The 111,809-nt window shown below is 72.4% G+C and carries 114 protein-coding genes (1 of these 114 cut by a window edge); 68 read left to right on the top strand and 46 right to left on the bottom strand.

The features are described 5' to 3' along the window. The coding region (locus ABD437_RS25795) for an LLM class flavin-dependent oxidoreductase (RefSeq protein ID WP_344651506.1) at positions 1–592 on the bottom strand (592 nt) is incomplete at its 3' end. A 52-nt stretch (positions 593–644) separates the two neighbouring features. Here ABD437_RS25795 and ABD437_RS43090 point away from each other — a divergent pair. The 8 genes from ABD437_RS43090 (at position 645) to ABD437_RS25840 (ending at position 8,963) form a co-directional block, all read left to right on the top strand. Next, positions 645–2,306 carry a GNAT family N-acetyltransferase gene (locus ABD437_RS43090; RefSeq protein WP_425558235.1) on the top strand — a complete coding sequence of 554 codons (1,662 nt, stop codon included), beginning with the start codon at positions 645–647 and terminating at the stop codon, positions 2,304–2,306. Then, complete coding sequence (locus ABD437_RS25810; protein WP_344651507.1) at positions 2,303–3,280, top strand: amino acid ABC transporter permease; 978 nt, start codon at positions 2,303–2,305, stop codon at positions 3,278–3,280. Before ABD437_RS43090 ends, ABD437_RS25810 begins: the two co-directional genes overlap by 4 nt. A gap of 11 nt (positions 3,281–3,291) precedes the next feature. Further along, positions 3,292–4,044, top strand: coding sequence for an amino acid ABC transporter ATP-binding protein (locus ABD437_RS25815; RefSeq protein WP_344651742.1), 753 nt, complete (start codon positions 3,292–3,294; stop codon positions 4,042–4,044). Between the two features lie 35 nt (positions 4,045–4,079). Next, a complete protein-coding gene (locus ABD437_RS25820; RefSeq protein ID WP_344651508.1) occupies positions 4,080–5,042 on the top strand; it encodes an ABC transporter substrate-binding protein in 963 nt (320 codons plus the stop codon). A 42-nt stretch (positions 5,043–5,084) separates the two neighbouring features. Continuing rightward, positions 5,085–5,441, top strand: a complete 357-nt coding sequence (locus ABD437_RS25825) for a hypothetical protein (protein ID WP_344651509.1) — start codon at positions 5,085–5,087, stop codon at positions 5,439–5,441. After that, the gene (locus ABD437_RS25830) at positions 5,434–5,823 is read left to right on the top strand and encodes a hypothetical protein (RefSeq protein ID WP_344651510.1); all 390 of its coding nucleotides are present in this window, start codon (positions 5,434–5,436) and stop codon (positions 5,821–5,823) included. Before ABD437_RS25825 ends, ABD437_RS25830 begins: the two co-directional genes overlap by 8 nt. A 95-nt stretch (positions 5,824–5,918) precedes the next feature. Beyond that, a complete protein-coding gene (locus ABD437_RS25835; RefSeq protein ID WP_344651511.1) occupies positions 5,919–8,699 on the top strand; it encodes an ATP-binding protein in 2,781 nt (926 codons plus the stop codon). A 99-nt stretch (positions 8,700–8,798) separates the two neighbouring features. Then, positions 8,799–8,963: a hypothetical protein gene (locus ABD437_RS25840; protein ID WP_344651512.1), complete on the top strand. Its 165-nt coding sequence runs from the start codon at positions 8,799–8,801 to the stop codon at positions 8,961–8,963. 199 nt (positions 8,964–9,162) lie between these two features. Here ABD437_RS25840 and ABD437_RS25845 read toward each other — a convergent pair whose 3' ends face one another. The 3 genes from ABD437_RS25845 to ABD437_RS25855 form a co-directional block, all read right to left on the bottom strand. Next, positions 9,163–10,620: an ATP-binding protein gene (locus ABD437_RS25845; RefSeq protein WP_344651513.1), complete on the bottom strand. Its 1,458-nt coding sequence runs from the start codon at positions 10,618–10,620 to the stop codon at positions 9,163–9,165. A 12-nt stretch (positions 10,621–10,632) separates the two neighbouring features. Continuing rightward, on the bottom strand, positions 10,633–12,300 hold the full coding sequence (locus ABD437_RS25850) for an NAD(P)/FAD-dependent oxidoreductase (protein WP_344651514.1): 1,668 nt from the start codon (positions 12,298–12,300) through the stop codon (positions 10,633–10,635). Between the two features lie 106 nt (positions 12,301–12,406). Then, the gene (locus ABD437_RS25855) at positions 12,407–12,904 is read right to left on the bottom strand and encodes an NUDIX domain-containing protein (RefSeq protein WP_344651515.1); all 498 of its coding nucleotides are present in this window, start codon (positions 12,902–12,904) and stop codon (positions 12,407–12,409) included. Positions 12,905–13,017: 113 nt separating this feature from the next. On the opposite strand from ABD437_RS25855, the gene ABD437_RS25860 reads away from it, so the two are divergent. Genes ABD437_RS25860 through ABD437_RS25870 form a run of 3 tightly spaced genes read left to right on the top strand, consistent with a single transcriptional unit; the run spans position 13,018 to position 14,419 of the window. Continuing rightward, complete coding sequence (locus ABD437_RS25860; RefSeq protein ID WP_344651516.1) at positions 13,018–13,338, top strand: hypothetical protein; 321 nt, start codon at positions 13,018–13,020, stop codon at positions 13,336–13,338. 8 nt (positions 13,339–13,346) lie between these two features. After that, positions 13,347–13,727, top strand: a complete 381-nt coding sequence (locus ABD437_RS25865; protein WP_344651517.1) for a PASTA domain-containing protein — start codon at positions 13,347–13,349, stop codon at positions 13,725–13,727. A 14-nt stretch (positions 13,728–13,741) separates the two neighbouring features. Then, positions 13,742–14,419: a PASTA domain-containing protein gene (locus tag ABD437_RS25870; protein WP_344651518.1), complete on the top strand. Its 678-nt coding sequence runs from the start codon at positions 13,742–13,744 to the stop codon at positions 14,417–14,419. A gap of 67 nt (positions 14,420–14,486) precedes the next feature. Here ABD437_RS25870 and ABD437_RS25875 read toward each other — a convergent pair whose 3' ends face one another. Then, complete coding sequence (locus ABD437_RS25875) at positions 14,487–15,344, bottom strand: NAD-dependent epimerase/dehydratase family protein (protein WP_344651519.1); 858 nt, start codon at positions 15,342–15,344, stop codon at positions 14,487–14,489. Positions 15,345–15,413: 69 nt separating this feature from the next. Between ABD437_RS25875 and ABD437_RS25880 the strand changes: the two genes are divergently transcribed. Both ABD437_RS25880 and ABD437_RS25885 read left to right on the top strand, forming a co-directional pair. Beyond that, positions 15,414–15,833, top strand: coding sequence for a MarR family winged helix-turn-helix transcriptional regulator (locus ABD437_RS25880; protein ID WP_344651520.1), 420 nt, complete (start codon positions 15,414–15,416; stop codon positions 15,831–15,833). A gap of 57 nt (positions 15,834–15,890) precedes the next feature. Then, positions 15,891–17,003 (top strand): serine hydrolase domain-containing protein, encoded by a 1,113-nt coding sequence (locus ABD437_RS25885; protein ID WP_344651521.1) that lies wholly within the window; start codon positions 15,891–15,893, stop codon positions 17,001–17,003. Between the two features lie 59 nt (positions 17,004–17,062). Here ABD437_RS25885 and nagA read toward each other — a convergent pair whose 3' ends face one another. The 8 genes from nagA to ABD437_RS25925 form a co-directional block, all read right to left on the bottom strand. Next, on the bottom strand, positions 17,063–18,181 hold the full coding sequence (gene nagA / locus ABD437_RS25890; RefSeq protein WP_344651522.1) for an N-acetylglucosamine-6-phosphate deacetylase: 1,119 nt from the start codon (positions 18,179–18,181) through the stop codon (positions 17,063–17,065). After that, positions 18,178–19,032 (bottom strand): N-acetylmuramic acid 6-phosphate etherase, encoded by an 855-nt coding sequence (locus ABD437_RS25895; protein WP_344651523.1) that lies wholly within the window; start codon positions 19,030–19,032, stop codon positions 18,178–18,180. Before ABD437_RS25895 ends, nagA begins: the two co-directional genes overlap by 4 nt. Beyond that, positions 19,029–20,039, bottom strand: a complete 1,011-nt coding sequence (locus tag ABD437_RS25900; protein WP_344651524.1) for an SIS domain-containing protein — start codon at positions 20,037–20,039, stop codon at positions 19,029–19,031. The genes ABD437_RS25895 and ABD437_RS25900 overlap by 4 nt, the downstream gene beginning before the upstream one ends. Then, a complete protein-coding gene (locus tag ABD437_RS25905) occupies positions 20,036–20,851 on the bottom strand; it encodes a carbohydrate ABC transporter permease (RefSeq protein WP_344651525.1) in 816 nt (271 codons plus the stop codon). Before ABD437_RS25905 ends, ABD437_RS25900 begins: the two co-directional genes overlap by 4 nt. Then, positions 20,851–21,789, bottom strand: a complete 939-nt coding sequence (locus tag ABD437_RS25910) for a carbohydrate ABC transporter permease (protein ID WP_344651526.1) — start codon at positions 21,787–21,789, stop codon at positions 20,851–20,853. The genes ABD437_RS25905 and ABD437_RS25910 overlap by 1 nt, the downstream gene beginning before the upstream one ends. Positions 21,790–21,857: 68 nt before the next feature. Further along, on the bottom strand, positions 21,858–23,156 hold the full coding sequence (locus tag ABD437_RS25915) for an extracellular solute-binding protein (RefSeq protein WP_344651527.1): 1,299 nt from the start codon (positions 23,154–23,156) through the stop codon (positions 21,858–21,860). 104 nt (positions 23,157–23,260) lie between these two features. Continuing rightward, positions 23,261–24,712, bottom strand: coding sequence for a glycoside hydrolase family 3 protein (locus tag ABD437_RS25920; protein ID WP_344651528.1), 1,452 nt, complete (start codon positions 24,710–24,712; stop codon positions 23,261–23,263). After that, a complete protein-coding gene (locus ABD437_RS25925) occupies positions 24,709–25,461 on the bottom strand; it encodes a GntR family transcriptional regulator (protein WP_211247719.1) in 753 nt (250 codons plus the stop codon). The genes ABD437_RS25920 and ABD437_RS25925 overlap by 4 nt, the downstream gene beginning before the upstream one ends. 93 nt (positions 25,462–25,554) lie before the next feature. Between ABD437_RS25925 and ABD437_RS25930 the strand changes: the two genes are divergently transcribed. Both ABD437_RS25930 and ABD437_RS25935 read left to right on the top strand, forming a co-directional pair. Next, positions 25,555–26,727: a hypothetical protein gene (locus ABD437_RS25930; protein WP_344651529.1), complete on the top strand. Its 1,173-nt coding sequence runs from the start codon at positions 25,555–25,557 to the stop codon at positions 26,725–26,727. Beyond that, positions 26,724–27,890: a hypothetical protein gene (locus ABD437_RS25935; protein ID WP_344651530.1), complete on the top strand. Its 1,167-nt coding sequence runs from the start codon at positions 26,724–26,726 to the stop codon at positions 27,888–27,890. The genes ABD437_RS25930 and ABD437_RS25935 overlap by 4 nt, the downstream gene beginning before the upstream one ends. Here ABD437_RS25935 and ABD437_RS25940 read toward each other — a convergent pair. Next, positions 27,887–29,260: an NADP-dependent succinic semialdehyde dehydrogenase gene (locus ABD437_RS25940; RefSeq protein ID WP_344651531.1), complete on the bottom strand. Its 1,374-nt coding sequence runs from the start codon at positions 29,258–29,260 to the stop codon at positions 27,887–27,889. The genes ABD437_RS25935 and ABD437_RS25940 overlap by 4 nt on opposite strands. A 160-nt stretch (positions 29,261–29,420) precedes the next feature. On the opposite strand from ABD437_RS25940, the gene ABD437_RS25945 reads away from it, so the two are divergent. Next, positions 29,421–30,233 (top strand): serine hydrolase, encoded by an 813-nt coding sequence (locus ABD437_RS25945; RefSeq protein WP_344651532.1) that lies wholly within the window; start codon positions 29,421–29,423, stop codon positions 30,231–30,233. Here ABD437_RS25945 and ABD437_RS25950 read toward each other — a convergent pair. Then, on the bottom strand, positions 30,204–32,078 hold the full coding sequence (locus ABD437_RS25950; protein ID WP_344651533.1) for a sensor histidine kinase: 1,875 nt from the start codon (positions 32,076–32,078) through the stop codon (positions 30,204–30,206). The genes ABD437_RS25945 and ABD437_RS25950 overlap by 30 nt on opposite strands. A gap of 58 nt (positions 32,079–32,136) precedes the next feature. Between ABD437_RS25950 and ABD437_RS25955 the strand changes: the two genes are divergently transcribed. Together ABD437_RS25955 and ABD437_RS25960 are read left to right on the top strand one after the other, a co-directional pair. After that, the gene (locus ABD437_RS25955; RefSeq protein ID WP_344651534.1) at positions 32,137–33,102 is read left to right on the top strand and encodes an LLM class F420-dependent oxidoreductase; all 966 of its coding nucleotides are present in this window, start codon (positions 32,137–32,139) and stop codon (positions 33,100–33,102) included. A 36-nt stretch (positions 33,103–33,138) separates the two neighbouring features. Next, positions 33,139–33,696, top strand: coding sequence for a Uma2 family endonuclease (locus tag ABD437_RS25960; protein ID WP_344651535.1), 558 nt, complete (start codon positions 33,139–33,141; stop codon positions 33,694–33,696). Here ABD437_RS25960 and ABD437_RS25965 read toward each other — a convergent pair. Beyond that, positions 33,693–34,250: a methylated-DNA--[protein]-cysteine S-methyltransferase gene (locus ABD437_RS25965; protein ID WP_344651536.1), complete on the bottom strand. Its 558-nt coding sequence runs from the start codon at positions 34,248–34,250 to the stop codon at positions 33,693–33,695. The genes ABD437_RS25960 and ABD437_RS25965 overlap by 4 nt on opposite strands. Positions 34,251–34,363: 113 nt before the next feature. Here ABD437_RS25965 and ABD437_RS25970 point away from each other — a divergent pair, with 113 nt between their 5' ends. From ABD437_RS25970 to ABD437_RS25985, 4 genes are all read left to right on the top strand, one after another. After that, entirely contained in the window at positions 34,364–34,855 is a 492-nt protein-coding gene (locus ABD437_RS25970) for a cation:proton antiporter regulatory subunit (RefSeq protein ID WP_344651537.1), read from the top strand. 128 nt (positions 34,856–34,983) lie between these two features. Further along, on the top strand, positions 34,984–36,198 hold the full coding sequence (locus tag ABD437_RS25975; RefSeq protein ID WP_344651538.1) for a cation:proton antiporter: 1,215 nt from the start codon (positions 34,984–34,986) through the stop codon (positions 36,196–36,198). 29 nt (positions 36,199–36,227) lie between these two features. Beyond that, positions 36,228–38,072: an ATP-binding protein gene (locus ABD437_RS25980; protein WP_344651539.1), complete on the top strand. Its 1,845-nt coding sequence runs from the start codon at positions 36,228–36,230 to the stop codon at positions 38,070–38,072. Positions 38,073–38,332: 260 nt separating this feature from the next. After that, positions 38,333–38,695 carry a hypothetical protein gene (locus ABD437_RS25985; protein WP_344651540.1) on the top strand — a complete coding sequence of 121 codons (363 nt, stop codon included), beginning with the start codon at positions 38,333–38,335 and terminating at the stop codon, positions 38,693–38,695. On the opposite strand, the gene ABD437_RS25990 is transcribed toward ABD437_RS25985, so the two are convergent. Beyond that, on the bottom strand, positions 38,692–39,375 hold the full coding sequence (locus ABD437_RS25990) for a hypothetical protein (protein ID WP_344651541.1): 684 nt from the start codon (positions 39,373–39,375) through the stop codon (positions 38,692–38,694). The genes ABD437_RS25985 and ABD437_RS25990 overlap by 4 nt on opposite strands. Before the next feature lie 17 nt (positions 39,376–39,392). Between ABD437_RS25990 and ABD437_RS25995 the strand changes: the two genes are divergently transcribed. Both ABD437_RS25995 and ABD437_RS26000 read left to right on the top strand, forming a co-directional pair. Next, positions 39,393–39,764, top strand: a complete 372-nt coding sequence (locus ABD437_RS25995) for a hypothetical protein (RefSeq protein ID WP_344651542.1) — start codon at positions 39,393–39,395, stop codon at positions 39,762–39,764. Positions 39,765–39,769: 5 nt separating this feature from the next. Next, complete coding sequence (locus ABD437_RS26000; protein WP_344651543.1) at positions 39,770–41,311, top strand: coiled-coil domain-containing protein; 1,542 nt, start codon at positions 39,770–39,772, stop codon at positions 41,309–41,311. Here the strand turns inward: ABD437_RS26000 and ABD437_RS26005 are convergent. Next, the gene (locus ABD437_RS26005) at positions 41,308–42,894 is read right to left on the bottom strand and encodes an ATP-dependent DNA ligase (protein ID WP_344651544.1); all 1,587 of its coding nucleotides are present in this window, start codon (positions 42,892–42,894) and stop codon (positions 41,308–41,310) included. The two genes, ABD437_RS26000 and ABD437_RS26005, sit on opposite strands and share 4 nt — an antisense overlap. Before the next feature lie 124 nt (positions 42,895–43,018). Between ABD437_RS26005 and ABD437_RS26010 the strand changes: the two genes are divergently transcribed. The 3 genes from ABD437_RS26010 to ABD437_RS26020 all read left to right on the top strand — a co-directional run bounded on the left by ABD437_RS26010 (position 43,019) and on the right by ABD437_RS26020 (position 46,032). Beyond that, the gene (locus tag ABD437_RS26010) at positions 43,019–44,497 is read left to right on the top strand and encodes an MFS transporter (protein WP_344651545.1); all 1,479 of its coding nucleotides are present in this window, start codon (positions 43,019–43,021) and stop codon (positions 44,495–44,497) included. A gap of 157 nt (positions 44,498–44,654) precedes the next feature. Then, on the top strand, positions 44,655–45,446 hold the full coding sequence (locus ABD437_RS26015) for a site-2 protease family protein (protein WP_344651546.1): 792 nt from the start codon (positions 44,655–44,657) through the stop codon (positions 45,444–45,446). A 157-nt stretch (positions 45,447–45,603) separates the two neighbouring features. After that, the gene (locus ABD437_RS26020; protein ID WP_051571153.1) at positions 45,604–46,032 is read left to right on the top strand and encodes an STAS domain-containing protein; all 429 of its coding nucleotides are present in this window, start codon (positions 45,604–45,606) and stop codon (positions 46,030–46,032) included. An 88-nt stretch (positions 46,033–46,120) separates the two neighbouring features. Here ABD437_RS26020 and ABD437_RS26025 read toward each other — a convergent pair whose 3' ends face one another. Together ABD437_RS26025 and ligD are read right to left on the bottom strand one after the other, a co-directional pair. Then, positions 46,121–47,314 (bottom strand): SpoIIE family protein phosphatase, encoded by a 1,194-nt coding sequence (locus ABD437_RS26025; protein WP_344651547.1) that lies wholly within the window; start codon positions 47,312–47,314, stop codon positions 46,121–46,123. Positions 47,315–47,583: 269 nt separating this feature from the next. Next, the gene (gene ligD, locus ABD437_RS26030; RefSeq protein WP_344651548.1) at positions 47,584–48,525 is read right to left on the bottom strand and encodes a non-homologous end-joining DNA ligase; all 942 of its coding nucleotides are present in this window, start codon (positions 48,523–48,525) and stop codon (positions 47,584–47,586) included. Between the two features lie 82 nt (positions 48,526–48,607). Here ligD and ku point away from each other — a divergent pair, with 82 nt between their 5' ends. The 3 genes from ku to ABD437_RS26045 all read left to right on the top strand — a co-directional run bounded on the left by ku (position 48,608) and on the right by ABD437_RS26045 (position 50,577). Further along, positions 48,608–49,579 carry a non-homologous end joining protein Ku gene (gene ku / locus ABD437_RS26035; RefSeq protein WP_344651549.1) on the top strand — a complete coding sequence of 324 codons (972 nt, stop codon included), beginning with the start codon at positions 48,608–48,610 and terminating at the stop codon, positions 49,577–49,579. Positions 49,580–49,673: 94 nt separating this feature from the next. Further along, the gene (locus ABD437_RS26040) at positions 49,674–50,096 is read left to right on the top strand and encodes an STAS domain-containing protein (protein ID WP_344651550.1); all 423 of its coding nucleotides are present in this window, start codon (positions 49,674–49,676) and stop codon (positions 50,094–50,096) included. A 79-nt stretch (positions 50,097–50,175) separates the two neighbouring features. Next, on the top strand, positions 50,176–50,577 hold the full coding sequence (locus ABD437_RS26045) for a ChaB family protein (RefSeq protein WP_344651551.1): 402 nt from the start codon (positions 50,176–50,178) through the stop codon (positions 50,575–50,577). Positions 50,578–50,611: 34 nt separating this feature from the next. Here the strand turns inward: ABD437_RS26045 and ABD437_RS26050 are convergent, their stop codons facing one another. Together ABD437_RS26050 and ABD437_RS26055 are read right to left on the bottom strand one after the other, a co-directional pair. Beyond that, entirely contained in the window at positions 50,612–50,896 is a 285-nt protein-coding gene (locus tag ABD437_RS26050) for a DUF3618 domain-containing protein (RefSeq protein ID WP_344651552.1), read from the bottom strand. Next, a complete protein-coding gene (locus ABD437_RS26055) occupies positions 50,872–51,315 on the bottom strand; it encodes a phage holin family protein (RefSeq protein WP_344651553.1) in 444 nt (147 codons plus the stop codon). Before ABD437_RS26055 ends, ABD437_RS26050 begins: the two co-directional genes overlap by 25 nt. A gap of 264 nt (positions 51,316–51,579) precedes the next feature. Here ABD437_RS26055 and ABD437_RS26060 point away from each other — a divergent pair, with 264 nt between their 5' ends. The 3 genes from ABD437_RS26060 (at position 51,580) to ABD437_RS26070 (ending at position 54,908) form a co-directional block, all read left to right on the top strand. Beyond that, positions 51,580–52,020 carry an ATP-binding protein gene (locus ABD437_RS26060; protein WP_344651554.1) on the top strand — a complete coding sequence of 147 codons (441 nt, stop codon included), beginning with the start codon at positions 51,580–51,582 and terminating at the stop codon, positions 52,018–52,020. Then, on the top strand, positions 51,915–52,910 hold the full coding sequence (locus ABD437_RS26065) for an RNA polymerase sigma factor SigF (protein ID WP_425558243.1): 996 nt from the start codon (positions 51,915–51,917) through the stop codon (positions 52,908–52,910). Before ABD437_RS26060 ends, ABD437_RS26065 begins: the two co-directional genes overlap by 106 nt. Positions 52,911–52,985: 75 nt before the next feature. Continuing rightward, a complete protein-coding gene (locus ABD437_RS26070; RefSeq protein WP_344651556.1) occupies positions 52,986–54,908 on the top strand; it encodes an acyl-CoA dehydrogenase family protein in 1,923 nt (640 codons plus the stop codon). Here the strand turns inward: ABD437_RS26070 and ABD437_RS26075 are convergent. Together ABD437_RS26075 and ABD437_RS26080 are read right to left on the bottom strand one after the other, a co-directional pair. After that, on the bottom strand, positions 54,890–55,684 hold the full coding sequence (locus ABD437_RS26075) for a TrmH family RNA methyltransferase (protein WP_344651557.1): 795 nt from the start codon (positions 55,682–55,684) through the stop codon (positions 54,890–54,892). The two genes, ABD437_RS26070 and ABD437_RS26075, sit on opposite strands and share 19 nt — an antisense overlap. Continuing rightward, positions 55,681–56,238, bottom strand: coding sequence for a TetR/AcrR family transcriptional regulator (locus tag ABD437_RS26080; protein WP_344651558.1), 558 nt, complete (start codon positions 56,236–56,238; stop codon positions 55,681–55,683). The genes ABD437_RS26075 and ABD437_RS26080 overlap by 4 nt, the downstream gene beginning before the upstream one ends. A gap of 82 nt (positions 56,239–56,320) precedes the next feature. Here ABD437_RS26080 and ABD437_RS26085 point away from each other — a divergent pair, with 82 nt between their 5' ends. The 6 genes from ABD437_RS26085 to ABD437_RS26110 are packed head-to-tail and all read left to right on the top strand — an operon-like array spanning position 56,321 to position 61,462. After that, the gene (locus ABD437_RS26085) at positions 56,321–57,208 is read left to right on the top strand and encodes an oxidoreductase (RefSeq protein ID WP_344651559.1); all 888 of its coding nucleotides are present in this window, start codon (positions 56,321–56,323) and stop codon (positions 57,206–57,208) included. Continuing rightward, positions 57,205–57,840 (top strand): maleylpyruvate isomerase N-terminal domain-containing protein, encoded by a 636-nt coding sequence (locus ABD437_RS26090; RefSeq protein ID WP_344651560.1) that lies wholly within the window; start codon positions 57,205–57,207, stop codon positions 57,838–57,840. Before ABD437_RS26085 ends, ABD437_RS26090 begins: the two co-directional genes overlap by 4 nt. A 14-nt stretch (positions 57,841–57,854) precedes the next feature. Further along, complete coding sequence (locus ABD437_RS26095) at positions 57,855–59,006, top strand: sensor histidine kinase (protein ID WP_344651561.1); 1,152 nt, start codon at positions 57,855–57,857, stop codon at positions 59,004–59,006. Next, the gene (locus ABD437_RS26100; RefSeq protein WP_344651562.1) at positions 59,003–59,659 is read left to right on the top strand and encodes a response regulator; all 657 of its coding nucleotides are present in this window, start codon (positions 59,003–59,005) and stop codon (positions 59,657–59,659) included. The genes ABD437_RS26095 and ABD437_RS26100 overlap by 4 nt, the downstream gene beginning before the upstream one ends. Positions 59,660–59,711: 52 nt before the next feature. Further along, positions 59,712–60,254 carry a helix-turn-helix domain-containing protein gene (locus ABD437_RS26105; RefSeq protein WP_344651563.1) on the top strand — a complete coding sequence of 181 codons (543 nt, stop codon included), beginning with the start codon at positions 59,712–59,714 and terminating at the stop codon, positions 60,252–60,254. Then, entirely contained in the window at positions 60,251–61,462 is a 1,212-nt protein-coding gene (locus ABD437_RS26110) for an MFS transporter (protein WP_344651564.1), read from the top strand. Before ABD437_RS26105 ends, ABD437_RS26110 begins: the two co-directional genes overlap by 4 nt. 46 nt (positions 61,463–61,508) lie before the next feature. On the opposite strand, the gene ABD437_RS26115 is transcribed toward ABD437_RS26110, so the two are convergent. The 4 genes from ABD437_RS26115 to ABD437_RS26130 form a co-directional block, all read right to left on the bottom strand. Then, a complete protein-coding gene (locus ABD437_RS26115; RefSeq protein WP_344651565.1) occupies positions 61,509–62,600 on the bottom strand; it encodes an SPFH domain-containing protein in 1,092 nt (363 codons plus the stop codon). After that, positions 62,600–63,034 carry an NfeD family protein gene (locus ABD437_RS26120; protein ID WP_344651566.1) on the bottom strand — a complete coding sequence of 145 codons (435 nt, stop codon included), beginning with the start codon at positions 63,032–63,034 and terminating at the stop codon, positions 62,600–62,602. Before ABD437_RS26120 ends, ABD437_RS26115 begins: the two co-directional genes overlap by 1 nt. 67 nt (positions 63,035–63,101) lie before the next feature. Continuing rightward, positions 63,102–63,923, bottom strand: a complete 822-nt coding sequence (locus ABD437_RS26125) for a DUF3097 domain-containing protein (protein ID WP_344651567.1) — start codon at positions 63,921–63,923, stop codon at positions 63,102–63,104. Between the two features lie 216 nt (positions 63,924–64,139). Then, positions 64,140–64,286: a GPGG-motif small membrane protein gene (locus ABD437_RS26130; RefSeq protein WP_157018194.1), complete on the bottom strand. Its 147-nt coding sequence runs from the start codon at positions 64,284–64,286 to the stop codon at positions 64,140–64,142. Positions 64,287–64,391: 105 nt separating this feature from the next. Between ABD437_RS26130 and ABD437_RS26135 the strand changes: the two genes are divergently transcribed. Continuing rightward, positions 64,392–65,186 carry a hypothetical protein gene (locus tag ABD437_RS26135; protein ID WP_344651568.1) on the top strand — a complete coding sequence of 265 codons (795 nt, stop codon included), beginning with the start codon at positions 64,392–64,394 and terminating at the stop codon, positions 65,184–65,186. Positions 65,187–65,332: 146 nt separating this feature from the next. Here ABD437_RS26135 and ABD437_RS26140 read toward each other — a convergent pair whose 3' ends face one another. The 6 genes from ABD437_RS26140 to ABD437_RS26165 form a co-directional block, all read right to left on the bottom strand. Then, entirely contained in the window at positions 65,333–66,310 is a 978-nt protein-coding gene (locus ABD437_RS26140; protein ID WP_425558244.1) for a ferrochelatase, read from the bottom strand. 118 nt (positions 66,311–66,428) lie between these two features. Then, entirely contained in the window at positions 66,429–67,208 is a 780-nt protein-coding gene (gene fabI, locus ABD437_RS26145; protein ID WP_344651570.1) for an enoyl-ACP reductase FabI, read from the bottom strand. A gap of 20 nt (positions 67,209–67,228) precedes the next feature. After that, positions 67,229–67,933, bottom strand: coding sequence for a beta-ketoacyl-ACP reductase (locus tag ABD437_RS26150; RefSeq protein WP_344651571.1), 705 nt, complete (start codon positions 67,931–67,933; stop codon positions 67,229–67,231). 54 nt (positions 67,934–67,987) lie between these two features. Beyond that, positions 67,988–68,938, bottom strand: coding sequence for a VWA domain-containing protein (locus ABD437_RS26155; RefSeq protein ID WP_344651572.1), 951 nt, complete (start codon positions 68,936–68,938; stop codon positions 67,988–67,990). Then, entirely contained in the window at positions 68,935–69,939 is a 1,005-nt protein-coding gene (locus ABD437_RS26160; protein WP_425558236.1) for a DUF58 domain-containing protein, read from the bottom strand. The genes ABD437_RS26155 and ABD437_RS26160 overlap by 4 nt, the downstream gene beginning before the upstream one ends. Further along, on the bottom strand, positions 69,936–71,048 hold the full coding sequence (locus ABD437_RS26165) for an AAA family ATPase (protein WP_344651573.1): 1,113 nt from the start codon (positions 71,046–71,048) through the stop codon (positions 69,936–69,938). Before ABD437_RS26165 ends, ABD437_RS26160 begins: the two co-directional genes overlap by 4 nt. A gap of 210 nt (positions 71,049–71,258) precedes the next feature. Here ABD437_RS26165 and ABD437_RS26170 point away from each other — a divergent pair, with 210 nt between their 5' ends. The 3 genes from ABD437_RS26170 to ABD437_RS26180 are packed head-to-tail and all read left to right on the top strand — an operon-like array spanning position 71,259 to position 73,581. After that, positions 71,259–71,444, top strand: a complete 186-nt coding sequence (locus tag ABD437_RS26170) for a hypothetical protein (RefSeq protein ID WP_344651574.1) — start codon at positions 71,259–71,261, stop codon at positions 71,442–71,444. Positions 71,445–71,479: 35 nt separating this feature from the next. Beyond that, complete coding sequence (locus tag ABD437_RS26175; protein WP_344651575.1) at positions 71,480–71,986, top strand: PH domain-containing protein; 507 nt, start codon at positions 71,480–71,482, stop codon at positions 71,984–71,986. After that, positions 71,983–73,581: a PH domain-containing protein gene (locus ABD437_RS26180; protein WP_344651576.1), complete on the top strand. Its 1,599-nt coding sequence runs from the start codon at positions 71,983–71,985 to the stop codon at positions 73,579–73,581. The genes ABD437_RS26175 and ABD437_RS26180 overlap by 4 nt, the downstream gene beginning before the upstream one ends. Here ABD437_RS26180 and ABD437_RS26185 read toward each other — a convergent pair. Beyond that, entirely contained in the window at positions 73,533–74,675 is a 1,143-nt protein-coding gene (locus ABD437_RS26185) for a phosphatase PAP2 family protein (RefSeq protein WP_344651577.1), read from the bottom strand. The genes ABD437_RS26180 and ABD437_RS26185 overlap by 49 nt on opposite strands. Positions 74,676–74,721: 46 nt before the next feature. After that, on the bottom strand, positions 74,722–75,498 hold the full coding sequence (locus tag ABD437_RS26190; RefSeq protein WP_344651578.1) for an SIR2 family NAD-dependent protein deacylase: 777 nt from the start codon (positions 75,496–75,498) through the stop codon (positions 74,722–74,724). 155 nt (positions 75,499–75,653) lie between these two features. Here ABD437_RS26190 and ABD437_RS26195 point away from each other — a divergent pair, with 155 nt between their 5' ends. Continuing rightward, a complete protein-coding gene (locus ABD437_RS26195) occupies positions 75,654–76,115 on the top strand; it encodes a thioesterase family protein (protein WP_344651579.1) in 462 nt (153 codons plus the stop codon). Next, a complete protein-coding gene (locus ABD437_RS26200) occupies positions 76,112–76,927 on the top strand; it encodes an MBL fold metallo-hydrolase (protein ID WP_344651580.1) in 816 nt (271 codons plus the stop codon). The genes ABD437_RS26195 and ABD437_RS26200 overlap by 4 nt, the downstream gene beginning before the upstream one ends. Here ABD437_RS26200 and asnB read toward each other — a convergent pair. Further along, on the bottom strand, positions 76,924–78,855 hold the full coding sequence (asnB, locus tag ABD437_RS26205; RefSeq protein ID WP_344651581.1) for an asparagine synthase (glutamine-hydrolyzing): 1,932 nt from the start codon (positions 78,853–78,855) through the stop codon (positions 76,924–76,926). The genes ABD437_RS26200 and asnB overlap by 4 nt on opposite strands. A gap of 88 nt (positions 78,856–78,943) precedes the next feature. Between asnB and ABD437_RS26210 the strand changes: the two genes are divergently transcribed. The 5 genes from ABD437_RS26210 (at position 78,944) to ABD437_RS26230 (ending at position 85,291) form a co-directional block, all read left to right on the top strand. Next, complete coding sequence (locus ABD437_RS26210; RefSeq protein WP_344651582.1) at positions 78,944–80,413, top strand: aminopeptidase P family protein; 1,470 nt, start codon at positions 78,944–78,946, stop codon at positions 80,411–80,413. A gap of 82 nt (positions 80,414–80,495) precedes the next feature. Next, positions 80,496–80,921 (top strand): hypothetical protein, encoded by a 426-nt coding sequence (locus tag ABD437_RS26215; protein WP_344651583.1) that lies wholly within the window; start codon positions 80,496–80,498, stop codon positions 80,919–80,921. A gap of 37 nt (positions 80,922–80,958) precedes the next feature. Beyond that, positions 80,959–81,357: a hypothetical protein gene (locus ABD437_RS26220; protein ID WP_344651584.1), complete on the top strand. Its 399-nt coding sequence runs from the start codon at positions 80,959–80,961 to the stop codon at positions 81,355–81,357. 468 nt (positions 81,358–81,825) lie between these two features. Next, positions 81,826–84,630: an aconitate hydratase gene (locus ABD437_RS26225; protein WP_425558245.1), complete on the top strand. Its 2,805-nt coding sequence runs from the start codon at positions 81,826–81,828 to the stop codon at positions 84,628–84,630. 88 nt (positions 84,631–84,718) lie between these two features. After that, positions 84,719–85,291, top strand: a complete 573-nt coding sequence (locus ABD437_RS26230) for a TetR/AcrR family transcriptional regulator (RefSeq protein WP_344651586.1) — start codon at positions 84,719–84,721, stop codon at positions 85,289–85,291. Here the strand turns inward: ABD437_RS26230 and ABD437_RS26235 are convergent. Continuing rightward, positions 85,288–86,004, bottom strand: coding sequence for an SAM-dependent methyltransferase (locus ABD437_RS26235; RefSeq protein WP_344651587.1), 717 nt, complete (start codon positions 86,002–86,004; stop codon positions 85,288–85,290). The genes ABD437_RS26230 and ABD437_RS26235 overlap by 4 nt on opposite strands. A 137-nt stretch (positions 86,005–86,141) precedes the next feature. On the opposite strand from ABD437_RS26235, the gene ABD437_RS26240 reads away from it, so the two are divergent. The 3 genes from ABD437_RS26240 to ABD437_RS26250 all read left to right on the top strand — a co-directional run bounded on the left by ABD437_RS26240 (position 86,142) and on the right by ABD437_RS26250 (position 90,304). Beyond that, positions 86,142–87,503, top strand: coding sequence for a peptidoglycan-binding domain-containing protein (locus ABD437_RS26240; RefSeq protein ID WP_344651588.1), 1,362 nt, complete (start codon positions 86,142–86,144; stop codon positions 87,501–87,503). A gap of 216 nt (positions 87,504–87,719) precedes the next feature. Further along, positions 87,720–87,947 (top strand): hypothetical protein, encoded by a 228-nt coding sequence (locus tag ABD437_RS26245; protein ID WP_344651589.1) that lies wholly within the window; start codon positions 87,720–87,722, stop codon positions 87,945–87,947. A gap of 50 nt (positions 87,948–87,997) precedes the next feature. Beyond that, positions 87,998–90,304, top strand: coding sequence for a bifunctional polysaccharide deacetylase/glycosyltransferase family 2 protein (locus tag ABD437_RS26250; RefSeq protein ID WP_344651590.1), 2,307 nt, complete (start codon positions 87,998–88,000; stop codon positions 90,302–90,304). On the opposite strand, the gene ABD437_RS26255 is transcribed toward ABD437_RS26250, so the two are convergent. Further along, positions 90,269–92,137: an ABC transporter ATP-binding protein gene (locus ABD437_RS26255; RefSeq protein WP_344651591.1), complete on the bottom strand. Its 1,869-nt coding sequence runs from the start codon at positions 92,135–92,137 to the stop codon at positions 90,269–90,271. The genes ABD437_RS26250 and ABD437_RS26255 overlap by 36 nt on opposite strands. Positions 92,138–92,194: 57 nt before the next feature. On the opposite strand from ABD437_RS26255, the gene ABD437_RS26260 reads away from it, so the two are divergent. Beyond that, complete coding sequence (locus ABD437_RS26260) at positions 92,195–92,980, top strand: exodeoxyribonuclease III (protein ID WP_344651592.1); 786 nt, start codon at positions 92,195–92,197, stop codon at positions 92,978–92,980. Positions 92,981–93,062: 82 nt separating this feature from the next. Here ABD437_RS26260 and ABD437_RS26265 read toward each other — a convergent pair whose 3' ends face one another. Then, positions 93,063–93,692 carry an enoyl-CoA hydratase/isomerase family protein gene (locus ABD437_RS26265; protein WP_344651593.1) on the bottom strand — a complete coding sequence of 210 codons (630 nt, stop codon included), beginning with the start codon at positions 93,690–93,692 and terminating at the stop codon, positions 93,063–93,065. 191 nt (positions 93,693–93,883) lie between these two features. Between ABD437_RS26265 and ABD437_RS26270 the strand changes: the two genes are divergently transcribed. Together ABD437_RS26270 and ABD437_RS26275 are read left to right on the top strand one after the other, a co-directional pair. Then, positions 93,884–95,695, top strand: a complete 1,812-nt coding sequence (locus tag ABD437_RS26270) for a hypothetical protein (protein ID WP_344651594.1) — start codon at positions 93,884–93,886, stop codon at positions 95,693–95,695. Between the two features lie 106 nt (positions 95,696–95,801). Next, positions 95,802–96,596, top strand: a complete 795-nt coding sequence (locus ABD437_RS26275) for a hypothetical protein (protein WP_344651595.1) — start codon at positions 95,802–95,804, stop codon at positions 96,594–96,596. A gap of 450 nt (positions 96,597–97,046) precedes the next feature. Here ABD437_RS26275 and ABD437_RS26280 read toward each other — a convergent pair whose 3' ends face one another. Together ABD437_RS26280 and ABD437_RS26285 are read right to left on the bottom strand one after the other, a co-directional pair. Continuing rightward, positions 97,047–97,415 carry a hypothetical protein gene (locus ABD437_RS26280; RefSeq protein WP_344651596.1) on the bottom strand — a complete coding sequence of 123 codons (369 nt, stop codon included), beginning with the start codon at positions 97,413–97,415 and terminating at the stop codon, positions 97,047–97,049. A gap of 49 nt (positions 97,416–97,464) precedes the next feature. Further along, a complete protein-coding gene (locus tag ABD437_RS26285; protein ID WP_344651597.1) occupies positions 97,465–99,066 on the bottom strand; it encodes an ABC-F family ATP-binding cassette domain-containing protein in 1,602 nt (533 codons plus the stop codon). 191 nt (positions 99,067–99,257) lie between these two features. On the opposite strand from ABD437_RS26285, the gene ypfJ reads away from it, so the two are divergent. The 8 genes from ypfJ to ABD437_RS26325 all read left to right on the top strand — a co-directional run bounded on the left by ypfJ (position 99,258) and on the right by ABD437_RS26325 (position 104,829). Continuing rightward, positions 99,258–100,145 (top strand): KPN_02809 family neutral zinc metallopeptidase, encoded by an 888-nt coding sequence (gene ypfJ, locus ABD437_RS26290; protein WP_344651598.1) that lies wholly within the window; start codon positions 99,258–99,260, stop codon positions 100,143–100,145. 90 nt (positions 100,146–100,235) lie between these two features. Continuing rightward, a complete protein-coding gene (locus ABD437_RS26295) occupies positions 100,236–100,475 on the top strand; it encodes a hypothetical protein (RefSeq protein ID WP_344651599.1) in 240 nt (79 codons plus the stop codon). Next, entirely contained in the window at positions 100,472–101,410 is a 939-nt protein-coding gene (locus ABD437_RS26300; RefSeq protein WP_344651600.1) for an ABC transporter ATP-binding protein, read from the top strand. Before ABD437_RS26295 ends, ABD437_RS26300 begins: the two co-directional genes overlap by 4 nt. Continuing rightward, entirely contained in the window at positions 101,407–102,159 is a 753-nt protein-coding gene (locus tag ABD437_RS26305) for an ABC transporter permease (RefSeq protein ID WP_344651601.1), read from the top strand. Before ABD437_RS26300 ends, ABD437_RS26305 begins: the two co-directional genes overlap by 4 nt. 8 nt (positions 102,160–102,167) lie before the next feature. After that, positions 102,168–103,367: a sensor histidine kinase gene (locus ABD437_RS26310; RefSeq protein ID WP_344651602.1), complete on the top strand. Its 1,200-nt coding sequence runs from the start codon at positions 102,168–102,170 to the stop codon at positions 103,365–103,367. Further along, the gene (locus tag ABD437_RS26315; RefSeq protein ID WP_344651603.1) at positions 103,364–103,969 is read left to right on the top strand and encodes a response regulator; all 606 of its coding nucleotides are present in this window, start codon (positions 103,364–103,366) and stop codon (positions 103,967–103,969) included. The genes ABD437_RS26310 and ABD437_RS26315 overlap by 4 nt, the downstream gene beginning before the upstream one ends. Before the next feature lie 66 nt (positions 103,970–104,035). After that, positions 104,036–104,599 carry a DUF2975 domain-containing protein gene (locus ABD437_RS26320; RefSeq protein WP_344651604.1) on the top strand — a complete coding sequence of 188 codons (564 nt, stop codon included), beginning with the start codon at positions 104,036–104,038 and terminating at the stop codon, positions 104,597–104,599. Next, on the top strand, positions 104,599–104,829 hold the full coding sequence (locus ABD437_RS26325) for a helix-turn-helix domain-containing protein (RefSeq protein ID WP_344651605.1): 231 nt from the start codon (positions 104,599–104,601) through the stop codon (positions 104,827–104,829). The genes ABD437_RS26320 and ABD437_RS26325 overlap by 1 nt, the downstream gene beginning before the upstream one ends. Before the next feature lie 9 nt (positions 104,830–104,838). Here ABD437_RS26325 and ABD437_RS26330 read toward each other — a convergent pair whose 3' ends face one another. Beyond that, positions 104,839–106,215 (bottom strand): MFS transporter, encoded by a 1,377-nt coding sequence (locus tag ABD437_RS26330; RefSeq protein ID WP_344651606.1) that lies wholly within the window; start codon positions 106,213–106,215, stop codon positions 104,839–104,841. Between the two features lie 65 nt (positions 106,216–106,280). On the opposite strand from ABD437_RS26330, the gene ABD437_RS26335 reads away from it, so the two are divergent. Next, on the top strand, positions 106,281–106,619 hold the full coding sequence (locus ABD437_RS26335; protein ID WP_344651607.1) for an ArsR/SmtB family transcription factor: 339 nt from the start codon (positions 106,281–106,283) through the stop codon (positions 106,617–106,619). Beyond that, positions 106,612–107,046: an SRPBCC domain-containing protein gene (locus ABD437_RS26340; RefSeq protein ID WP_344651608.1), complete on the top strand. Its 435-nt coding sequence runs from the start codon at positions 106,612–106,614 to the stop codon at positions 107,044–107,046. The genes ABD437_RS26335 and ABD437_RS26340 overlap by 8 nt, the downstream gene beginning before the upstream one ends. A gap of 9 nt (positions 107,047–107,055) precedes the next feature. Here the strand turns inward: ABD437_RS26340 and ABD437_RS26345 are convergent, their stop codons facing one another. The 3 genes from ABD437_RS26345 to ABD437_RS26355 are packed head-to-tail and all read right to left on the bottom strand — an operon-like array spanning position 107,056 to position 110,213. Further along, a complete protein-coding gene (locus ABD437_RS26345) occupies positions 107,056–107,706 on the bottom strand; it encodes an acVLRF1 family peptidyl-tRNA hydrolase (RefSeq protein ID WP_344651609.1) in 651 nt (216 codons plus the stop codon). 1 nt (position 107,707) lies between these two features. Then, positions 107,708–108,346 (bottom strand): response regulator transcription factor, encoded by a 639-nt coding sequence (locus ABD437_RS26350; RefSeq protein ID WP_344651610.1) that lies wholly within the window; start codon positions 108,344–108,346, stop codon positions 107,708–107,710. Next, positions 108,327–110,213, bottom strand: a complete 1,887-nt coding sequence (locus ABD437_RS26355; protein WP_344651611.1) for a sensor histidine kinase — start codon at positions 110,211–110,213, stop codon at positions 108,327–108,329. Before ABD437_RS26355 ends, ABD437_RS26350 begins: the two co-directional genes overlap by 20 nt. 147 nt (positions 110,214–110,360) lie before the next feature. Between ABD437_RS26355 and ABD437_RS26360 the strand changes: the two genes are divergently transcribed. Both ABD437_RS26360 and ABD437_RS26365 read left to right on the top strand, forming a co-directional pair. Continuing rightward, entirely contained in the window at positions 110,361–110,666 is a 306-nt protein-coding gene (locus tag ABD437_RS26360; protein ID WP_344651612.1) for a hypothetical protein, read from the top strand. 33 nt (positions 110,667–110,699) lie between these two features. Beyond that, positions 110,700–111,809, top strand: the 5' portion of a protein-coding gene (locus ABD437_RS26365) for an MFS transporter (protein ID WP_344651613.1). The gene runs 123 nt beyond the window's last position; only the first 1,110 of its 1,233 coding nucleotides appear in the window; its start codon is at positions 110,700–110,702; its stop codon lies off the right edge, out of view.

The following is a 111,809-nucleotide window of genomic DNA, read 5'->3' on the forward strand; positions in this document are numbered from 1 at the left end:
CGCCCTCCAACGCGGCGACCTGGGCGGGCACGTCGGCCCGGACCGGTTCGGGGTGGAGGAACCAGTCGCCGATGCGTGCGGCCAGCGGCTGGGCGGCGCGCCAGCCGCCGGAGACCACGATCTCCGGCGCGACGCCGGGCTGCACGGTCGGCCGCAACCCTCGGGCCCGGAAGTGCCGACCGTCCACGTCGACCGGCTCACCGCTCCACAACCCACGGACGATCCGCGCGAACTCCTCCGCCCGGTGGTCGTCGGGGTGCGGCCCGCTGCGCAGGTCGATCGCGAAGCGCCCGCCGGAGACCCGCGCCGCGACCGCGCCGAAGCGGGCGAGCAGCGCCGGGTGCCAGGCCGCCACCGAGATCGGCGCGACGACCGTGAGCCGCCGCGCGGCGCCGAGCAGGGCCAGCGTGGTCTCGCTGGACAACCCGGCGTCACCGCCGCTGAACACGTAGTCGAGACCGAGGATGTCGGCGAGGGCGGTGAGCCGGCGCGCCTGGGCCACGGCGGCGTCACGGTGGACCGAGGGCGAGAGCTGCGGCCGACCGGTACGACCGACGGACAAGCGGACACCGAACCTCAGGGAAACTGCCATGACCTCACGATAGCAACAATTCCTATCGGTTCAATAGGGATAGGCTGAGGACATGCCCCTGACGCGAGTCGTTCTCGTCGGCGCCGGACCACGGGGAACCGGTCTGCTCGATCGCCTCACCACTCTCGCCCCGACGTTGTTGCCCGGTCGCGACCTGGAGGTACACGTCGTCGACCCGTTCCCGTTCGGCAGCGGACGCCGCTGGCGCGCCGACCAGCCCGAGGTATGGAGCCTCGACGGGCCGTCCCCGCTCACGGACGGTGCGACCGTGCGCGCGTGGGCGGCCGCCAATCCCCGGGTACGCACCCCGCGGCCCGGGGAACCGCTCGCGCGCACGCTCGTCGGCGAGTACCTGACCTGGGCGTTCTGGCGCACGGTCCGGCTCGCTCCCCCGGGTGTCTCGGTACGCACCCACCGGGCGTCGGCGGTGGACCTCGACGACCGGGCGGTCGTGCTCGACACCGGCACCGTGCTGCCCGCCGACGTCGTGCTGCTCGCCCAGGGCCGGCCCGGCTCGCTCCCGACGCCCGGCCAGCGCGCCCGGGCCGAGTTCGCCGACCGCTTCGGCCTGCACCACCGGCGCCCCCGGGACGGCGACCCGGCCGCGCCGGACGACGTCGCGGCCGGTGCCGACGTCGCCGTCCGGGACGTCGGACCGCTCACCGGCGACCTGGTCACGCTGCTGACGCTCGGGCGCGGCGGCCGGTACGTCGACGGCGAGTACCGTCCGACCGGCCTCGAGCCACGCATCCGGCTGCTCCCGCCCGGCCATCCACCGTGGACCGGCGAGCCCTCCCCCGACGCCGCCGCCGCGTGGGCCCGCCGCCGCGCCGCGCTGACCCGCGCCGGTGTGCTCACGGCCGGGAACGCGGTGCGGCCCGACGTCGACCGCCGGGCCTTCGTCCTGGACGACGGCACCGCCACCCGGACGCTGATCGAACCGGACACCGGAACCGGCCCGCTCGCCCGGAGCGACGACACCCTGCTGCGCACGCTGGCCACCCGGGGCGAGCTGGCCGGTTGGAGCGGCACCGGCGCGCTGCTCGACCGGGTCGGGCGCGCCCATCCGCGGCGCTTCGCGTTCGGCGCGCTACCGGGCACGGCCGGGTTCCACCCGGAGAACGACGCGGCCGCACGCCGGGTGCTCGGCCTGCTCGCCGACGTTCCGCCGCGGCGCGTCGCCCGGGCCACCGCGACGATCGAGGTGCGGCGGGTTCCGCTCACCGACCCCGACGTCGTGGGGATGTTCGCCGAGCTCACCGAGGAGTACGCGGCCCGATACGGGCACCGCCACGACCTCTACGCGCTGCCGGACGGCGAGTTCGACCCTCCGCACGGGACCCTGCTCGTCCTCCGCGAGCACGGCGAACCGGTCGCCGGCGGTGCGTTCCGGCGCTACGACGACGACACCGCCGAGCTCAAGCGCATCTGGACGCACACCGATCACCGGGGCCGCGGGCTGGCCCGCCGGGTCGTCGCGGAGCTGGAGCGGGCGGCCGGGGAACTCGGCTACCGGCAGGTCTACCTCACGACCGGTCCGCGCCAGCCCGAGGCGCGTGCGCTCTACCTGGCGGCCGGCTACACCCCGGGCTTCGACGTCACCGCCGACCCCGAGACGGTGGGGCCGCTGGCGTTCCGCAAAAACCTCACTATCCCCACCTGTCAGGTCGGTATTGACGGGAATCAACGAAGTCCCTTATGGTCCCGCCCATGAGCGCGCCAGCACCCACCAAGCCCGCGCCGGTCGACGAGATCAGTACGCTCCGGGTCGTCCCGGCCCGGCACCCGTGGCGCTGGGTGGCCACGGCGATCGTCGCGGTTCTCCTCGCGATGGCGATCAACGCGCTGATCACCAACCCCGCGTGGGATTGGCCCACGGTCGGCGAGTTCGTCGTCAACGCCTCGATCCTGGAGGCCGTCCGGCTCACCGTCGTCCTGACCCTGCTCGGGGTCGGGCTCGGCTTCGTCCTGGGCACCGTGCTCGCGCTGATGCGTATCTCGCACAGCCCCCTGCTGCAGGCGGTGAGCTGGACCTACATCTGGATCTTCCGGTCCGTGCCGCTGATCCTGCAGCTGCTGTTCTGGTACAACCTCGCGATCCTCTACAACGAGATCCGCTTCGGTGTCCCGTTCGGCCCGTCGTTCTTCGGCGTCGGCACGATGGAGCTGATCCCGCCGGTGGCCGCGGCCGCGCTGGGGCTCGCACTGCACCAGGCCGCGTACTCGGCCGAGATCGTGCGCTCGGGGTTCCTGTCCGTCGACTCCGGACAACTCGAAGCCGCGGCCGCGCTGGGCATCCCGCGCACCCGTCAGGTGTGGCGGATCATCCTGCCCCAGGCGATGCGGACGATCATCCCGACCGCGGGCAACGAGGTCGTCGGCATGGTCAAGGGCACGTCGGTGGTCTACATCATGGCGTTGCCCGAGCTCTTCTACCAAGTGCAGGTCGTCTACACACGCAACGGCCGGGTGATCCCGCTGCTGCTGGTGGCCACGTTCTGGTACCTGGTGCTCACCACCGTGCTCACGGTCGTCCAGTACTACGTCGAGCGCTACTACGCCCGCGGCTCGGCCCGCGCGCTGCCCCCGACACCGCTGCAGCGGGTCCGGCGCACGGTCACCGAGGTCCGCGCCCGGGCCCAGCGGCGCCGGGAACAGAGCGAGCTGCTCTCCGGCGGTGCCCGGTGAGCGACGAGGTGATGGTGCGCGTCCGCGGCGTCCACAAGAGCTACGGCGCGCTCGAGGTGCTCAAGGGCGTCGACCTGGACGTGCGCACCGGCGAGGTGGCGGTCGTGCTCGGGCCCTCCGGCTCCGGGAAGTCCACGCTGCTGCGCAGCATCAACCACCTGGAGAAGGTGGACCGCGGATACGTCAGCGTCGGCGGTGAGCTGGTCGGCTACCGGCGCGCCGGCACCAGGCTGCACGAGCTCAAGGAGCGGGAGATCCTGAAGCAGCGCACCCAGATCGGGTTCGTGTTCCAGAGCTTCAACCTGTTCCCGCACCTCACCGCGTTGGAGAACGTCGCGTACGCGCCGGTCGCGTCGCAGGGGCGGCCCCGCCGGGACGTGCTGCCGCTGGCCCGGTCGCTGCTCGAACGCGTCGGCGTCGGCGACAAGGCCGACGCCTACCCGCGCCAACTGTCCGGCGGTCAGCAGCAGCGGGTCGCGATCGCGCGGGCGCTGGCGCTGCAGCCGCGGCTGGTGCTCTTCGACGAACCGACCTCGGCGCTCGACCCCGAGCTGGTCGGCGAGGTGCTCGACGTGATGCGTGACCTGGCCCGCAGCGGCACCACGATGATCGTCGTGAGCCACGAGATCGGCTTCGCCCGCGAGGTGGCCGACACCGTCGTCTTCATGGACGACGGGCGGATCGTCGAGCAGGGGCCGCCGTCCGAGGTGCTCGGCGCACCCCGCCACGAACGCACGAAGGCCTTCCTCGCCAAGGTCCTCTGAGCTTTTCCCCACACCCCCATCGCAAGGAGTTCGTCATGCGCCGTGCCCGAATACTCGCCCTCGTGGCCGCGATTCCGCTGCTCGCGCTGACCGCGTGCGGCGGCTCCGGCTCCGGCGACTCCACCGCCGGGGCCGCACCGGCGCCGAGCGCCGCGGCCGTCAACATCGGCCCCGACCAGAAGCGGGTCCGGGCCGAGAAGGTCGACGCGATCGCGAAGCTGCTGCCGCCGACGATCGTCGCCGAGGGCAAGCTGACGGTCGGCACCACCGGTGACGGCACGCCGCCGCTGTCGTTCCGCGCCACCGACGACAAGACCGTGATCGGGGTCGAGCCGGACATCGCCCAGCTCGTCGCGGACGTGCTCGGCCTGGACCTGAACCTGCAGACCACGTCGTGGGAGAACCTGTTCCTCTCGATCAAGACCGGCCAGTACGACGCCGGGTTCTCGAACATCACGGTCACCGAGGAGCGCAAGGAGATCTACGACTTCGCGACGTACCGCGTCGACACGCTGGCGTTCGAGGCGCTGAAGTCGAAGAAGCTGAAAGTCTCCGGCCCCGCGGACGTCGCGGGCCTGACGATCGGCGTGAGCCCCGGGACCAACCAGGAAGAGGTGCTGCGCCGCTGGGACGAGCAGAACAAGAAGGAGGGGAAGAAGCCGGTCAAGTTCCAGTACTACCAGAAGGCGGCGGACTTCTTCCTGGCGCTGCAGTCCGGCCGGCTGGACGCCTACCTCGGCCCGAACCCGACGCTGGCCTACCACGTCGTGACCAACCCGCTGTTCGAGATCGTCGGCAACGTCAACGGCGGCGGCACGATCCCGGCCCAGATCGCCGCGATGACGAAGAAGGGCAGCGGACTGGTCGAGGCGTACAGCGCCGCGCTCAACGAGGTCATCACGAACGGGAAGTACGCCGAGGTCCTGAAGCGCTGGGGGCTGACCAACGAGTCGCTGCCGAAATCCGAGATCAACCCGCAGGGCCTGCCGAAGAGCTGACGACACCGCGTAGTAGGTTCAGCCCGGAGACAGGGAGGGCACGTGGTCGACGGGCTGGCCACCGCGGTGACGGTCGTGGCGCTGCTGCTGGCGGCGTGGGCGTTGATCGAGGTCATCCGCGGTAAGGCGCCACACCGGCCGCTGCTGGCCGGGGTGGCCGGGTTGGAAGCGCTGCTGGTCGTGCAGGCCGTCGTCGGCTTCGTGAAGCTGGCCACCGACCGCACGCCGGACGAACTGGCGACGTTCGTCGGGTACCTGATCGCGTCGCTGGTCATCCTGCCGATCGGGTACTTCTGGGCCTGGTCGGAGAAGAACCGCTCGGCGACCGCGGTCGTCGGCGTGGCCTGTCTGGTGATCCCGGTGCTCGTGGTGCGGATGAATCAGGTGTGGAGTGCCTGAACCGCAGACCGCCCACGGGCCCGGACGCGTCCTCGTCGCCGTCTACGGGTTGTTCACGCTCGCGGCCGGCGCGCGGGCCGGGGTGCAGCTCGCGACGAAGTTCTCCGAGGCCCCGATCGCGTACCTGCTCTCGGCGTTCGCCGCGCTGGTGTACCTCGGGGCCACCGTGGCGCTGGCCCGGCAGTGGTGGCGCGCCGCACTGGTGTGCTGCTCGATCGAGCTCGTCGGGGTGCTCGCGGTGGGCACCGCCAGCCTGCTGCTCAGCCAGGACTTCCCGGACGCGACGGTCTGGTCGGATTACGGCAGCGGCTACGGGTTCGTCCCGCTCGTCCTTCCGGTACTCGGACTGATCTGGCTATGGCGTACTCGGCCGGACCGGTGAGCGTAACCCTCGACGGTTTGGTCATCGTCCACACCGGTTCCTAAGCTGGCTGGGTTCGGCCCCACCTCCGTCGTTGTCGCGCCCCGGGGAGCACGATGGACACCGCCAGACGCTCGTTCGTGGGACGCGGCCCGGAGCAGGCCCAGTTGGCCGAGGCGTGGGCCGCGACGCGGGCGGGCAGTCCCCGTGTCGTCAGCGTCACCGGGGTTCCCGGCACCGGGAAGTCGCGTCTGATCGAGCACTTCGTCGGCGGCCTGCCCGGCGTCACCACGATCGTGTTGTCCGCCGACGAGAACGAAGTCGACCTGCAGTGGGAGATCCTGCGCCAGGCCGTGTCCCGGCTGCCCGACCCCGGCGCCGCCGAGTCGATACGCACGCTCGACCCGCAGGCCAACCCGGTCTTCGTCGGCGAAGCGCTCGCCGCCGACCTGCAGCGCGTCGCCCCGGCCGTGCTCGTCGTCGACGACGCGCACTGGGCCGACCGGGCCTCGATCGAGGCCATCCGGTACGCCGCGCGGCGGATCAGCGGAGCCCCGGTGATGGTGGTGGTGCTCCACCAGCCGGCCGGGTCGGTGCGGCGCATCCCCGACGGGCGGCCCAACCCCGGCCTGCCCGACGGCTGGCGCCGGATGGTGGAGTCCGATCGCGGGGTGGAGCTGTCGCTGTCCGGGCTGGCACCCGACGAACTCATGCAGCTGGCCGCGCAGGCCGGCCGGTCGGGGCTCTCGCCCGCCGCCGCGGCCCGGCTCTGGCGCCTCACCGACGGCAACCCCTTACACGTCCGTCACCTGCTCCCGCAGCTGTCCATGCGGACGCTGGCCGCGGACAGCAACCCGCTGCCGGCGCCGCACTCGATCTCCGCGACGATCGCGTCCCAGCTGGCGACCTGCCGGGCCCCGGCCCGGGAACTCGTCTCGGCGGCGGCCGTGCTGGGCGAGCGGTTCCGGCTGAGCGACGCCGCCGCCGTGGCCGAACTGTCCGGGCCCGCGCTGCGCAGTGCGATCGCCGAGGCGCTCGACGTCGGGCTGGTGGCCGAGGTGCCCAACAGCGGCGGGCTGGAGTTCGTGTTCGCCGACCGGCTCACCCGCTCGTCGCTCTACCACGACCGGGCCCTGTCCCACCGGCAGGAGCTGCACCGGCGGGCGGCCCGGCTGGGTGGGCCGGCCACGCTGGACCACCGGCTCGCCGCCGCGTCCGGCGGCCCCGACGAGGCGTTGGCCGACGACACCGAGCGCGCCGCACGGGAGCGGTGGAGCCGCGGCGACCTCACCGTCGCGGCCGCGCTATACCGCCACGCGCTCGAGCTGACGCCCCGCGGGCCGGTGCGTTCCGGCCGGGTGCTCACCACCGTCGAGGCGCTGATCGTCGCCGGTGACGCCGCTGGCGCCCAGGACTACGAGATCGACGTGCTGGCCGCGCCGGCCGGTCCCTGGCGCGACTACGTCGCCGGTTACCAGCTGCTGCTGGCCGGCCGCATCCCCGGCGCGAAGGACCAGCTGGAGGCCGCCCTCGCCGCGGTGCGGGCCGGCACCGAGCCGGAACCGGGCGCGCCGGCGCTCGGTGACCTGCACGCACGCATCGCCGCGCAGCTGGCGATCATCGGCATCCTGACGCTCGACTACCGGGAGATGATCCGGTACGGCGAGGAGGCGGTCGGGGCACCGGCCACCGAACCGTGGGTGGCCGCGTACACGCGCTTCTCGCTGGCGATCGGGCTGACGCTCTCCGGCCGGGCCGAGGAGGCGATCGAGGCGCTCGCCGACGCCGACGCCCCCGGCGCGGCCGGTGCCCTCGACGCGCTCTGCGCCCGCGGCATGATCGCGCTCTGGACCGACCGCCTCGCCGACGCCGACCGCGACCTCCGCCAGTCCGTCGCCCGCGCCACCGCCGGCGAGGCGCTGCGCATCGGGCAGGCGCTGGGCTTCCTGGCCGAGGTCGAGTACCGGCGCGGCGAGCTGGACGACGCCGTGCTCCACTCCGAACTCGCGCTCGGCGACGCCGAGGAGAACGTCCGGATCTGGGAGTTCTCGATCCTGCACGCGCTGGCCTGCTACCCACGCGCGGCCCGGGCCGAATGGGCGGCGGCCGAGGCGCACGTGCGCTCGGCCGCGCACTGGGCCAACCTGGTCGGCGCCGGCAGCGGGCTGGCCTACGCGGCGGGCGGGTTCGCCGCGATCGCCCAGGCCAAGGACGACCCGGTGGCCCTGCTCGCGGCGGCCACCGACATCGAGAAGCACTACGACTCCCAGGAACCGGGCACCCACCTGTTCGGGCCGTTGCGCGCGGACGCGTTGGCCCAGCTCGGCCGGCCGGAGGACGCCGACGAGGCTCTGGAGGCGTACCTGTCCCGGCTGGCGCGGCCCGACCGCCGCTCGGCGCTGCTCGGGGTCGCCCGGGTGCGGGCCCGGATCGCGCTGGCCCGCGGGCGGGCCGAGGAGGCGCTGGCCGAGTGCACCGACGCGCTGGCGCTGGCCACCGAGGTCGGCCTGCCCCTGGAGGTGGTCCGCATCAACCTGCTCACCGCGCACGCGCTCGCCGCGCTCGACCGGCCCGCACCGGCCGTGGCCGCGCTGCGCACCGCGCTGCTGCAGGCACGCACGCTCGGCGCCGCCGCGTACGTCGACCAGGCAGCCGAGGCCGCCCGCGCGCTGGGGCTCTCGATCGAGACCCCGGAGGCGGTGTTCGCCGGGCTCACCGCCACCGAGCGCGGCATCGCCCGGCTGATCGGCGCCAACCGCACCAACAAGCAGATCGCCGCCGAGCTGTCGCTGAGCGTCAAGACCGTCGAGGGTCACCTCACCGCGATCTACCGGAAGCTCGGCGTCGACGGACGGCTCGAGCTGCGTGAGCTCGCCACCCGGCCCGCCGCCGGGTGATCCAGGGGTGCTGCCCCCAAACCCCAGGGTCGCCCCCGGAAGACAACGAGGGGTCCGGGTTTTTACGCTGTCTGGCCAGTGGCAGCTACGGGGGGCGGAATGCGTCTCATCATTGAGCTGAGCCAAACCCCGCAGGGAAGGCTCGAGGGCAGCGTCGCGCGCCCTGATTCGGTCGACGAGCTGCAATTCGAAGGGATCGTCGAGCTGGTCGGGGTGCTGGAGCAGCATCTGCGCGCCCCCGGTAACGGCACCGAACCAGGGTGAGCGGCACCGAAGTCCGGGGTCGCTCCCGGTTACGCGCCGTCCCCTCGTCACCGTAGGTTTTCCAGCACACCACACCGGGTGCGGAGCACCAGCAGGGGCCGTTGGGGCTCCCACCCGGTGGGTGGGGGGTGGTGTTCCGGCCCGGGGGGGCCGGCCTGTTCGGTGGACGCCGGCGTCATCGGCGTCCACCGTTCGGGCGTTACTGGGGTACGGCCGCGCCCCGGGTGGGCTCGGTGCGCGGAAGACACACGATGAAGCGGGTGTCCCCCGGGACGCTCTCCACGCTCAGGTCACCGCCGTGCCGGTTCACGACGATGCGCCACGAGATGTCCAGCCCCAGGCCCGTTCCCTCGCCGACACCCTTGGTCGTGAAGAACGGCTCGAAGATCCGCTCCTTGATGTCGTCCGGCACGCCGGACCCGGTGTCGCACACCTCGACCTGCACCGGGCTGTCCGGGTCCTCCGGGCGGCGCAGGCTCGTGCGTATCGTCAGCGTTCCCTTGCCGTTCATCGCCGCGATCGCGTTGACGATGAGGTTCGTCCAGACCTGGTTGAGCTCGCCCGGGTACGCCGGCACCTGCGGAAGCGTCCGGTCGTACTCCTTCACGACCGTGATGTCCTTCTTGTTGATCTTGCCGGAGAGCATCACCAGCGTGCTGTCGATGCCCTCGTGGACGTCGATCCACTGGTGCGGCGCCCGGTCCAGCTGGGAGTACTGCTTCGCCGCGGTGACCAGCTCGGAGATGCGCCCCGACGCCTGCGAGATCTCCATCATCAGCTGCTCGGTCTCGAGCGTGTACCCGATCCAGTGCAGCGCGCTGTCCAGGTGCTGGCCGCCGAGCCGCTCCTCGGCGTCGTCGAGCCAGCCGACGTCGATGCCGGCGGCCACCAGCGTCGGCGCCAGATCCCAGGCGAACGGGACGTCCCGCTCCTCCAGCCAGTCGCCCATCTCGTCCTCGCGGTCGTTGGTCTCGACCGGGGACAGCTCCTTCGCCTTCGCGCACCGCTCGACCGCGTCTTCCTGCAGGTCGACGAGGACCGCGAGCCGCTCGCGGGGAATGTCGCCCCGGGCCAGCGCCGCGAGCTTGTGGCGGGACTTCGCCACGCGCTCACGCAGCAACGACGCCGCCCGCGCGGTGGCCGCGGCCGGGTTGTTCAGCTCGTGGGTGAGGCCCGCGGTGAGGGAGCCGAGCGCCTGCAGTTTCTCCCGGGAGCCGACCGCGGCCTGGCTGGCCTGGCCGCCGAAGTACAGGCCCTCCAGCAGGTGGACGGTCATCGGGAACCAGGTGGAGACGACCGTCCCCCAGTCCGTCGCCGGCAGCACGAAGAACCGGGACGCGGTGAGCGAGGTCAGCGTCTGCAGGTAGCGCTGCTGGACCCGGTCGCCGAGGTAGGACAGGTACGCACCGGCGTACGAGCCGGGCTGGCTGGTGCGCGAGATCTCCACCCGCGCGCCCCCGACGTTGCGGCTCATCTTGATCGTCCCGGACAGCAGGACGAAGAAGCAGGTCGCTTCGTCGCCCTCGGCGTAGACGGTCGCGCCGGCCTCGCGTTCCTCCACCTCGCCGTGCTCGGACAGCCACGTCAGCTGCTCGGGGTCGAGTGCCTCGAACAGGAACAGCTTCTGGAGCTCTGCTGGGCTCACCCGGTCAGCCATCGCGGTGTCCTCCTACGAACTCAGGTAACGGTGAACGAGCGTCACCGCCATGGCGCCTTCGCCGACCGCGGACGCGACCCGCTTCACCGACTGCGACCGGACGTCTCCCGCGACGAAGACACCCGGAACGCTCGTCTCCAAGGGGAACGGATCCCGGTCGGCATTCCATCCCTTCGGCCGGGCCCCGTCTTCGCCGAGCAGGTCGGTGCCGGCCAGCACGAACCCGGCCTCGTCGCGCACCAGCACACCGTCCATCCAGTCGGTGAGCGGAGCAGCGCCGATGAACACGAAGCAGAAGCCCGCGTCGACGGGCTCGATCTCGCCGGTGTCCTCGTTCTTCAGGTCGATCCGCTGGAGGCGGCCCTCCCCCAGGCAGGCGCAGACCGTGGTGCGGGTCTGCACCTGGACGTTCTCGATCTCGGCCAGCTGCTTGATCAGGTACGCCGACATCGACGCCTCGAGGTTCGCGCCGCGCACGACCAACCGCACCTTCGAGGCGTGGCGGGAGAAGAAGACCGCCGCCTGGCCCGCGGAGTTGGCGCCGCCGACGATGACGACCTCCTGGCCGGCGCAGGCCGGTGCCTCCACCGCCGCCGAGCCGTAGTAGACCCCGCGCCCGGTCAGGTCGTCGATGCCGCTGGCCTGCAGCCGCCGGTAGGACACGCCGGTGGCCAGCACGACCGCGTGCGCCGCGATCTCGGTGCCGTCCTCGAACTTCACGCCACGGGCCGAGCCCTTGACGATCAGCTCGCAGGCCTTGCGCGTGGTGAGGATCTCGGCGCCGAACTTGATCGCCTGCCGGCGGGCGCGGTCGGTGAGCTGGGCGCCGCTGACGCCGTCGGGGAAGCCCAGGTAGTTCTCGATGCGTGAGCTCTGCCCGGCCTGGCCGCCGGTGGCCTGCTGCTCGACCAGGACGGTCCTTAACCCCTCGGAGGCCGCGTAGACCGCGGCGCCGAGCCCGGCCGGGCCGCCCCCGACGATGATCACGTCGTAGAACTTCTCGGTCGGGTTGGTCGCCAGACCCACCCGGGTGGCCAGCTCGTTCGGCGACGGGTTGCGCAGCACCTCCCCCTCCGGCGTGACCACGAGCGGGATGACGTCGGGCGCCTGCGGGTCGGCGTCGGCCGATTCGAGCAGCCGCCGCCCCTCCGACGAGTCGGCCAGATACCAGCGGTAGGGCACCTGGTTGCGGGCCAGGAAGTCACGCAGCTCGAACGAGGCCGGCGAGAACTGGTGCCCGACGACCTTGATCTCCTCGACCGGCGAGTCGCCGGCGGCCTGCCAGGTGGCGATCAGCGCGTCGACGACCGGATAGAGCTTCTCCTCCGGCGGGTCCCACGGCTTGAGCAGGTAGTGGTCGACGTCGACCACGTTGATCGCCTGGATCGCGGCGTCGGTGTCGGCGTACGCGGTGAGCAGCGCACGCCGGGCCCGCGGGAACAGGTCCATCGCGGCCTCGAGGAACTCGATGCCGTTCATCTGCGGCATCCGGTAGTCGGCGAGGATCGCCGCCACCCGGTCGCCGCGCAGCTTGATCTCCTTGAGCGCGTCGAGCGCTTGCGGACCGGAGTCGGCCCGCATCACCCGGTAGTCCTCGCCGTACCGACGCCGCAGGTCGCGCGCTACGGCACGCGACACCGACGGATCGTCGTCGACGGTGAGCAGGACCGGCTTGCCCATCAGCCCTCCCGGACACGCAGGGCGCGGACGCGCCCTGACCGCTGTCTAGTCTGCCCTGCCGCGGGAGCGTCGGCACCGGTCAGCCCGGTCTTTGCTGAAACAGGGCCTAGCCCGGCCAGCCGGTCTGTTCGGCGGTCAGCCCGTGGAGCCGGGCGAAGAGCAGTTTCGCCTGGCCGCGGGCGTCGGCGATGATCGCGTCGGGCTCGCTCAGATCGGCCTCGGTGCGCCAGACGAACGGGTGGTCGGTGGTGCCCGCGGTGCCCGACGCGGCGAGCGCGACGAACTGGTGGTCGACGTGCACGTGGTCGGCGTCGGTGTGGCGGTCCGGGCCGACCGGGATCTCGACGGTCCACCACGGCGGGGACACCGGCCGGTGCGGGTAACCGTCGGGGTAGCGCTCGTGGTGCGGCGGCAGCAGCGTGGCGGTGAGGCCGGTCTCCTCGGCCACCTCGCGCAGCGCCGCCTCGGCCGGGGTCTCGTCGGGCTCGACGTGGCCGCCGGGCGGAATCCAGACGCCGAGCCGCGGGTGGAAGACCAGCCCCAGGCAGTACCGCCCGTCGACGAGCCCGAACGTGAAGACCGTCGCGGTCGCCTCCTTGATCACCCCGCGCACGCTACCCAGTCGTCGCGGCCGCCCCTTCGTAGGGATGACGACCGATGTCCGATCCGGCCCGCGCGGCGACGCTGGGTCGCGTCAACTCCACGGAAGGAGCACACATGCGTGGAATCACACGCGTCGTGGCCGCGCTCGCCGTCGCCGCGTCGGCGCTGGTGACGCTCACGGCCACCCCGGCCACGGCCGCCGCCCCGTCGGCGTTCCCGAACACCGTGCCGACCGCGGCCCTCACCGGCATCACGGTGCTGTTCGGCACGCAGGCCGACAACAAGGACCGCGGGTCCTACGCGAACATCACCATCCTCACCAAGACCGGCGCCGTCGCCGGGAAGATCTTCGACCACTACTACGAGTTCGACGAGAACACTTCCAACGGCCCGTTCCCCTTCCTCACCACCCCGGGATCACGGCCGCCGATCTGAGCAACGGGTTGCTCCAGTTCGAATTCGTCGCGTGGTACCACGACACGTGGGAGTTCGGATACGGCATCACGATGTACTTCTCCGACGGCACCAAGTACGTGTTCGGCGAGGGCCATAAAACGGTCACCGACCACCAGCACTTCGATCTCCCCTTCGGGGTGAAGTCGCAGGTGAAGGTGCCCGACGTCCGCGGCGACAGCAAGGCCGACGCGACCGCGGCACTGAAGGCGGCCGGCCTGGACGTCGGCACGGTCACGCTCCGCCCGGACCCGGTCTGCAACTACATCGACACGGTCATGGAGGAGCAGCCGGACCCGGGGCGGCTCGCCGACGTCGGCTCCGCCGTGAATCTCGTCATCGGTACCAAGCCCACGACACGTTGTCTCTGACCGGAGGAGCACCGATGCGGTTCCTGGTACGACTCACGACGCTGGCCGCGACGGTGGCGGCGCTGCTCGTCCCGTCGGCGGCGTCCGCCACGGCGCCGACCGCGACGCTCACCGCCGCGACGATCACGTTCACCACCAACGACGACGACAAGGACGCCGACACCCAGGTCCTCGTCGACATCACCGCCGCGGACGGCCGGCCGGTGGCGTCCCGGCACGACCAGTACTCGCACTTCGACGACGATTCCGTGCACGGTCCGTACGGGTTGTACGTGTTCGAGGGGATCACCGCGGCGAACCTCGTCCCGGGATCACTGCGGATCGCCGACCAGTCCTCGGTCTGGGACACCTGGAAGTTCGGCTACCGGGTCACGCTGACGTTCTCCGACGGCACGACGTACGTGGTCAGCGAGAAGTACAAGCAGCTCGACGACTGGGACTCGTTCACCACCTCGTTCGCGGTCGTCGCGCAGGCGAGGGTGCCGGATCTGCGGGGCAGGTCGCAGACCGAGGCCACGGCCGCGCTCAAGGCCGTCGGGCTCGTCGTCGGTACGGTCTTCACCAAGAAGGCCAGCCGCTGTGAGGACGTCGGAACGGTGTTGTCGTCGTCGCCCAGCGCCGGCACCCCGCTCGACGCCGGCCGCAAGGTCGACATCACGATCGGCACCAAACCGTCGATCCCCTGCGTGTAGGCGGCACCGTCGGGGTCGTCCGTCGCGCGGACGGCCCCGACCGGGCGGTGATCATCTCCCCCGCCACTCAGCGCGCCGCTCCCGCGCGGAGCCAGCCGACGTAGTCGGCGACGGCGGCCTCGAGGTCGAAAGCCGGCCGGTAGCCGGTGTCCTCGGCCAGCCGCGAGACGTCCAGGTGGGCGGCCGCCGGTCGGGGACCGGCGCGCAGCGGCACGACCGCGTCCGGCACCGCCGCTCGCAGCGCCTCGGCGAACCGGGCGTTGGTGACGGCGGTGCCGCCGCTGACGTTGTAGGTGGGGTGGCCCAGGCGGGGCGCGGTGGCCAGCAGCGCGAGTGCGCGTCCGCAGTCGCGCGCATAGCCCAGGTCGATCGCGTCGTCGGCGTACGCGTCCGGGGACGGGGTGCCGTGCACCGCGGCGTGCACCAGAGCAGGCACGGCCGTGAACGGCGACGACGGCCGGCCGCCCGGCCCCCAGATCGCGCCGATCCGGGCGTGCACCGCGCCGTCGAACGCCAGTGGCGCCAGGAGTTCCGAGGCCCGCTTCGCGGCCGGGATGGTGAACGACGTGGTCGGCGGCAACGAGGCGTCCTCCCGCCAGACCGGACCGGGCACCCCCGCGTAGACGCCGATAGTGCTGGCGAACACGACCCGCCCGACGCCCCGTTCGGCGGCGATCGCCGCGACGTTCAGCGTGGACGACAGAGTGGCCCGCAGTGCCTCGGCCACCGGCACCGTGGACCGGTGCACCGCGGCCAGGTGCACGATGCCGCTGATCGGATACTTCTGGCTCACCGCCCGTAAGGCGCCCAGGTCGGTGCAGTCGGCCTCCGCGCGCCCGATCGGGAGGCACTCCTCGCCGAGGTCGCGCAGCGCCGCCACGGTGTGCGATCCGAGGAAGCCCCGCCCGCCGGTCACGAGAATCATGGTCCGCTCCATTCATTAGCTAGCTAACGTTAGCTGGCTAATGAATTGCGGGGCAATACGCTCCGGAACATGACCGACCTTCTCCGGCTGTTCACGCGGGCGCACAAGTTGTTGCAGGCCGCGTCGGACGAGGCGATGAGCGCGCACGGTGTGCGGGTGGGGCAGAACCTCGTGCTCGAGGTGCTCTGGGCCGAGGACGGCCTCACACCGGGTGAGCTCGCCGGGCGGCTCAAGGTGAGCACGCCGACCGTGGTGAACGCCGCGACGCGGATGGAGGCGGCCGGCCTGATTACGCGCCGGCGCGACGACGCGGACGCCCGGCTGGTGCGCCTGCACCTGACCGACGCCGGGCGCGCGGCCGAGAAACCCGTAGGGGCCGCCCGGGCCGCGCTCGCCCAGCGTGTCACCGCCGAGCTGACGCCCGAGGAGCGCGCCGCGACCGAGTCGGCCCTGCGAAAAATCATCCGGACCCTAGACCCGGAGAGCTAGTCCGATGTGGCCCTGAAGCGTGAAGACGCCGGTCCTTCCCGTCCCTACCGTGCGGTCATGAAACGAATCCTCATCATTTCCACGGCACTGGCCACGCTGGCCAGCGTGGCGGCGGCGCACCCTCCGCCCCTCCTCCACCAGGACGCGAACGCGCTGATTCGACAAGGGGCGCCGAGCGTGATCGCCGAGGTGGTCACCCCGGACGGCTCCGCCACCGTGCGTGCGGGGGCGGTACCGAAGCACGCGAAGTTCCGGATCGGCAGCGCCACGAAGACGTTCACCGCCGCGGTGGCGCTCCAACTGGTCGGGGAAGGCCGGCTCGGGTTGGAGGACCCGGTGGAGAGGTGGCTGCCGGGCGTCGTGCGCGGACACGGCAACGACGGACGGCGGATCACCGTGCGGCAGCTGCTCCAGCAGACCAGCGGCCTGCCGAACTACGCCGCGAGGATCACGTTCCTCGGCTCGAAGAAGGACTACGACGCCGAAGCGCTGACCGCGACCACGCCTGCGCACCTGCTCGCGCTCGCGCTCAGTCAGCCGCCGGCGTTCGCGCCCGGCACGCGCTGGGACTACTCCAACACCAACTACGTGCTGGCCGGGATGGTGATCGAGCGGGTCACCGGGCACGGTTGGGAGTCCGAGGTCGAGCGACGCATCCTCCGGCCGCTCCGGCTGCGGGACACCTCGGTCCCCCGCACGGAGCTGGACGTCCCGGCCCCGCACGCCGTCGGGTACCACCGGTTCCCCGCGGGCCAGGAGCAGTTCGGACCGCGGGTGGACACGACCCGGTTCAGCCCCACCTGGGCCGACGCGGCGGGGTCGATGATCAGTACGACCTCGGACCTCAACCGGTTCTTCCGTGCCCTGCTCGGCGGGCGGGTGCTCGCGCCGGCGCAGCTCGCGGAGATGACGACGACAGTGCCGGCACCGCCGTTCGCCGACGCGTGGAAGAACCCGCGCTACGGGCTCGGCCTGCAGTGGAGCGAGACGCCGTGTGGCGGGATGTGGTCGCACAGCGGGGACATCCCCGGGTACAGCACCCGGGACGGGATCAGTGAGGACGGCACCCGCAGCGTCGTCGTCTCGATCAACGACGACACGCTGCGCCCCGAGCCGGGCGAGCTGGACCCGACGACCGATCTCGTCAACCACGCCCTCTGCGGCAGCTGACCGGGCTCTCGACGGCCAACCGGGCCTTCCCGCGAGGGCGTAGGCCCGGTTGGCCGTCGTTACCCCTGGATCCAGTGGCCGGCGCGCATCACGCGGGAGAGGTCGAGGGCGTCGTCGAGGACGACCAGGTCCGCGTCCAGGCCGGGGGCGATCGCGCCGCACACCCCGCCGAGGCCGAGGAGACGCGCGGGGGTGCCGGAGGCGGCCGCCGAGGCCGCCACGATGTCCAGCCCCACGTCGGTCACCGCGCGTCGTACCGCGACGTCCATCGTCAGCGTGCTGCCGGCCAGCGACCCGTTGCGGGCCAGCCGGGCCTCGCCGCCGCTGACGACCACGTCCTGGCCGCCCAGCACGTAGGTGCCGTCGCCCATGCCGGTCGCGTCGATCGCGTCGGTGACCAGCACCAGCGGGCCGCGGAGCAGCAGCCGCGCGGCTGCCGGGTGCACGTGCACCCCGTCGTTGATCAGCTCGCACGGCACCCCGGCGTCGAGCGCGGCCGGCACCGGGCCGGGTTCGCGGTGGTGGGCGCCACGCATGCCGTTGAACGCGTGCGTGACCAGCGACGCACCGCGCTCGAACGCCGCCAGCGCGGTCTCGTAGCCGGCGTCGGTGTGCCCGACCGACGCGACCACCCCGGACGCGACCAGCTCGTCGACCAGCTCGAGGCCGCCGGGGCGTTCCGGTGCCACGGTGACGACACGCACGTGGCCGCGTCCGGCCTTGAGCAGCCGCTCCACCGAGGACGGCGTCGGGTCGATCAGGTGCGCCGGGTTCTGGGCGCCGCAGCGGGCGCTCGCGAGGAACGGACCCTCCAGGTGCGCGCCGACGACACCGGTGCCGGCTTCGGCCGCGTCGGCCACCCAGCCCAACTGCGTCACCAGCGCGTCGACCGGGGCGGTGACCAGCGAGACCAGTGTCCGCGTGGTGCCGCGGGTGAGGTGGTAGGCGACGCCGGCCGCCAGATCGTCGGCCGACGCGGTGAAGTCGTGCCCACCGCCGCCGTGGACGTGCAGGTCGATGAAGCCGGGCAGCAGCCAGCCGCCACCCAGGTCGACGACGTCACCGTCCGGGCGGGGCCCCGAGCCCACGCCGGTGATCGTCGAGCCGTCGAGGGAGACCCAGCCCTGCTCCAGGACGCCGGACGGCGTCACCACTCGGGCACCGGCGAGAACGGTCACGAGGACGCCGCCATCGCCGCGCGGAGCGTGCGGTGACCCGCGGCCAGCGCCGCGGCGTCGTCCGGGCCGAGCCCCGAGCTCAGCACCAGCACCGCCGCCCTGGCGTTGCCGCCGCACTCGTCCAGCACCCCCAGCGCCTCCGCGGGATCGCAGCCGACGATCTCGGCCACCAGCCCGGCACTGCGCAGCCGCAGCTTCGCGTTGGCCGGGACGACGTCGATCATCACGTCGCCGTGGACGCGGCCGAGGCGCACCATGGCCGCCGTCGTCAACGCGTCGAGCAGCAGCTTCTGCGTCGTACCGGCCGTGAGCCTGGTCGAACCACGCAGCGCCTCGGGGCCCATCGGCACCTCGATGGCCACGTCGGCGGCCTCGGCCAGCGGCGAGGACGCCACTGTCGTCACCGACACCACCGACGCGCCCAGCTCCCGGGCGGCCGCGACCGCGGCGAGCGTGTACGGCGTCCGGCCGCTGGCGGCGACCGCGACCAGCGTGTCGCCCGCCGCGAAACCGGTCTCGAGCAGGTCCCGGCGCCCGGCGTCGACGTCGTCCTCGTCACCGTCGGTGCCGGTCAGGCCACCGGGTCCGCCGCCGGCCGTGCGTGCGGCCACCCGGTCGACCGCGAGGCCGAACGTGCCCGGCAGCTCCGCGGCCTGCAGCACCGCGAGCCGCCCGGACGTGCCGGCGCCGATCAGCACGAGCCGGCCGCCCTCGGCCATCCGGGCGGCGATCAGCTCGGCGGCCTCGGCCACCCGGGGCGCCGCGGCGCGGACCGCGGGCAGCACCCGCGCTTCGGCGTCGAAGAGCCGCTGGGCCACGCCCAGAGCGGACAACTCATCAAGCGGAATCATCGGGTGTGGGTCACTTTCGACAGGCCACGCGGGCGGTCCGGGTTCTCGCCCCGGTCGAGGGCGATCTGCCGGGCCAGCCGTTGCAGCGGCAGGATGTCGAGCACCGGGGAGAGCTCCGCGGGAACCCCGGTGCGGACGACGGGAAGGTCTTCGCCCACCACCAGCACGTCGGCCCCGGATTCACGTAGCCGCGACACGACCGGAGCCACGGCCGAGCCGCCGGCGTCCGGCGTCGCGACCGCGATCACCGGCACGCCGGAGTCGATCATCGCGAACGGGCCGTGCAGCAGGTCGGCGGTGGAGAACGCCAGCGCGGAGAGGTAGCTGGTCTCCATCAGCTTGAGCGCGGCCTCGCGGGCGGTCGGGTAGCCGAACCCGCGGCCGGTGGTGACCAGCCGCTCGGCGAACCGGTACCGGGCCGCGGCCGTCTCCACGCCGCCCTCCAGCGTCGCCGCCGCCGCGTCGGGCAGCGCCGACGCGTCCGCGGCCGAGCCGCCCAGCAGGAGGTACAGGGCCAGCAGCTCGGCGGTGTAGGTCTTGGTGGCCGCGACCGCGTTCTCCACCCCGGCACGCACGTCGACGCTGAACTCCGCGGCCGACGCCAGGTCGGACGACGGGTTGTTGGTCACCGCGACCGTGGTCGCGCCGCACTCACCGGCGACGGTCAGCGAGTCGACCAGGTCCGGCGAGGCCCCGGACTGGCTCACGCCGAGGAACAGCACGTCACGCAGGTCGGGGCGGCTGCCGTAGAGCGTCATCGAGGACGGCGACGCCAACCCGGCCGGCAGCCCCAGCCGGGTCTCGATCAGGTACTTCGCGTAGAGGGCGGCGTGGTCGCTCGTGCCCCGCGCGGCCAGCATCACGAACCGCGGCGCTCGCTCGCGCACCGCCGAGGCGACCTCGCTCACGGCGTCGGCCGAGGAAAGAAGAGAAGCCAACACGGACGGCTGCTCGCCGATCTCGGCGGCCATCAACGCACCAGGCGCGTTATTTGTCACGAGTGTCATCCTTTCACCGCGCCTGCGGTGAGCCCACCGACCATCCGGCGTTGCACGATCAGGAAGAAAATCAGTACCGGCAGCGTGAACAGCACCGAGCCGGCCATCGCGCCGCCCCAGTCGTCGCCGAACGCGGTGCGGAACGTCGCCAGCCAGACCGGCAACGTGTAGTGGTCCTCGTTGCGCATGAACACGAACGCGTACAGGTACTCGTTCCACGCGGTGATGAAGCCGAAGATCGACGTCGCGACCAGCCCCGGTCCGAGCAGCGGCAACACCACCCGGAGGAACGCCTGCCAGCGCGTGCAGCCGTCGACGAGCGCGGCCTCCTCGAGCTCGGCCGGCACCGCGGCGACGAACCCGCGCAGCGTCCAGATCGTGAACGGCAGGATCGAGACGAAGTACACGAGGATGAGCGCGGGCAGCCGGTCGAGCAGGTCGAACTGCCGGAACACCAGGAAGTACGGGATGAACAGCGCCTCGAACGGCGCGAGCTGCACGGCCAGGATCAGCACCAGGTAGGCCTTGCGGCCCCGGAACCGGAACCGGGCCACCGCGACCGCGGCCAGCAGCGCGGTGATCGTCGAGAGCGCGACCGCGCTCAGCGTGACGAACAGGCTGTTGCGCACGTAGTTCCAGAAACCCGGCCGGGTGACCGCGGTGACGAAGTGGTCGAACGTCCCGTCGGTCGGGACGAACACCGGCGGGTCGCTCTGGATGTCGATCGTGGGCAGGAACGCCGTGCGGACCATCCAGTACGCGGGGAACGCGAAGAAGACGATGACGACGACGCCGAGCGCGTTCGGCCAGACCTTGCGCATCAGTCTTCCAACTCCGTTCGAAGCATGTGACGCAGGTACACGACCATCGCGACGGCGAGGATCGCGACCATGACGACGGCGCCGGCGGCGGCCAGGCCGTACCGGCTGGACGCGATGCCCACGTCGTAGAGGTAGATCGGCAGCGTCACGGTCTGTCCGTCCGGGCCGCCCTGGCGTACCGCCCAGACCTGGGTGAAGACCTTGAAGTCCCAGATCGTCGAGAGGAACGCGAGCACGAACAGGATCGGGCGCAGGATCGGCACGGTCACCGCGCGGAACGCACGGAAGCCGCTCGCGCCGTCCATCCGCGCGGCCTCGTAGTACTCCTCGGGGATCGTCAGCACGCCGGCCTGCACGGTGAACGCGACGAACGGCACCGCCTGCCAGACGATGATGATCACGATGACGCCGAACGTGGAGATCCCGCTGGCGAACCAGTCGTGGCCGGGCGTGCCGAGCAGGAAGTTCACGACGCCGTAGGTGGAGTCGAACATCCACTGCCAGAGCGTCGTCGCGGTGACGATCGGGATGGCCCAGGCCAGCACCAGCGAGATCGACACCGCGATCGTCATCTTCCGGCCGAGCTTGACCAGGAGCAGGCCGATGCCGGTGCCGAGCGCCATCGTGAGCGCGACGCAGACCGCGGTGAACGCGACAGTGCGCCAGACGACCTGCCAGAACTCGGGGTCGCCGAGGATCTCGGTGTAGTTGTCGACGCCGGTCCAGATCGTCACCCGGCGGACCAGTTCGCCGAAGCCGAGTTGCTGGAACGACATCCGGAACAGCAGGAAGACCGGGTAGGCGAACAACGCGCCGAGCGCGATCAGGCTCGGTACCAGCAGGAGGTACGGCAGCGGCTCACGGCGGCCCCGGGCGCGGACGGCCGGGGGCTTCTCGTCCACCTCGGGGCTCGGCCGCACCGCAGTCGGTGTGCTCATCGGCACCTCCTCTCACAGCAGGGGGTCGCCGGGCTCCCCCCGTGAGGAGCCCGGCGACCGGATCGGCGCTACTTGGCTTTGGCCATCGTCTCGGTGATCGAGGTGCTGGCTTCCTTCGACGCGGTGGCGACGTCGGTGCCGCGCAGCACCTTCGTCATCGCGTTCTTGATCGGGTTGGTGCCGCTCTCCACCGCGGCCCAGGCCGGGGTGACCGGCGTGACCTTGCCGCCGTTGGTGGCGGCCGCGGCCATCACCTTGGCCGCCTCGTTGTCGCCGTAGACGGTGTCGCCGAGGTTGGTCAGCGCCGGCACGACGCCGTTCGCGGCCAGCTTGGTCTGGGTGGCGTCGCTGAGCATGATCTTCAGCCAGTCGGTGGCCGCGTCGACGTTCGGGCTACCGGCCGCGACACCGAGGTTCGAGCCGCCGAGGAAGACCGGCGCCGGGCCCGACGGGCCGGGGATCTCGAACGTGCCGATGTCGTCCTTCAGCTTCGGGTCACCGCCGTCGGGAGCGGTCGCGGTGCCGATCTCCCAGGGCAGGCCGATGAACATCGCGACGTGGCCCTTGGCGAACACCGTCGACTGCTGCGGGTTGGCCTCGTCCTGGTCGGCCGGGGCCTTCGACATCGCCTTGTAGATCCGGGCGTAGTCCTCGAAGCCCTTCTGGGCCTCGGGGCTGTCGAGCGTGGCGGTCCACTTGCCGCCGTCGTCCTTCGCGACGTCGCCGCCGTTGGCCCAGACCCAGCTCAGCAGCGTGTACCAGGACTGACCGGGCAGGTAGAGCGCCTGGAACTGCTTGTCGGCCTTGTTCGCGGCCTGCAGCTTCTGGCCGGCGGCGATGAACTCGTCGATCGTCTTCGGCGGCGCGGTGATGCCGGCCTTGGTGAACATGCTCTTGCGGTAGACGACGATCCGGTTGGCCGCGTAGAACGGCGTCGCGAACGTCTTGCCGTCGTTCTCCCCGGTCGCGGCGAGGCCCTCGAGCCAGTTCTTGCCGTTCAGGTCGTCCTTGGACTTCGAGAGGTCGGCCAGCGCGCCGGACTCGACGAAGCGCGGGGACTGCGTGTTGCCGAGCTCCACGATGTCCGGCGGGTTGTTGCCGGCCAGCGCCGTGGTGAGCTTGTCCTGGATGCCGTCCCACTGCTGGACCTGGTAGTCGACGGTCCAGCCCTGGTGGGCCTTGGTGAATTCGGTGTTGATCTCGTCGACCAGCGCGTCCGGCGCGGAGCCGGTCATCAGCCAGACGGTGAGCTTCTTGGTCCCGCCACCGTCGCTGCCGCTGTCGTCGCTGCTGCTGCAGCCCGATAACGCCAGGGACGCGGCGACCAGGGTGGTGAGCCCCACGGTCAACGCTCGGCGAACGCGCACGTCGCCTCCTCATTCTGGATTGGGTCCGGCCAGTGGTCCATACCGGTCTAGCCCGGGACTGTGGCACGGCCCACAGGGGCCGTCAAGACATCAGTTCGGTAACGCTACGGTCGGTGACCGGCGCCGGTGAGCAGCTCGGCCGCTACCTGCAGGTTCGGACGCCCGGCGCCGCCGACGAACACGCGCTGTCCGTGCGCCGTGACGTCCGGTCGGGGCAGGCCGATCTCGACCAGCACGGCGTCCGGACGCTGTCCGGAGAGGACGTGCCAGGCCTTCTGCTGCCAGGGGTGGCGGGGTACGTCCCGGCCGACGACGACCAGCGGGCGGCCCTGCGCGGCGGTGAGCACAGCGGACAGTTCGGAGTTGTCGGTGAGCCGGAGGACCTCGTGCGGCGGCACCCCGCGCTCGGTCAGCGGGCCCGCCAGGTCCCAGTACGCCTCGCCGACGGCCAGGTTGGGCGTGGCCCGCAGTTCGACCACGACCGGCGGCCCGGTCAACAGCGGGTCACCGAACACACGGGCCGCCCGCCGGGCCGCCTCCAGGCCGGGATCCGTGCCGTCGGACAGGTCGCCGGGGTCGGGGGCCTTGCGGACCCAGGCGAGCAGGGCCTCGACGCGCTCGGCGGCCTCCTCCAGGCGCCGCAGCGGCAGCGTGCCGTCGTCGACGGCGGCCAGTACCGCGGTGCGGACCTCCTGGTAGAGCCCTTCCCCGCCGATCGCGCCGAGGCAGAGTGCGTCCGCGCCCGCCCGGAGCGCGGCGACGGCGCCCGGGCCCAGCCCGACCCCGTCCTTGATCGCGCCCATGTCGAGCGCGTCGGTGACGATGACGCCCTGGTAGCCCAGTTCGCCGCGGAGCACGTCGGTGAGCAGCTTCGGGCTCATCGTGGCCGGCCGGTCGTCCAGCGCCGGGACGACGACGTGCGCGGTCATGACCGACCGCACCCCGACTTCGATCGCCGCGACGAACGGCGGCAGGTGCACCCGGCGCCACTCGGCCTCGTCGCAGTCGACCACCGGGAGCCCGTAGTGCGAGTCCGAGCGGGTGTCACCGTGCCCGGGAAAGTGCTTGGCGCAGGCCGCGACGCCGGTGTTCTCCATCGCCAGCACCCAGGTGGCGGCGTGGCGGCTGACCAGGTCGGGATCGGCACCGAACGACCGCACCCCGATCACCGGGTTCTCCGGCGCGGAGTTCACGTCGACGTCGGGCGCGAGGTTCCAGCCGATGCCCGCCGCACGCAGGCCCGAACCGATCCGGGTGGCGACCGCGCCGGTCAGCCCCTCGTCGTCGGCGGCGCCGAGCACGTAATTGCCGGGCACGGGGCTGCCGTTGCGGTAGTGCACCCGGGTGACGTCGCCGCCCTCCTCGTCGACCGCGAGCACGACGTCGGAATCCTGGTGCAGCAGTGCCGCCAGCCGGGCGGCGTCGGTGTCGACCCGGAGGTTCTGGCCGTAGAGGACGACACCGCCGAGGCCGGGCGCGGCCCGGCGGAACCAGTCCGGCGGGTCGGGCTCCTCGAAGCCGACCAGCAGCGTCCTGTCGACCAGGTCCTCGATCACGTGCCGCCTCCCGGTGGGTCGATGTCGAGCGAAGCGCGCAGCTGGTACCGGTCGGCGCGGTAGGTGCTCACCACGTACTCGACCGGCACCGCTCCGGCCCACGACCGACGTTGCAGCCGCAGTACCGCGCTGCCGGGCGCGAGCCCGAGCAGCTCGGCGTCGCCGCGGTCGGCGATGCCGGCCTCGATCACCTGGTCACCGCGGTCGAGCGCGAGCCCGTACTCCTGCGCGAGCAGCTGGTAGAGCGAACGGTCCTGCAGGGACTGGTCCAGCAGGCCCGGCACCAGCCGCGCCGGCAGGTGCGAGCGTTCCAACGCCATCGGGACGCCGTCCGCGGTACGCAGGCGTTCGACGACGTAGAGCGGCGCACCGGCCTCGACGCCGAGCTCGCGGGCGACCGCGGCCGGTGCGTCGATCGAGCGGCGGCCCAGGTCGCGGGCGCCGGGGATCATGCCGCGGGCACGCATGTCCTCGCTGAACGAGGTCAGGCGCAGCGGCATGACGATCTTCGGCCGGGCGACGAACGTGCCCCGCCCCTGGACGCGGTACAGCTTGCCTTCGCTGACCAGGTGCTCGATGGCCTGCCGGGCGGTCATCCGGGACAGCCCGTACCGGGCGGCCAGCTCACGCTCGGACGGGACCGGGGCGTCGACGGTGAGTTCGCGCTCGATCAGGTCGAGCAGGATCTCGCGCAGCTGGTAGTACTTCGGCACCGGGCTGCGCGCGTCGATCTGCGCGGGTGGGTTCACGGCGGTCAGAATGCCCTCCGCTCGGCCGTCGAGGTGGTCTGGCCCGGACTAGACCACTTCGGGGAGGTGGACGTCAAGGGCGAGACTGGGGCGATGGGTTCCCCGAACGCGGTTGCGGCGTACGCGTCCCGACTGCACGCCGCCCTCGGTTCCTCTCACCACGTGGCGTCGCCGCTCGGCGCGTGGCTGGTGCTCGCCCTGGCCGCCCCGGCCGCGACCGGCGCCGAGCGGAGCGCGCTCGAGGAGGCGCTCGGATCGCCGGCCGAGGAGGCCGCGGCGCGGGCCTCGGCGCTGCTCGCGAACCCGCATCCGCTGGTGGCGGCGGCCGCCGCGGTCTGGGCCCGCGACCGGACCCCGGCGTCGGACGCCTGGATCGACGCACTCGGCCCGGCGGTCGAGCGGGGGCCGATCCCCTCGCCGTCCGAGGCCGACGCCTGGGCCCGCGACCACACGCACGGCCTGATCGACCGCTTCCCGCTGACGCTCGACCCGCGCACCGTGCTGGTGCTCGCCTCGGCGCTGGGCACCGACGTGTCGTGGACCGTCCCGTTCGGGACGGCGCCGGCCGCGGCGCTGGGCGACACCGCGTGGACCGTGTCCACGGTGCTGCGCGCCCCGGACGGGCACGACGTCCGGATCGTGGCCGACGCCGAGGCCGGTGACGTCGCCGTGCACACCGCCCAGGCGGAGCCGGTCGAGGGCTGGAGCGACGGGCTGCGGGTCGTCTCGGTGATCGGCGCGCCGGACGTCGCACCGGCCGCCGTGCTCGCCGCCGCGCACCGGGCCGCGCTGTCCGGCGTCCGCGCGTACTCGCTGTTCGACCTGCCGCTCGGCGACGGCCACTCCTGGACGCTCACCGAGGAGCAGGCGCCGGTCCGCAGCGAGTCCGGCCGCGCGGAGGCGTACGACGCGGTGCTGCCGGCCTGGACGGCGTCCTCCGACCACGACCTCCTCGCCGACGCGGGCCTCGGATTCGACGCCGCGGGGACGGCGGTGGCGCGGCTGTTCGGCTCCGCGCTCGACGTAGCGGCCCGGCAGGTCGCGCGGGCCGAGTACACCCGGGTCGGGTTCCGGGCCGCCGCGGTGACCGCGATGGCCTGGATGACCAGCGCTCCCCCGCCGCCGCGCCCCGGTGTGCTGCGCACCGCGACGGTGCGCTTCGGGCGGCCGTACGCGGTGGTGGCGGTGGCCCGGCAGCCGGAGGGGCCGTGGCACGGCCTCCCCGTGTTCTCCGCCTGGGTGGCCGACGCGACCGAGGCGTCATGACCTTTCCGGACGCGATCGCGGCGTACGCGGAGAAGCTGCACGCCACGATCGGGGACACCCACCACGTGGCGTCGCCGCTCGGCGCCTGGCTGGTGCTCGCGCTGGCCGCACCCGCCGCGACCGGCCACGTTCGCCGGTCGCTGGAGAGCGTCCTCGGCGAACCGGCCGACGCGGCCGCGGCCCGGGCCGGTGAGCTGCTCGAACACCCCCACCCGGCGGTCGCGTCGGCGGCGGCGCTGTGGACGCGCGAGGACGTCAGGACGCCGACGCTGCGGGCCTGGGAGAACGGGTTGAGCGCGGCCGTCGAGCGGGGCGCGGTGCCCTCGCCGGACGGCGCCGACCGCTGGGCGGCGGAACGGACCCGCGGGCTGATCGACCGGTTCCCGGTCGCGGTCGGCCCGCGGACGCTGCTGGTGCTGGCCTCCGCGCTGGCCACCGACGTGTCGTGGCGGGTGCCGTTCACCACCGCTCCGGCGGAGTCGCTCGGTGGGCCGTGGGCCGATCGGGTGACGACCGTGCTGCACGCGTCCTCCGCCCACCAGGCGGCGATCGTGTCCACCCCCGAGGCCGGCGACGTCGCCGTGCACGTGGTGCGCAGCGCCGACCCCGAACCGCTGCTCGTCACCTCGGTGATCGCGGCTCCCTCGGTGCCGGCGGCCACCGTGTTCCGCGCGGCCCACCGGATCGCGATCGACGGACCGGTGGCGCAGCGGTCGCTGTTCGACCTGCCGCTCGGCGAGGGCCACTCCTGGACGCTCACCGAGGAGACGGCGCCGACGCTCGCCCCGGACGGCCGCGAGCAGCACTGCTCCGCGACGCTGCCGGCCTGGTCCGCGCGCAGCCGGCACGACCTGCTCGACGACCCGCGGACCGGGTTCGGCGACGCGGTCGCGGCCCTGGCCCCGCTGCTGCCGGGCGAGGTCGCCGCCGAGGCGGCGCAGAGCGCGATGGCCGACTACTCCCGGGTCGGGTTCCGGGCCGCCGCGGTGACCGCGATCGCGATGCGGGCCGGGATGGCGCTCCCCCGGCCCGGGATCCGCCGCACCGCCCATCTCCGCTTCGGCCGGCCGTACGCGGTCGTCGCGGTGGTGGGCGGGCAGGCGGGCCCGTGGCACGGCGTGCCGGTGTTCTCGGCCTGGGTGGCCGAGCCCACCGAGGCTTAGCCGACCCAGACCGTTTTGATGTTGCAGAACTCGCGGATGCCCTGCGCGGAGAGCTCACGCCCGTACCCGGAGGTCTTGATGCCGCCGAACGGCAGCTCCGGGTACGAGGTGACCATGCCGTTCACGAACACCGCGCCGGCCTCCAGATCGTTCACCGCCCGCTCCTGCTCGGCCGGGTCGTTCGTCCAGACGTTGGACCCGAGGCCGAAGTCGGTGCTGTTCGCGATCGCGATCGCCTCCTCGTAGCTGGACGCCCGGTAGAGCCCGGCGACCGGCCCGAACACCTCCTCGCGGTACATCCGCATGTCCGGCGTGAGGTCGGCGACGACGGTCGGCGGGTACCACCAGCCCGGCTGGTCCGGCGCGGTGCCACCGCACAGGACGCTCGCGCCCTGGTCCGTCGCGTTACGCACGAGTTCCTCGACGTCCGTGCGCCCCTGCTCGGTCGCGAGCGGCCCGACGTCGGTCTTCTCGTCCATCGGGTCACCGACGGTGAGCGCGGCCATCCGGTCGACGAACGCGGCGGCGAACGCGTCGTAGACGTCGGTGTGCACGATGAACCGCTTCGCGGCGATGCACGACTGGCCGTTGTTCTGGCAGCGTGCGGTCACCGCCACCGCGGCCGCCTTCTCCACGTCGGCGGACGGCAGCACGACGAACGGGTCGCTGCCGCCCAGCTCGAGCACGGTCTTCTTCAGCTCGCGCCCGGCGATCGACGCGATCGAGCGACCCGCTCCCTCACTGCCGGTGAGCGTCGCCGCGACGACACGCTTGTCGCTCAGCACCGCCTCGACCTGGTCGGAGCCGATCAGCAGCGTCTGGAACGCCCCCTCCGGGAACCCGGCCCGGGAGAACAGCTCCTCCATGAACAACGCGGTCTGCGGAACGTTCGACGCGTGCTTGAGCAGGCCGACGTTGCCGGCCATCAGCGCCGGAGCGGCGAACCGCATGGCCTGCCAGAGCGGGAAGTTCCACGGCATCACCGCGAGCACCGGGCCGAGCGGCTGGTAACGCACGTAGGCCTGGCGTGCTTTCACGGCCGCGGGGTCGGTGGGCTCGTCGGCGAGGAACGCCTGCGCGTGCTTGGCGTAGTACCGGCACGCGACCGCGCACTTGGCCACTTCGGCTTTCGCCGCGACGAGCGTCTTGCCCATCTCGACGGTCATCGTGCGGGCGATCTCGTCGCGCTCGGCGTCCAGGATGTCGGCCGCGGCCCGGAGCCACGTCGCACGCTGGTCGAACGAGGCGGACCGCAGGGCGGCGAAGCCGTCGACCGCACGCGCCAGGCGTTCCTCGATGTCGGCATCGGTCAGCGGGTCGAAGGTTTTCTGGACCCGGCCGTCGGTCGGGTCGATCGTGGCGATCGGCACCGTGCCACCTCCCCATTTTCCGGTATGGGCGCAGCAGTACCCGTTTTCGCGGCGGGATTCCCCGAACCCGACCCGCCGCGAGTGGTACTCACCTTTGGAACAAATCGGCATTAGCGTGACGTAAAGGGACTTGAGGGACGGCTCTTCCCGGAGGGTAACCGTGCACGTCCGCCTGTCGATCTGTCTTCTCGTGGCCACTCTGCTGGGTGGCCTGCTCGTCGCCGTGAGCCCCGCGTACGCGGACGGCTGCGTCGACGACGCCACCGGCTTCGACTGCGACTTCGCCGAACGGGTGCGCCGCGCCGACGCCTACCTGGACACCCGGCCGGGCTACACCGGCCTGGCGATCTCGGACGGCTGGCGCGACCGCGTCTGGCGCAACGAGTACGCCGACCGTCCGATCTACGCGGCGTCGACCGCGAAGCTGGCGATCGCGCTGGACATCCTGATGAGACAGCACCGGGGCGAGGTGGAGTTGACCACCGCGGACGCGCGATGGCTGTACGCGGCGCTGGTGAGCAGCGACAACGCTGCCGCGAACCGCCTGTGGAACCGCTACGGCGGCGCGTCGATGGTCTCCCGCTGGGCGTCGTACGGCATGACCGAGACCGGGTTCGTGCCCGGCCTCGCCCGGCACTGGGGCTCGATGAAGACCACCGCGGCCGACCTGCGCCGGCTGGTGCGTTACGTCGTCCGGGAGACGCCCGACGAGGTGCGGGAGTACCTGATCGCGCGGATGCGCGGCGTCGCGGGCAACCAGCAGTGGGGCGTCTGGGCGGCCGGTTCGGGCTGGGTCCGCGGCAACAAGAACGGCTGGTTCCGCTACCGGGCCGGGTGGGTGATCAACTCCGCCGGATGGGTCGGCGCGCACCAGCGTTACCTCGTCGCGGTGATGGCCGACCAGCGCTCGAAGGGTACGTATGCGAGCGGCGTCGAGACGACGTCACACGTCAACGAGATCCTGTTCCGCTAGGGCCTGATCGGGGAGCGTGAACCAGAACACGCTGCCACCGTCGGGGTTCGGCTCGACGCCGATCACCCCGCCGTGGCGCTCGACGATCTTGCGGCAGATCGCCAGGCCCAGTCCGCTGCCGGAGAACCCGCCGCTCCCGGCGCCGCGGTGGAACGCGTCGAACACGCCGTCGCGCTCCTCCGGCGGGATGCCGATCCCCCGGTCGGCCACCTCGATGCGCCAGCCCAGGTCGGTGCGCACCGCCCGCACGCTCACCCGGGGCGGCCGGCCGGGCGCGGTGTACTTGACCGCGTTGCCGATCAGGTTGTCCAGGACCTGACGCAGCATGCCGGGGTCGCCCGAGACCACCGGGAGCTCGCCGACCGTCACCCGGTACGGATCGGGTTCGAGGCGGTCGGTGCGCTCCGCGATCACCTCGGCGACGAGCAGGTCCAGATTCACCTGTGCCCGGTTGAGCTCGATCTGTTCGGCGGTGGCGTACTCCAGCAGGTCGGTGAGCATCCGGTCGGTGCGCGCCACCGCCGAGCGGGCCCGCCCGAGGAAGTCCCGGCCCTGGTGGCCGAGGTCGTCGGTGCTCTCGTCGGCGAGCACCTCGAGGTAGGCCGACGCCGCGGTCAGCGGGCTGCGCAGGTCGTGCGCGGCTACCCCGGCGAACCCGGCCAGCTCCCGCTCCCGGCGGCGCAGCTCGACCTCGACCTCCTCGCGCCGGGCGACGTCGGCGCGGAGCGCGGCGGTGGCGAGCTGGACGTCGACGAGCGCACGGTCCCGGGAGCGGGTCAGGACGCCGACGAGCGCGGCCAGCAGCAGGCCGATCAGGGTACCGGCGACCAGCACCACCGAGTCCAGGGTCCCGTCCGGCTGGACGAACGTCTCCATCGGTGTCACCGAGAGCAGCCAGGTGCGCCCGGCGACCGTGACCCACCGGTGCTCGATCCCGTCGGCGCGCCAGGTCGCGGCCGGGGTCGCGGTGCCGTCCGCGCCGCCCGCCGCCGGGACCGTGGACGGCAACTCGGCACCGCCGCGGGGCCAGCCCGCGACCCGGCGCGCGGTCGTGCCGTCGATGTCCCGGAGCTCGACCCGGACCTGGCCGGCGGCGGCGCGGCGCAGCGTCCGCTCGAGGAAGTCCTGGCCGCGCATCCCCATCATCAGCCAGCCGCGCGGTTCGCCGGTGCCGGCCGCGCCCGAGAGCCGGACCGGCGAGGCGACCACGAACGACGACTGGCGCTGCGCGGCAGGCAGCCTCTCGACGTCCTTGCGCAACACGTACGTCCGGCTGGCGATCGGCCGACCGATCCGCATCGCGGCGTCCATCGCCTCCCGCGCCGGCGCGATCGTCGCGACGTCGCGCCCGACCTGCGCGGTCGACCCGTCGAGCGTCCGGTTGAGGACGACGTAGCGGTGCGGCAGCGCGAGCGCGGCCCCGACCGAGTCGGGAACGAGCGCGTCGGACTGGACCCCGGGCGTCCAATCCGTGGCCAGGTTCGGGAGCTCCGCCGAGGCCGACGGCATCACCAGCGAGACCGAAGACGCCCCGTAGAGCCGGTCGGCGTTCAACCCGGACGCGATCGCGACGAAGTCCTCGCCGGTCAGGCTGGTCTGCGCGCTGATCGCGGCGGTGAGGTCGATGAGCGTGTCGACGTACCGGTTGGCCTCGGCGGTGACCGCCGCCTCGACACCGGTCGCCTGGCGCTCCAGCAGCGCCGCCGCCCGCTGCTGCTCGGACTGGTGCAGCACGCCGGTGACCAGCAACGTCACGCTCAGCCCGAGGACCGCGACCACGACCGGGAGCGAGGCCCAGTGCGGCAGCCTCGCATGGCGCCCGACCACGGCCGGATAAACGGACATATATGTAGCTTAACGACATTCGCCCCGACCGGGAACGCTCGCTGCTAGCGTCGCGCCCGTGCCTCGCTGGGGATTGACCTTGCCGCTGGACTCCGTCGCGCTGCACCGCCACCGCGAGGTGATCGAGGCGGTGGCCGAGCTCGGGTTCACCGACGTCTGGTCGGCCGAGACCGCCGGCTCGGACGCGTTCGGCCCGCTCGCGCTGTTCTCCACGTGGTCGTCGTCGCTGCGGTTCGGCACCGCGGTGGTGCCGGTGCAGACCCGCGGCCCGGCGCTGATCGCGATGAGCGCCGCCACGCTCGCCGACGCCGCGCCCGGGCGGTTCGCGCTGGGCATCGGCGCGTCGTCGCCCGCGATCGTCGAGTCGTGGAACGGGATCCCGTTCGAGCAGCCGTACCAGCGGGTGCGTGACACGCTGCGGTTCCTCCGGCGCGCGCTGGCCGGCGAGAAGATCGACGAGAAGTTCGAGACGTTCACGGTGCGCGGGTTCCGGCTCGCGCGGGTGCCCGAGGTGACGCCACCGATCCTGCTCGCGGCGCTGCGGCCCGGGATGCTGCGGCTCGCCGGGCAGGAGGCCGACGGCGTCATCCTGAACTGGCTGGCGGCCACCGACGTACCGACGGCGCTCGCCGAGGTGGGCGCGGACACCGAGGTGGCGGCGCGGATCTTCGTCTGCCCGACGACCGACCGCGGGTACGTCGGCGCGCTCGGACGGCGGCTGATCTCGTCGTACCTGACGGTCCCGGCGTACCGGGCACAGCACGAGTGGCTGGGGCGCGGCGACGCGCTCGGGCCGATGTGGGACGCCTGGAGCGCCGGCGAACGCGCCGCGGCCAACGCCGCGATCCCGGACGAGGTGGTCGACGCGCTGATCGTGCACGGCACGCCGGACGAGTGCCGCGCCCACCTGCGCGCCTACGCCGACGCCGGTGTCACCACCCCGATCGCGGCCCTCCTCCCCACCCCGGACATGACCACCCCCGAGGGCCTCCTCGCCGCCGTTCGAGCGGTATCCCCAGCCTGAGTTCTACGCTGGGACACGAGTAGGAGGGGAGGCGCTATGGTGCACGCTGCCCGGGCTGTTCCGATCGGTCAGCCGATGTCCTGGGATGAGTACGAGAAGCTCGGTCCCGACGTCCGCGGTGAATACATCGATGGGAACTTGGTGGTGTCCCCCAGCCCGACACGCATACATCAGCAGATCTGCCATCAGCTGATGAATCTGCTGTACACAGCGCTGCCACCGGAGTTCCAGGTCATCGGTGGATGGGCGTGGAAACCGGCCGAGGACGAATTCGTGCCGGACGTGATGGTGCATAGGCGAACCACTGAGAACGTGCGTTACACCGGCATCCCGGCGCTCGCAGTCGAGGTCGTCTCGACGAATCGTCGTGACGATCTCGTCCGCAAGATCATGAAGTATGCCGCCGTCGGGCTGCCGCACTACTGGGTCATTGACCCACGTGACCGCACATTGAGCGCCTACGAACTCGACGAGACCGGCATCTATGAGCGAGTGGTCGCTCTGTACCTCGATGACGAGCCCGAGCCCACCGAGCTCTCATTCGGGGTGGGAACAGTAGTCGTCGACCTCGAGGCGCTGCTCGCGGACCTCTAGAACAGGACGTCGGGGACGGCGCCCTCCAGGGCCAAGAGCCGGCGTTTCATCTCCAGGCCGCCGCCGAAACCGTGCAGGCTGCCGTCGGCGGCCAGCACCCGGTGGCACGGCACGATCACCGGCACCGGGTTGGTGGCCATCGCGCGCCCGACCGCACGCGCCGCGCCGAACTCGCCCTCGACGTCCGCGCCGCTCACCCGGCGCGCGAGCTCGCCGTAGCTGACCGTCTCCCCGTAGCCGACGCCGACGTACAGCGCCTCCCGCACCTGGCGGGCGTAGCCGCTGCTCAGACGCCAGTCGATCGGCACCGTGAACCGCCGGAGGCCGCCGGCGAAGTACGCGTCGAACTCCGCCCGGACCCGCTCCAGCGCCCCCGGCAGCGGACCGGCCGTCAACCCCGGTAGCCCGGCGGCCGCCTCGGCCGCCGCGCCGAGCCCGGAGAGCCCCACCGCGAGCACCCCGCGCGGCGTGACCACCACCCCGAGCGGCCCGATCGGCGTGACCAACTCCACCGCGGCGTACGTCTCGCCCTCGACCCGAACTTCACCCTCCACGCCCGGCAACGTACCGTCCCCCACCGACAGTCCTGCCCACCGCCGCGAAACCGCACGTTAAGGTTACGAGCACGAGTCGGGGGGCCGTGGGGGTTATGAGCCGGAGGACGAGGATGAGTGCGCGGGTAGAGCAGCGAGCCCTCCCCGGGATCGGCGTCGTCCAGGACGTGGTGACCAAGTGCGGTCGCCGCATCGGCGTGCTGACCCACCGGGACGGACACCGCGAGCTCGTCGTGTACGACGTCGACGACCCGGACGCCGCCAGCGAGACGGTTCCGCTCACCGGCGACGAGGCCAACGCGATCGCCGAGCTCCTCGGCGCGCCGCAGCTGGTCCGGCACCTCGCCGAGATGCAGGAACAGGTCATCGGCGTGCTCACCGAGCAGCTGCCGATCCTCAAGGGGTCGGCGTTCGCCGGGCGTCCGCTCGGCGACACCCAGGCCCGCACGCGCACCGGCGCGTCGATCGTCGCGGTTCTCCGGCAGGGCGAGGTCATCGCGTCGCCCGGGCCGTCGTTCGTGTTCGAAGCCGGCGACTCGATGGTCGTCGTCGGTACTCGAGAGGGTGTCGACGGCGTCGCGTCGATCCTCCGCGGGGACGTCTGAGCGTTCCCCGGGAAAGACAACGACACAGGTAGGAACGAGCCACCCGTCCGGGGTGGCGATGCAGCCGTGCCATGGCCGACGAGGGCCGGGGCAGCCACGAACTAAACAGAGCACGACGAGGGAGGCCGGTGCATTCCTCCGCGACGTTGTTGATCGAGGTCGGCGGGATCCTGCTCGCGCTGGCTCTGCTGGGCAGAGCCGGTCGACGCGTGGGCTTGAGCCCCATCCCGCTGTACCTGCTCGCGGGTCTGGCATTCGGCCACGGCGGCCTGGTGCCGCTCTCGTCCAGCGAAGAGTTCATCGAGGTCGGCGCCGAAATCGGGGTCGTGCTGCTGCTGGTCACGCTGGGGCTGGAGTACTCGGCGTCCGAGCTGGTCAGCAACGTCCGCGCGGCGGCACCGGCCGGCCTGGTGGACGCGCTGCTCAACGCGATCCCCGGTGCGGTGCTCGCGCTGGTGCTGGGCTGGGGGCCGGTCGGCGCGGTGGCGCTGGCCGGTGTCACCTGGGTGTCGTCCTCGGGCGTCATCGCGAAGACGCTCAGCGACCTGGGGCGGCTCGGTAACCGCGAGACGCCGATCGTGCTCAGCGTGCTCGTGATCGAGGACCTGGCGATGGCGCTCTACCTGCCGATCCTCACCGCGCTGCTGGCCGGCGTCGGGTTCGCCCAGGGCTCGGTGGTGCTCGGCATCGCGCTCGGCACGGTCGCGGTCGTGCTCGTCCTGGCGCTGAAGTTCGGCGACTGGATCACCAAGCTGGTCTCGGCCGAGGACGCCGAGGCGCTGCTGCTCGGCGTCCTCGGCCTGACGCTGCTGGTGGCCGGCATCGCGTCGGAGCTGCAGGTGTCGGCCGCGGTCGGTGCGTTCCTGGTCGGGATCGCGCTCTCCGGTGAGGTGGCGCACTCGGCCACCGCGCTGCTCAGCCCGTTGCGTGACCTGTTCGCCGCGGTGTTCTTCGTCTTCTTCGGCCTGTCCACGGCGCCGGAGACGATCCCGCCGGTGCTGCTGCCCGCGCTCGGCCTGGCCGTCGTCACGATGGGCACGAAGGTGCTGACCGGCTGGTACGCCGCCCGCCGGGCCGGCATCGCGTCGAAGGGCCGGCTGCGTGCCGGGCTGGCGCTCATGCCGCGCGGTGAGTTCTCGATCGTCATCGCCGGTCTGGCCGTCGCCGCCGGGGTCGACGAGCAACTCGGCGCGCTCGCCACCGCGTACGTCCTGATCACGGTCGTGTCGGGCCCGCTGCTCGCGCGCCTGTCCGACCTCGACCGCTCGAAACGGCCGTCGCGCCGCCTGTTCACCCGCAAGCGGGTGGAAACCGTGGCGGTTCCGCAGCCAGCCGTCGACTAAAACTCGCGAAACACCCCATAATCGCCGGTATGACCGAACCGGTCCGGGTCGGCTCCCGGGGCGCCGCGCTGGCGGCTGCCGTGGCGGTACTCGGGGTCGTGCTCTCGGTCCTGGCCGCCGAGGGGCTCCGGGCGCTCGAGCAGCGCGGAGTCCAGCGGGTGTCCGAGCAGCGGGCGCTGGCCGCACGGGCCGCGGCCGCCGCCGGAATGCGTCGCTACACCGACGCCGCCCGGCAGACGGCCGCCGCGCTGGGCGCGCTCGGAACGCTCGACGCGGCCGGGTTCACCGCGATCGCGTCGACGCTGGCGAACCTGCCCGGCGTGCGCGGGGTGAGCGTGGTCGTGCCGGCCGCGATCGCCCGGAAAACCTGGCCCGACGTGCGGCTCGACCCCGCGCGCAGCGCGGCCGACCACTACTACGCCGTGCTCGACCGCCCGCTCGACGGCACGCTCCCCCGCACCGGACGCGATCTCGGCGGAGTGCCGCAGGCCGCGGCGACGCTCGGCTCGGACGTCGTCGTCTCCGACCCGTACCCGACGTCGGACGGCGCCGCGCTCGCGGTGGCCGCGCCGATCTCACGCACCCGCGGCTGGGTCGTCCTCGGCCTCGACCGGGGTGGCTTCGACGCCGCGACACGCCCCGCCGTCGCCGGCTCACCGGTGGATTCGCACTTCGACGAGGTCGTGCTCGCCACCGGCGTCTCGCTCAGCGTGCTGGCCGGTCTGTTCGCCTACCTCCTGGCGCTCGGCCGGGCCCGCGACCGTGCCCGGCTGGCCGCCGCGGCCGCGGACCTCCAGCGCACCGAACGGTCGGCCCGCCAGCAGGCCACGCTGCTGCACGCGGTGCTGACCAGCATCGACGAGGGCATCGCGGTCGCCGACGAGGACGGCACCGTGGCGCTGCTCAACCCGCCGGCGCAGGCGATGCTCGCCGAGGCGCCCAACGGCGTGTTCCGCGTCGACGGGGTCACCCCCTACCCCGGTGCCGACCTGCCGCTGCGTCGCGCCCTGACCGGCGCGGCCTGCACGGACGAGTTCGTGGTGCGCAGCTCCACCCGGCCCGACGGCGTCCGCGTGCGGGTGGGGGCGCAACCGATCGACCTCGGGTCGGACCGGCCGGGTGCGCTCGCGGTCTCCCGGGACGTCACCGCGCTGCGTGCGCACGAGGCCGACCTCACCGCGTTCGCCGGTCTCGCGGTGCACGAGCTGCAGGCGCCGCTGACCGCCGTCCTCGGCTACCTCGACCAGGCCGGACCCGCGTTGACCGGCGACCGCCTCGGCCGGGTGCGCGCCGCCACCGAACGAATGCGCCGGCTCGTCGACGACCTGCTCGCCTACGCGGCCACCCGCGAGGCCGAACTGCGGCCGGTCGACGTCGACCTGGACCGGCTGGTCACCGAGTCGCTCGCGGTGGTGCTGCCCGCGGCACGCACCCGCGCGCCGCACGTCATCGTGCGCCGGTTGCCGCCGGTCCGCGGTGACGCGCACCTGCTGCGCCGGCTGTTCGCCGGGCTGCTGGGCAACGCGTTGAAGTACACCCCTCCGGACGAGATCCCGCGGATCGCCGTCCGCGCGCACGCCGTGCCGGGCGGCGAGTGGATCCAGGTGGAGATCGCCGACCACGGCATCGGCATCCCGCCCGGGCGCCACGCGCAGCTGTTCAGCCCCGGTGACCCCGGCACCGGTCTCTACCCGGAGAGCGACCTGACGCTGGCGATCTGCCGACGCATCGTCGAACGCCACCGCGGCACGATCGCCGCGACCGACAACGCCGGCGGCGGCACGGTCGTCCGGTTCACGCTGCCGGCCGCGCCGGACGCCGGACCGCCCGTCGTCGACGTCGGAACGCACCTGGTCGGTGCGGTCACCGGGTGATCTCGGGCGCATGTCACCGGCTCGACCAGCGTTCACACCGCAGCGCGACGGCGTGGTAGCAGGTATGGTTGGTACCGGGTCCCCATCGCGAGGCCGCGACCCCCACTAGACGGCACGCCGGCCGTCCTCGAGAAGCCGGAAGGCAGAACTCCGCCGCTCCCGTGCTCGAACGGGCTATTTCCACGGCACGCCGGCGCACCGAAGCATCGACCCGAAGGGACGATATGCCCTCAACCTCGTCTGCACCGCCCGCACCGGCCATGCTCTTCCTGGCTCCGCCGAGCGACCCGTCCGCCGACGGCGACGACTCCGCGGGCTACGCCGAAGCCCCGCCCGTCCAGCGTCAGCGCAGCGCCGAATCAGGGCGTGCGGGCGGCGGCCAGCGTCGGCGCACCCAGCCCACGGCCAAGAGCACCGAGGCCGTCCGGATGACCCGGGGTGCGCGGCGTTCGGCCACCGACTTCGGCATCACCGACGCCGACGTGGCCGAGGTACTCGCGTCGCCGGCCCGGGTCTCGCCCGAGCAGGACAACCCCGACCGCACACGCTTCTCCGGCGGCGGCCTGACCGTCGTGACCGGCGCCGACGGCACGGTCCTGCACGTCTCCCGGCGCCGCTCCTAGTCGAGCACGACCTCGATCTCGTCGCCCAGCCGGGCGCCAAGTTGCAGGTCGAGTTTGTCGCCGCTCCAGAAGCTGCCCGGGTCGTACGAATCCGAGGCGCGGCTGGTCGGCAGCAGACCCATGGCCTGATACGTCAGCGCGACGACCTCGGCGCAGTACGCGGACTCCAGCGCGTTGTCCAGGCGCTGCTCCTCGGCCCGGTCGATGCCCAGTGCCTCGCGGCCCTTGTCGCGCACCGCCCGGATGCGCTGGCGCGTGCGCCCGCGGGCCCAGCGCCCGGCCAGCCCCGCGGTGGAGGGGAACGGGGTGCCGTCCAGGCGGGCGACCGTGCGCAGGACCGCGTCCTCCATCGGGCGGTCCACCTCGGCGTCGAGCTGGCGCAGCCAGGCGCGCTGGCCGTAGCGGTTGCCCCAGACGCGGACGGCGTCCGCGAGCACGTGCAGCTGGACGCCACGCACGTGCGCGCCGGCCCACATGTCGGGCAGCGAGCGGCCCAGTTCGGCGTGCCACATCAGCGGCGGCATGTCGTCGAGCGTGACCGCCATCCCGACGTGGTTCACCGGCGCGTTCGTGAGCGTCTGGATCGCCCGGTCAGCGGCGGTGCGGCCGCGGAAGAGCCACAAGTCGCCGGTGCGAGTGGCGTCGACCGCCTCGGTCAGGGTCATCCGGGTGCCGGGCATGCCGATAGCCTAGGCAGATGCGTCTGTGGAAGGTGATCGGCCTCGCGGGACTGGCCGGTGTCGCGGCGACGGGTGTCGCGGTGGCCAGGGCCGAGCGTCGGCGGAGGGCGTACACGCCCGAGGAGATCAGAGCGCGGCTGCACCTCCGCATCGAGGAGGCGTCGGGCGCCGACGATGCTCCGGCGGGTGCGGGCGGCCCGGCGTCCGACGCCCCCGAGCCGCCGACGCGGAGGCGCGAGGCGTTGCGCACGGTCGCCGGTCGTCTCCGGACGTTGCGTGACCGGGCGGCCGAGGTGTCCGGCCCCCGTCCCGGCCAGCTCGACGCGCTGCGTGAACGGGTCGTGCGCGGCGGCGGACGCCGCCCCGGTCGTCACCGGGGTGCCCGGTAGCCCCCGTGGATCCTTCCCTCGACGCACCCGAGACGGACACCCCCGCGGCACCGCTCCCCCGCTCCGAGCCCACCGCGGCCGACCCACGGCCCGCGAGCGGCTCCACCGGCACGCGGCCCACGAGCAACCCGGCCGATCCGCGGCCCACGGGCGGCTCGGCCGCCGCGCGGCCCACGGACAGCACGGCCGCCGCGCGGCCCGCCAGCAGCGCGGCCGGTGCGCGGACCGCGGGCGGTTCGGTCGCCGGTGAGCGGCCGGATTCCTCGGTGTCCGGGGGCGGAGCGGAGACGGGTGGCCGGGTCAAGCAGTGCCGTTACCCGGGGTGTGAGCGCTCGGCGGCGCCGTCGTCGGGGCCGGGCCGGGCGCCGGAGTACTGCGCGGACCCGGGCCACAACCGCGCCGCCGCGTTCGCGGAACGGCGTCGGCGCGCACTCGATCAGTCGACCGGCACCGCCGTGGACGACGCGGCCCCGACCGCCGACCGCCCGATCACCTCGGCCGGTGCGCGCATGGAACGGGCGATCGAACGGTTCGCCGCCGCCGCCGCGGACCTGCGTTCGCTCGGCGACCGCGTGCTCGACGACCTGCGCGTCGGCCGCGATCCGGCCGCGGTGGCCACCGAGGTGAACGCGGTGCGTGCGGCGTCCGACGCCGCGGTGGCCGCCGCCGAGGCACGCACCCTGCAGGTGGAGCACGCCGCCGGCGAGGTCCGCGCGGCCCGCCGCCAGGCCGAGGCCGCGCGCGACACCGCGCAGAGCCGGGTCGACGAGCTGACCGCCGAGCTCGCCTCGGTCCGCGACGAACGCGACCGGGCCACGCGCGAACGCGACACCGCCGACGAGCGGGCGGCGGCCGCGGAAGCGTCCGAGAGCAACCACCGGGCCCGCGCCGAGGCCGCCGAACGCGACACCGAGTCGCACCGCGCCACCGCCGCCGACGCCGAGCGCCGCGCCGCGCTGGCCGAGGAACGCACCGGCCACGCCGAGCAGGCGCTGGCCCTGCTCCGGGACCAGGTCGACCGGCTCCGGACCGACCTGGACGGCGCGCTCGACCGCGCCGACACCGCGACCACCGCCCACCGCGACGCCGAGCGCCGCGCCGAACGGGCCGAGGCGGACGCCGGCCGCGCCCGCCTCGAGGCGGAACACACCCGAGCCGACGCCGACCGCACCCGGGCGGACCTGGACCGCACCACGGCCGAGCTCGACCGCGTGAAGGCCGAGCTCGGACACAGCAGGGCGGAGACCGAGCGGACCGGGGCCGAGCGCGACCGCGCGCGGGCCGAGGCCGAGCGCACCACCAGCGAGCTGGCCCGCGCCGAAGCCGAGGCGGACCGGCTCCGCGGTGCCGCGGCCGAGGCGACGACCAGCTCCCGCGCCGAACTGGCCGCGGTCGCCGCCGAACGCGACGCGCTCCGGGCGCAACTGGCGGCCGCCGCCGAACACACGGAACAGCGCCTCGCCGACCTCCGCGCGTCCTACACCGAGCGCCTGGCCGAGTACCGCGCCGACCGCGACGCCGCCCTCCGCGCCACCAGAAACCCCTAGCCGGTGTGGAGGGCCTGCACGGCCTCCAGCGTGTCGGCCTCCGCCGCCGGCTTGTCGGTGCGGTAGCCCTTCACGCGCGCGAACCGCAGCGTCACTCCCCCGGGGTACCGGGTGCTGGCCTGCACGCCGTCGAACGCGATCTCCACCACCAGCTCGGGACGCACGTAGACGGTGTACGAGTCCCGGCTCACCGCCCGTTCGAGCAGGTACTCGGTCTGCCACGTGAGCATCGCGTCGGTCATGCCCTTGAACGTCTTGCCGAGCATGACGAAGCCACCGGCCTCGCCGACCTGGCCCGACGCGTCACGCGCCCCGAGGTGCAGATTCGACAGCCACCCGCGGCGACGCCCGTGGCCCCACTCGGCCGCCAGCACGACCAGATCGAGCGTGTGCCGCGGTTTGACCTTCCACCAGCCGCCCCCGCGCCGCCCGGCCGCGTACGGCCCGGCCAGCGACTTCACCACGACCCCCTCGTGGCCCCGAGCCAGCGTCGCCCGCACGAAAGCAGCGGCCGCGTCCGCGTCGGCCGGATCGGCCGGATCGGCCGTGTCCGCGGCGACCGGGGACCCGGGAACCACCACGCGGCGGACGACGCTCTCGGGTGGGGCGACCGCCGACAGCGCGGCGAACCGGTCGCCCGCCGGCCGGTCGAGCAGGTCCTCGCCGTCCAGGTGCAGCGCGTCGAAGAGCACCGCCGACAGCGGGATCTTCTCCCGGGCGGTGGCGACGTCGGCCCGGCTCCCCACCCGCGACGCCGTCACCTGGAACGGCTCCGGCCGCCCGTCGGGGCGCAGCGCGATCGCCTCCCCGTCGAGCACGGCCGTGTGCACCGGCAACGCCAGCGCGGCCTCGACGACCTCGGGCACCCGCGCGGTGATGTCGTCCAGGCTGCGGGTGACGACCAGTACGTCGGACCCCGACCGGTGCACCTGCACGCGTGCCCCGTCCAGCTTCTCCTCCACGGCCGCGGCGCCGGAGCGGGCGAGCGCCTCGGCGAGGTCCTCGGCCGGCTGCGCGAGCATCGGGGCCAGTGGCCGCCCGACCTCCAGCCGGAAGGACGCGAGCCCGGCCGCGCCGTCACGCAACGCGGCCTCGGCCACCGCACGCAGATCGCCGCGCAGCAGCAGCGCCCGGCGCAGCGCGGCCAGCGGCAGCCCGGTGGCGGCCGCGACCGCGTCGATCATCACGCCGGCCAGCGCACCCTGGCGCACCTCACCGACCAGCAGCGCACGCAGGAACGCCTGCTCCTCCGGCGTGGCCAGGGCGAACAGCCCCGCCAGCGCGGAGCGGCGCGCCGCCTGCGACCCGGGCCCGGCGAGCCCGCCGATCTCCGCGAAGATCCCGTCCACCCGGAGCACGGTGAGGCTCGGTGACTCCGCCGCGGACGACGGCAAATCACGCAGCGACGCCCACCCCACGCCGATCTGCCGCTGGCGCAACTCACCGCACAACCACGCGACGCCCGGCACGACCTCGTCGCCGGAGAGCTGACGCAACACCACTGCCAGCCGCTCGGCCTTGGCCTTGCGTGAACTGACCGCGGCGACGTCGCGCCCGGCCGCGGCGATCTCCGCGAGAAGCATGGCTCATTAGAACCCCACCCACCGACAGAAAACCGGAACGCACGAGGACGCTCGCGAGTTCCGCCAGGATTCATCGGAGATTTCGTTGGGTAGAGCAACCCCCAGTTCCCTGGGGAGGTGGACGATGGCGTCAACTGAAGCGGCTCCGGAAGCGAGAACCTTCCGGAGTTTGGTGCCGGCCCGAATGGACCGCCTACCGTGGTCCCGCTTCCACTGGCTGGTGGTCATCGCACTGGGCGTGACCTGGATCCTCGACGGTCTGGAGATCCAGATCGCCTCGACGGTGGCCGACAAACTCACCGAGGACGGCGCGCTGGGGCTGTCGGCCCAGCAGGTGACGCTCTCCGCGTCGGTCTACCTGTTCGGTGAGGTCGTCGGAGCGCTGGTGTTCGGCCGGATGGCCGACCGGCTCGGGCGACGCAAGCTGTTCCTGATCACGCTGACGCTCTACCTCGTCGCCAGCGGTCTGACCGGGTTCTCCTTCACGTTCTACGAGTTCCTGCTGTTCCGGTTCCTGGCCGGCATGGGCATCGGCGGTGAGTACGCCGCGATCCACTCCGCGATCGACGAGCTCATCCCGTCGCACTACCGCGGCCGCGTCGACCTCGCGATCAGCGGCACGTACTGGGGTGGCGCCGCGCTGGCGTCGGCCGCGCAGATCGTGTTCCTGAACCCGGACTTCTTCTCCGACAACATCGGGTGGCGGCTGGGCTTCTTCCTCGGTCCGCTGATCGGTCTGGCCATCTGGCCGCTCCGACGGCACATCCCGGAGAGCCCGCGCTGGCAGATGACGCACGGCCAGGAGAACGAGGCCGAACGCACCGTCGACGAGATCGAAGCCCGGATCAAGGCCGAGGGCCGTCCGCTCGAGCCGGTTCCGGACTCGGAGGCCGCCGAGGTCAAGCCGCACCCGCCGGTCACCTACCGGCAGATCGCGCAGGTGATGATCAAGCAGTACCCGAGCCGCACGATCCTCGGGTTCACGCTGATGACCACGCAGTCGTTCCTCTACAACGCGATCTTCTTCACCTATGCGCTGGTGCTGGGCACGTTCTACGACGTCGACAGCGGCACGATCCCGTACTTCTTCTTCCCGTTCGCGATCGGCAACCTGATCGGCCCGCTGGTGCTGGGTCCGTTGTTCGACACGGTCGGGCGGCGCAAGATGATCGGCGGCACGTACGTGTCGTCCGGCATCCTGCTGGCCATCACCGGCTACCTGTTCTACGCCGACGTCCTGAGTGCGGTGACGCAGACGATCCTGTGGTGCGTCATCTTCTTCATCGCGTCGGCGGCGGCCTCGTCCGGGTACCTGACGGTCAGCGAGATCTTCCCGCTGGAGCTGCGCAGCCAGGCGATCGCGTTCTTCTTCGCGATCTCCCAGTTCTTCGGTGGGGTGATCGCGCCCTGGCTGTTCGGGCAGCTGATCGGGGACGGCGAGAGCCGCGGTCCGTTGTTCGGCGGTTATCTGCTCGGCGCCGGGCTGATGATCGTCGGTGGTTTCGTCGCCTGGTTCCTGGGGGTCGACGCCGAGCGCAAGTCGCTCGAGTCGATCGCGAAGCCGCTGGGCATCGTGAAGACCCGGGTGGCCGACCAGAGCTGATCCGGGTGGGAAAAGGGCGGCGGCCGGGAAACCGGCGGCCGCCCTTTTACGGCGAAAAAATGACCCCGGACCGGGGGTAGCGACCCCGACCTGACGGGCAGAACGTGCGTCAGCGAGGCAGGATGGTCACGAAAGGGCAACCGCGCGAAGGAGAACAGTGACGACCGGAGAGCCGGTACGCCAGCGGCCGGGCGCCTCGGTGAGCCGGTGGCCGAGCCCGATCTTCGTCGGATTGGTGCTGGCCACGGCGGTCTCCGGATGGGCGCTGTGGAACCGCAGCGGGCCCACCGGACTGACCGCGTTCGTGTTCGTCGCGTGTGCCTGGGTCGTGTCGCTCTGTCTGCACGAGTTCGCCCACGCGATGGTGGCCTTCCGCAGTGGTGACCGCACGGTGGCCGAACGCGGTTACCTGACGCTGGATCCGCTGAAGTACACCCACTTCGCGTACAGCATCCTGTTGCCGCTGCTGTTCGTGCTGCTCGGCGGCATCGGGCTGCCCGGTGGCGCGGTGTTCATCGACCGGCGCTACCTGCGTAGCCGGCTGGCCAACAGCCTCGTCTCGCTCGCCGGTCCGCTGACGAACATCCTGCTCGCGGCCGTCCTGGCGGTCGTGTTCACGGCGTTCGCCCCCGACGACCGGGTGCACGTGGAGTTCTGGGGCGCGTTCGCGTTCCTGACCTTCCTGCAGGTCACCGCGGCGGTGCTGAACTCGCTGCCGGTGCCGGGGCTGGACGGGTTCGGCGTGATCCAGCCCTACCTGTCCAACAAGGTGCTGCGGAAAGTGGGGCCGATCGCGCCCTACGCGGTGCTGATGCTGTTCGTGCTGCTGTGGATCCCGCCGGTGAACCAGGCGTTCTTCAGCATCGTGGGGTGGTTCCTGGCGTTGCTGGGCATCCCTGGGGTGTACATCGCCCTCGGGCAGCAGCTCTTCCAGTTCTGGATGGGGTGAAATCTCCATCCTGGGATCGAATTCTGGGTCTACTGAGAGAAAGATAGGGGAGGCACGATGACGGTCCGTTACGCGATTAGACTGCCCGCGTGACCGATCCCGGGGACCGGCAGCACGACAGGCAAGAATCGGGAACCGTAGAGGAAGGTCGGGTTCCATGCGTGAGCGTCAGGGTCGGGCCGTAGGGGCGAGGAGCGCCGCCCGGTCCAAGCCGGAGAGTTTCGGCCGGCTGCGGGTCACCGTCGACGACCGCGAGCACTACGCCTTGGTCACCGTCGCCGGCGAGGTCGACGTCACCACCGGCTCGCAGCTGCGTGATCCGCTGCACGAGCTGGTCGAGCAGCGCAAACACCGGCACGTGGTCGATCTGCGCGAAGTCACCTTTCTCGACTCCACCGGGCTCGGCATCCTGGTCAGCGACCACAAGAGACTCCGTGACCGCGACGGTTCGCTGCACGTCGTGGTCACCACGCCCGGCATCGTCGCCCGGGTCTTCCGCCTCACCGGGGTGGACCGGGTGGTTCCGCTCGTCACCACGATCGAGGACGCCGAGAAGGCGCTCGGCCTGAGCGCCGCCGGCGGCTGACCACCGGGCCTACGACGACCAGGCGGGCCTACCCGAGTTCGGGTAGGCCCGCCTGGTCGTCGTAGGCCCGGGAAGTAGGGCCCGGGAACTAGCCGGCCGCTTCGAGCGTCGGCTCGGTGGGCTCGTCGTCGGTGGTGCGCGGGGGTGCGTTCAGGTCGAACTCGGCCCAGACCGCCTTGCCCCCGGGCACCGCGCGGGCGCCCCAGCGGGCCGCGACCCGGCGCACCAGGAACAGACCCCGGCCGCTCTCCGCGTCGGCATCCGCGATGCGTGGGCGGGGCATGGCCGGCTCGCGGTCGAACACCTCGATCACGATGCGGCTCGCCGAGCGGCGCAACCGCAGCTGCTCCGCGGCGCCGCCGTACAACAACGCGTTCGCGACCAGCTCGGACACCGCGAGCACGATGTCGTCACGCACGAGCGGCGTCAGCTGCCAGGTGCTGAGCACGCCGTAGCAGAACGCCCGGGCCCGGCGGGTGGGGTCCTCCCCTTCGCCGAGCTCCAGCTCGATCACCCGCACCGGCCCGACGGTCAGGCCGGTGGGCCACCCGGCGGCCAGCACGCTGCTGGCGGGGGCGGCGCCGATGACGGCGTCGGCGACCGCGGCCGGGTCGTGGACCCCGGTGCCCAGCGCGCCGGCGATCGCCGGGGCCACCGCGTCGACCGCGGCCGAGCGCCGGTGGGTGTCGAGCGAGAAGCCGCCGGCCGCGTACTCCCCGTCGTCGGCGAGCGAGCCCGGCAGCGCCACGACGACGCTCCCGCCGGGCGGGATGGCCACGGTCTGCTCGCCGTAGGACGCGCTCACGCTCACGAACCCGCCCAGCGGGCCGCCCTCCGGAGCGGGCGGAGCCACCGCCGCTCCCTTCACCGGGCAGATGACCGGCCCGGGGTGCCCGGCCTGGGCGAAGCAGAACGCCCCGTCCACCGGGTCGAACACGCCGTAGAGCAGGCGGGCGCGGAACGGCTCCTCCCACTCGGCCACCAGGCCGTCGAGCTGCCCCAGCGCCTCGGCGGGCGCCAGGTCGACCCGGGCCATCGCCCGCACCGCCATCCGCAGCTGCCCGGCGAACCGCACGGCCGCGTCGACGCTCGGCGCGGTGCCGTCCGAGAGCACGCGCCCGGAGATCAGCACCGTGCGGCCCGCGGCCGCGGGCAGCGCCTCGCACCACGCGCTCGGGTCGGCGACCCGGCGTTCGACCACCAGGTCACCGTCGGCGGGGGCATCCAGCGAGGGCCCGTGGCCGCCGGGAAGCGGCGGCGAGACTGCGTCGACCGGCGTCATGATCGCGCTCCGTGCACGGCCAACTCGCCACTGGTCATGGTCAGGGTCTCCTCCTGTACCGAGCGTGTTCTCACGCCGACCTCCGGTTGCCACCCAGCCTAATGGCCGATGCCGGCGAACCTGTCGGACGTCCCCCGCCCGGTCGAGGAGACCGAGCCGCCCGCGTGGAGGCTGCATGCCCGCCGTGACCGCTGCGTCACGGAGGGAACGGCTCGGATTATCCTCGCCGAGACCGCCCGTGCAAGAGCCCCACACGCGTTCGCACCCGTTCAACGACGCGGCAGCGCCGGGCGTTCACGGGTGAGCAGATCGAGAAACAGATCACCGTCGCCGGCGGCGCGGGCGAGCGCGGCGTCGAACGTGAACACGAGCTCTTCGGGGCGTTCGCAGGCCGCCACCTCGTCCCAGTGCAGTGGCGTGGAGACGGTCGGCGCCGGCCGCGCCCGGAGCGAGTACGGCGCGACAGTGGTCTTCGCGGTGTTGTTCTGGCTCCAGTCGATGAACACCTTGCCGGGGCGCACGGCGCGGCGCATGACCGACGTCACCCGGGTGGGGTTCTCGTGCTCGAGCCGCTGGGCCACCGCCTTGGCGTAGTCCGACGTGCGCCCGCCCTCGACCGGCTTGATCGCCGCGTAGACCTGCATGCCCTTGGACCCCGACGTCTTGGCCACCGCGGTCAGCCCGTCGTCGTCGAGCACCTCGCGCAGGCGCAGCGCGACCGCGCAGCACTCGACGACGGTGGCCGGCGCACCCGGGTCGAGGTCGAACACCAGCAGGTCGGTGCCGCGGACGCCGCCGCGCGGGCCGACCTGCCACTGCGGGACGTGCAGCTCCAGCGAGGCGAGGTTCGCGAGCCAGACCAGCGTGGCCAGCGCGTCGCCGTCGTCCTCCGGGAGCACGACGTAGTCGATCTCGTCGCGGTTCTTCGTGCTGCCGGGGGCGGGGAGCCGCTCGGTGCGTACCCAGTCGGCGGCGCCGTTCGGCACGTTCTTGGCGAAGAAGCCCGGACCACTGACGCCCTCGGGGTACCGCTTCAGCGAAAGCGGACGACCTGCCAAATGAGGTATCAGAACGGGCGCGATCCGGGAGTAATAGTCGATCACCTCGCCTTTCGTGGTGCCCGTCTCCGGGTAGAGAATCTTCGAGAGGTTCGACAGGGCGAGCTGACGTCCGGCCACGGCGACCGTGGTCGTTCCCGAAGCTTTCGCCACGCCGACACCTCCACGCTGGACTTCCCCCCGGCGGTAAACGCAGAGTGGATTCGAGCACATTTACCCACAGGGGGCACCGACCATGCGTGCGATCTGGAAGGGCGTCGTCTCGTTCGGGCTCGTGACGATCCCGATCAAGCTGTTCTCCGCCACCGAGCAACACGACGTCCAGCTCCGGCAGGTCCACGCGGCCGACGGCGGCCGCATCCGGTACCGGCGGGTGTGCGAGGCCGAGGGCGTCGAGGTGCCCTACAGCGAGATCGCCAAGGGGTACGAGCTGCCCGACGGGCAGGTCGTCGTCCTCGACGACGCCGACTTCGAGAACCTGCCGATCGCCTCCGGGCGCAACATCGACGTGCAGAAGTTCGTCCCGGCCGAGCAGGTGGACGGGCTGTACCTGTCCAAGGGCTACTTCCTGCAGGCCGACGGGCCCGGCGCGAAGCCGTACGTGCTGCTGCGCGAGGCGCTGCTGAAGGCCGGCACGATCGCGGTGGTCAAGGTCGCGCTCCGCCAGCGCGAGGCGCTGGCGCTGCTGCGCCCCTACGGCGACGTGCTGCTGCTGCAGACGATGCTCTGGCCCGACGAGATCCGCGACCCGGCCGAGCTGGCTCCCGACTCCGACATCGCGGTCCGCCCGCAGGAGATGCAGATGGCGGAGTCCTACATCCAGACGCTCACCGGCGACCTGGACATGGAGGAGTTCACCGACGACTACGCGGTGGCGCTGCGCGAGGTCGTCGACGCGAAGATCCAGGGCCACGAGGTGGAGCAGCCGGAGGCGCCCGCGGAGGGCGGCGGCGCGGTGCTGGACCTGATGGCGGCGCTGGAGGCCAGCGTGGCCGAGGCCAAGCGGGCGCGCGGCGAGGCCGTCGAGGAGAACCGCCCGGCCGCGAAGAAGGCGCCGGCGAAAAAAGCGGCTCCGAAGAAGGCTCCGGCCAAGAAGGCTCCGGCGAAGACCACGGCGAGCAAAACCACGGCCAAAAAGACCGCCGCGAAGTCGACGACAGCCAAGAAAACCGCCACGAAGGGCACAAGCCAGCGCAAGACCGCGTGAGTCACTGCGGTTTACTCCCGAGTGCCTTCCGGCCTCTGCCGCACCGATGCGGCGTCCGGGCTAGGGTTCAGGGCAGCGATGGAGGGAGTACGTAATGGTCGACCCCGCTGGTTCGGCGGCCCCGCAGCGAAACGGTGCCGCGACCGGTGCGCTCGGAGACGCGACGGACGCGGTTCTGTCGGTGGAACAGGTTCCGCCGTCGGACGACGGGCGGCAGGTAGTACGGGTCGGCGGCGAGATCGACATGCTCACCGCACCCCGGCTCCGTGACGCCCTGACGCCGGTCGTGGCGATACCCGGTTCGGACGTCGTGCTGGATCTCGACGCGGTGACGTTCCTCGGCTCCAACGGGCTGGGCGTCCTCGTGGAGCTCTCCCAGCAGGCCGAGACCGTCGGGACGAAGTTCCGGCTGGTCTGCGCGAACCGTACGGTGAGCCGTCCGCTCACTCTCACCGGTCTGGACCAAGTGCTCGACTTCTACGAGTCGTACACCGATCTGCCGCCGGCCGGGAGCTGAGCCCGGTCCTCGGGCGTTTTGCCACCGATGCCACGGGCAACCCTGTGGCATCGGTGTTCTCGCCCCGAGGAGGTCAGTGATGCCCGGCCGTCAGGAGTTGCCGTCCACGCTCGAGCGCTCGTCGAAGAAGGCGCAGGAGACGTGGATCAAGACGCACGACTCGGCTGTCGAGGAGTACGGCGAGGGCGAGCGGGCCCACCGCACCGCGTTCGGTTCGCTGAAGCACTCGTTCGAGAAGGTCGGCGACCACTGGGAGCCGAAGAAGAAGAAAGGCCCCTCGGACAAGCAGTCGGAGAAGACCGGCGCGGCCGCCCGTCGTGGTGGCAAGACCGAGGAGGGCGTCGACGCCAACGCGTCCAAGACGCACCTGCGTGACGTCGCCCGCAGGCTCGAGATCCGCGGTCGCTCGACGATGACGAAGAGCGAACTCGTCGACGCGATCAAGAAGGCCAACCGCAGGAAGACGGCGGCCGCACGCTGAGAAGGCGGGGCCCCTCTCCGGAGGGGCCCCGCGTTCACCGCCTGGTGCGCACCCGCCAGACGACCGTGACGAGCGTGAGAACGGTCAGGCCCGCCCCGACGCCGAGCAGCGCGGGCCGGCTGAGCACCTGGTCGCGGCCGTTGCGCAGGAGCGGCCCCACGGATGCCAGCGCACCCTGGGCCCGCTCGGTGAGCTGCTGCTTCTGGCGGGCGACCACCGCCTGCGGGCGGACCCGGCCCACCAGTTCGTCCACGTCCCGCCGCAGTTGCTCGCGGGCGAACGCGATGTCGCGTTCTAAATCTTCCGGTCGCGGACCCACCGCACATCCTCCTTCACCGCTTCGATCGCCTGGGTGGGGACCGGCTTGACCCGGCGCAGGCGCAACGCACCGAACAGCCCGGCGATCCCCGCGATCAGCGTCCATACTCCCGCGACGATCAACGCGGCCCAGTAGCCGGCCATCACCTCGCTCAGCGCGTACACGGCGGCGAGCGAGAGCAGCGGCACGATCATCAGGCCGGCGGCCGCCGCGACGGCCAGCCCGGCCACACCCGCGACGGCCTTCCTGGCCTCCTGGGCCACCTCCGCCTTCGCGAGCGCGATCTCGGCCTTGACCAGGCTCGAGACGCCCGCGGCGACGTCGTTGACCAGCTGCCCGATCGAGGGTTCCCGGGCCCGCTCCACCGCCGGCCGCGGCGTCGACCCGTTGTTGCTCCTGGTAGGTGTATCCGACGTCACCACTGCATCCTCCCCACCGCAGCCACCCGCCCGAACCCGTGCCGGTCGAGGCGCGCACGCTGTACCCGCCAGCCAGCACCGTCAACCGGAACGTGCCGGGAACCACCCTCCCACGGATCGGGAGCAATGCTCCCCGCGTACGGCCCGACGCCCCGACGAACCCTCGAGGACGGTAGGTTCGGGCCTGCGTGGGCTGGGTAAGGCCCGCGTGTGCGCCCCGGGTCCCCGCCCGGGGTTCGGATGGAACAGCAAGGAGCGAGCTTGATGGCGGTGCCCGAACGGACCAGCTCGGAGCCCGTTGAGGCCCCACCCGTCTCCGAGGATGCGGGCAGCGACATCGAACTGACCCTGCCCGCCGACCCGGTGCACGTCCCCGTCGCGCGTGCGCTCGCGGCCGACCTGGCGGTCCGCCTCGACTACGACCTCGATGAGGTCTCCGACCTGCGGATGGCCGTCGACGAGGCGTGCGCCGAGCTGGTGGCCAAGGCCGCCGCTCCCGGCCGGCTGCGGTGCGTCTTCCGGGCCGACGAGCACGCGCTGCGCGTGTCGGTCTCGGCGACCACCAAGGACGGCACGGTGCCCGGTCAGAACACGTTCGGCTGGCGGGTGCTGACCGCGCTCGTCGACGAAGTGAAGACGTGGACCACCGACGGGAACGTCGTCCACATCCAGCTGGTCAAACACCGGCTCGAGGCGCTCGCGTGAACGAGCGCTCACCCGGCGTCACCGCGCCGCAGAGCGAACAGCCGAACGTCGAGGAACCGGCGGCGGCAAAACCGGACGACGCCGAGGTCGACATCACCGAGGTGGCCGACGACGAGGTCGCCGACGCCCGGTCGGAGTCCCGCCGGGAGGCGGCCAGGCTGTTCGCGGAGCGCGACTCGCTGCCCGAGGGCCACCCCCGCCGGCAGCAGATCCGCGACCAGCTGGTCACGATGCACCTGCCGCTCGTGCGGCACCTGGCCCGGCGGTTCAACAACCGGGGCGAGCCGCTGGAGGACCTGGTCCAGGTCGCCACCGTCGGCCTGATCAACTCCGTGGACCGGTTCGACGCCGAGCGCGGCGCCGACTTCCTCTCCTACGCGGTGCCCACCGTGGTCGGCGAGATCAAGCGGCACTTCCGCGACCACGGCTGGGCGGTGCGGGTGCCGCGCCGGCTCAAGGAGCTGCACCTGTCGCTGACCGCGGCCACGGCCGAGCTCTCCCAGCGCAACGGACGGGCGCCGAACGCCTCCGAGCTGGCCGAGCACCTCAAGCTCTCCCGCGAGGAGGTGCTGGAGGGCCTGGAGGCCGCGAACGCCTACCGCAGCTCGTCGCTGGACGACCCGGTGCGTGGCGACGGCGAGATGCCGACGCTGGCCGAGACGCTCGGCGACGAGGACGCGGCGCTCGAGCACGTCGAGTTCCGGGAGTCGCTGCAGCCGCTGCTGGCCCAGGTGCCGCCGCGCGAGCGCAAGATCCTGATCCTGCGCTTCTTCGGCAACATGACGCAGTCGCAGATCGCCGAGCGGATGGGGATCTCGCAGATGCACGTGTCGCGTCTGCTTTCCCAGACCCTGGTGAAGCTCCGCGAAAGGCTGCTCGTCGACGAGTAGCTGTGGCGCACGTCACCCGTTCGGGGCACAGTAGCTACCGGTAGGTAACTACTGTGCCCCGGAACGGAGACGTCCATGACGACTGCCCCCACCGAACGGGAGTCCCGCCAGGTCGCCGAAGCCGCACGTCAGACCGAGTGGACCAAGCCCAGCTTCGCGAAGGAACTGTTTCTCGGGCGGTTCCCCCTCGACCTGATCCACCCCGAACCGAAACCGAGTGACGAGGCCCGGAAGGTCGGCGAGGAGTTCCTCGCCCGGTTGACCCCGTTCCTGGCCACCGTCGACGCGGCCGCGATCGAACGGGACGCCCGGATTCCCGACGACGTGCTCCACGGCCTGATGGAGCTGGGCGCGTTCGGCATGAAGATCCCGGTGGAGTACGGCGGCCTCGGCCTCACGCAGGTCTACTACAACAAGGCGCTGATGCTGGCCGGCTCGGTGAACCCGGCGATCGGCGCGATGCTCTCGGCGCACCAGTCGATCGGCGTCCCGCAGCCGGTCGTGCAGTTCGGCACCGAGGAGCAGAAGCGGGAGTTCCTCCCCCGCTGCGCCACCACCGCGATCAGCGCGTTCCTGCTCACCGAGCCCGACGTCGGCAGCGACCCGGCCCGGCTGGCCTGCGCCGCGGTGCCGGACGGGGACGACTACGTGCTCGACGGCGTGAAGCTGTGGACCACGAACGGCGTCGTCGCCGAGCTGCTCGTCGTGATGGCGCGCGTGCCCAGGAGCGAGGGGCACCGCGGCGGCATCACCGCGTTCGTCGTCGAGGCCGGCTCCCCCGGCATCACGGTGGAGAACCGCAACGCGTTCCTGGGCCTGCGCGGGCTGGAGAACGGTGTCACCCGGTTCCACCAGGTGCGGGTGCCGGCGGCGAACCGGATCGGCCGCGAGGGCGAAGGACTCAAGATCGCGCTGACGACGCTGAACACCGGCCGTCTCTCGCTGCCCGCGATCTGTGCCGGCACCGCGAAGTGGTCGCTGAAGATCGCCCGGGAGTGGAGCAACGCACGCGAGCAGTGGGGCCGCCCGGTCGGTCGGCACGACGCGGTCGCGGGCAAGATCGCGTTCATCGCCGCGACCGCGTTCGCGCTAGAGGCCGTGCTGGACCTGACCAGCCAGCTCGCTGACGAGAAGCGCAACGACATCCGGATCGAGGCCGCACTGGCCAAGCTCTACGCGTCGGAGATGGGCTGGCTGGTCTCCGACGAGCTGGTGCAGATCCGGGGCGGGCGCGCGTACGAGACCGCGGAGTCGCTCGCGGCGCGGGGCGAGCGGGCCGTGCCGGTCGAGCAGGCCCTGCGTGACCAGCGGATCAACCGCATCTTCGAGGGCTCGACCGAGATCATGCACCTGCTGATCGCGCGCGAGGCCGTGGACGCGCACCTCTCGGTGGCCGGCGACATCATCGACCCGGACGCCTCGCTGGGCGACAAGGGCAAGGCGGCGGCGCAGGCGAGCAAGTTCTACGCGGGCTGGCTGCCCACGCTCGCGGTCGGCGCCGGTCAGCTCCCGACGTCGTACTCGGAGTTCGGGCCGCTCGCCCGGCACCTGCGCTACATCGAGCGCTCCAGCCGGAAGCTGGCCCGGCAGACGTTCTACGGGATGTCGCGCTGGCAGGGGCGGCTCGAGCACCGGCAGCGGTTCCTGGCCCGCATCGTCGACATCGGAGCGGAGCTGTTCGCGATGAGCGCGGCGTGCGTGCGAGCCGCGTCGACGAAGGAGGCCGGCCCACCGCAGCGGGGTGCCACCGCGATGGAACTGGCGGACGCGTTCTGCCGGCAGGCCACCGTGCGGGCCGACGCGCTGTTCGAGGCGCTCTGGGTCAACAGCGACGACACCGACCGGATGCTGGCCGACCGGGTGCTCGACGGCCGGTACCAGTGGCTGGAGGAGGGCGTCCTCGACCCGTCCGACGACGGGCCGTGGATCATGCCCGCTCCCCCGGGCCCGTCCGCGAAGGAGAACCAGCGGCGCGTGGTTCAGCCGCCGAGTTCGTAACAGGCGACGGCCGCCGCGGTGGCCACGTTGAGGCTGTCGACGCCCCGGTGCATCGGAATGCGCACCCGGGCGTCGGCGGCCGTCAGGACCGAGCCGGAGAGGCCGGGCCCTTCGGCGCCGAGCAGCAGCGCGGGCCGTTCGCGCTGCGCCGGGGACAGCTCGCGGAGGCTGATCGCGCCCGGGTCGGGGGTGAGGGCCAGGAGCGTGAACCCCGCCTCCCGGACGCTGTCGAGCGCACCCGGCCACGGGTCCAGCCGGGCGTAGGGCACCGCGAACACCTCACCCATGCTCACCCGGACGCTGCGCCGGTACAGCGGGTCGGCGCACGACGGGCTGAGCAGGATCGCGTCCATGCCGAGGCCGGCCGCGACGCGGAAGATCGCGCCGACGTTCGTGTGCGTGTTGACGTCCTCCAGGATGAGTACCTTTTTCGCCCGGCCGAGCAGGTCGGCGGCCCGGCTCGGCGCCGGCCGGTGCACCGAGCCGAGCACACCGCGGTGGACGTGGAAACCGGTGATGGCCTCCAGCACCGCCGGCGTCGCCGCGTAGAGCGGTGCGTCGGGCGCGATCGTGTCGACCTGCGCGACCCGTTTGGCGTCGACGAGGATCGAGCGCATCCGGTAGCCGGCCCGCACCGCGCGTTTCAGCACCAGCTCGCCCTCGGCGATGAACAGCCCGTGCGGCGGCTCGAACGCCTCACGCAGCGCGACGTCGGTGAGCGCGCGGTAGTCGGCGATGCGCGGGTCGTCGGGGTCGGTGATCTCGATGGGTGTCATGGGTGGCTCTCGGGACGTAGACCGGTGCGGACGACGGCGATCAGACGGTCGCGTGCGGCGGGGTCGGCCGCGGTGCGCTCGCGGGCCAGGCACCCCGCCAGCAGTGCTTTGACATCGGCGAAGTCGACGTCGGCGCGCACCTCGCCGGCGGCCTGAGCCGCGGTCAGCAGCCGGTCGAAGTGCCCGTTGAGGTCGAGACCGGTGGCCTCGGCAGCTGCGTCGATGTCGAACCCGGCGCCGGTCAACGCGTCGGCGAGGCCGCGGTCGAGCGCGCCTTCGGCGGCCATCGCGGCGAAGAACGCGAAGAACGCCTCGGCCGGGTCCTCGCCGGCTTCGAGGGCACGGGCCCGCTCGACCAAGTGCTCCACGCGCGCCGACACGATCGCCTGGAACAGGCTCTCCTTGGTCGGGAAGTGCCGGCTGACCGTGCCGGTGCCCACGCCCGCGCGGCGCGCGATCTCGTGCACCGGTACCGCGAGCCCGTCGGCCGCGAAGGCCTCGATCGCGACCCGGAGCACCTTGGCCCGGTTGCGCTGCGCGTCCGCGCGCACCATGCGACCCCCTCTTGACAAACGGGATGGCCATCCCGGATCGTCGTAAGCGGGACAGCCATCCCGAATATTACCGGAGGCTCCGATGCGTTGGACCGCAGCCCACATCCCCGATCTCACCGGCCGCGTCGCCGTCGTGACCGGCGCGAACGTCGGCCTCGGCTTCGAAACCGCCCGGCTGCTCGCCGAGCACGGCGCGCAGGTGGTGCTCGCCTGCCGCGACCGGGCCAAGGCCGAGTCGGCCGCATCCCGGCTACCCGGCCCGGTCTCCACGGTGGGGCTCGATCTGGCGTCGCTCGAATCAGTACGGACCGCGGCCGGGACGCTGCGGAACGGCCTCACCCGTCTGGACTTCCTGATCAACAACGCCGGCGTCGGCATGTCACCGGCACCGGCCACCGCGGACGGCTTCGAGATCCATCTCGGCACGAATCACCTGGGCCACTTCGCGCTGACCGGCCTGCTCCTGGAGACGCTGCTGGCGACGCCGGGCGCGCGGGTCGTGAACGTCAGCAGCCTCGGCCACCGGCGCGGGCACATGCACTGGGACGACCTGCAGCTCACCGGGCCGCACACGCTGCCCGAGGCCTACTTCCAGTCGAAGCTCGCGAACCTGCTGTTCACGTACGAGCTGAACCGGCGGGTGACCGCGGTGGCCGCGCACCCCGGCAACGCCCACACCGCGTTCACGCGGCACCTGCGGCCCTGGCAGCGGGTGATCGCGAGCCCGCGGCTGCGGTTGCTCAACGGCTGGCTGCTGCAGCCGGCCGCGATCGGCGCGCTGGCCGCCGTGCGCGCGGCGGTCGATCCGGCGCTGCGCGGTGGCGAGTACGTGGGGCCGCGCGGCTTCACCGGGTACCCCGAGGTCACCGCGTCCAGCGACCGCTCGTACGACGAAGCGGACCAGCGTCGCCTGTGGACCGTCTCGACCGAGCTCACCGGAGTGGACTACCGGCTACCCTCGGCGCGGTGACGATAGCGCTCCGCGAGGCCCGAGACGCGTTCGAGACCGTGGCGGCCGACCTCTCCGCCTTCCTGGACGCCCGCACCGACGAGGACCTGCTCGCGCGGAGCCGGTGCCGGGGCTGGGTGGTCGCGGACGTGCTCGCGCACCTGCACCTCGGGCTGAGCGAGATGATCACCGGCTTCGCGTACCGGGTCGATGCTCCGCCCGACACCGACTTCCTGACCTACTGGTCGGGGTACCCCGAGCCCGACCCGGACGCCGCCGTCGGGCAGATCCGGTTCGCCCGGCTGCTCGCGTCGGCGTACGGCCGCCCCACCGGCCTGCTCGACCACTTCCGTCCGACGCTCGAGGCGGTGCGCCGTTTCGTCGCGCAGGCCGACGACGGGTGCGTGCGGTTCCAGGGACACGTGCTCCCGCTCGGCGACTTCGTGGCCACCTGGGTCGTCGAGATCGTCGTGCACCACCTCGACGTGCTCGTCGAACTGCCGGGGCCGACGCCGGACCTCACCCTCGCCGTGCGGACGCTGGACGGGCTGCGCGGCGAGGGCGACCGGCCGGCCGACTGGGACGACGTCACGTACGTATTGGCCGGTTCCGGACGGATTCCGGGCCCGAAAGGGTATCCCCTGCTGGGGTGACTAGGCTGCCGGGCATGTGGGAGTCGGCTCGGCGTCTGGTGCTGCGGCCCTGGCGAAGCCTGGACGTGGTGACGCGCGACGCCGTCCTCGCGGCCGGGTTACTCCTCGTCGCGTACCTGCCCACGGCGTCCGGCCTCGGCATGGACCTGGCGGAGTTCTCGGCCCACCGGCCGGCCGACGTGTTCGCGACGCTGCTGATCGTCGCCATGTGCCTGCCGCTGGTGCTGCGCCGGGTCGCGCCGATCCTCTGCGCCGCGCCGGCGTTCCTCGCGACCGCGATCCACCAGAGCCTCACCTACCCGCGCACCGCGGCCAGCCTCGCCGTGCCGATCGCGCTCTACAGCCTGGGCGCGTACCAGCTGCGTCACCGGCGGGTGCTGGCGGTCGCGCTGACCGCGGCGTACGCAGTGTTCGCGCTGGTGATCGCGCAACGCGGAGCGACCGGGCCGGCGTTCTCGTACGTCACGTTCTACGCGGTGCTCACGGTGGCGTTCGTCGTCGGCGACTGGATGCGCAGGCAGCGCGACACCGCCGAGGCGTTGCGGACCGCGAGCGTCGCCGCGGCGCTGGCGGCCGAACGCGCGGTGATCGCCCGCGAGCTGCACGACGTGGTCACCCACCACGTCACCGCGATGGTCGTGCAGGCCGACGCGGCGGCGTTCCTGATCGACGCCAAGCCGCAGAAGGCGGCCGAGAGCCTGTCCACGGTGAGCGGCACCGGCCGGCAGGCGCTGACGGAGTTGAGAGCGCTGCTGCAGGTGATCGATCCGGCCGAGGACGCCAGCCGGGAGCCGGCCGCCGGAAAACTGGAGGATCTGATCGAACGCACCCGCGCGATGGGCCAGCCGATCGAGTTCGTCACCGACGGGGGCGACGTGGTGCTGGCGCTGCACCGGGTGGTGCAGGAGGCGCTGACGAACGCGGTGAAGTACGCCAACGGGTGCCCGACCGTGGTCCGGGTCGAGCACTCGACGTCGGCCGTCACGGTGGAGGTCACGACCACCGGCACGGCGACGATGGCCGGCGGAGCGGCGTCGAGCGGGCGTGGCCTCACCGGCCTGCGTGAACGGGTGGCGGCCTTCGGCGGCTCGTTCGAGGCCGGGCCCACCGCCGACGGCTTCCGGGTCCGCGCGTCGGTCCCGGCCACGGCCGAGGTGGCCGCATGACCCGGGTGCTGGTCTGCGACGACCAGGCGCTGATCCGCACCGGTTACGTCACGATCTTCGACGCCCAGGACGACTTCGAGGTCGTCGGGGAGGTGGGCGACGGGGCGGCGGCGGTGGCGGCCGCGCGCGAGCTGCGCCCGGACGTCGTCGTCATGGACATCCGGATGCCGGTGCTCGACGGCATCGAGGCCACCCGGCAGCTGGCCGGGCCCGACGTCGCCGACCCGGTCCGGGTGCTGGTCGTGACGACGTTCAACCTCGACGAGTACGTCTACGAGGCGCTCCGGGCCGGGGCGAGCGGGTTCCTGCTCAAGGACAGCCCACCGGCCGAGCTGGTCGGGGCCGTGCGCACGATCGCGGCCGGCGAGGCGCTGGTGGCGCCCTCGGTCACCCGCCGGCTGATCGGCCACTTCGGAGAGCGCCTCCGACCGGTCGACGCCGGCGCGTCGCGGCCCGCCGTGCTCGCACCACGCGAGGCCGAGGTGCTGACGCTGATCGCGCAGGGCATGTCGAACGCCGAGATCGCGGCGGCGTTGGTGCTCAGCCAGGAGACCGTGAAGACGTACGTGTCGCGCATCCTCACCAAGCTCGACCTGCGCGACCGGGTGCAGGCCGTGGTGTACGCGTACCGGAACGGCATCGTCAGCGCCTGAGTTTCCAATAACTGTTTGACACCCCGGGTTCCCGTAACCCATAGTTTCCAACATGCCTTTGGAACCGGATCGGGTCACCGTGCTCCGGGTAGCCGCGCACCCCCTGCGGCTGCAGATCCTGTCGTTGCTCACCGGCGCCGCGATGACCGCGACCGAGGTGGCCGACGAACTCGGGATCACCCACGCCAACGCCAGCTACCACCTGCGCAAGTTGCTCGTGCTGCCGTCCGTCGTCGTCGAGCACGAGGGCGGCCCCGGCCGGGGCGGCAGCAAGCGCTACCGGTACGACGTCTCCCGCGAGCGTCCGGCCGGAGGGGCCACCGGTCCCCGCACCCCGGACGAGGTGGACGCCCAGCGCGGGGCCTACCTGGTGCTCGCCGAGGAGCTGAGCCGCCGGGCCGGCCTGCTGGCCCCCGAGGGACCAGGAGCCCAGACCGACGCCGAGGTGTGGGTGACGCCGGAGGACTGGGAGCGGGTCGTGACCGCGGTGCGTACGGCGTCCTACGCCCTGCACGAGGCGGCGAAACCGCCGCGCTCCCCCGGCACGGTGCGGGTCAACGCCACCGTCGCGCTGTTCCGGATGGTGCAGCCGTGAACCCACTGCGCCACGCCGCCTACCGGCGCCTGCTGACCGGGCGCACGATCACCACCGCCGGCAACGCGGTCGCCCCGATCGCGCTGGCGTTCGCGGTGCTCGACCTCACCGGCTCGGTCTCGATGCTCGGCCTGATCGTCGGGGCCCGGTCGCTGGCGAACGTCGCGTTCCTGCTGCTGGGCGGCGTGCTCGCCGACCGGCTCCCGCGCCCGCTGGTGCTGGTGGGCTCGAACCTGCTCAGCGGCGCCACCCAGGCCGTGGTCGCGGCCCTGGTGCTGATGGACGTCGCCCACGTACCCGTGCTCGTCGCGCTGTCCGCGCTCAACGGGGCGCTGTCGGCGCTCAGCCTGCCGGCCACCGCCGCCCTGACCCCGCAGACCGTGCCGGGCGACGTGCTGCAGCAGGCCAACGCGGTGATGCGGATCGGGGCGAACAGCGCGCTGATCGTCGGATCGGCGGCCGGTGGTGCGCTGGTAGCGTTCGTCGGCCCCGGCTGGGGGCTGGCCGTCGACGCCGCCTCGTTCGTGCTCGCCGGCCTGGTCTTCGTCGGCCTCCGTGTGCCGCACGTGGCGTCCGCGCCGAGCGGGAACATCGTCGCGGACCTGCGCGAGGGCTGGGGCGAGTTCACCGCGCGCACCTGGCTCTGGGTGGTCGTCGTCGCGTTCACCGTGATCAACGCGACGATCGGCGCGATGCAGGTGCTCGGGCCCGCGGTGGCCGACGACACGATCGGGCGCGGCGGGTGGGGCGCGGTGCTCGCGGCCCAGACGGCCGGGTTCGTGGTGGGCGGCGTGCTCGCGCTGCGCTCGCGGTTCCGGCGGCCGCTGCTGGCCGCGATGCTGTTCATGTCCCTCGAGTCATTCTTCCTGGTGGGGCTGGGCGTCGCGCCGTACCTGCCGCTGCTGCTCGGGCTGGGGTTCCTCACCGGCATCGGCGTCGAGCAGTTCAGCGTCGCCTGGGAGACCGCGATGCAGCAGCACGTCCCGGCCGACAAGCTGGCCCGGGTGTACTCCTACGACATGCTCGGGTCGTTCCTGGCGATCCCGGTCGGCGAGGTGGTGGCCGGCCCGATCGCCGGGGGCGTCGGCATCAGCGCGACGCTGCTCGGCGCCGCCGCCCTGAGCTTCACCGCCGCCCTCCTGGCCGCCGTCACCCCGAGCGTCCGCCGCCTCCGCCGCGCCGAAGCGCCGGCACCGGCCGCGGCATGACACGGCGCCCACCCCCGACCGCGGGGTGGGCGCCGTGGCGCGTGGATCAGCGCGGGCCCTCCAGGCCGAGGTTGCCGGCCGGGGCTCCCGGCGTGCTGCTCGTGGCGTCGGCCACGGCTTTGGCGGCTTCCCGGGCCGCCGCCTCGGCTTCGGCCTCGGCCGCCGCGGTCTGTTCGGGTGTGGCCGCGCTCGGCGGAGCCGGGGGCGCGGGCGGCGTCGGCGGCGCCGGGGGCTTCGGGACCATCCCGTTCTCCGACGCGGCCGCGCCCGGGTTGAACGCGCGGCCGAAACCGTCGAGGGCCTTGCCGAGCTCGGCCGGGACGATCCACACCTTGTTCGCGCTGCCCTGCGCGATCTGCGGAAGCATCTGCAGGTACTGGTATGAGAGGAGACGCTCGTCGGGGTTGCCGGCGTGGATCGCGGCGAACACCGTCTCGATCGCCCGCGCCTGGCCCTCGGCCTGCAGCACCCGGGCTTCCCGGTCACCCTGCGCCCGGAGAATCGCGGACTGCTTCTCGCCCTCGGCGGTGAGGATCTGCGACTGCTTGGTGCCCTCGGCGGTCAGGATCGCGGCGCGGCGGTCACGCTCGGCGCGCATCTGCTTCTCCATCGAGTCCTGGATCGAGTGCGGCGGATCGATCGCCTTCAGCTCGACCCGGTTGACCCGGATGCCCCACTTGCCGGTGGCCTCGTCGAGCACGCCACGCAGCTGACCGTTGATCTGATCGCGGCTGGTGAGCGTCTCCTCGAGGTTCAGGCCACCGATGACGTTGCGCAGCGTGGTGACCGTGAGCTGTTCGATCGCCTGGATGTAGTTGGCGATCTCGTAGGTGGCCGCCCGCGGGTCGGTGACCTGGAAGTAGATCACCGTGTCGATGCTGACGACGAGGTTGTCCTCGGTGATCACCGGCTGCGGCGGGAACGAGACGACCTGCTCACGCAGGTCGATCAACGGGCGGACCTTGTCGATGAACGGCACCACGACGGTCAGGCCCGGTGTCAGCGTCCGGCTGTAGCGGCCCAGTCGTTCGACGACGGCCGCGCGAGCCTGCGGAATGATCCGCACCGCCCGGCCCAGGACGAACAGGACCACCAGAATGATGATGGCGAAAACAATGAGCAGCGCGGCGTTGTCCATCAGGGCACCCTCCAGACGAGCGCGGTCGCGCCCTTCACTTCCACTACCTGGACCGTCTGGCCAGGTTCGATCACCTGCGTGCTGTCGTAGGCGCGAGCGGTCCACTGCTCGCCGCCGATCTTGACCAGCCCGTGGTGCTCGTCGACCGCTTCCAGCACCAGTGCGTTGGCGCCTTTGACCGCTTCGATCCCGTGTTTCACCGGATCCTGGGCGACCTCGAGTTTTCGTTTGGCCAGCGGACGTACGACAACCAGCGACGCCACCGAGACCAACGCGAACACCAACGCCTGCACGAGCAGCGGGCTACCGACGCCCGCCGCGACGGCAGCCGCCAGCGCGCCGCTGGCGAACATGACCAACACGAGGTCGAGAGAGAAAATCTCGGCAACGAGCAGCCCGACACCGACGATCAACCAGATCACCCAAGCGCTCACCCTTTGAGCATCCCACGCTCGTGCACAGTGGCAACTTCACGCTTTGGTGACGAAAAAGACGGTCAGATCACGAGTCGCCGTAAACGTCGGCGGTGACGTGGTCGATGAGGCGCTCGACCGCGCCGAGCAGCTCGGTCTCCAAGTCGGCGTAGCTGTGCACGCTGCGCTGGATCCGGCGCCACATCTCCTGGGGGTCCTCGACGCCGAGCGCGTCGCAGACACCCTGCTTCCAGTCCTGGCCCTTCGGGACCGTCGGCCACGCCCGGATGCCCACCGCGGCCGGCTTGACCGCCTGCCAGATGTCGACGAAGGGGTGGCCGGTGATCAGCACGTGCGGCGAGCTGACCTCGGCGACGATGCGGCTCTCCTTGCTGCCCGGCACCAGGTGGTCGACGAGCACGCCGAGCTTGCGGTGCCCGCTCGGGGAGAACGCGCGGATCAGCCCGGGGAGGTCGTCGATGCCGTGCAGTGGCTCGACGACGACACCCTCGATCCGGAGATCCTCACCCCAGACCCGTTCGACGAGCGCCGCGTCGTGCACACCCTCGACGTAGATGCGGCTCGCCTTCGCGACGCGGGCCGGAACACCGGCCACCGCGATCGAGCCGGACGCGGTCCGCTGCGGTGTGACCGGCGCGTTCGACGTCGGGCGGGTCAGCGTGACCGGCTCGCCGTCGACGAGGAACGCCGCCGGTCCGAGCGGGAACACGCGCCGGTTGCCGAACCGGTCCTCGAGCGTGACCGCGTCCTTGGCGCAGGAGATCACGGCACCGCAGAAGCCTGAGTTGGCGTCTTCGACGACGAGGTCGGGCTCGGCCTCCACGGTCGGGATCGTGCGGCGTTTGCGCCAGTCCCCCGCGAGAACGTCTCGGTAGTCCTTGCTGCGCACGGGCCGCACCGTAGCGAACCTCCCGGCTCGGTGGTCGGAGGCGCGCCGTGGCGCGACGCGGTCCGGTGTGGACACGAAAGATCCCCCGGGCGGCTGGGTGCCGCCGGGGGATCGGAGTGGGGGTTGGGGGTGGTGGGGATGGGGGAATCGACCCCGCGGGGGGTCGAGGGGGCGCCGTGTCCTGGGGCCGGTTCTGCCCGGCCGGCAGGACACGGCTCAACCGAAGATGCTGTAACCGCCGGGGCCGACGAGCAGGCCGACGACGATCAGGACGATGCCCCAGAGGAGGTCGCCCCGGACGATCCGGAAGATGCCGTAGATCACGAGGATCGCCGCGATGATGGTGAGCAGGATGCCGATCATGCGGGATTGGTTACCGGTGCAACGGAACTCTAAACCGGACCCACATCACGCTTAACCACCGCCGGACGGGGGCATAGTCGAAAGCCGGCCGGATAGGCTCGTCGGGTGCTTCCCCGCGGCTCCGACCAGCAAGTCCCGGCCCCTCCGGGCCTGCGCAGCGCCACCCTCGCCGCCTGGGCGCGCGCGTGGCGCGCCGGCCTGGTCTCGTTCGACGAGGTCCTCGACGAGACGACCGGCGACGAGGACCACCTCGTGCGCCACCCGGACGGAACCGAAGACTCACTCTCGTCAGCTTTGGTAGCTTTCGCGAAGGTTTCCCCCGACGACGTGCGGGTGGTTCTCCCCGCCGCCGGTGACCCGCGCGGCCTGCCCGGCCCCGGCCCGTTCACCTCGGCCGCGCTGCTCGCCGGCGAAGGCGTCGTGCTGGGTACCTCCGGTCTGGTCCCGGAGGCCGAGCCCAACCCGCACCTGCACCCGGACGACCGGTGGGCGGGCACGTGCTGGCTGGCCCAGCCGCTGCCGCCCGCACCGGCGCCGGTCGAACCGCTCACGCTGGCCGAGGCCGACCACGACCTGACGATGGCGCTGACCGAGGCGGTCGGCGCGCTCCGTGACCTCGACGTCGCCCGGCTGCCCCCGGGCCTGGCGAAAGGGCTCGCCGCTCTGCGGGGTTCGGACGGCGCGGGCCCGGAGCTGCCGGCCGGCTACAGCGCCCGGGCCCGGCGCCTCTCCGCCCGCGCGACGACGATCGCCGGAGTGCTGGCGCTCGCGTCCACCGACACGTCCGGCTCGGCCGTGAACGCGTTCGAGGCGTCCGCCCGCGACGCCGCGTTCCGCCCGCTGGCCACGGCCGCGCGCCGGGCCCGCGCCGCGGCGATCAACTCCCCGCTGGAGCGCTGACCCGCGGCTTCCCGGGCCCCTACGACGGCGTCCCGGGCCCACGACGGCGTCCCGGGCCTACGACGGCGTCCCGGGCCTACCCGGGCCGCGGTAGGCCCGACGAGCCGTCGTAGCGCCGGGAACCCGCAGCGCCGGAGCAGCGGTGGTCAGCTCGCCGGCCGACCGGCCGGGCGCACCGGCGCGGGGCAGCAGCCCGGGACGCACGACGGCCCGGACGCGTCCCAGGGTGCCAGCCGGCGGCCCGACGACGACGCGTACAGCCGCTCGGTGACCAGCTCACGCACCATCGTGACGAACCGCGGGTCGGTGCCCGGCGTCGCGGCCCTGGCGAACCCGAGCCCCAACCCCGACGCCGTCCGGGCCGCCTCGTTGTCGAGGTCCCAGATCACCTCGAGGTGGTCGCTGACGAACCCGATCGGGCTCACCACCACGTCGGTGACGCCCTCGGCGGCCAGCGCACGCAGGTGGTCGTTCACGTCCGGCTCGAGCCACGGCACCTGCGGCGGCCCGCTCCGCGACTGCCAGACCAGGTCCCACGACAGCTCCGGCGCGGCCGCGGCCGCCACCAGCCCGGCCACCGTGCGCAGCTGCGCGGAGTACAGGCCGCCGTCGGGCCCGGAGGCCGCGTCCATCGACGTCGGGACGCTGTGCGCGGTGAACACGATCCGGGTGGTGCCCCGCGACCCGAGCGAGGCCAGCGCGCTCGCCACCGCGTCCACATGGGGCTCGACGAACCCCGGGTGGTCGTAGAAGTGACGCAGCTTCTCCACCGCCGGTGCACCGTCGCCGACCTCGGCCCGGGCGCGCACGATGTCGTCGCGGTACTGCCGGCACGAGGAGTACGACGAGTAGGCCGACGTCGCGAACGCCAGCGCCCGCTGGACGCCGTCCGCGCGCATCTGACGCAGCGTGTCGGCGAGCATCGGGTGCCAGTTGCGGTTGCCCCAGTACAGCGGCAGATCGACGCCGTTGGCCGCGAACTCCTTGCCGAGCGCGGCGAGCAGCTCGCGGTTCTGCTCGTTGATCGGCGAGACCCCACCGAAGTGGTGGTAGTGCTCGGCGACCTCGGCCAGCCGGGCGGCCGGGACACCCCGGCCGCGGACGACGTTCTCCAGGAACGGCATCACGTCGTCCGGCCCTTCCGGGCCTCCGAAGGACAGCAACAGCACAGCGTCGTACGAACCGGTCACGCGTCGATCCTCCCACCGCGCGGGAGGATCGGCGCGCCGAGCCGGCCTCCGCTCACAGCGCGCCGAAGCCCACCGCGTGGAACCCGCCGTCCACGTGCACGATCTCGCCGGTCGTGGCCGGGAACCAGTCCGACATCAGCGCCACGCACGCCCGGGCGGCGGCCTGCTGGTCGTTGAGGTCCCAGCCGAGCGGAGCCCGCGGGCCCCACGCCTCTTCCAGCTGGTTGAAGCCGGGGATGCTCTTCGCCGCGATCGTCCGCAGCGGACCGGCCGCGACCAGGTTCGCCCGGATCTTGCGCGACCCGAGGTCACGCGCGAGGTACCGGTTGGCCGACTCCAGGCCCGCCTTGGCCACGCCCATCCAGTTGTAGGCCGGCCACGCCTGGGTGGCGTCGAACGTCAGCCCGACCAGGGAACCCCCGGTCTCGGGGATCAACGGCAGCGCCGCCTCGATCAGCGACTTGTACGAGTACGTCGACGCGTGGATCGCGGTCGAGACGTCCTCCCAGGGCGCGTCCATGAACGGCGCACCGAGGCAGGAGGCCGGCGCGAACCCGATCGAGTGCAGCACCCCGTCCAGCCCGTCGACGTGCTCGCGCACCCGGTCCGGCAAGGCCGCGAGGTCCTCGGCCGACGTCACGTCCAGCGGGATGACGGGAGCCGGCGAGGGCAGCCGCTTCGCGATCCGCTCCACCAACGACAGGCGCCCGTAGCCGGTCAACACGACGGTCGCGCCCTGCTCCTGCGCCAGGCGGGCCACCGAGAACGCGATCGACGCATCGGTGATCACACCGGTGACGAGGATGCGCTTACCTTCCAACAAGCCGGACACCCGGCCCCCTTTATCTAGAGTTAGTGACCCATACCGAGGCCGCCGTCGACCGGAATCACCGCACCGGTCACGTACGCCGCCGCATCCGACGCGAGCCAGGTGACCGCGCCGGCGACCTCGGCCGGCTGGGCGTAGCGCGCCAGCGGCACCTGGGCGAGGATTTCCTTCTGCCGCGCCTCGGGCAGCTGCGCGGTCATGTCGGTCTCCACGAAACCGGGCGCGACGACGTTCGCGGTGATGTTGCGCGACCCCAGCTCACGCGAGATCGACCGGGCCATCCCCACCAGGCCGGACTTGGACGCCGCGTAGTTCACCTGGCCGGCCGAACCGGTCAGGCCGACGACCGACGAGATGAAGATGATGCGCCCGAACTTCTTGCGCAGCATCTTCGACGACGCCCGCTTCGCGACCCGGTACGCGCCGGTGAGGTTCGTGTCGAGCACCCGGGTGAACTGGTCCTCGGACATGCGCAGCAGCAGCGTGTCGTCGGTGATGCCGGCGTTGGCCACCAGCACCTCCACCGGGCCGTGGGCCTCCTCGACGGCCGTGAACGCGGCCTCCACGTCCTCACCCGACGTGATGTCACATCGGACACCGAACAGCCCGTCCGGAGCGCCCGACCCACGGTGCGTGATCGCGACCTTGTCGCCCTGCGCCGCGAACGCCTGAGCGATCGCCAACCCGATCCCCCGGTTACCGCCCGTGACCAGAACACTGCGAGACACCGATACCTCCGAAGACGCGACCACCTGGCCCGCCGAGGCTACCGGACGAGCAGCTCAGGGCAGCCGCGACGTCCACAGCAGGCTCATCGCCGCGCCCGCGAACCCGAAGATCAGCGCCGCTCCGACGAACCACTGCGTGATCTCGCGCGGCGTCGTCCGGTAACCGATCGAGCTGCCGAGATCCCGGTAGACGTCCTTGAGCTGCTGGGCCGTCACCGCGGAGTAGAACCGGCCGTCGGTCTGCTGGGCGATCGCCTGCAGCGCGTCCCGGTCCACCGGCACCGGCGTCCGGGTGCCGTTCAGGTCGACGATGCCCTCCTGGGTACCGAACGCGATCGTCGACACCGGCACCTTCGCGGTCGACGCGGCCTTGGCGGCCTCCTCGTTCGGCCGCCCGAACGTGGTGTAACCGTCGGAGAGCAGGACGATCCGCGCCGGCGGTGCGCCGCTGGCCCCGTCCGCCGGCACCGACTGGATGGCTTGCAGCGACGCGTAGATCGCCTCGCCGATCGCTGTCGACTCCTGCAGCTCCAGCCCGTCGATCGCGGACCTGATCTGCGCGTGGTCCTTCGTCGGCGACACCACCACGGTGGCGGTCTTCGCGAACGAGACCAGCGACAGGTTGTAGCTCTCCGGCAGCTCCTCGACGAACTGCTTGGCCGCCGCCTTGGCCGCCGTGATCCGGTCCGGGTCGACGTCGGTGGCCTGCATCGACAACGAGACGTCGAGCGCGAGCACGATCGTCGCGCGCTCCAGCGGCTGCCGGACGTCGGTCGACGGCTTGGCCATCCCCAGCGCCAGCACCAGCAGGCACAGCAGGAACGCGGTCGCGCCCAGGTGCCGCCGCCAGCCGGGGGCCTTCGGCGCCACCGACTTCAGCAGCGCGACGTTGGTGAAGCGGACCGCGTACGTCCGCCGGTGCAGCTGCACCCAGACGTAGGCGGCGGCCAGCAGCGCCACCGCCACCAGCAGGAGCAGCCACCAGGGGTTGAGGAAACGGATCATCGGGTGGTCCCCCTGCTTCGCCCGCGCCGTTGCGCGGCCACGAACCGGACGATGTCGAGCAGCCAGTCGGAGTCGGTGGACAGCCGGAGGTGCGCCGCACCGGCCCGGCGCAACGCACCGGCGATCGCACCCCGCTGGGTCGCGGCCGCGTCCGCGTAGGCCTTCCGCACCTTGGCGTCGGTGGACACCTCGTGCACGGACCCGCTCTCCGGGTCGACGACGGTCAGGACGCCGACCGCGGGCAGCGAGAGCTCGCGGGGGTCGACGATCTCGATCGCGAGCACGTCGTGCCGGACGGCCAGCTTCTTCAGCGGCCGCTCCCACGCCGGTTCGCCCGGCGAGTCGGGCTGCACGATGTCGTCGGTGAGGAAGTCCGAGATCACCACGGCCTGCCCGCGCCGGCGCGGTGGCCGGTTGAGCGCGTCGATCGCGTCGGCCAGGTAGTCGGCGTGGTCGGCGGTGCCGCCGGCCGGCGCGCGTGGCGTCAGCGCGACCCGGCGCAGCATGCCGTGCGCGTTCACCCGCCCGGGCCGGGCCGCGAGCCGTTTCAGCGACTCGCCGTTGGTCACCACCGCACCCACCCGGTTCCCGCCGCGGACCGTGAGGTGCCCGATCGCCGCGGCCGCCGCGATCGCGAGGTCACGCTTCTCGCACCGGGCCGTGCCGAAGTCCAGGCTGGCCGAGAGGTCGACGCAGAGCCACGTCTCGAGCTCGCGGTCGGAGATCGTCTGCCGGACGTGCGGCACGGTGGTACGCGCGGTGACCGGCCAGTCCATCCGGCGGACGTCGTCGCCCGCGCGGTACTCGCGGCTCTCCCCCGCCTCGCTGCCGGGGCCGGGCAGCAGCCCGAGGTAGTCGCCGAGCAGCAGGCCGTCGAGCTTGCGGGTGATCGTCAGCTGCAGACGCTTGAGCACCGCCTCGGCCGCCGCGGTCTCCGCGACGAGGTCCGCGGCGGTCGCCTGCGCCGGCGCCGGGGTCGCGCGCCGCGCGAGCCGAATCACGCCGGCCGCTCCCCGGCGTTGCCCGACGCCGTGGGCCACGAGGCCGGCTGCTGCGCGGCGAACGACGCCACCGGCACGGCCGGTGACCCGGGCGCCGACGACATCGGCCGCGGATCGGCCTGCTGGCGCGGCGAGACCGTCGGCAGCGGCACGGTCTCGAGCACCCGCTGGACGATGTGCTCCGGCGGGACCCCGTCGGCGATCGCGTCGTAGGAGAGCACCAGGCGGTGACGCAGGATGTCCGGCGCCAGGTCCACGACGTCCTGCGGGAGCGCGTAGTCGCGGCCACGCATCAACGCGAGCGCCCGGGTGGCGGCCACCAGGCCGAGCGACGCCCGCGGCGACGCGCCGTAGGAGATCCACTGCGCGACGTCGGGCAGCCCGTGCTCGGCCGGCGTGCGGGTGGCGAGCACCAGCCGCACCGCGTAGTCGACGAGCGCGTTGTGCACGAACACGTTGTCGGCCGTGGTCTGCAGCCGCAGCAGCTCCTCCGGGCTGAGGATCGTCTCCGCCTCGGGCGGGTTCACCCCCATCCGGTAGACGATCTCCCGCTCCTCCATGTCGGTGGGGTACCCCACGACGACCTTCATCAGGAAGCGGTCGCGCTGCGCCTCGGGCAGCGGGTAGACACCCTCCTGCTCGATCGGGTTCTGCGTGGCCAGCGTCAGGAACGGGGTGGGCAGCTTGTACGTCTGCCCGCCGATCGAGACCTGCCGCTCGGCCATCACCTCGAGCAGCGCCGACTGGGCCTTCGCCGGCGCCCGGTTGATCTCGTCGGCCAGCAGGAAGTTCGCGAACACCGGCCCGAGCTCGACGTCGAACGCCTCGCTGCTCGGCTTGTAGATGCGGGTGCCGAGGATGTCGGCGGGCACCAGGTCGGGCGTGAACTGGATGCGGGCGAACGTGCCGCCCACCACCCGGGCCAGCGTCTCGACCGCGAGCGTCTTGGCCACGCCGGGCACGCCCTCCAGCAGGCAGTGCCCGCGGGCGAGCAGGCAGACCAGCATCCGCTCGACCATTCGGTCCTGACCGACGATGACCCGCTTCACCTCGAACAAGGTCCGCTCGAGCTGGGTCGCGTCTTCCGCCGGTGTGTGCTGCTCGGACACCGATCGCCTCCGCCAGGTTCTCGTCCGCCGGGTTTGTCGGCTCCTACTCTGCCAGGCGAAAGCGACTGGTCGCCTTTTGCGGCACCGACTGACCAATCGTGAACAGATTTCGGATCTGGACAGCGGCTGCACGGCGCGGTGTAAGATTCAGGCGACGTCAGGCGGCTTCCCCCGTGGTCGCCTGGCGTCGCTTTGTGTCTAGAGGTAGAGATGACTGTTTGTTCAGCCAAGGGGTGCAGCCAGGAGGCTCAGCACCTCGTCGTCTGGCGGAACCCGAAGATCCACACGGCTGATCGCCGCAAGACGTGGACCGCGTGCGACGAACACCGCGAGCACCTGTCGAACTTCCTCGACCTGCGTGGTTTCCTGCTCGGGGTCGAGCCGCTGACGCGCTGAGGGCCGTATTCGGCGTTCACCACTAGTCTGAACGTATGGCTGCCCCCGTATCGACGAACCCGGCGCTCTGGCCGGAAGACGCTCCCTGGCAGCCGGTCAGCCCCCGCCTGGCCTGGGTCCGGCGGGCCGGACTGCTGACGATGCTGGTGCCGGTCCTCGCCGCCGTCGCGTCGACCGCGATCTGGACCGACGTCACCTGGCTGCCCTGGACGATCGCCGTCCTCGGCCTCGGCGCGCTCGGCTGGGGCCTGTTCGCGGTCAGCCGCAGCGTGCGGTCCTGGGGATATGCCGAACGCGACGACGACCTGCTGGTGCGCCACGGCATCCTCGTGCGCCGGCTGTCGGTGGTGCCCTACGGGCGGATGCAGTACGTGGACGTGAAGGCCGGGCCGCTCGAACGCGCGCTGGGCATCGCCACCGTCCAGTTGCACACGGCCGCCGCGGCCTCCGACGCGGCGATCCCCGGCCTGCCCACCGAGGAGGCCGCCCGCCTCCGCGACCGTCTGGCCGCCCTCGGCGAGGCCCGGGCCGCGGGCCTGTGACCAGCCCTCATCCGCCGGTCTCCGGCGCGACGAACGATGACGCGCCGACCGGGCCCGTGCTCGCTCCGGCGGCGGCCGACGGTGAGTTCCGGCGGTTGCACCCGCTGAGCCCGTTGATCCGGGGCGCGCGGGGCATCGGTGTCGTCGGGGCACTCGTCTCGTACCAGGCGTGGGGCAACGCGGGCTGGCGCGCGGTCGCGATCGCGGCGGCCGTGATCGTGCTCGGCTGGTTCGTCGTCGCCTGGATCGCCTGGCGCTTCACCGGCTTCCGGGTCGCGGCCCGGGAACTGCACGTCCGCGACGGCATCCTCTCCCGCCGCCAGCGGACGATCCCGCTCGAGCGCGTCCAGGCCGTCGACGTGGTCCGCCCCGCGCTGGCCCGGCCGTTCGGGCTGGCCGAGGTGCGGATGGAGGTCGTCGGCGGCGGCAAGGACGCCGAAGCGCCGCTCGCCTACCTCACGGTCGGCGAGGCCGAACGGCTCCGGGTGCACCTGCTGCGCCTGGCCGCCGACGCGGGCGCACCGGCCCGCCCGGTCGCGGCCCCCGATGCCGACGCCGACCGGCCGGCCGACGCACCGGCGGTGACCACCGCGGTCGGCGGCCTGTTCGTGGTGAACCACAAGCGGCTGATCCTCTCCCAGCTCCTCACGTTCAACACGCTCTCGGCCCCGTTCCTGCTGGTGTTCCCGATCCTCGAGTTCACCAGCGAGGACCCGTCGACCGCGACCGTCTTCACGTTCGTGTCCGGCATCGTGGGCCTGATCCAGGTGCCGGTACGCCGGCTGCTCGGCGAGTGGGGGTTCACGGTCGGGCGCGACGCCGACGGCCTGCGGGTCCACCGGGGCATGCTCGACGTGCGTAACCAGACCGTGCCGATCTCACGGATCCAGGCGGTGCGGATCCGGCGGCCACTGCTGTGGCGGCCGTTCGGCTGGGTGCGGATCGAGATCGACGTCGCCGGGTACGGCGAGGGCGGGGAGCAGGAGAGCGGGCGCAGCGCGCTCGTGCCGGTCGCGTCGGCCGCGGAGGCGTTCGCGGTGCTGCACGCCGTGCTCCCGACCGTGCCGGAGGCCGGGCCGGACGCGCTCGGGCTCACGCCGGCGCCGCCGCGGGCCCGCCGGCGCGCACCGTTCCAGCACCGCCGGCTCGCGTACGCGATCACCGACGTGGCGCTGGTGACGCGGTCCGGGTGGCTGACCGCGCGGCACGACGTCGCGCTGTTCGCCCGCGCGCAGAGCGTCCGGATCTCGCAGGGGCCGTGGCAGCGGGCGCTCGACCTGGCGTCGGTGCACCTCGACCCGGCCGGTGGCCACACCACGCCGACCGTGCTCCACCAGGCAACCGCGGACGCCGGCCGGGTGGCGACCAGGCTGGTGGACCTGGCCCGAGCGCACCGCACCGGGGCCACCGACACCGGGGCCACCGACACCGGGGCAACAGACACCGGGGCCACCGACACCGGGGCCAACGACGCCTTCTCGGGCCTACCGCACCTTCTCGGGACGACGCGGGCCGGGGAGAGCCCGGAAACCCGTCGTGACCCCGATTACCCGCGGTCGGAGGCCTCGGAGCCGGACGAGCCGCGCACGGACTGACGCTCCGCGTCCCCCGGCGGGATCGCGGGGGCCGCGCCCACCTCCGCGGCCGCGGCGTCGGCCGAGGCCGCGTCGCTCGCCGCCGGAGCGGCCGGCGCCGCCGCACGCAGCAGGGACTCGGCCGCCTCCCCGACCCGGCGCCCGCTGCGCCGGGCCCACCAGCGCTCCGCCAGCCACACCACCAGGTACACGATCGCCACGTAGCTGTACCCGACGATCGCGTCGATGATGTAGTGCTCGCCGGTGTACACCAGCACCAGCGACATCAGCACCGGGTAGGCCAGCAGCAGCGGGATCCAGCGCTTCTTCACGCGCGTCAGGAAGAACGCCACCGCGCACATCGCGAACGCCGAGTGCAGCGACGGCATCGCCGCGACCGGGTTCGACATCGACTGCCCGACCGCCAGCAACTTCGAGCCGCCGTGCAGGCCGATGGCCTCCCAGCCCCGCCCGGACATCCGGACGACCTCCTGCGCGATGTACCCGTGCTCGTGCGCCCACCAGGGCGGCGCGGCCGGGTACACGAAGTACGTGACCAGCCCGGCGGCGGTCAGCGTGAACCAGCGCCGCATGAACGCGCCCCACAGCGGCCGGCTGCGGAACCACAGCACGGCCGCGATCGTGAGGCACACCACGAAGTGGGAGAAGTACGTGAACGACGCCAGCACGTCCCACCAGTGGATCCGGTCGGCGTCGTAGAGGTGTTCCTGCGCCCAGAGCGTCGGCAGCGTGCCGCCGAACAGCCACTCGTCGGCGTGGATCATCTCGGTGACGTGCGGCGCGGTGCCGTTGTCGGCCAGGCCGCGGCTGAAGTCGTACGCGACCAGCAGCAGGACGATCGGGATCCAGTCGCGGGCGAACCCGAGGTGGTAGCGCCACGGCTGCTCGGGCCGGAACGCGATGGTGCCCATCCAGAGCCAGATCGCGGCGAGCATCGGGTCGGTGGGCAACCCGACGAAGTACCAGTACACCGCGAACGCCACGGCGAACACGGGCACCGACACCCGGCGGCTGGAGAACAGCTCACGCAGACGACTCGTCGTGCCGGGCTTCGGCTCCGGTGGCGGCTGGGTGGCGGTGTCCTCCAAGATCACCCGGACGAGGGTACAGCCGCCCGGCACCCCACCGGACGGCCGGAGTTCACCCCGCGGACGCCGTGCGTGACGAGTCGCCCCCGATCAGCCGCGGCAGCAGCGTGCCGAGCGGCTCGGAGAGCTTCGCGTCCGCGACCTGGTCGTACGGCGTCGGTTCGGCGTTCAGGATGACGATCTTCGCGCCCTGCTTCTTGGCGACGTCGAGCAGGCCGGCCACCGGCTGCACGGACAGCGACGTGCCGATCGCGAGGAAGAGGTCACAGTCCGCGGCGGCGGCCCTGGCCTTCGCGAACACCTCGGGCACCAGCGGCTGGCCGAACGAGATCGTGCCCGCTTTGAGGATGCCGCCGCAGCGCAGGCAGGCCGGGTCCTCGTCGCCGCCGGCCACCCGCTCGAGCGTGTCGGACATCGCGAACCGCGAGCCGCACGAGAGGCACTCCACCTCGTAGAGCGACCCGTGCACCTCGATCACCAGGTCCTCGCTGGTGCCGGCGAGCTGGTGCAGCCCGTCGATGTTCTGGGTGATCACCGCGCGTAGCCGCCCACCGGCCTCCAAGTCGACGAGCGCGTAGTGCGCCGCGTTCGGTCTGGCCGTCCAGGCCGCGTGCGCCCGGCGGATCTGCCAGGCCTCCCGCCGGATATCGGGATCGGACACATAGTCCCGCAACGTGAACAGGCGCTGAGCGCCCGGATTGCGGGTCCACAAACCATTGGGTCCACGAAAGTCTGGAATGCCGCTATCGGTACTGATTCCCGCACCTGTCAGTGCGGTCACCCGATTTGCGTCCGCGATCCAGCCCGCGACCGCCTGCCCGTCCCTCATGCGCACAAACGCTATGCGTACACGACGCCGAGGGCCAGCCGTACGTGCGTGTCCGGTGGACGTCAGTCGTCGAAATTTCTGTGCCGAGACCACCGGGGTCCGGGCACCGGCCCTCCCGCGGGTCGCGATCCGGGCCACCGCATAGGCTTCGCGGCATGTACCTGCCGCTGGGGCTGACCGGTCGGGCCGCACTCACGGTGACCGATGCCGACACCGCGGAGGCCGTCGGGTCCGGTGACGTCCCGGTGCTCGCGACACCACGGCTGTTCGCGCTGGCCGAGTCCGCCACCGTCGACGCCGTCCGCGCGGCGCTGCCCGCGGAGATGACGTCGGTCGGCGTCCGGGTGGAGCTCGCCCACCGGCTGCCGACGCCGGTCGGCGCGACGGCCACCGCCACCGCGACGCTGGAGACCGTCGACGGCCGCGCGCTGCGGTTCACGGTGGTGGTCCGCGACGACGTGGACGCCGTCGAGGCGCCCGACGGGCGGGTCGTCGCCGAGGTCACGGTGGAGCGCGCGGCGATCGACCGCGCCCGGTTCCTCGCCCGGCTGCCGAAGGCCGAGCGGTCCGACGATCAGCGCGGCGGGATCCCGGCCGCGAACGAGGGAGTGCGATGACGACCGACTGGGTCGAGGTGGCCGACCGGGTGCTGGTGTGGCGCCAGCCCGTGCTGGACGTCAACGCGGTGCTCGTGGTGGGCGGCGCGGGCGCGCTCGTCGTCGACACGCTCTCGACGGACGCGCAGGCGCGCGAACTGGCCGACGCCGTCCACCGGGTCACCCCGCTGCCCTGGCGGGTCGTCAACACCCACCACCACTTCGACCACTGCTACGGCAACGCGGTGCTGGCCCCCGAACCCGGCACCGAGATCTGGGCCCACACCGAGTGCGTCGCCCGGTACGAGCGCTGGATCTCCGCCGACGGCGGCGCGGCCCGGGTGGCCGAGGTGGCCGCCGAGTACCCGTCGATCCCGGACGTGCGCGGGGTCACGCTGCGCGGCCCGAACCGTCCCGTGTCCGGCGAGGCCACGCTCGACCTCGGTGACCGCCGCGTCGACCTGCGTCACCTGGGCCGTGCCCACACCGACAACGACCTGGTGGTCGTGGTGCCCGACGCCGACGTCGTCCTGGCCGGCGACATCGTGGAGAACGGCGCCCCGCCCTCGTTCGACGACTCGTGGCCGCTGGAGTGGGCCGGCACGGTCGCCGCGCTGGTGGAGCTGGCGCCCGGCACGGTGGTACCCGGCCACGGCGTCGCGATGAGCCTGGACGAGGTCAAGGCCCAGCACGCCGACCTGACCGCCCTCGAGTGGGCCTGCCGGGACGGGTGGCGCGACCACGCGCCCGCCGCCGAGGTGGCCGCGAAGGCTCCGTTCGCGTCGCCGCTGGCCGTGGAACGCGCCTACGCCTTCCTGGACGGGAAGCTCTAGCGCTGCCGCACCGCCCGCTTCGTCAGCAGCGCGGACTCGGCCGGCGCCGGGCGCGGATCGATGCGGCCCTCGACGAAGATCGAGTGCCAGACGCAGAACACCAGCACGGTCCACACCTTGCGTGAGTTGTCGGCGTCCCCCGCCCGGTGCGCCTGCAGCAGCTGGTCGACGTACTGCAGGTCGAGCAGGTCGTCGGCCTTCGAGTCGGCCAGGATGCCGCGGGCCCAGTCGAACATGACGCCCTTGAGCCACACCCGCGTGGGCACCGGGAAGCCGAGCTTCGGCCGGTTGACGATCTGCGGCGGCACGACCTGCTCGAGCGCCTGACGCAGCGCGAACTTCCGGATGCCCTTGCTGGTGACCTTCAGCTCCTGCGGGATCCGGCGGGCGACGTCGAACACGCCGATGTCCAGGAACGGCACCCGGCCTTCGAGCGAGTGGGCCATCGTCATCCGGTCGGCCTTCACCAGGATGTCGCCGCGCAGCCAGGTGAACAGGTCGATGTACTGCATCTGGGTGACCTCGTCGAGGTACGCCGCGTCCCGGTAGTGCTGCTCGGTGACGTCGGTGTACTGGAACGCCGGGTCGTAGTGGCGCATCAGCTTCTGCTTCTCGGCCTCGGTGAACATCCGCGCGTTGCCGTAGTAGCGCTCGGCCAGCGGCGTCGTGCCGCGCTCGAGGAAGCTCTTGCCCTTCACGCCCTCGGGGATCACCTTGCTGACCGCGCGCAGGCCCTTCTGCAGCGGGTCGGGCAGCGACGTGATCGGCTTGAGCGAGAGCGGCTCGCGGTAGATGCCGTACCCGCCGAAGAACTCGTCCGCGCCCTCCCCCGAGAGCACCGCGGTGACCTGCTCCGACGCCTTCTTCGCGACGAAGTACAGCGGCACCAGCGCCGGGTCGGCCACCGGGTCGTCGAGGTGCCAGACGATCCGCGGCAGCGAGTCCATCATGTCGTTCGCGGTGATCAGCGCCGGGATGTTGCGCACCCCGAGCCACTTGGCCGACTGCTCGGCGACCGTGATCTCGGAGTACCCGTCGACCTCGTAGCCGGCCGTGAACGTCAGCAGGTCGGGCTTGTGCTCGCGGGCCAGCGCGACGATCGCGGTCGAGTCGATGCCGCTGGACAGGAACGCCCCGATCGGCACCTCGCTCTGCAGGTGCAGCCCGACCGACTCGTGCAGCACGGTGCGGATCTCGGCGTAGAGCCGCTCGGGGCTGTCGGTGGGCGTCGGCCGGAAGTCGGGCTTGAAGTAGCGGTGCCGGGTGACCGGCTGCCCCGGCTTCCAGGTCATCGACTCGCCGCACTCCAGGCGCTGGATGTCCTTGTGCAGCGTGCCGGGCTCGGGCACGTACTGCAGCGTCAGGTAGTAGGAGAGCCCGGCCGGGTCGAGGCCGGAGTCGCCGGACGCCGCGGCGTGCGAGAACGGCAGCAGCGCCTTCTTCTCGCTGGAGACGTAGATGCCGGTCTCGGCGGTGATGTAGTGCAGCGGCTTGATGCCGAACTGGTCGCGGGCGGCGAACGCGGTGCGCTCGAACCGGTCCCAGATGATGAACGCGAACATCCCACGCAGCCGGCTGACGAACTCCGGCCCCCAGTAGTGGTACGCGGCGACGATCGCCTCGGTGTCACCCTCGGTGGCGAAGCTCGCCCCCACCTCGGACAGCTGCTTGCGCAGGTCGAGGTAGTTGTAGATCTCGCCGTTGAACGTGATGACGTAGCGACCGTCGGCGTACTCGAGCGGCTGGTGCGAGTGCTCGACGTCGATGAACGCGAGCCGTTTGAAGCCGAGCACGACGTCGTCGCCGGAGACCACCACGCCGGTCTCGTCGGGCCCGCGGTGGTGGATGCTCTCCAACGCACTCGCGAGGCCGTTCCGGCGATGGGAGGCGTCGCCACAGGCGCTGACGTAGGTGAGCAGTCCACACATGGCGGCTATTTTTCCATTGCCCGCCCACTCCGTCCGCGCGCGGGCACGGGCTACTCGATCGCCGCAGGTGCGCGGTACTTTCGAGGGCATGACCGAGAATCAAATCGAGGGCGAGCTGGCCGAGACCGACCCGGCGGTCACCACCGCGAGCCACGATCTCCCGGTCCCCGAGCGGCTGGCCGAGTTCATGCGCACCGGGTGGGCCGAGCCGGTCGCCGGTCCGCGCGAGCCCGACGCCGCCGCCGCGTTCACCGCCTCCCGCCGCGCCCGGCTGGCCGAGCGCTTCCCCGGCGAGACGCTCGTCGTCCCCAGCGGCACCGCGAAGGTCCGCAGCAACGACTCCTCCTACGAGTTCCGTCCCGGCTCCGACCTGGCCTGGCTCACCACCTGCTACGAGCAGGACGCGGTGCTGGTCGCCGGCCCGGAGAGCACGACGCTGTACGTCCGGGTCCGGGCCTCGCGGGAGTCCGACGAGTTCTTCCGCAGCCGCGGCGGCGAGCTGTGGGTCGGGGCGCGCCGGTCGGCCGACGAGTGGTCCGCCGCGCTGGGGGTGCGGTGCGTCTCGCTGGACGAGCTGGACAAAACGCTCCGGGAGCTCGACCCCGCTACCACCCGGGTGCTGCGCGGGTACGACCCGACCGTCGACGCCGCCGTGCCCGCCACCGACGACGGGCTGCGTGACGGACAACTGGTCGCCGCGCTCAACGAGCTGCGCCTGGTGAAGGACGAGTGGGAGATCACCCAGCTCCGCGACGCCGTCGACGCGACCGTGCGCGGGTTCGCCGACGTGGTCCGCGCGATGCCGGCCGACCGCGAGTCCTCCGAGCGCCTGGTCGACGGTGTGTTCGGGCTGCGTGCCCGGCACGACGGCAACACCGTCGGGTACGGCACGATCGCCGCCGCCGGCGCGCACGCCTGCACGCTGCACTGGTGGCGCAACGACGGCGTCTGCCGTCCCGGTGAACTGCTTCTCCTCGACGCCGGGGTCGAGAACCGCCACCTCTACACCGCCGACGTCACCCGCACCGTGCCGGTGAACGGGCGGTTCTCGCCGGTCCAGCGCCGGGTGTACGAGGCGGTGCTCGCCGCGCAGGAGGCGGGCATCGCGGTGATCCGGCCGGGCGTGTCCTGGCGGGAGATCCACCGTGCCTGCATGCGGGTGATCGCGGGCGCGCTCGCCGAGTGGGGCCTGCTGCCGGTGTCGGCGGCCGAGTCGCTCGACGACGAGGTCGGGCTGCACCGCCGGTGGACGCTGCACAGCTCCGGGCACATGCTCGGGCTCGACGTCCACGACTGCGCGAAGGCGCGGGCGGAGACCTATCTGGATGGTGTGCTCGCGGCGGGCAACGTCCTCACCGTGGAGCCGGGCCTGTACTTCCAGCCCGACGACCTGACCGTGCCGGCCGAGTACCGCGGCATCGGCGTCCGCATCGAGGACGACGTGCTGGTGACCGCGGACGGCGCCGAGGTGCTGTCGGCGGCGCTGCCCCGGGCGGCGGACGAGGTGGAGGCGTGGATGGCGGCCGAGCGGGCCGCCGGGCTCCGGCTTCCCGGTTAACGGGCGGTTTCGAAGTTAAGGATGGTGTAGGAACGCGCCCAGGATGGGGTTTGCGAGCCCCGGACGTGGTCAGATTGAAGGCGTGCGTGCCTCGTCCTGGGCCTTACCGGTCCTCTCCGTAGTCTCCCTGCTGGTGATCGGCGGGTCCGTCGCCTATGCGGAGGTGACGGGCGCGAAGCCGCACGTCACCGAAGCGGCGGCCGAGAACGACGACTCGGGCGCCGAGCCCGCGGCGGGTGACCCGGCCGCGGCGGTGTCGTTCCAGGTGTGCGCGAAGGGCAACTACGCCACGTACGTCGTGCTGCCCGACGACGCCAACAAGAAGAGCGCGACCGCGCAGCCCGGCAAGTGCGTGACGCAGGCGCTCGCGGACGAGGAAGAGCACAGCGTCAAGATCTACGGCCTCGAGGGCACGACGCCGTTCGAGGTGGGCGAGGACGAGATCGGGGCGGACGGCAAGGTCACCGCGACCGGCACGATCGATTCGCCCGATTACACGACGGAGTAAACCGTTCATCAGGGCATGAAACGGGCACGCTGAGGGTGTGCGTATCTGTGTTCTGCTGACGGTGCTGGTGGTAGCGGCCTGCTCGTCGTCACCCTCGGAGTCCCCGGAGCCGTCATCGGCGGCCCAGCAGCAGGTGTCGGCCGCAGCGAGCCCGACCGGGACGCGGTACGGGGCCCGATTCACGCTGTGCGCGCGGGGCTCGTACGCCAGCTACGCGGTGTTCCGCGACAAGTCACGCTCCCAGACGGTGCCGCCGGGCCAGTGCACGACCAAGGCGTTCGCGCTGGAGGACGGCCCGCACCGCGCCCACCTGTACGGCATCGACGCCGACCTGGACCGCGCGTTCCTGATCGGCACCGACTGGTTTGGCAGCGACTACGACGCCAACCTCCAGACCACCGGCACCCCCGCCAACCCCGACTGGTCCGAGTTCTGACCCCCGGCGGCCCGCTGGCCCGACACCACCAACCGTGGTGAGGTAGCTACACCAAGCCATCGAACCAGCACGCCGAAGGTCGGGAGCCGTGCAGCACGCCACCTTTCGGGAGGACGTCCGGCGGCTGGTCGAGGCGATCGGGCGAGCCCGGGGGCAGTGAGGGAGCGCGAGGGAACCCTCCCCGGCCACGACGGTGGAGCGGGACGACTCGGCCGGAGCGGGCGCGCGGCGGTCGCGGAAGCGCGCGGCGCCCGCCCGGCAGGCGTAAACATCGTCGTGAACCGACAGAAGCCCGGTCGAGTGGGTAAGCCGAAGACAAGACTCCGGCCCGCATCGGGTAGGATGCAAGACGGACGTACGGTTTTAATGCCAGAGGCCAGCCGCCTGCAGCGGAGCGTGACCGGTAGGCGAGACTGGCGACGAGAACCGACGAAGGAGTGCGACGTGTCAGAGGGCTCCCCCCCGCGCATCGACAGTTTCGGGTCGGCCGGCTCGCTCACGGTCGGCGACGAGAACTATGAGATCTTCCGGCTGAACGCCGTCGAGGGCCTCCAGGACAAGATCGCGAAGCTTCCGTATTCGCTCAAGGTCCTGCTCGAGAACCTGCTGCGGACCGAGGACGGCGCGAACGTCACCGCCGATCACATCCGCGCGCTGGCGAACTGGGATCCGCAGGCCGAGCCGGACACCGAGATCCAGTTCACGCCCGCCCGGGTCGTGATGCAGGACTTCACCGGCGTTCCGTGCGTGGTGGACCTCGCCACGATGCGTGAGGCCGTCGCGGAGCTCGGTGGCGACCCGGCGAAGATCAACCCGCTGGCGCCGGCCGAGCTGGTCATCGACCACTCGGTGATCGCCGACGTGTTCGGCGCGCCGGACGCGTTCGCGCGCAACGTCGAGCTGGAGTACCAGCGCAACCTGGAGCGCTACCAGTTCCTGCGCTGGGGCCAGGGCGCCTTCAACGAGTTCAAGGTCGTGCCGCCGGGCACCGGCATCGTGCACCAGGTGAACATCGAGCACCTGGCCCGCACGGTCATGGTCCGCAACGGGGTCGCCTACCCCGACACCTGCGTGGGCACCGACTCGCACACCACGATGGTCAACGGGCTGGGTGTGCTGGGCTGGGGCGTCGGCGGCATCGAGGCCGAGGCCGCGATGCTGGGCCAGCCGGTGAGCATGCTGATCCCGCGGGTCGTGGGCTTCAAGCTGAACGGTGAGCTGCCCGAGGGCACCACCGCCACCGACCTGGTGCTGACGATCACCGAGATGCTGCGCAAGCACGGTGTGGTCGGCAAGTTCGTCGAGTTCTACGGCGAGGGTGTCACCGCGGTGCCGCTGGCCAACCGGGCCACGATCGGCAACATGAGCCCCGAGTTCGGCTCCACCGCCGCGATCTTCCCGATCGACGCCGAGACCGTGAACTACCTGCGGCTCACCGGTCGGCCCGAGCAGCAGCTCGCGCTGGTCGAGGCGTACGCGCGGGAGCAGGGCATGTGGCACGACCCGTCGGTCGAGCCGGTGTTCTCCGAGTACCTCGAGCTGGACCTGTCGACGGTCGTGCCGTCGATCGCCGGCCCGAAGCGTCCGCAGGACCGGATCGTGCTGTCCGAGTCGAAGGCGCAGTGGCGCGGCGACATCCGCACCTACGTGACCGACGACGCGCAATACGTCTCGGCCGTCGACGTCGCCGAGGGGCCCACCGACGAGGCGTCGGCGGAGTCGTTCCCGGCGTCGGACTCCCCCGCCAACGGCCGCTCGACCGAGGCCGACAAGCCGCACCACAACGCCCCGGGCACGAACGGCCGGCCGTCGAAGAAGACCCCGGTGACGCTCTCGGACGGCACGTCGTTCGAGATCGACCACGGCGCCGTGACGATCGCGGCGATCACCTCGTGCACGAACACGTCGAACCCGTCGGTGATGATCGGCGCGGCGCTGCTGGCCAAGAAGGCCGTCGAGCGTGGCCTCACCCGCAAGCCGTGGGTGAAGACGACGCTGGCCCCGGGCTCGAAGGTCGTCAGCGACTACTACGACCGCGCCGGGCTCACGCCGTACCTCGACAAGATCGGGTTCAACCTGGTCGGTTACGGCTGCACGACGTGCATCGGCAACTCCGGCCCGCTGCAGGACGAGATCTCGGCCGCGATCAACGAGGCCGACCTCGCGGTGTCCGCGGTGCTCTCCGGCAACCGCAACTTCGAGGGCCGGATCAACCCCGACGTCAAGATGAACTACCTGGCCTCGCCGCCGCTCGTGGTGGCGTACGCGCTGGCCGGTTCGATGGACATCGACATCACCACCGAGCCGCTGGGAACGGGCTCGGACGGCACGCCGGTGTACCTGAGCGACATCTGGCCGTCGCCGCAGGAGGTCGAGGAGGTCATCGCCTCCGCGATCCACAGCGAGATGTTCTCGCGCGACTACGCGGACGTCTTCGCCGGTGACGAGCGCTGGCAGAACCTGCCGACGCCGACCGGCAACGTGTTCGAGTGGGACGCCGAGTCGACCTACGTCCGGAAGCCCCCGTACTTCGAGGGCATGCCGGAGAAGCCGACGCCGGTCACCGACATCGAGGGCGCCCGGGTGCTGCTGAAGCTCGGCGACTCGGTGACCACCGACCACATCTCCCCCGCCGGGGCGATCAAGGCGGACTCGCCGGCCGGCAAGTACCTCACCGAGCACGGCGTCGAGCGGCGTGACTTCAACTCGTACGGGTCGCGGCGCGGCAACCACGAGGTGATGATCCGCGGCACGTTCGCGAACATCCGGCTGCGCAACCAGATCGCTCCGGGCACCGAGGGCGGGTTCACCCGGGACTTCACCGTCGCCGACGGCCCGGTGACCACGGTCTACGACGCCGCGCAGAACTACGCGGCGGCGTCCACCCCGCTGGTCGTGCTGGCCGGCAAGGAGTACGGCTCGGGGTCCTCGCGTGACTGGGCGGCCAAGGGCACGGCGCTGCTGGGCGTGCGTACGGTCATCGCCGAGTCGTACGAGCGCATCCACCGCTCGAACCTGATCGGCATGGGTGTGCTGCCGCTGCAGTTCCCGGCCGGCGAGTCGGCCGAGTCGCTCGGGCTGACCGGCGAGGAGACGTTCTCGGTCACCGGCGTCACCGCGCTGAACGACGGTTCGACGCCGCGGACGGTCAAGGTCACCACCGACACCGGGGTCGAGTTCGACGCGGTCGTGCGCATCGACACGCCCGGCGAGGCCGACTACTACCGGCACGGCGGCATCATGCAGTACGTGCTCCGCAGCCTGCTGGGCTGAGCGTGGGCCGGCGCCTCCACGGGGGCGCCGGCCAACCAAACCAGACGTACGGATTGCAAGAACGGGCACCGGCTGTCACGATCGGGGCATGCCCAAGGTCAGCCAGCTGCACCTCGACGCTCGACGGCAGGAGATCCTCGCCGGCGCACGGGCCTGCTTCGCCCGGCACGGCTACGAGGGTGCGACGGTGCGTCGGCTGGAGGAGGAGACCGGCCTCTCGCGGGGCGCGATCTTCCACCACTTCCGCGACAAGGAGTCGCTGTTCCTCGCGGTCGCCGAGGACGACGCCGCCGAGATGGCCGCGGTCGTCGCCGAGCAGGGCCTCGTGCAGGTGATGCGCAATCTGCTGGACGACGAGTTCAGCCCCGAGCAGGCCGGCTGGCTCGGCACGCAGCTCGAGGTGTCCCGGCGCCTGCGCACCGACAAGGACTTCGCCGCGCGTTGGGCGGCCCGGTCGGAGGCGATCTCGCAGGCCACGCACGACCGGCTGGTGCGCCAACGCGAGGCCGGCGTCCTGCGTGAGGACGTGGACCTGGAGACCCTCCAGCGGTTCCTGGAGCTGGCGCTGGACGGCCTGGTGCTCCACCTGGCGATGGGGCGCCCCGCCGCCAAGCTCGGCACGGTCCTCGACCTGGTCGAGGAGGCCGTCCGCCGCCGCTAGCGGCGCGCCTGGAGAACCGGGCCGCCGACGTCCAGAGCGTCCTTGACGACGAAGCCGGCGTCGGTGAGCTCCTCGCGGAGTTCCTCGGGCGTCACCGGCCAGGTGTAGAACTCGGTCTCGGCCTCGGAGACCACCTCGCCCTCGGCGTCCAGCACCGTGTACCGGTACTCCCACCACTGACGCTGCCCGGCGGGCTCGCCACGCACCGACCCGACGACCGTGTGCGTGCCGACCGTGGCCCGCCCGAGCTCACGCGGCTGCTGCACGACCGGCTCGGTCAGCCGCGGCTCGTCGAGCAGGAACAACCCACCGGGGACGAGCGCGTTGTGCACCCGCTCCCAGATGTCGGGCCGGTACGGCGGCGGGAACGCCGGGCTGGTGTCCAGACACACGGCCAGGTCGGCGAACTCGGCGACCGCGAAGCGCTCGGCGTTCTCCGGCAGCACGGTGGTGCGCGCGCGCAGGGCCGGGTCCGCGGCCAGCCGGGCGTAGAGCGCCGTGCGCATCCCCACCGACGGCTCCACCGCCACGATCGGCACCTCGGGCACCTCGGCGGCGAGCGCGGCCAGCACCGAGCCCGTTCCGGCCCCCAGGTCGAGGACACCGTGGGTGACCTCGCTGCCGGCCGCCGCGAGCAACGCCGAGGCCCTGGCGGCCGACCGCTCCGCGTGCAGCAGGTCGTAGTACTGCGCCGCAGCCGCGTAACCGTCCACCCTGCCCCCACCCCTTCAGCTCCGACACATCTGTGCGGACCTTAAGCGCAGCGTGCGGCCCGGCGGCAGGTCCGATCCCAAATCTTGAGGCAGTCATAGGGCTGCCCGCCCGTTTCGTCCGGTTGTCGTGACGCTCGGTGAGCGCACGGGAGTGGGACGGGTGCGTGGCCCCGGTTCCGTTCAGCCCGCACCCGTCCGGCGCCGACGAGTGCACCGTGACGAACTCGACGACCCGCCGCCGCGTCCGTGCTCTCGGTGCCGCTCTCGCCCTGTCCGTGATCACCGGGCTGGGTGTCGCCCCGGTGGCCGCGTCCGCCGCGACGCCGGCCCCGAAGACCCCGACCGCTCCGGCGAGCCTGCCGACCGGCATCGAGTCGCTGGCACCGTACGTGCCGCAGACCTCCTGCGAGTGGGTCGACAAGCCCGGCTCGATCGCGCTCGGCACGCTGCTGAAGACCACGTACCCGGACACGTCGTACGGCGTCACCCGCGGCTGCACCGGCACGATGAACAGCGAGCACTACGACGGTCGTGCCGTCGACTGGATGAACTCGATCCGCAAGCCGGCCCAGGCCGCGCAGGCCACCGCGGTGCTCGACTGGCTGCTCGCCACCGACGCCGCCGGCAACAAGTTCGCGAACGCCCGCCGGCTCGGCGTCATGTACATCATCTGGGACGGGAAGATCTGGGGCAGTTACAACCAGGTCTGGAAGCCGTACTCGACCTGCGCGTCGCACCCCGAGGCGAGCATGGACACCACCTGCCACCGCGACCACGTGCACTTCAGCCTCTCGTGGGCCGGTGCGATGAAGCGGACGTCGTTCTGGTCCGGGTCGGTCGCGGCGAACGACTACGGTCCGTGCCGGACCTCCGACCTGAACTACGCGGCGCCCTACCGCGGGACCAACGCCACCAAGTGCACCTCGTACGCGAAGCTGACCGCCCCCGCGGGGTCCAGCGCCGCCTACGCCGGCCTGGTCAAGTTCTCCGGTGCGCAGCTGCAGGCCGGAGCGAGCGGCAACGCGGTGAAGGCGCTGCAGACCGGGCTCGGCCTGAGCGCCGACGGATCGTTCGGGGCGGGCACGACCGAGGCGGTGACGCAGTTCAAGTCGACGCACGGCCTGCCGGCCAACGGCGTGGTCGACGCGGCGACCTGGCGCGTGCTCCTGGCCGCGCTCAAGCCGGTCGCGCCGGTCACGAAGCCGACCACGCCGGTGACCCCGGCGGCCGCGGCCCCGGCCAAGCCCGCCGCGGCGCCCGCCAAGGCGACCGCGCCCGCCAAGCCGGTGAACGCGCTCACGCAGTACAAGAACGTCACGCTCAAGGTGGGCTCGAAGGGCGCGGCCGTCACCGCGCTGCAGCGGCGCCTGAAGTTGCCCACGGTGACCGGTACGTTCGCCACCAAGACCCAGAACGCGGTGAAGATCTTCCAGCGGACGCACCGCCTGCCGGTGACCGGGGTCGTCAACCGCGCCACCTGGATCGCCCTCGGCGCGTAGGCGGTAACGCAGGGTAGGGAAATTCGAGGCGTTCGGATGTATCAGACTTCCGAACAGCCAGCGGCACGGCGCCGGAATGACGAGGAGTAGCTTCCCCTAACGGTAAGCTCGTGGGGAAATGTACGTATTCGGAGCCGAGCGGGTGACGATTTTGGGCGGTTTGTTAAGTCTGTGAGTCCGATTAGCGTGGTTCATTACGCTTCTAGGCTTGATTCCATGGACCGCACTGAACTACTCACCGTCACTCATGGCCCCGTCTTCGTCGACAGCACCGGGCGCCGTGCCCGCCGGTTACGGATCCTCGCAGTGGCGCTCTGCCTGGCCTTCGTCGTCAGCCTCGGCGTGCTGGCCAGCGGGTTGTTCGGCACGTCGGTCGATCTCTCGACCGCGATGCCGACACCCACCGCGTCGGCGACCGCGAGCGCGAGCACGACCGCCGGGTAGCCGGGGCCGGGCGTGGCGGCCGTGAACCGCCCGCCGACCGAAGGACTGCGATGGCCCGGTCCGACCGCCCCGATCCCGCCGAGCCCGTACGGGGAGAACCGGACACCCCCCCGATCCCGTCGGCGCCCCCGACCTTCGACACCGAGGAACCCCGGCCGCCCGCGGCCTGGCGTTTCCGGCGCGGGCTGCGGAACCGGACACCGAGCCCGCACGAGGAGATGCGCGGCGAGCGCAAAGCACGCGGACGCGTGCCGCTGGTCGTCATCCTCCTGGTCTTTCTCTGCGCGATCCTGTTCCTCAACGCGGTCGCCACCGCCTCGGTCGGCGCGTCGAGCACCGTCCACGAGGCCGGCAGCTCCACCGACGTCCCGGACCAGATCACCGACGGCGGCCCGGTGATCGACACGACGCTCGGCCGCACGACCTCCTCCTTCCGCATGAAGGAGAAGACGATCGCGCTGACGTTCGACGACGGACCCGACCCGACCTGGACCCCGAAGATCCTCGACGTGCTGAAGAAGCACGACATCGACGCCACGTTCTTCATGGTCGGCGCACGCATCACCGAGGACCCGGCGATGGTCGAGCGCGTGCACCGCGAGGGCAACGAGATCGGGATCCACACGTTCACCCACCGGGACATGTCGACGATCGGCGCCTGGGAACGGCGCCTGCAGTACTCGGCGACCCAGATGGCGGTGGTCGGCGCGACCGGCGACACCACGTCGCTGCTGCGCTTCCCGTACTCCTCCACCGCCGACGCCATCGACAACACCTACTGGCCGATCATCAAGGAAGCCGGTGGGCTGGGGTACGTCACGGTCGTCGCGGACGTGGACGGCGAGGACTGGGCCCGCCCGGGGGTAGGCAAGATCGTCGAGAACGCCACTCCCGAGGGCGGCAAGGGCGCGGCCGTGCTCATGCACGACGCCGGTGGCAACCGGGCCGAGACCGTCGCCGCGCTCGACCTCTACATCCCGAAGATGAAGAAGCTCGGGTACACGTTCACGACGCTGTCGGAGGGCATCGACTTCGGGGCCACCGACGTCACCGCCGAGGTGCACCGGGACGCCACCCACAGCGAGCTGCTCCGGGGGCGCGCGGTGCTCTACGGCATCTGGCTGGCCCACCAGTTCGTGCTCGTGTGCACGGCGCTGATCCTGATCGTCGGCGTGCTGACGGTCGGCCGGCTGGCGCTGATGCTGCTGCTGACCGTCCGGCACCTGGCCACCCGCCGGAAGGCCTACACCGAGCCGGTGACGCTGCCGGTCACCGTCGTGGTGCCGGCCTACAACGAGAGCGCCGGGATCGAGGCGGCCGTCCGGTCGCTGGCCGCCAGCGACTACGTCGGGCGCGACGCCGACGGCAACGAGGTGCCGGTCAAGGTCGTCGTCGTCGACGACGGCTCCACCGACCGCACGGCCGACCTGGTGGAGGCCCTGCGCTTCCCGAACGTGAAGGTCATCCGGGTGGCGAACGGCGGCAAGGCACGGGCGCTGAACATCGGCGCCGCCGAGACCGACTACCCGATCGTCGTGATGGTCGACGGCGACACGCTGTTCGAGCCCGGTTCGATCAGCGCGCTCGCCCGGCCGTTCGCCGACCCGGCGGTGGGCGCGGTGGCCGGCAACGTGAAGGTCGGCAACCGGGGCAGCCTGCTGGGGCGCTGGCAGCACATCGAGTACGTCACCGGGTTCGCGGTGGACCGCCGGGCCTACGAGATCATGCGCTGCATGCCGACGGTGCCGGGGGCGATCGGCGCGTTCCGGCGCGAGGCACTGGCCCAGGCCGGTGGCGTCAGCGACGACACGCTCGCCGAGGACACCGACCTGACCATGGCGCTGAGCCGGGCCGGCTGGCGCGTCGTCTACCAGGACCAGGCGCGCGCGTGGACCGAGACCCCGGCCACGATCGGGCAGCTGGCCACCCAGCGCTACCGCTGGACCTACGGGACGATGCAGGCGATGTGGAAGCACCGCGGCGCGTTCCTCGACCGCGGCCCGTCCGGCCGCTTCGGACGGATCGGGCTGCCGTTCCTGGCCCTGTTCGGGGTGGTGCTGCCGCTGCTGGCACCGCTGATCGACATCTTCCTGATCTACGGCCTGCTCTACTACGACGCAGGCCTGACCGTCGTCGGGTGGCTGGGCATGCTCGCCGTGCAGCTGATCATCGCGGTGGTGGCGTTCCGGCTCGACCAGGAACCGTTGCGCCCGCTGTGGGCGTTCCCACTGCAGCAGATCGTCTACCGGCAGCTGATGTACGTCGTGCTGATCCAGTCCGTGGCGACGGCGCTCACCGGCGCGCGGCTGCGCTGGCAGAAGCTACGTCGCACTGGGAACGTGAGCACTGCCGGCTGAGTAGAGCGTCGCGTACAGGCCGCCCGCGGCGAGCAGCGACTCGTGCGTGCCGCGTTCGACGATCCGGCCGCCGTCGACGACCAGGATCAGGTCGGCGTTGCGGACGGTGGAGAGCCGGTGCGCGATCACCAGCGCGGTGCGGTCGGCGAGCGCCTCGTCCAGCGCCTGCTGCACGGCACGCTCGGAGTCCGTGTCCAGGTGCGCGGTCGCCTCGTCCAGAATGACGACACCGGGCGCCTTGAGCAGCAGCCGGGCGATCGCGAGCCGCTGCTTCTCCCCGCCCGACAGGCGGTGGCCGCGCTCCCCCACCACCGTGTCGAGACCGTCCGGGAGCGAGCGCACCAGGGGCTCGATGCGGGCCCGGCGCAGCGCGTCCCAGAGCTGGTCCTCGGCGGCGCCGGGGCGGGCGAACAGCAGGTTGGCCCGGATCGTGTCGTGGAAGAGATGCGCCTCCTGCGTGACGACGCCGACCGCGTTCCGCAGCGACGCCGTCGTCGCCTGACGCACGTCGACCCCGCCGACGAGCACCGCGCCGGCGTCCACGTCGTAGAGGCGCGGCACCAGCGACGAGATCGTGGTCTTGCCCGCCCCGGACGGGCCGACCAGCGCGACCAGCTGGCCCGGCCGGGCCTCGAAGTCGATGTCGTGCAGCACCGGCGTGCGCGGGGCCGTGTCCAGCACGGCGACGTCCTCGAGCGAGGCGAGCGACACCTCGTCGGCGGCCGGGTAGCTGAACGACACCCCGCGGAACTCGACGCTGCGCGCGCCCGCCGGGATCGTCGTCGAACCGGGCGTGAGCGCGGGCTCCAGGTCCAGCACCTCGAAGACCCGGTCGAAGCTCACCAGCGCGCTCGCGACGTCGAGCTGCACGTTGGAGAGGGCCGTGAGCGGGCCGTAGAGGCGGGTGAGCAGCAACGCCAGGCTGACCACGGTGCCGGCCGACAGGCCACCGGCCAGCGCGAGCCAACCGCCCGCACCGTAGACCAGCGCGGTGGCCAGCGCGGCGACGAGCGTCAGCGCGGCGAAGAACGCCCGGGAGTAGACCGCGGAGAGCACGCCGACGTCACGCACGCGGGCCGCGCGGGCCCCGAACGCCTCCTCCTCGTCCTCGGGGCGGCCGAACAGCTTGACCAGCATCGCGCCGGCGACGTTGAACCGCTCGGTCATCGTCGTGTTCATCGACGCGTTGAGCTCGGCCGCCTCCCGGGTGATCCCGGCCAGCCGTCGCCCCACCCGGCGCGCGGGCAGCACGAACACCGGCAGCAGCACCAGCGCGGCCAGCGTGATCGGCCAGGACAGGGTCAGCATGACGGCGAGCGTCAGCACCAGCGCGATGACGTTGGAGACCACGCCCGACAGCGTCGACGTGAACGCCCGCTGCGCCCCGATCACGTCGTTGTTCAACCGGCTGACCAGCGCGCCGGTCTGCGTCCGGCTGAAGAACGCGACCGGCATGCGCTGCACGTGGGCGAAGACCCGGGTGCGCAGCGAGAGGATGATGCCCTCGCCGATCCGGGACGAGAACCAGCGGCCCACCATCGAGAGCACCGTGTCGACCACGGCCAGCCCGGCGATCACCACCGCGACCGTGACGACGGTGCTGCGGGGCCCGCCCCGGTTGATCGCGTCGACGACGCGGCCGGCCAGCACCGGCGTCACGACCGCGATCACGCTCGAGACGACGGTCGCGGTCAGGAACACCACGATGTCGCGCCGGTAGGGCTTCGCGAACGCCAGGATGCGCTTCCAGGTGCCGGGTGGGAGCTTGCGCGCCTCGCCGCGGTCACGACGCAGCGACCGCATCATCTCCATCGCGGCCATCGGTTGGGTCATGGCCGCTGCAACGCTGTAATCAGCAGGGTGATTCCACCGCGCTGGCAGGATGGGAGCGTGCGCCTGGCGACCTGGAACGTGAACTCGGTGACCGCGCGGCTCCCCCGGCTGCTCGAGTGGCTGGCGGAGACGAAGCCGGATGTGCTGTGCCTGCAGGAGATCAAGACCACGACCGAGGCGTTCCCGGCCGACGCCGTCGCCGAACTCGGCTACCGGGCGGCCGCCCACGGAAACGGGCGGTGGAACGGGGTGGCGCTGCTGTCCCGCGTCGGGCTGGAGGACGTCACCCGAGGGCTGATCGACGAGCCCGGCTTCCCCGACCCGGAGCCCAGGGCGATCGGCGCGACTTGCGGAGGCGTGCGGATCTGGTCGATCTACGTGCCGAACGGCCGCGAGCCGGACCATCCGCACTACCAGTACAAGCTGGCGTGGTTCGAGGCGCTGCAGCGTACGGTGGCGTCCGAGCTCGGCGCGGGCCCGTTCGTCGTCACCGGCGACTTCAACGTCGCGCCGACCGATGACGACGTGTGGGACCCGGCCGTCTTCGTCGCCTCGACGCACGTCACCCCGCCGGAGCGGGCCGCGCTGGCCGCGCTCCGCGAGGCGGGGCTGGTCGACGTGTTCCCGCGGCCGTTGAAGTACGACCACCCGTTCACGTACTGGGACTACCGCGCCGGGGCGTTCCCCAACAACAAAGGTATGCGGATCGACCTCTTCTACGCCGACTCGACGCTGGCGGGCACGGTGACCGACGCGTACGTGGACCGCAACGCACGCAAGGGCAAGGGCCCGTCGGACCACGCGCCGATCGTGGTGGACACCTCGGTACCGCCGCCGGCGTGACCGCAGGGTCGGGGCTCGCGGGGTCGGGGCTCGCGGGGTCGGGGCACGCGGGGTCGGGGCACGCGGGGTCGGGGCACGCGGGTCAGGGCTCGCGGGCCAGGCGGGCGAAGGCGCCGCGTTCGGCGGCGGGGGTCGGGGCCGCGAAGAGGGCCTTGGTCTCGGCGAGGACGGCCCGGTCGGCCGCGAGGAGGCCGGCGACCAGGTCGTCGGTCGCGGCGGCGAGGTCCGAGCCCGGCACCACGCGGGTCGCCAGCCCGAGCCGCTCGGCCTCGGCGGCGGCCACCGGCCGGCCGGTCAGCGCGAGGTCGGCCGCGCGCCCGGCGCCGACCGACGCCACGAGCCGACCGGCCACCCCGAGCAGCGGCGGGCCGCCGAACGTGACCGACACGTCGTGCGCGAACACCCGCAGATCGCAGCTGAGCGCGAGTTCGGCGGCCGGGCCGGCGAGCGGGCCACGGGCGGCGGCCACCGCGACCGTGTCGGCCCGCCGCAACCACGCCACCGCGTCCTGGTAGCCGGCCAGCACGGCGTCGCACTCCGCTTCGGACAGTGCGGCCAACCGCGCCCGGAAACTCTCCGTAGTGGATCGACCGCTCGGCGTGAGCGAGCCGTCGAGCTCCAGGACGACCACCCGCACGTCGCCGGTGAGGTCACGCCCCGTGGCCGCGAGCGCCTCCAGGGCCCGGACGGCGTGCTCGTCCCAGTGCGTCACGTTGCCGACGACAACGGTCCTCACCCCCGGTCGGCCGACGTCCACCCAGCTCACCCCACCCGATCGCGGTTGTCCGGGTCGACACTACGCACTGTCGACGCTGAGCGAACGTAGCCGGTTGACCGGCCGAACGGACCGAACTGTCACCACCAGATCGTGAGCCGCACACCGAACGCTTTACCCTGAAAGCCATGGCTCCCGGCTATCGGTATGACGACGCCCGCTCCAGTGGTGGGACGTACGACCTTCCCCGCGGTGCGGACGCTGACGCGACGGCCTACCGTCAGCCGCGTTCGCCCGAGGGCGACGCCTACCGTCCGCGCGGCCGATCCAGCTCCGAGCCGACCCGGCAGTCCCCACCCCGTCCACCGGCCCCGCCCGCACCACCGGCACCGCCGCAGGCCCGTCCGTCGCGGGAGCGCTACGCCGACGAGGAGTTCGCCGACCGCCGTTACGAGACCGGCCGTCGCGGGGACGACCGGGGCGGGCGTGACGACCGGGGCGGGTACGACGACCGCGCCTCACGCGACGACCGCGCGGGCGGGCGCGACGAGCGGGGCGGGCGTGACGAGCGGAGTTCCCGCGACGAGCGGGACCCGCGCGACGATCGGGGCGGGTACGACCAGCGCGCGGGCTACGACGACCGCGGCGGGTACGACGACGGTGGCCGGGACGCCTACGACGACCGGGGCCGCTACGACGACCGCGGGTACGACGGGCGCGGCCGCAGCAGCCGCGACGACCGCGGTTACGACGACCGCGGTGGCCGGGACCCCCGCGACGACCGGAGTCGGTACGACGACCGCGGCGGCTACGACGACCGGGGCGACCGGGGCGACCGGGGCGACCGGGGCGACCGGGGCGACCGCGGCTCCCGCGACGACCGCGGTTACGACGACCGCGGCGGCCGGGACCCCCGCGACGACCGGAGCTCACGCGACGACCGGGGCTCACGCGACGACCGGGGCGGGTACGACGACCGCGGCCGGGCCCGGCGGGACGACTACGGCGACCGGGGCCGGGGCCGGGGCGACGAGCGCGGTTACGACGACCGCGGCCGCCGCGGCGGTTACGACGACGAGGCGGAGCAGGCCACCCGGCGCGTCCGCCCGGAGGAACTCGGCCTGCCGTCCCTGGGCCGGGGCGCCGGCCCGGAAACCCGCCCGATCCCCGCGGCCCGCCCGCCGGCCGACGGCCCGCGCCGCGACGTCCCGGCACCCCCGCCGGACATCGACTCCGAGTCGACGATGATCCTGCCCAAGGCCGGCGACCGTTCCCCCCTCGACCGCGCGTTACGCACCGAGGACGACCAGGCCACCCAGATGTTCGTCCCGCGGCCCTCGTCCGGCGCCGCCGGCGGCCCCCCGCCGCCCGGCCTGGGCGCGACCAGGGTCGGTGGCCCCCCGGCCAACGACGCCGCCACCCAGATGATCCGGCGTCCGGACGAGATGCCGCTGATCGAGGGCCTGCCGGCCGGTGGCGACGACCAGGCCACGCAGATGTTCTCCCGGCCCGACGACCTGCGTCCGGTGTTCGTGGACGGCAGCGGCAAGCGGCAGAAGCGCATCAAGCTGCTGTTCCGCCTGATCGGCGTCATCGCGCTGCTGTTCCTGATCGGCATCATCGTGAGCCTCGTCGCCGGTCCGGACGTCATGAAGGCCGGGATCAACGAGAAGGACGAGAAGCCGTCGCCGTCGGCTTCGGCGACGTCGGCGGCACCGAAGACGCAGCCGTCCGCGTCGGCCAGCGCCGCGGCTCCGGCACCGGAGGCCACCCGTCGGGGCCGGGCCACCGACCCGGCTCCGACGGCCGCGGCTCCGCCTCCCGCGGCCGAGGAGGAGGACACCGCCGAGCCCACCGAGCCCGCGCCGACCCGCACGCGTACCCGCAGCACGTCGCCCGACGCGAGCCCGAGCCAGTCGGCCGACCCGAGCGACCCGGACACCGGCGGCAATGGGAACGGGAACGGAAATGGCAACGGGAACAGCAACGGGCGAGGCTGACGACGGTGGGGGCACACTGAATGCCCCCACCCGAAGTAGTCGATAAGTAGGACATTTCCCGTTACGTGGTGGGGTGGGGCTTCGCCCCAGCGCATAGCCTGGGGCCATGCCTCTCGTCCCGACCGACGACACCACCGGCGTCGCTCCGGCGTTCTGGACCCCTTCGATCGCGAAGTCCGCCGACGACAGCGACGAGGCGAGGACCGCCGGCGCCGACTCCACTCCGGAGCCACCGGCCGACGGCACCGGACACCGGGCCGCGCCCCCGCCGGCCACCGAGCCCGCGGACGTCGCCGGCTCTCCGCCGGCCGACGACGGACGGAGCGCGGCCGACGCCGAACCCGAGGTGAACCCGACCGCGGACACGCAGGCGCTGCGCAGCCTCGGCGACGACGCCTTACCCGTCTTCCTCGACACCACCGGACGCCGCCGTCGCCGTGTCCGCGCGCTGCTCTGGCTGGTCAGCCTGGCCGGTCTCACCTACGCCGCGGTGCTCGTCCTGAGCCTTCTCTCCGGCCACGACGCGCAGTCGCTCGGCGCCCCCGACTTCCGCCCCGGGGAACGCTCGCCGGCCGCCACGGGCGCCCCGGTCGCCAGCACCGGGGCCGCGATCCCGCGCACCACCGCCCCCGCCGCCGAACGCCCGGTCGCGCCGGACGGCTCGCGCGCGCCGGATCCGCAGCGGGCCGCGACCACACCCGCGGAGGCGCCGCGATCCCGGGCGGCCGCCCCGAGCCGCCCGGCCGCCGCCCCGGCCACACCGGCCACCCCGCCGGCCACCTCGGCCCAGCCGGCGGATCCGCCGAGCCCGGCACCACCCTCCACACCGTCCACACCGGCCGCGTCCGCGTCGCCCGGCGGCGGCATCGTCGACCGGATTCTCGACACGCTGTTCCCGTGACCCCGATAAATCACGGCTCGCATTTGGTCAGACACACAGAGTAACCAAGTGTCACACACCCGACACAAATCAACTGTGAGTTACCCGATGGCCAAACTCGTTAGGCCATCTCGGTTTTGTCCGGACTTAGCGGGTATTGACGCGGAAATCTGTCCGGATATCCACCCGATCGCCCCTTACTAAGAGTGAAATCAGCGCGCTCCAAACAGTCATTACTCTCGAATCCGTGAATCCTGTCGCCCCCTCCGACGTCACGCAGCGTCTCGAACCGGTCGGTGATGAACTCACCTCCAACGCACCGGTCTTCCTCGACACCACCGGCCGTCGCCGGCGCCGTGTCCGCTTCGTCGGCGTCGTCGTCTCCAGCGCCTGCCTCCTCTACATCGGACTCCTGGCGTTCAGCCTCTTCACCGGGAGCTCGGTCGGGCTGAACACGCTCTTCCCCGACGGTCAACGTGCCGTCGGCACCGACGCGTCGGCCGAGCCGTCCCCGTCGGCCTCCACGTCGCGGTCGACGTCGGACAACCCGACCCGGCGCGACACGACGGAGCAGAGCAGCCCGCAGCCGGTCACGGCCGGGAGCGCCGCGCCGCGCGCGACCGCCACCCCGAAGCCGACCCCGACGAAGGCCGCCGCGCCGAGCTCCGCCCCGACGACGGCCGCCCCCACCACGGCGCCCACGACCGCGCCGACGACCACTGCGCCCACCACGGCACCGACGACGGCTCCCACGCCGTCCACGGCGCCCTCCGGTGGCACCAACGACGCGCCGGGCGTCGGCGCCGGCACCACCCCGTAGGCCGCCGGGCGACGACTCACGAAAAAGGGCTCCTCCCGGCATGGGAGGAGCCCTTCGTCGTCGGCCGGATCAGGCCAGCGACACCAGTTCCATCAGGTCGTCGGACCAGTTGTCCTCCACCCCGTCGGGCAGCAGGATCACCTTCTCCGGCTTGAGCGCCTCGACCGCGCCGGGGTCGTGCGTCACCAGCACGACCGCGCCGGTGTAGGTGGTGAGCGCGTCGAGCACCTGGACGCGGCTCGCCGGGTCGAGGTTGTTCGTCGGCTCGTCGAGCAGCAGCACGTTCGCCGCCGAGCTCACCAGCCCGGCCAGCGCCAGCCGCGTCTTCTCGCCGCCGGAGAGCACCCCGGCCGGCTTGTCGACGTCGTCGCCGGAGAACAGGAACGCACCGAGCAGCCGCCGGATCTCCCCGTCGGAGCTGTCCGGCGACGCCGAGCGCATGTTCTCCAGCACGGTGCGCTCGGTGTCGAGCGTCTCGTGCTCCTGGGCGTAGTAGCCCAGGCGCAGGCCGTGGCCGGGCTCGACCGCGCCGGTGTCGGGCTGCTCCATGCCGGAGAGCAGGCGCAGCAGCGTGGTCTTGCCGGCGCCGTTCAGCCCGAGCACCACGACCCGCGTGCCCCGGTCGACCGCCAGGTCGACGTCGGTGAAGATCTCCAGCGAGCCGTAGCTCTTGGAGAGCCCGGACGCGGTGAGCGGCGTGCGCCCGCACGGCGCCGGCGTCGGGAAACGCACCTTCGCGACCTTGTCCGAGACCCGCTCGTCGGCCAGCCCGGCCAGCAGCTTCTCGGCCCGCTTGGCCATGTTCTGCGCCGCGGTGGCCTTGGTGGCCTTCGCACGCATCTTGTCGGCCTGCGACATCAGCGCGCCGGCCTTCTTCTCGGCGTTCGCGCGCTCCCGCTTGCGGCGCCGCTCGTCGGCCTCCCGCTGCGCGTGGTACGCCTTCCACCCCAGGTTGTACTGGTCGACCTCGGCGCGGTTCGCGTCCAGGTACCAGACCTTGTTGACGACGGCGTCGAGCAGGTCACCGTCGTGCGAGATGACGATCAGGCCGCTCTTGTGGCCCTTGAGGTAGTCGCGCAGCCAGGTGATCGAGTCGGCGTCGAGGTGGTTCGTCGGTTCGTCCAGCAGCAGCGTCTCGGCGTCGGAGAACAGGATCCGGGCCAGTTCGACGCGACGGCGCTGGCCGCCGGAGAGCGTGCGCAGCGGCTGGCCGAGCACCCGGTCGGGCAGGCCGAGGTTCGCGCAGATGCGCGCGGCCTCGCTCTCGGCGGCGTACCCGCCGAGCGCGGCGAACTGGTCCTCCAGGCGGCCGTACCGGCGCACCAGCTTGTCGCGGTCCTTGTCGGTGGCCGCCTCGGCCATCCCGACCTGCACCTTGTCCATGTCGTGCAGCAGCACGTCGAGCCCGCGGGCGGAGAGCACCCGGTCGCGCGCGGTGACGTCGAGGTCGCCGGTGCGGGGGTCCTGCGGGAGGTAGCCGACCTCGCCGCGCCGGCTGACCTCGCCCGCGTAGGGCAGGCCCTCGCCGGCCAGCACCTTGAGCGTGGTGGTCTTGCCGGCGCCGTTCCGGCCGACCAGGCCGATCCGGTCACCGGGCTGCACACGCAGCGTGGTGTCGGAGAGCAGGATGCGCGCACCCGCGCGCAGCTCGAGGCCGGTAACGGTGATCACGGTGAAGATTCCTCGCAGACGGACGGGCCGGACGGACACAAGGCGAGGGTCGGTCTACGAGCGCACGGATTCCAGTCTACCCGGCCGCCCCGAGCGAATTCCGAGGCCGCGGCCGGAGTAGGTTGGCGCAGCCTCCGGCGGGGTACCGGATCGGCGGCGGACAGGCCGGCTCCCGTAGGACGGTGCGAACGATGGACTTCGACGACGACGCCAACCTTGATCTCTCCAAGGTCGAAGACGGGCGGGGAGGCGGAGGCGGCTTCGGCGGCGGCCCGATGGTCGTCGGCGGTGGCGCGCTCGGGCTGATCGTCACCGTGGTGCTGGCGCTGCTCGGCTACAACACGCTCGGCAGCGACTCCTCGACGAGCCCGGCGCCCAGCAGCTCGGCGAACCTGGCCCAGGAGTGCGCGAAGACCAACCAGGACCGCTTCGAGCTCGTCCAGTGCCGCCAGGTCGCGGTCTTCGACGACCTGCGTGACTACTGGGGCACCGACGGCGCACCGGCGCTGAACGCGAAGTACTCCGACCCCACGCTGCGGTTCTTCACCCAGGGCGTGAACACCGCGTGCGGGCAGGCCACGTCGGCGGTCGGGCCGTTCTACTGCCCGGGCGATCAGCGCATCTACATCGACCTGGGGTTCTACGACGAGCTGGCGCAGCGGTTCGGGGCGCCCGGTGAGTTCGCGCAGGCCTACGTGCTGGCCCACGAGTTCGGTCACCACGTGCAGTACCTGACCGGGTTCGAAGGGGAGATCCGGAAGCTGCAGCAGCAGAACCCCAGCAAGGAGAACCAGTACTCGATCGCGCTGGAGCTCCAGGCCGACTGCTACGCCGGGGTGTGGACGGCGAACGCCACCGGCGGGGCGCAGAGCCTCGTCGAAGGGGTCTCCCAGGAGGACATCAAGTCCGCGCTCGGTGCCGCCGGAGCGGTCGGTGACGACCGGATCCAGGAGCAGTCGGGGGGCCAGGTGAACCCGGAGACGTGGACGCACGGTTCCGCCGCCCAGCGCGAGCAGTGGTTCGACGTCGGTCGCAACAGCGGTGACCCGCAGTCCTGCAACACGCTCAAGCGGGCATGACGTTCGTCACGGGTCGGCCGTGAGGCGCTCGGCGAAACCTCGTGTAACGACGCACTGGGGCCGAGCCCGCCTCGGCCCCAGGCTTGAGTCATGGCCAACAACGCGCTGTCGAACTACTTCGCCGACTCGATGTCGCTCACCTCGGCACCGACCGTCCGCCGGGAGCTGGCGGTCACGATCTCCACGCTGGTCCTCCTCGGAGCCGCGTGGCTGATCGTCGACAACCAGCGGTTCCTCACCGTTTTCAGCATCGTGATGGGCGCCTACCTCGCGGTGCGGCTGGTCCTGGCGGCCCGCACGCAGGCCTCGGCCACCCGGAACCCGCGATGAACGCCGTCGACGTCCGCGACCTCACCCGGACCTACAAGTCCGGCGCCGAGGCGGTCCGGGGCATCAGCTTCCAGGTGGCGCCCGGCCAGGTGTTCGGCCTGCTCGGCACGAACGGCGCCGGCAAGACCTCCACGATGGACGTCGTGGCCGGCCTCGCCGCACCGACGTCCGGCACCGTCCGGGTGCTGGGCCACGACCCGATCCGGGAGCGCCGGGCCGTCCGGCACCGCACCGGGGTGGTGCTGCAGTCGGGTGGCTTACCCGGCGAGCTGACCGTCGCCGAGGCGGTGCGCATGTGGGCCGGGACGATGCGCGCGCCCCGGCCGGCCGCGGAGGCGATCGAGGCCGTCGACCTCGTCGACCGGATGGGCGTGCCGATCAAGAGCCTCTCCGGCGGCGAGCGCCGCCGGCTGGACCTGGCGGTCGCGCTGCTCGGCCGCCCCGATCTGCTGATGCTGGACGAGCCGACGACCGGCCTGGACGCCGAGAGCAGGCGCCGGATCTGGACGCTGATCCGCGCGCTGGTCGACGGCGGCACCGCGGTGCTGCTCACCACCCACCACCTGGAGGAGGCCGAGGAGCTCTCGGACGAACTCGCGATCCTGCACCGCGGCCGGATCGTCGCCGAGGGCACGCTCGACCAGGTCGTCGCCACCTACCGGGCCGAGATCCGCTGGGGCGACACCGTCGGGCGCCCACCGGCCGGCGTGCTCGACGCCGGCGAGGCCGTGGAGACCGAGGGCAGGCACGTCGTGGTGCGTACCGGCAGCCTGCAGCGGACGCTCGGCCGCGTGCTGCGCTGGGCCGAGGACGAGGGGGTCGCGCTGCCCGAACTGCGCGCCACCCCGGCGTCGCTGGAGACCGCGTTCCTGGCCCTGGCCCGCAGCACCGACGACGCCACCGCCCCCCGTCAGCTCGAGGAGATCACGCGATGACCGCCGTACTGCACCGGACCTATTCGCTGGGGCGCGCCGAGGTGCTGCTGCTGCGCCGCAACAAGACCTTGCTGTTCACCGCGGTGCTGGTGCCGCTGGGGCTGGTCGCGGCGCTCGCGTCCGCGCAGGACGGCCGCACCGACGACAACGCCGCGGCCGGGATGGTCAGCATGTTCACCGGCATGGTGCTGCTGTTCGTCGTCTACTACACGGTGTTGAGCGCGTCGGTGGCGCGGCGCGAGGAAGGGGTCCTGCAGCGCCTGCGTACCGGTGAGGCCGCCGACGCGGAGATCCTGAGCGCGCTCGCGCTGCCGGGAACCGTGGTGGCGATCGCCCAGGTGGTGCTGTTCGGGGTGATCGGAGCGGTGGTGCTCGGCCTGCCCGCACCGGGCAACCCGGTCGTCGTGCTGGTGGCGCTGCTGCTCGGCGCCGTGATGCTCTCGGTCGTCGCGCTGCTCACCGCGGTGATCTCGAAAACGGTGGAGTCGGTGCAGATCACCAGCCTCCCGGTGCTCGCGCTCTGCTTCCTCGGCGGCGGCCTGGTCGTGCCGATGGACTCGATGCCGGAGAACCTGTCGCGGGTCGCGCAGTTCACCCCGCTGGCCCCGGTGCTCGAACTGGCCCGGACCGGGTGGCTCGGCACCGCCGAGCTGGCCGGCACCGCCGGGCAGATCGGGATCCTGCTCGGCTGGATCGTGCTGGGCTCGTTGCTGGTGCGCTCGTCGTTCCGCTGGTCACCCCGGGCATGATCGGGGGCATGAACCTACGGCGATGGTGGCGGGGCACCGATGATCTCGGCCGCGTGACGCTGTACACGCGGTCGTCGGTCCTCCCGCTGCTGTTCGTCGGCCCGTTCGTCCTCGGGTCGATCCCGTCGGTGCAGAACGGCGACGTCAGCGAACCGGTGGCGCTCACGCTCGTCGCCACCGTGTTCGGGATGTCGCTGGTGGCCGCGTACCTGCTCGACCGGCAGGTCGTCGGTCGGGTACTGACCCGGCCCTACCTGGCGCTGCTGGTCGGGGCGGCGCTGCTGACCACGGTGACGGTGGTCGCGCTGCCGATCGGCAACGCCCGCGGGCCCGCGCTGCTGACGGCCGCGGCGTTCCTCGTCGCCCCGATCGGCGCGTTCGGGGCGCGCTACTACGTGCCGCTCAGCCTGGCGCTGGTGCTCGCGATCGGACTCCAGTCGAACGTGCGGGACCAGCCCCAGCGGTTGGTTCCGCTGGTCGTCCAGATGCTTCTTCTGCTCATCGCGGTCGCCTGTACGGCGCAGGTGTCGGTCTGGCTGACCACCGTGGTGCGGCGGCTGGCCGACGCGGACCGCACGCGGGCCGAGCTCGCGGTGGCCGAGGAGCGGCTGCGCTTCGCCCGCGACCTGCACGACATCGTCGGGCGCGACCTGTCGGCGATCGCGGTCACCAGCGACCTGGTCGCCGAGCTCGCCCGGCGCGGACGCCCGGAGGCGGCCGAGCGGGCCGAGGAGGTGCGCACGATCGCCCAGGAGTCGCTGCGCCAGGTGCGTGCGGCGGTCCGCGGGTACCGGACGATCGACCTGCGTACCGAGCTGGAGGGTTCGGCGGCGCTGCTGCGCTCCGCGGGGGTGACCAGCCGGGTGAGCGCCGACGTCGGCCCGCTGCCCGACGACGTGCGGACCGCGACCGCCTGGGTGGTGCGCGAAGGGGTGACCAACGTGGTGCGGCACTCGACGGCCACGCGGTGCCGGATCGAGGTGCGCGAAGAAGGGGGCACGGTGCACGTGCGGTTGGAGAACGACGGCGCGAGCGGGCCGCTCGGGCACGGGTCCGGGCTGGTCGGGCTGGCCGAGCGGCTCCGTCCGCTCGGAGGTGAGCTCTCGTTCGAGCAGCGGAACGGGTCGTTCGTGCTGCGTGCCGAGCTACCGGCCGACGGCGCGCCGGCCGCGGCGGAGCCCGGGGTCGCCGGGGAGGTGCGCGCGTGATCCGGGTGCTGCTGGCCGACGACGAGAACCTGGTGCGCAGCGCCATCGCCGGGCTGCTCGGCCTGCAGGACGACCTGCTGATCGTGGCCCAGGCGGCGTCCGGCACCGAGGCGGTCGCGATGGCGCGCAAGGAGCTGCCCGACGTGGCCGTGCTCGACCTGCAGATGCCGGGCGCCGACGGGCTCGCCGCGGCCACGCAGATCCACGCCTCCGTGCCGGGCTGCGCGACGATGGTGCTGACCAGCCACGGCCGGCCGGGGTACCTCAAGCGGGCGCTGGAGATCGGCGTGCGGGGATTCCTGCCCAAGACGTCGTCCGGGTCGGTGCTGGCGGCCGCGATCCGCACCGTCGCCGGTGGCGGCCGGTACGTCGATCCCGAGCTCGCCGCGGACGCGATCGCCGCCGGCGAGAGCCCGCTCACCCCGCGCGAGGCCGACGTGCTGGAACTGGCCGCCGACGGCGCGACGATCGAGGAGATCGCGGTGCGCATCTCGCTCTCGCCCGGCACCGTACGCAACCATCTCTCGTCGGCGACCGGCAAGCTCGGCGCCCACAACCGCCACGAGGCCGTGGCCGCCGCCCGCCGCTCCGGCTGGATCTGACCCCTTGACACGCTCGGCCACCTTATCGAGTATCGATGTTATCGACTTTCGATAAGGGAGACGGCCATGCGACGACGAGGTCACCTCGGGGAGTTCGAGATCCTGCTGGTCGTGGCGCTCGTGATCGGCGGCGTGGGGCTGCTCGTGGGGGCCTGGCGGCTGGTCGCCCGGGAACCGGTCACGGTCGCGGTGGAGGGCGCTCCGGTGCTGGCCGGGCTGGCGCCCGGTGTGCACGCCGACCCGGCCGGCCCGGTGCGGGTGGTCGTGGAGGACCCGACCGGGCCGCAGCTCGCGTGGGAGGCGCTGCGCACCGCGCCCGGGTTCGCGCTGATCGTCTTCACGCTGGTGATGCTCCTGCTGGTGGTGCGTTCCGCCCGCCGGGGTGATCCGTTCTCGGACGCGAACATCCGGCGGCTCGCGCTCACCGGCTGGGTGCTGCTGGTCGGCAGCGCGGTGGCGTTCGGGCTCGAACTGGTCGCCGTCACCCAGCTGTCGCAGAGCGTGTCGGCGTCCGGCGGTGGCGCGACCTACTCGTTCCTCTGGGCGTTCTCGAGCCTCGGGTTCCTGGCCGTGGCCGAAGTGCTCAGGCGGGGCCGGGCGCTCCAGGCCGACCTCGCCGGGGTGGTGTGATGCCGCCGGACGAACAGCACCGGGTCGCGGTGCACATCGACCGGTTGCTGGCCGAGCGGGGCATGACGCTCACGGAGCTGGCGGGCAAGGTCGGCATCACGCTGGCGAACCTGTCGATCCTGAAGAACGGGCGGGCCCGAGCGATCCGGTTCAGCACGCTGACCGCGCTGTGCGAGGTGCTCGACTGCCAGCCGGGCGACCTGTTCACGGTGCCCACCACACCACGCTGATCGGAGCGGTCACGTCGTCGGCCGGTCGGGCCGGGCGGCGATCGTGAGCACACCGATCGCGACCGCGACGGCCGCGGCGACGAGCGCGGCCGCGGTCAGGCCGGTCGCGCCGGAGTAGGTCGTGGTGCCCAGGCTGCCGAGCGTGGCGACGCCGAGCGCGATCCCGAGATCACCGCCGGTCTCCGAGATCGCCGCGGCGGAACCGGCCGCGGCGGCCGGCACGGAGCCGACGATCAGGTCGGTGACCAGGGCGGTGATCGGACCGGCCCCGAGACCGATGAGGACGTTCGCGGCGACGAGCGGTCCGGCTGCCGCGTCGGCACGGGCGAGCACGAGGTAGCCGACCGCGGCGACCGCCATGCCGCCGGCGATCACGTGGGTCGGTGCTAGCCGACGGACGAGTAGCGGCGCGGCCAGGGAACTGACCACGATCGCCAGTGCACCCGGCGCCAGCAACAGCGCGGCCTCCGCCGGCGACCGGCCGACCTCTGCCTGCAGGTGAAGGTTGATCAACAGTGCGGTTCCGCCCATGATCGCGCTGTTCAGCGTCATCGCCGCGACTCCGGCCGAGAACGGGCGGCGGCGGAAGAGCCGGAGGTCCAGCAACGGCTCGGCCAGTCGGCGCTGGCGGTGGACGAACGCGGAGCCGGCGGCCGCCCCGACGACGAGCGCGGTGACGGCGGGCAGCGAGCGGCCCGCACCGGCCAGCTCCTTGATCCCGTAGACCGTCGTGAGCACCGCGCCGAGTGAGAGCAGGACACTGGCCGCGTCGATGCGGCCGGCCGTCTCCTCCGAGCGCTGCTCCGGCAGGACGAACGGCGCGGTCACCAGCAGCAGCACCATCACCGGCACACCGAGCAGGAAGACCGACCCCCACCAGAAGGTCGTCAGCAACGCGCCGCCGAGGATCGGACCGAGCGCGGCGCCGCCCATGAAACAGGCCACCCACACCGAGATCGCGCGGGCCCGCTGAGCCGGCTCGGCGAAGAGGTTGCTGATCAGTGCCAATGTCGACGGCATCAGCGTCGCCGCGGCGACGCCCATCAGGGCGCGGGCCGCGATGAGCATCAATGGTCCGGTCGAGTAGGCGGCGAGAATCGAAGCGCCGGCGAAGAGAACCGCACCGGCCAGCAGCAGACGCCGCCGTCCGAGGCGATCCCCCAGCGTCCCCATCGGGATCAGGAAACCGGCGATCAGCAGTCCGTAGACATCGCTGATCCAGAGCACTTGGACGGCGGTGGGGTGCAGGTCCGCGCTCAGCCGCGGCAGCACCAGGTAGAGAACGCTGAAGTCCAGTGCGAGCAGCAGCGTCGGCAGGGCCAGGACACCCAGACCGACCCACTCGCGACGACCGGCCCCACGGACGGCCTGCGGCTTCGACTCCACGGCACCTCCCAGAAAAGTGAAGCAATCACTTCACCATAGGGAGCCGGCGCGCTAAAGTGAAGTACATGCTTAACCGTCAGGATCCGCTCGACCGCCTGTTCCAGGCCCTCGCCGACGGCACGCGCCGGGCGATCGTCGAGCGGCTCGTCCGAGGTCCGGCCGCGGTCAGCGACCTCGCTCGTCCGTTCGACATGTCGCTCTCGGCCGTGCTGCAACACCTGAACGTGCTGATCGAGAGCGGGCTGGTCGTCTCGGAGAAGTCCGGCCGGGTGCGCACCTGCCGGATCGAACCTGGCGCGATGCGCATGACCGAGGACTGGATCACCCGGCAGCGAACCGGCTGGGAGCGGAGCTTCGACCGCCTCGGCGACATTCTCGACGACTCAGGAGACCGCAATGACTGACCACTCGGTGATCACTTCGACGTTCACCCTGGAGCGCGACTACCCGGTCCCGCCCACCGCGGCGTTCGCGGCCTGGGCCGACCCCGCGATCAAACGCGAGTGGTTCGCGCCCACCGCCGACCACTACGAGCTCGACTTCCGGACCGGCGGTCGCGAGCTGAACCGCTCCGAGGCGCTGACCTTCACCTCGACCTACCACGACATCGTGCCGGGCGAGCGAATCGTCTACGGCTCGGTGCTGGCCAGGAACGACCGTCCGGTGACCGCATCACTCACGACCGTGCAGTTCGTGTCCCACGGGAAGCACACCCGACTCCTGCTGATCGAGCAGGACAGCTTCCTCGACGGCCACGAGGACCCGATGTGGCGCGAACAGGGCACCGCGAGCTGGCTGGACGCGCTGGCCGCAGCGCTGAGCGCCGGGTGAGCACCGGCGCTACGGTGCCACCCGGATCCTGACCGCGCGGAACGCGTCCGGGGTGGCCTCGAGGATCGTGCGGCGCGGGTCGGGGACGGTGAGGAAACGCTCGACCGCCAGCCGGCGCAGGGGTGCCAGCGCCCCGGCCTCGAGCGTGGCGTCGATCGCGGCCCGGTCACCGCCGAGCACGACCGCGTCGAGCGTGCCCACCTCGGGCAAGAGGACGCGCTCGGCGACCGCGGCGGCCGCCTCGGCGAGCTGACGTGCCTGCCCCTCGCGACGCCGGGCGAAGCGCTGCTGCGACCAGCCGCCGGCCTTGTTGCGCCCGTGCACCGGCCGGGTGTCGACCTTGGAGACCACGAGCGTCGTGCCCGCGAAGACCCCGGCCGCGTAGCCACCGAGCCGCACGAGCAGCACCCCCACCCGCCGGTCCAGCCGTGCGTGCGTCACCAGCGCCTCGAGCGGGTCGCGCTCGCCGATCACCAGCGGCGGGAACGGGGCGTGGCACTCGGCGACCGCGCCGTCGCCGCCGTGCACGGTGACCAGGCCGGGCTCGACGTCGGTGCGGCCCGCGCCGTGGCGTTCGGCGAAGCCGGCCAGCCAGCGTTCCAGGCGTTCGGGCGGGATCTCGACCCAGCGTCCTCCCCCGGCGGCCGGCTTTCCTCCCATGTCAGGTCACCCTACGGTTGCCGAGGAAAGCCAGCACGGCCAGGACCCGGCGGTGGTGCTCACCGGTGTCGGCGATCCCGAGCTTGCCGAAGATGCTGCGCATGTGTGACTCGACGGTCCGCTCGGCGAGGTGCAACCGACCGGCGACGCTCGCGTTCGAGTGCCCTTCGGCGACGAGCGCCAGCACCTCGTTCTCCCGGCCGGTGAGCACCGACAGCGCCGGGCGGGCCAGCAGCGCGCCGACCACGTCGGGGTCGAGCGCCGATCCCCCGGCGCCGACCCGGCGGACGGCCTCGAGGAAGTCGTCGACGCGCAGCACCCGGTCCTTCAGCAGGTACCCGAACCCGCCGCCGGCGACCAGCGCGACCGAGTGGCGCGTCTCCACGTGCTGGGACAGCAGCATCATCGGCAGGTGGGGGTGGCGTTCCCGTAACCGGCCCGCGGCGCGGGCCCCGTCGTCGGTCATCGTCGGCGGCATCCGGACGTCGATCACCGCGAGGTCCGGGCGGAGCTCCTCGACGCCGTCGAGGAGCGCGTCCGCGTCGCCGAGCTGGGCCACCACCTCGTGGCCGCCCTCTCCGAGCAGCCGCACCAGGCCCTCCCGGAACAACACGGAATCGTCAGCGACCAGTACGCGCACGGGCGATCTCCACGATGACGGTGGTGCCGTCGCCCGGCGGGCTGTGCACCTCGAGCGTGCCGCCGACCGCGGCGATCCGGTCACGCACCGACGGGAGGTCGGCCGTGGCGCCGCCGACCCCGTCGTCGGCCACCTCGACCCGCAACCGGTCGGGGTCACCGCTCACCGCGATCCGGACCCGGCCGGCCCCCGCGTGCTTCAACGCGTTCGCGAAGGCCTCGGCGACCAGGTAGTACACGCTCGTCGCGACGGCGTCGGACGCCGGGACGTCGGCCACCGCGAGCTCGACCGGGATCGGGCTGTCGGCGACCAGCGCACGCAGCGCGACCGGCAGCCCGTCGTCGAGCAGGCTCGGACGGATGCCCTGCGCGAGCCGGCGCAGCTCCGCGATCGTCGCCTCCAGCGACTCGACCGCGACGTCCAGCTCACGCGACGCGGCCGGCGCGACCGTCCGCTGGAGCGACCGCAGGCGCATGCCGACCGCGACGATGCGCTGCTGGGCGCCGTCGTGGAGGTCCCGTTCGAGTTTCCGGCGTTCCGCCGCGGTGGCCTCGAGCAACCGCAGACGGCTCGCGCTGACCTCGCGCAGTGCGTCGCGCAGCTGCAGTTGGAGGCGGGCGACCTCGATCGGGAGCCGGGCCTCGACCGCGGCCTCACGGGCTCGGCGCAGCCGCCGGGCCGACACCGTGCCGAGCGCCAGCACACCCACGTCGGCGTCGCCGGAGCGCAACGGGATCGTGTGTTCGGGCGGACGGCCGGACCGCTCGACATGGTCGGCGCCGGGAGCACGCAGCAGCAGCCGCAGACCGGGGTCGTCCAGGACGGTCCGCAGCACGGTCTCCGTCCGTTCCGGAGCGGCCTCCCCGTCCCGGACCGCGCGGACGAACGCGCGGAGGCGGGCGAGGCGGACGTAGCGGTCGCGGTCGACGAGCCGGCCGACCAGTTCGGACAGCCGCCGGTGCAGCGGCTGCAGCGCCAGCGCGGTGACGAACGCGGCGCCGGTGACGCCCAGCCGGCTGTCGGCACCGAGCGCGCCGCCCACCGCCACCACGCCGGCGAACACCGCGGCCGAGAGCACGGTCGTGGCGAGCCAGGACAGCGACTCACCGAGCAGCCGGTCGACGTCGAACAGGTCGTACCAGAGCACCGCGACGATCACCGCGGCCGGAACCGCGAGCAGCATCGCCAGCAGGAACCCGGTGTAGGCCACGGCGGGGGACGCGCCGAACGACTGCGCCACCCAGCCGGCGGCCAGCAGCACCGGCACGGTTCCGGCGCCGAGCACCAGCCAGCGCAGCTGCTGCCGGGTGACCTCACCGCCGCGCCGGTACCGCCGGACGAGCGCGGCCACCGCGGTGCCGAGCGCGGCGAGACACGTGCCGAACGCGAGCGCGGCCGCGCCGGCGAGCACCGGAGCGGGTGCGGTGTCGACCGCGACCGCGCCGGCGGCGTTCACGACCACGCCGGCGGCCCCGGTCAGCCACGCCGCTCGACGCCAGCGCGCCCCGGGGAGCAGACCGTCCGGAAAGACCAGGCAGAGCGCCACGAAGCCGGCCAGATTCCAGACCCAGACGCCCGGTGCGACGACCCCGAGCGGTCCCGAACCGGGCCGCGCACCCCAGTTCTCGACCGCGAACACCACCGCCGGGGCCGCACCGACCCAGCTCAACGCGGGCCCGACCGGGTTGTGCGGCGTCCGGGCGCCGAGCAGCGCACCGAGCACGACCGGAACCGCGAGCACGCCCAGGACGACGGCGGTGAGCGCGATCGGGTCGCCGGGGCCGGCGAACGAGTACGCGAGCTGTCCCGCCGCACCGGCGACGAAGGCCGCGACGGGCGCCATCCGCACCGGCCGGCGAGCCACCATGGCGCTGATCGTGCCTCGTCCGACCGGCGCGCGCATCAGTGCCAGCACGCAGGTCGGATCCGCAGGTCAGTGCGGTGGTGGCCGGGATGGTCGGCCGCGCGGTGCACGACCGACGCTGGGGGCACCCGATTCGAAAGGACCCCGGAGATGGAACTGATCCTTCTCGTCGTCGCCCCGCTGCCGCTCGGATTCCTGGTCCGGTCCCGGTCGGCCGCGTTCGTCGCGTACATCGCGCTCCAGTCGTTCGTCTTCACGTTCCAGAGCACCGCGTTGACGCTGGAGTGGGTGCGTGGCTCCACCGCCGCGTTCGAGCGCGACGGCGCGACCCCCTGGCCGTATCTGCTGTTCAACGCCGTGATCTACGGGCTGGGCCTCGGCCTGGTGGCGCTCGGCGCCCGGCTCCGGGCCCGCCGCGAGGCCCGCCGGAGCGCCCCCGTCGAGCTGGCCGGGTAGGTCGGGCCGGCCCGGTAATTCGCTTGCCGCCCGGTGTCTGCTGACGCTGTGGCGGCTTACCGGGTGTACCTCGGGATCTCGTTCGCGCTGGCGGCGACGACCGGCCTCGTCTACACGACGGTCGTCGTCTACCGGGTGGACGCCGCCGGGTTGAACCCGCTGCAGCTCGTGCTGGTGGGGACCGTGCTCGAGGCCGCGTACTTCGGTTTCCAGCTGCCGACCGGGGTGCTGGCCGACCTCGGCAGCAGCCGGGCGTGCGTAGTGTTCGGGGTCGCCGTCCTGGGCGCCGGGCTCCTGGTGGAGGGGGCGTGGCCGACCTTCGCCGGGATCCTGGCCGCGCAGGTGGTCGGCGCGCTGGGGTACGCGCTGGTGAGCGGGGCGCTCGAGGCCTGGATCGCCGGGGAGGTCGGCACCGGCGATCTCACCCGGGTGTACCTGCGCGGGTCCCAGGCCGGGCTGGCCGGCACGCTGCTGGGCACCGCGGCGAGCGGCCCGGTCGCTGGAGGGCGCCTGAACCTCCCGCTGCTCACCGGCGGCGCGCTTCTCCTCGCGACCGCGGCGGTCCTCGTCGTGGTCATGCCCGAGCGCGCCCGAACCCGCCCCGACTCGGAGCCGGGGGCGGTGGAGACGGTGCGGGCGGCGTGGCGGCTGATCCGCGTCCGGCCGGCGTTCGTGCTGGTGTTCGTGGTGGTGGCGCTCGTGGGCGGGTGGAGCGAGGCGATCGACCGGCTCTGGGGAGCGCACCTGCTGGCGAACCACCGGCTGCCCGGCCCGGACGCGACGCTGTGGTTCAGCCTGCTCGGGGTGGTGGCGACCCTGCTCGGGCTGGTGGTCACGCAGGTGCTGGCCACCCGCACCGCGGAGACCCTGCGCACGCTCCTGGCGATCGTGGCCGCGCTGCTGGGAACCACGATCGTGTTCGGCCTGGCCACGAACGTGTGGGTCGCGATCGGTGCCGCGCTCGCGCTCGCGGCCGCACGCACCGCGTTCGCGCCGGTGCTGAGCGCGTGGCTGGTCGAGCGAACCGACCCCGGCGTCCGCGCGACGGTGCTCTCCACCCGCGACATGTTCGACGCCACCGGCCAGGTGCTCGGCGGCCCGGCCCTCGGCGCGATCGGCACCTGGTGGTCGCTGCGCGCCGCC

Origin of the sequence: Cryptosporangium japonicum (assembly GCF_039524755.1) — a bacterium.
Lineage (GTDB): Bacteria > Actinomycetota > Actinomycetes > Mycobacteriales > Cryptosporangiaceae > Cryptosporangium > Cryptosporangium japonicum.

Coding starts and splice junctions, on each gene's coding strand:
- ABD437_RS25840 (WP_344651512.1), top strand. CDS start 8,799: ATGCGTCTCATCATTGAGCTGAGCCAAACCCCGCAGGGAAGGCTCGAG.
- ABD437_RS25910 (WP_344651526.1), bottom strand. CDS start 21,789: ATGAGCACACCGACTGCGGTGCGGCCGAGCCCCGAGGTGGACGAGAAG.
- ABD437_RS25895 (WP_344651523.1), bottom strand. CDS start 19,032: ATGATTCCGCTTGATGAGTTGTCCGCTCTGGGCGTGGCCCAGCGGCTC.
- ABD437_RS26310 (WP_344651602.1), top strand. CDS start 102,168: ATGAACCTACGGCGATGGTGGCGGGGCACCGATGATCTCGGCCGCGTG.
- ypfJ (WP_344651598.1), top strand. CDS start 99,258: ATGGACTTCGACGACGACGCCAACCTTGATCTCTCCAAGGTCGAAGAC.
- ABD437_RS26255 (WP_344651591.1), bottom strand. CDS start 92,137: ATGACCCAACCGATGGCCGCGATGGAGATGATGCGGTCGCTGCGTCGT.
- ABD437_RS26300 (WP_344651600.1), top strand. CDS start 100,472: ATGAACGCCGTCGACGTCCGCGACCTCACCCGGACCTACAAGTCCGGC.
- ABD437_RS25995 (WP_344651542.1), top strand. CDS start 39,393: ATGCGTCTGTGGAAGGTGATCGGCCTCGCGGGACTGGCCGGTGTCGCG.
- ABD437_RS26130 (WP_157018194.1), bottom strand. CDS start 64,286: ATGATCGGCATCCTGCTCACCATCATCGCGGCGATCCTCGTGATCTAC.
- ABD437_RS25885 (WP_344651521.1), top strand. CDS start 15,891: ATGAAACGAATCCTCATCATTTCCACGGCACTGGCCACGCTGGCCAGC.
- ABD437_RS26170 (WP_344651574.1), top strand. CDS start 71,259: ATGACTGTTTGTTCAGCCAAGGGGTGCAGCCAGGAGGCTCAGCACCTC.
- ABD437_RS26230 (WP_344651586.1), top strand. CDS start 84,719: ATGCCCAAGGTCAGCCAGCTGCACCTCGACGCTCGACGGCAGGAGATC.
- ABD437_RS26070 (WP_344651556.1), top strand. CDS start 52,986: ATGACGACTGCCCCCACCGAACGGGAGTCCCGCCAGGTCGCCGAAGCC.
- ABD437_RS26020 (WP_051571153.1), top strand. CDS start 45,604: ATGCGTGAGCGTCAGGGTCGGGCCGTAGGGGCGAGGAGCGCCGCCCGG.
- ABD437_RS26025 (WP_344651547.1), bottom strand. CDS start 47,314: ATGACGCCGGTCGACGCAGTCTCGCCGCCGCTTCCCGGCGGCCACGGG.
- ABD437_RS26345 (WP_344651609.1), bottom strand. CDS start 107,706: ATGGGAGGAAAGCCGGCCGCCGGGGGAGGACGCTGGGTCGAGATCCCG.
- ABD437_RS26360 (WP_344651612.1), top strand. CDS start 110,361: ATGGAACTGATCCTTCTCGTCGTCGCCCCGCTGCCGCTCGGATTCCTG.
- ABD437_RS26250 (WP_344651590.1), top strand. CDS start 87,998: ATGGCCCGGTCCGACCGCCCCGATCCCGCCGAGCCCGTACGGGGAGAA.
- ABD437_RS26325 (WP_344651605.1), top strand. CDS start 104,599: ATGCCGCCGGACGAACAGCACCGGGTCGCGGTGCACATCGACCGGTTG.
- ABD437_RS25820 (WP_344651508.1), top strand. CDS start 4,080: ATGCGCCGTGCCCGAATACTCGCCCTCGTGGCCGCGATTCCGCTGCTC.
- ABD437_RS25935 (WP_344651530.1), top strand. CDS start 26,724: ATGACCTTTCCGGACGCGATCGCGGCGTACGCGGAGAAGCTGCACGCC.
- ABD437_RS26335 (WP_344651607.1), top strand. CDS start 106,281: ATGCTTAACCGTCAGGATCCGCTCGACCGCCTGTTCCAGGCCCTCGCC.
- ABD437_RS26195 (WP_344651579.1), top strand. CDS start 75,654: ATGTACCTGCCGCTGGGGCTGACCGGTCGGGCCGCACTCACGGTGACC.
- ABD437_RS26075 (WP_344651557.1), bottom strand. CDS start 55,684: ATGACACCCATCGAGATCACCGACCCCGACGACCCGCGCATCGCCGAC.
- ABD437_RS26175 (WP_344651575.1), top strand. CDS start 71,480: ATGGCTGCCCCCGTATCGACGAACCCGGCGCTCTGGCCGGAAGACGCT.
- ABD437_RS25960 (WP_344651535.1), top strand. CDS start 33,139: ATGGTGCACGCTGCCCGGGCTGTTCCGATCGGTCAGCCGATGTCCTGG.
- ABD437_RS25860 (WP_344651516.1), top strand. CDS start 13,018: ATGCGTGGAATCACACGCGTCGTGGCCGCGCTCGCCGTCGCCGCGTCG.
- ABD437_RS26060 (WP_344651554.1), top strand. CDS start 51,580: ATGGCGGTGCCCGAACGGACCAGCTCGGAGCCCGTTGAGGCCCCACCC.
- ABD437_RS26305 (WP_344651601.1), top strand. CDS start 101,407: ATGACCGCCGTACTGCACCGGACCTATTCGCTGGGGCGCGCCGAGGTG.
- ABD437_RS26095 (WP_344651561.1), top strand. CDS start 57,855: ATGTGGGAGTCGGCTCGGCGTCTGGTGCTGCGGCCCTGGCGAAGCCTG.
- ABD437_RS25950 (WP_344651533.1), bottom strand. CDS start 32,078: ATGTCCGTTTATCCGGCCGTGGTCGGGCGCCATGCGAGGCTGCCGCAC.
- ABD437_RS25875 (WP_344651519.1), bottom strand. CDS start 15,344: ATGATTCTCGTGACCGGCGGGCGGGGCTTCCTCGGATCGCACACCGTG.
- ku (WP_344651549.1), top strand. CDS start 48,608: ATGCGTGCGATCTGGAAGGGCGTCGTCTCGTTCGGGCTCGTGACGATC.
- ABD437_RS25835 (WP_344651511.1), top strand. CDS start 5,919: ATGGACACCGCCAGACGCTCGTTCGTGGGACGCGGCCCGGAGCAGGCC.
- ABD437_RS26355 (WP_344651611.1), bottom strand. CDS start 110,213: ATGGTGGCTCGCCGGCCGGTGCGGATGGCGCCCGTCGCGGCCTTCGTC.
- ABD437_RS26200 (WP_344651580.1), top strand. CDS start 76,112: ATGACGACCGACTGGGTCGAGGTGGCCGACCGGGTGCTGGTGTGGCGC.
- ABD437_RS26045 (WP_344651551.1), top strand. CDS start 50,176: ATGCCCGGCCGTCAGGAGTTGCCGTCCACGCTCGAGCGCTCGTCGAAG.
- ABD437_RS26085 (WP_344651559.1), top strand. CDS start 56,321: ATGCGTTGGACCGCAGCCCACATCCCCGATCTCACCGGCCGCGTCGCC.
- ABD437_RS25850 (WP_344651514.1), bottom strand. CDS start 12,300: ATGGGCAAGCCGGTCCTGCTCACCGTCGACGACGATCCGTCGGTGTCG.
- ABD437_RS26295 (WP_344651599.1), top strand. CDS start 100,236: ATGGCCAACAACGCGCTGTCGAACTACTTCGCCGACTCGATGTCGCTC.
- ABD437_RS25985 (WP_344651540.1), top strand. CDS start 38,333: ATGCTCTTCCTGGCTCCGCCGAGCGACCCGTCCGCCGACGGCGACGAC.
- asnB (WP_344651581.1), bottom strand. CDS start 78,855: ATGTGTGGACTGCTCACCTACGTCAGCGCCTGTGGCGACGCCTCCCAT.
- ABD437_RS26080 (WP_344651558.1), bottom strand. CDS start 56,238: ATGGTGCGCGCGGACGCGCAGCGCAACCGGGCCAAGGTGCTCCGGGTC.
- ABD437_RS26010 (WP_344651545.1), top strand. CDS start 43,019: ATGGCGTCAACTGAAGCGGCTCCGGAAGCGAGAACCTTCCGGAGTTTG.
- ABD437_RS26190 (WP_344651578.1), bottom strand. CDS start 75,498: ATGAGGGACGGGCAGGCGGTCGCGGGCTGGATCGCGGACGCAAATCGG.
- ABD437_RS26005 (WP_344651544.1), bottom strand. CDS start 42,894: ATGCTTCTCGCGGAGATCGCCGCGGCCGGGCGCGACGTCGCCGCGGTC.
- ABD437_RS26105 (WP_344651563.1), top strand. CDS start 59,712: ATGCCTTTGGAACCGGATCGGGTCACCGTGCTCCGGGTAGCCGCGCAC.
- ABD437_RS25905 (WP_344651525.1), bottom strand. CDS start 20,851: ATGCGCAAGGTCTGGCCGAACGCGCTCGGCGTCGTCGTCATCGTCTTC.
- ABD437_RS43090 (WP_425558235.1), top strand. CDS start 645: ATGCCCCTGACGCGAGTCGTTCTCGTCGGCGCCGGACCACGGGGAACC.
- ABD437_RS26270 (WP_344651594.1), top strand. CDS start 93,884: ATGGCTCCCGGCTATCGGTATGACGACGCCCGCTCCAGTGGTGGGACG.
- ABD437_RS25980 (WP_344651539.1), top strand. CDS start 36,228: ATGACCGAACCGGTCCGGGTCGGCTCCCGGGGCGCCGCGCTGGCGGCT.
- ABD437_RS25815 (WP_344651742.1), top strand. CDS start 3,292: ATGGTGCGCGTCCGCGGCGTCCACAAGAGCTACGGCGCGCTCGAGGTG.
- ABD437_RS26275 (WP_344651595.1), top strand. CDS start 95,802: ATGCCTCTCGTCCCGACCGACGACACCACCGGCGTCGCTCCGGCGTTC.
- ABD437_RS25870 (WP_344651518.1), top strand. CDS start 13,742: ATGCGGTTCCTGGTACGACTCACGACGCTGGCCGCGACGGTGGCGGCG.
- ABD437_RS26140 (WP_425558244.1), bottom strand. CDS start 66,310: ATGCCGTTCCTGGAGAACGTCGTCCGCGGCCGGGGTGTCCCGGCCGCC.
- ABD437_RS26100 (WP_344651562.1), top strand. CDS start 59,003: ATGACCCGGGTGCTGGTCTGCGACGACCAGGCGCTGATCCGCACCGGT.
- ABD437_RS25900 (WP_344651524.1), bottom strand. CDS start 20,039: ATGACACTCGTGACAAATAACGCGCCTGGTGCGTTGATGGCCGCCGAG.
- ABD437_RS25845 (WP_344651513.1), bottom strand. CDS start 10,620: ATGGCTGACCGGGTGAGCCCAGCAGAGCTCCAGAAGCTGTTCCTGTTC.
- ABD437_RS26340 (WP_344651608.1), top strand. CDS start 106,612: ATGACTGACCACTCGGTGATCACTTCGACGTTCACCCTGGAGCGCGAC.
- ABD437_RS25810 (WP_344651507.1), top strand. CDS start 2,303: ATGAGCGCGCCAGCACCCACCAAGCCCGCGCCGGTCGACGAGATCAGT.
- ABD437_RS25930 (WP_344651529.1), top strand. CDS start 25,555: ATGGGTTCCCCGAACGCGGTTGCGGCGTACGCGTCCCGACTGCACGCC.
- ABD437_RS26320 (WP_344651604.1), top strand. CDS start 104,036: ATGCGACGACGAGGTCACCTCGGGGAGTTCGAGATCCTGCTGGTCGTG.
- ABD437_RS26040 (WP_344651550.1), top strand. CDS start 49,674: ATGGTCGACCCCGCTGGTTCGGCGGCCCCGCAGCGAAACGGTGCCGCG.
- ABD437_RS25880 (WP_344651520.1), top strand. CDS start 15,414: ATGACCGACCTTCTCCGGCTGTTCACGCGGGCGCACAAGTTGTTGCAG.
- ABD437_RS26155 (WP_344651572.1), bottom strand. CDS start 68,938: ATGATCCGTTTCCTCAACCCCTGGTGGCTGCTCCTGCTGGTGGCGGTG.
- ABD437_RS26210 (WP_344651582.1), top strand. CDS start 78,944: ATGACCGAGAATCAAATCGAGGGCGAGCTGGCCGAGACCGACCCGGCG.
- ABD437_RS25970 (WP_344651537.1), top strand. CDS start 34,364: ATGAGTGCGCGGGTAGAGCAGCGAGCCCTCCCCGGGATCGGCGTCGTC.
- ABD437_RS26115 (WP_344651565.1), bottom strand. CDS start 62,600: ATGGACAACGCCGCGCTGCTCATTGTTTTCGCCATCATCATTCTGGTG.
- ABD437_RS26245 (WP_344651589.1), top strand. CDS start 87,720: ATGGACCGCACTGAACTACTCACCGTCACTCATGGCCCCGTCTTCGTC.
- ABD437_RS25990 (WP_344651541.1), bottom strand. CDS start 39,375: ATGCCCGGCACCCGGATGACCCTGACCGAGGCGGTCGACGCCACTCGC.